95 protein-coding genes (2 of these 95 only partly in view) are annotated in these 114,080 nt (G+C 69.7%); 51 read left to right on the forward strand and 44 right to left on the reverse strand.

Annotated elements, in window-relative coordinates:
* Positions 1 to 741, reverse strand: partial view of a PhzF family phenazine biosynthesis protein gene (locus DKG75_RS08220; protein WP_109920599.1) — the 5' portion only. The gene continues 63 nt to the left of window position 1, outside the view; only the first 741 of its 804 coding nucleotides appear in the window; the start codon lies at positions 739 to 741; its stop codon lies beyond the left edge, outside the window.
* Between the two features lie 7 nt (positions 742 to 748).
* Positions 749 to 1,003 (reverse strand): DUF1127 domain-containing protein, encoded by a 255-nt coding sequence (locus DKG75_RS08225; RefSeq protein WP_109920600.1) that lies wholly within the window; start codon positions 1,001 to 1,003, stop codon positions 749 to 751.
* 71 nt (positions 1,004 to 1,074) lie between these two features.
* On the opposite strand from DKG75_RS08225, the gene DKG75_RS08230 reads away from it, so the two are divergent.
* Together DKG75_RS08230 and DKG75_RS08235 are read left to right on the forward strand one after the other, a co-directional pair.
* Positions 1,075 to 2,538, forward strand: a complete 1,464-nt coding sequence (locus tag DKG75_RS08230; RefSeq protein WP_109920601.1) for an aminotransferase-like domain-containing protein — start codon at positions 1,075 to 1,077, stop codon at positions 2,536 to 2,538.
* 107 nt (positions 2,539 to 2,645) lie between these two features.
* A complete protein-coding gene (locus DKG75_RS08235; RefSeq protein WP_109920602.1) occupies positions 2,646 to 2,870 on the forward strand; it encodes a hypothetical protein in 225 nt (74 codons plus the stop codon).
* Positions 2,871 to 2,892: 22 nt separating this feature from the next.
* Here the strand turns inward: DKG75_RS08235 and DKG75_RS08240 are convergent, their stop codons facing one another.
* The 8 genes from DKG75_RS08240 to rsmI form a co-directional block, all read right to left on the reverse strand.
* Positions 2,893 to 3,444, reverse strand: a complete 552-nt coding sequence (locus DKG75_RS08240) for a hypothetical protein (protein WP_109920603.1) — start codon at positions 3,442 to 3,444, stop codon at positions 2,893 to 2,895.
* Between the two features lie 131 nt (positions 3,445 to 3,575).
* Positions 3,576 to 4,853 (reverse strand): methyl-accepting chemotaxis protein, encoded by a 1,278-nt coding sequence (locus DKG75_RS08245; protein ID WP_109920604.1) that lies wholly within the window; start codon positions 4,851 to 4,853, stop codon positions 3,576 to 3,578.
* A complete protein-coding gene (locus tag DKG75_RS08250) occupies positions 4,828 to 5,352 on the reverse strand; it encodes a PAS domain-containing protein (RefSeq protein ID WP_109920605.1) in 525 nt (174 codons plus the stop codon). The genes DKG75_RS08245 and DKG75_RS08250 overlap by 26 nt, the downstream gene beginning before the upstream one ends.
* Positions 5,353 to 5,412: 60 nt before the next feature.
* On the reverse strand, positions 5,413 to 6,357 hold the full coding sequence (gene gshB, locus DKG75_RS08255; protein ID WP_109920606.1) for a glutathione synthase: 945 nt from the start codon (positions 6,355 to 6,357) through the stop codon (positions 5,413 to 5,415).
* A 32-nt stretch (positions 6,358 to 6,389) separates the two neighbouring features.
* Positions 6,390 to 7,235 carry a SirB1 family protein gene (locus DKG75_RS08260; protein ID WP_109920607.1) on the reverse strand — a complete coding sequence of 282 codons (846 nt, stop codon included), beginning with the start codon at positions 7,233 to 7,235 and terminating at the stop codon, positions 6,390 to 6,392.
* 8 nt (positions 7,236 to 7,243) lie between these two features.
* Entirely contained in the window at positions 7,244 to 7,828 is a 585-nt protein-coding gene (locus DKG75_RS08265) for a BON domain-containing protein (RefSeq protein ID WP_109920608.1), read from the reverse strand.
* Between the two features lie 27 nt (positions 7,829 to 7,855).
* Positions 7,856 to 8,215 carry a YraN family protein gene (locus tag DKG75_RS08270; protein ID WP_109920609.1) on the reverse strand — a complete coding sequence of 120 codons (360 nt, stop codon included), beginning with the start codon at positions 8,213 to 8,215 and terminating at the stop codon, positions 7,856 to 7,858.
* Entirely contained in the window at positions 8,212 to 9,204 is a 993-nt protein-coding gene (gene rsmI / locus DKG75_RS08275) for a 16S rRNA (cytidine(1402)-2'-O)-methyltransferase (RefSeq protein ID WP_109920610.1), read from the reverse strand. Before rsmI ends, DKG75_RS08270 begins: the two co-directional genes overlap by 4 nt.
* A 92-nt stretch (positions 9,205 to 9,296) precedes the next feature.
* Between rsmI and DKG75_RS08280 the strand changes: the two genes are divergently transcribed.
* On the forward strand, positions 9,297 to 10,364 hold the full coding sequence (locus DKG75_RS08280; RefSeq protein WP_166646410.1) for a penicillin-binding protein activator: 1,068 nt from the start codon (positions 9,297 to 9,299) through the stop codon (positions 10,362 to 10,364).
* A 7-nt stretch (positions 10,365 to 10,371) separates the two neighbouring features.
* On the opposite strand, the gene DKG75_RS08285 is transcribed toward DKG75_RS08280, so the two are convergent.
* Positions 10,372 to 11,727 (reverse strand): GGDEF domain-containing protein, encoded by a 1,356-nt coding sequence (locus tag DKG75_RS08285; RefSeq protein WP_133636848.1) that lies wholly within the window; start codon positions 11,725 to 11,727, stop codon positions 10,372 to 10,374.
* Positions 11,728 to 11,733: 6 nt separating this feature from the next.
* The gene (locus DKG75_RS08290) at positions 11,734 to 12,537 is read right to left on the reverse strand and encodes an alpha/beta fold hydrolase (protein ID WP_208111987.1); all 804 of its coding nucleotides are present in this window, start codon (positions 12,535 to 12,537) and stop codon (positions 11,734 to 11,736) included.
* 194 nt (positions 12,538 to 12,731) lie between these two features.
* Between DKG75_RS08290 and htpX the strand changes: the two genes are divergently transcribed.
* From htpX to DKG75_RS08320, 6 genes are all read left to right on the forward strand, one after another.
* Positions 12,732 to 13,613, forward strand: coding sequence for a zinc metalloprotease HtpX (gene htpX / locus DKG75_RS08295; RefSeq protein WP_109920614.1), 882 nt, complete (start codon positions 12,732 to 12,734; stop codon positions 13,611 to 13,613).
* Between the two features lie 21 nt (positions 13,614 to 13,634).
* Positions 13,635 to 14,954, forward strand: a complete 1,320-nt coding sequence (locus DKG75_RS08300) for an RsmB/NOP family class I SAM-dependent RNA methyltransferase (RefSeq protein ID WP_109920615.1) — start codon at positions 13,635 to 13,637, stop codon at positions 14,952 to 14,954.
* A gap of 40 nt (positions 14,955 to 14,994) precedes the next feature.
* Positions 14,995 to 15,660, forward strand: a complete 666-nt coding sequence (gene rpe / locus DKG75_RS08305) for a ribulose-phosphate 3-epimerase (protein WP_109920616.1) — start codon at positions 14,995 to 14,997, stop codon at positions 15,658 to 15,660.
* An 84-nt stretch (positions 15,661 to 15,744) separates the two neighbouring features.
* Positions 15,745 to 17,442, forward strand: a complete 1,698-nt coding sequence (locus DKG75_RS08310) for a heparinase II/III family protein (protein WP_133636846.1) — start codon at positions 15,745 to 15,747, stop codon at positions 17,440 to 17,442.
* 152 nt (positions 17,443 to 17,594) lie between these two features.
* Complete coding sequence (locus tag DKG75_RS08315) at positions 17,595 to 18,623, forward strand: aspartate-semialdehyde dehydrogenase (RefSeq protein WP_109920618.1); 1,029 nt, start codon at positions 17,595 to 17,597, stop codon at positions 18,621 to 18,623.
* Positions 18,624 to 18,669: 46 nt separating this feature from the next.
* Entirely contained in the window at positions 18,670 to 19,737 is a 1,068-nt protein-coding gene (locus tag DKG75_RS08320) for a methyltransferase (RefSeq protein WP_109920619.1), read from the forward strand.
* On the opposite strand, the gene DKG75_RS08325 is transcribed toward DKG75_RS08320, so the two are convergent.
* The 16 genes from DKG75_RS08325 to DKG75_RS08400 form a co-directional block, all read right to left on the reverse strand.
* Positions 19,707 to 20,573 carry an aldo/keto reductase gene (locus DKG75_RS08325; protein WP_166646409.1) on the reverse strand — a complete coding sequence of 289 codons (867 nt, stop codon included), beginning with the start codon at positions 20,571 to 20,573 and terminating at the stop codon, positions 19,707 to 19,709. The genes DKG75_RS08320 and DKG75_RS08325 overlap by 31 nt on opposite strands.
* Position 20,574: 1 nt before the next feature.
* A complete protein-coding gene (locus tag DKG75_RS08330; protein ID WP_109920621.1) occupies positions 20,575 to 21,834 on the reverse strand; it encodes a DegT/DnrJ/EryC1/StrS family aminotransferase in 1,260 nt (419 codons plus the stop codon).
* Between the two features lies 1 nt (position 21,835).
* Positions 21,836 to 22,462 (reverse strand): class I SAM-dependent methyltransferase, encoded by a 627-nt coding sequence (locus tag DKG75_RS08335; RefSeq protein ID WP_109920622.1) that lies wholly within the window; start codon positions 22,460 to 22,462, stop codon positions 21,836 to 21,838.
* Positions 22,449 to 23,645, reverse strand: a complete 1,197-nt coding sequence (locus tag DKG75_RS08340; protein WP_109920623.1) for a class I SAM-dependent methyltransferase — start codon at positions 23,643 to 23,645, stop codon at positions 22,449 to 22,451. Before DKG75_RS08340 ends, DKG75_RS08335 begins: the two co-directional genes overlap by 14 nt.
* Positions 23,642 to 24,736, reverse strand: a complete 1,095-nt coding sequence (locus DKG75_RS08345; RefSeq protein WP_133636844.1) for a glycosyltransferase family 4 protein — start codon at positions 24,734 to 24,736, stop codon at positions 23,642 to 23,644. Before DKG75_RS08345 ends, DKG75_RS08340 begins: the two co-directional genes overlap by 4 nt.
* Positions 24,733 to 26,658 (reverse strand): PIG-L family deacetylase, encoded by a 1,926-nt coding sequence (locus DKG75_RS08350; RefSeq protein WP_109920625.1) that lies wholly within the window; start codon positions 26,656 to 26,658, stop codon positions 24,733 to 24,735. Before DKG75_RS08350 ends, DKG75_RS08345 begins: the two co-directional genes overlap by 4 nt.
* Positions 26,642 to 28,069 carry a radical SAM protein gene (locus DKG75_RS08355; RefSeq protein WP_109920626.1) on the reverse strand — a complete coding sequence of 476 codons (1,428 nt, stop codon included), beginning with the start codon at positions 28,067 to 28,069 and terminating at the stop codon, positions 26,642 to 26,644. The genes DKG75_RS08350 and DKG75_RS08355 overlap by 17 nt, the downstream gene beginning before the upstream one ends.
* On the reverse strand, positions 28,063 to 28,875 hold the full coding sequence (locus DKG75_RS08360; protein ID WP_109920627.1) for a class I SAM-dependent methyltransferase: 813 nt from the start codon (positions 28,873 to 28,875) through the stop codon (positions 28,063 to 28,065). Before DKG75_RS08360 ends, DKG75_RS08355 begins: the two co-directional genes overlap by 7 nt.
* Positions 28,872 to 30,227, reverse strand: coding sequence for a glycosyltransferase family 2 protein (locus DKG75_RS08365; protein WP_109920628.1), 1,356 nt, complete (start codon positions 30,225 to 30,227; stop codon positions 28,872 to 28,874). The genes DKG75_RS08360 and DKG75_RS08365 overlap by 4 nt, the downstream gene beginning before the upstream one ends.
* The gene (locus DKG75_RS08370) at positions 30,224 to 31,324 is read right to left on the reverse strand and encodes a radical SAM protein (protein WP_109920629.1); all 1,101 of its coding nucleotides are present in this window, start codon (positions 31,322 to 31,324) and stop codon (positions 30,224 to 30,226) included. Before DKG75_RS08370 ends, DKG75_RS08365 begins: the two co-directional genes overlap by 4 nt.
* Entirely contained in the window at positions 31,311 to 33,224 is a 1,914-nt protein-coding gene (locus DKG75_RS08375) for a 3-dehydroquinate synthase family protein (RefSeq protein WP_109920630.1), read from the reverse strand. Before DKG75_RS08375 ends, DKG75_RS08370 begins: the two co-directional genes overlap by 14 nt.
* Entirely contained in the window at positions 33,205 to 34,224 is a 1,020-nt protein-coding gene (locus DKG75_RS08380) for a UDP-glucuronic acid decarboxylase family protein (protein ID WP_109920631.1), read from the reverse strand. Before DKG75_RS08380 ends, DKG75_RS08375 begins: the two co-directional genes overlap by 20 nt.
* Positions 34,225 to 34,251: 27 nt before the next feature.
* Positions 34,252 to 34,839, reverse strand: a complete 588-nt coding sequence (locus DKG75_RS08385) for a hypothetical protein (protein WP_109920632.1) — start codon at positions 34,837 to 34,839, stop codon at positions 34,252 to 34,254.
* Positions 34,836 to 36,698, reverse strand: a complete 1,863-nt coding sequence (locus tag DKG75_RS08390; RefSeq protein WP_109920633.1) for a Hint domain-containing protein — start codon at positions 36,696 to 36,698, stop codon at positions 34,836 to 34,838. The genes DKG75_RS08385 and DKG75_RS08390 overlap by 4 nt, the downstream gene beginning before the upstream one ends.
* A 45-nt stretch (positions 36,699 to 36,743) precedes the next feature.
* A complete protein-coding gene (locus tag DKG75_RS08395; protein WP_109920634.1) occupies positions 36,744 to 45,518 on the reverse strand; it encodes a Tc toxin subunit A-related protein in 8,775 nt (2,924 codons plus the stop codon).
* A gap of 323 nt (positions 45,519 to 45,841) precedes the next feature.
* The gene (locus tag DKG75_RS08400; RefSeq protein WP_166646408.1) at positions 45,842 to 47,170 is read right to left on the reverse strand and encodes a phytoene desaturase family protein; all 1,329 of its coding nucleotides are present in this window, start codon (positions 47,168 to 47,170) and stop codon (positions 45,842 to 45,844) included.
* A gap of 149 nt (positions 47,171 to 47,319) precedes the next feature.
* On the opposite strand from DKG75_RS08400, the gene DKG75_RS08405 reads away from it, so the two are divergent.
* The 7 genes from DKG75_RS08405 to DKG75_RS08435 are packed head-to-tail and all read left to right on the forward strand — an operon-like array spanning position 47,320 to position 54,813.
* Positions 47,320 to 48,150, forward strand: coding sequence for an enoyl-CoA hydratase/isomerase family protein (locus tag DKG75_RS08405; RefSeq protein ID WP_109920635.1), 831 nt, complete (start codon positions 47,320 to 47,322; stop codon positions 48,148 to 48,150).
* Positions 48,151 to 48,157: 7 nt separating this feature from the next.
* Positions 48,158 to 48,895: an SDR family NAD(P)-dependent oxidoreductase gene (locus tag DKG75_RS08410; RefSeq protein ID WP_208111986.1), complete on the forward strand. Its 738-nt coding sequence runs from the start codon at positions 48,158 to 48,160 to the stop codon at positions 48,893 to 48,895.
* Positions 48,892 to 49,812, forward strand: coding sequence for an alpha/beta hydrolase (locus DKG75_RS08415; protein ID WP_109920637.1), 921 nt, complete (start codon positions 48,892 to 48,894; stop codon positions 49,810 to 49,812). The genes DKG75_RS08410 and DKG75_RS08415 overlap by 4 nt, the downstream gene beginning before the upstream one ends.
* Positions 49,813 to 49,814: 2 nt before the next feature.
* Positions 49,815 to 51,296, forward strand: coding sequence for an OB-fold domain-containing protein (locus DKG75_RS08420; RefSeq protein WP_109920638.1), 1,482 nt, complete (start codon positions 49,815 to 49,817; stop codon positions 51,294 to 51,296).
* Between the two features lie 4 nt (positions 51,297 to 51,300).
* Complete coding sequence (locus tag DKG75_RS08425; protein WP_109920639.1) at positions 51,301 to 52,503, forward strand: acetyl-CoA acetyltransferase; 1,203 nt, start codon at positions 51,301 to 51,303, stop codon at positions 52,501 to 52,503.
* Positions 52,504 to 52,505: 2 nt separating this feature from the next.
* Positions 52,506 to 53,285 (forward strand): enoyl-CoA hydratase/isomerase family protein, encoded by a 780-nt coding sequence (locus DKG75_RS08430; RefSeq protein WP_243746485.1) that lies wholly within the window; start codon positions 52,506 to 52,508, stop codon positions 53,283 to 53,285.
* A gap of 10 nt (positions 53,286 to 53,295) precedes the next feature.
* Positions 53,296 to 54,813 carry a 3-hydroxyacyl-CoA dehydrogenase gene (locus tag DKG75_RS08435; protein ID WP_109920641.1) on the forward strand — a complete coding sequence of 506 codons (1,518 nt, stop codon included), beginning with the start codon at positions 53,296 to 53,298 and terminating at the stop codon, positions 54,811 to 54,813.
* Between the two features lie 6 nt (positions 54,814 to 54,819).
* Here the strand turns inward: DKG75_RS08435 and DKG75_RS08440 are convergent, their stop codons facing one another.
* A complete protein-coding gene (locus DKG75_RS08440) occupies positions 54,820 to 55,596 on the reverse strand; it encodes an enoyl-CoA hydratase-related protein (RefSeq protein WP_109920642.1) in 777 nt (258 codons plus the stop codon).
* A 108-nt stretch (positions 55,597 to 55,704) separates the two neighbouring features.
* Positions 55,705 to 56,301: a TetR/AcrR family transcriptional regulator gene (locus DKG75_RS08445; RefSeq protein ID WP_109920643.1), complete on the reverse strand. Its 597-nt coding sequence runs from the start codon at positions 56,299 to 56,301 to the stop codon at positions 55,705 to 55,707.
* A 215-nt stretch (positions 56,302 to 56,516) separates the two neighbouring features.
* Here DKG75_RS08445 and DKG75_RS08450 point away from each other — a divergent pair, with 215 nt between their 5' ends.
* Genes DKG75_RS08450 through DKG75_RS08460 form a run of 3 tightly spaced genes read left to right on the forward strand, consistent with a single transcriptional unit; the run spans position 56,517 to position 58,750 of the window.
* Complete coding sequence (locus DKG75_RS08450) at positions 56,517 to 57,815, forward strand: aromatic ring-hydroxylating oxygenase subunit alpha (protein ID WP_109920644.1); 1,299 nt, start codon at positions 56,517 to 56,519, stop codon at positions 57,813 to 57,815.
* Positions 57,815 to 58,306 carry an aromatic-ring-hydroxylating dioxygenase subunit beta gene (locus DKG75_RS08455; RefSeq protein WP_109920645.1) on the forward strand — a complete coding sequence of 164 codons (492 nt, stop codon included), beginning with the start codon at positions 57,815 to 57,817 and terminating at the stop codon, positions 58,304 to 58,306. The genes DKG75_RS08450 and DKG75_RS08455 overlap by 1 nt, the downstream gene beginning before the upstream one ends.
* Positions 58,307 to 58,360: 54 nt before the next feature.
* Entirely contained in the window at positions 58,361 to 58,750 is a 390-nt protein-coding gene (locus DKG75_RS08460; protein ID WP_109920646.1) for a nuclear transport factor 2 family protein, read from the forward strand.
* A gap of 3 nt (positions 58,751 to 58,753) precedes the next feature.
* Here the strand turns inward: DKG75_RS08460 and DKG75_RS08465 are convergent, their stop codons facing one another.
* Positions 58,754 to 60,340 (reverse strand): GMC family oxidoreductase, encoded by a 1,587-nt coding sequence (locus tag DKG75_RS08465; RefSeq protein WP_109920647.1) that lies wholly within the window; start codon positions 60,338 to 60,340, stop codon positions 58,754 to 58,756.
* A gap of 249 nt (positions 60,341 to 60,589) precedes the next feature.
* Between DKG75_RS08465 and DKG75_RS08470 the strand changes: the two genes are divergently transcribed.
* The 6 genes from DKG75_RS08470 to DKG75_RS08495 all read left to right on the forward strand — a co-directional run bounded on the left by DKG75_RS08470 (position 60,590) and on the right by DKG75_RS08495 (position 69,695).
* Complete coding sequence (locus DKG75_RS08470; protein ID WP_109920648.1) at positions 60,590 to 61,888, forward strand: cytochrome P450; 1,299 nt, start codon at positions 60,590 to 60,592, stop codon at positions 61,886 to 61,888.
* Positions 61,889 to 62,053: 165 nt separating this feature from the next.
* Positions 62,054 to 63,439, forward strand: coding sequence for a WS/DGAT/MGAT family O-acyltransferase (locus tag DKG75_RS08475; RefSeq protein ID WP_109920649.1), 1,386 nt, complete (start codon positions 62,054 to 62,056; stop codon positions 63,437 to 63,439).
* Between the two features lie 92 nt (positions 63,440 to 63,531).
* The gene (locus tag DKG75_RS08480; protein WP_109920650.1) at positions 63,532 to 64,680 is read left to right on the forward strand and encodes an acyl-CoA dehydrogenase family protein; all 1,149 of its coding nucleotides are present in this window, start codon (positions 63,532 to 63,534) and stop codon (positions 64,678 to 64,680) included.
* A gap of 76 nt (positions 64,681 to 64,756) precedes the next feature.
* A complete protein-coding gene (locus DKG75_RS08485) occupies positions 64,757 to 65,965 on the forward strand; it encodes an acetyl-CoA C-acetyltransferase (protein WP_109920651.1) in 1,209 nt (402 codons plus the stop codon).
* 15 nt (positions 65,966 to 65,980) lie between these two features.
* On the forward strand, positions 65,981 to 68,134 hold the full coding sequence (locus DKG75_RS08490) for a 3-hydroxyacyl-CoA dehydrogenase NAD-binding domain-containing protein (protein ID WP_109920652.1): 2,154 nt from the start codon (positions 65,981 to 65,983) through the stop codon (positions 68,132 to 68,134).
* A gap of 46 nt (positions 68,135 to 68,180) precedes the next feature.
* Positions 68,181 to 69,695 carry an AMP-binding protein gene (locus DKG75_RS08495; protein WP_166646406.1) on the forward strand — a complete coding sequence of 505 codons (1,515 nt, stop codon included), beginning with the start codon at positions 68,181 to 68,183 and terminating at the stop codon, positions 69,693 to 69,695.
* On the opposite strand, the gene DKG75_RS08500 is transcribed toward DKG75_RS08495, so the two are convergent.
* On the reverse strand, positions 69,692 to 70,504 hold the full coding sequence (locus tag DKG75_RS08500; protein WP_166646405.1) for a PaaI family thioesterase: 813 nt from the start codon (positions 70,502 to 70,504) through the stop codon (positions 69,692 to 69,694). The genes DKG75_RS08495 and DKG75_RS08500 overlap by 4 nt on opposite strands.
* Before the next feature lie 123 nt (positions 70,505 to 70,627).
* On the opposite strand from DKG75_RS08500, the gene DKG75_RS08505 reads away from it, so the two are divergent.
* Positions 70,628 to 71,398, forward strand: a complete 771-nt coding sequence (locus DKG75_RS08505) for an enoyl-CoA hydratase/isomerase family protein (RefSeq protein WP_109920655.1) — start codon at positions 70,628 to 70,630, stop codon at positions 71,396 to 71,398.
* Positions 71,391 to 71,804 carry a PaaI family thioesterase gene (locus DKG75_RS08510; RefSeq protein ID WP_109920656.1) on the forward strand — a complete coding sequence of 138 codons (414 nt, stop codon included), beginning with the start codon at positions 71,391 to 71,393 and terminating at the stop codon, positions 71,802 to 71,804. The genes DKG75_RS08505 and DKG75_RS08510 overlap by 8 nt, the downstream gene beginning before the upstream one ends.
* 15 nt (positions 71,805 to 71,819) lie before the next feature.
* On the opposite strand, the gene DKG75_RS08515 is transcribed toward DKG75_RS08510, so the two are convergent.
* Positions 71,820 to 72,971, reverse strand: a complete 1,152-nt coding sequence (locus DKG75_RS08515; protein ID WP_109920657.1) for an acyl-CoA dehydrogenase family protein — start codon at positions 72,969 to 72,971, stop codon at positions 71,820 to 71,822.
* A gap of 125 nt (positions 72,972 to 73,096) precedes the next feature.
* Between DKG75_RS08515 and DKG75_RS08520 the strand changes: the two genes are divergently transcribed.
* Positions 73,097 to 73,870 (forward strand): NAD(P)H-dependent oxidoreductase, encoded by a 774-nt coding sequence (locus tag DKG75_RS08520; protein WP_109920658.1) that lies wholly within the window; start codon positions 73,097 to 73,099, stop codon positions 73,868 to 73,870.
* Positions 73,871 to 73,876: 6 nt separating this feature from the next.
* Here the strand turns inward: DKG75_RS08520 and DKG75_RS08525 are convergent, their stop codons facing one another.
* Positions 73,877 to 74,671, reverse strand: a complete 795-nt coding sequence (locus DKG75_RS08525) for an enoyl-CoA hydratase/isomerase family protein (protein WP_109920659.1) — start codon at positions 74,669 to 74,671, stop codon at positions 73,877 to 73,879.
* 140 nt (positions 74,672 to 74,811) lie between these two features.
* On the opposite strand from DKG75_RS08525, the gene DKG75_RS08530 reads away from it, so the two are divergent.
* Complete coding sequence (locus tag DKG75_RS08530; protein WP_109920660.1) at positions 74,812 to 75,390, forward strand: cytochrome c oxidase subunit 3; 579 nt, start codon at positions 74,812 to 74,814, stop codon at positions 75,388 to 75,390.
* A gap of 11 nt (positions 75,391 to 75,401) precedes the next feature.
* Positions 75,402 to 75,647: a cytochrome C oxidase subunit IV family protein gene (locus tag DKG75_RS08535; protein ID WP_166646404.1), complete on the forward strand. Its 246-nt coding sequence runs from the start codon at positions 75,402 to 75,404 to the stop codon at positions 75,645 to 75,647.
* 19 nt (positions 75,648 to 75,666) lie between these two features.
* Here the strand turns inward: DKG75_RS08535 and DKG75_RS08540 are convergent, their stop codons facing one another.
* Together DKG75_RS08540 and DKG75_RS08545 are read right to left on the reverse strand one after the other, a co-directional pair.
* Positions 75,667 to 76,413 (reverse strand): DUF4386 family protein, encoded by a 747-nt coding sequence (locus DKG75_RS08540; RefSeq protein WP_109920661.1) that lies wholly within the window; start codon positions 76,411 to 76,413, stop codon positions 75,667 to 75,669.
* Positions 76,414 to 76,507: 94 nt separating this feature from the next.
* Positions 76,508 to 79,126 carry a winged helix-turn-helix domain-containing protein gene (locus DKG75_RS08545; protein ID WP_109920662.1) on the reverse strand — a complete coding sequence of 873 codons (2,619 nt, stop codon included), beginning with the start codon at positions 79,124 to 79,126 and terminating at the stop codon, positions 76,508 to 76,510.
* A gap of 166 nt (positions 79,127 to 79,292) precedes the next feature.
* Between DKG75_RS08545 and DKG75_RS08550 the strand changes: the two genes are divergently transcribed.
* The 6 genes from DKG75_RS08550 (at position 79,293) to DKG75_RS08575 (ending at position 89,334) form a co-directional block, all read left to right on the forward strand.
* Positions 79,293 to 80,345 carry a helix-turn-helix domain-containing protein gene (locus DKG75_RS08550; RefSeq protein WP_109920663.1) on the forward strand — a complete coding sequence of 351 codons (1,053 nt, stop codon included), beginning with the start codon at positions 79,293 to 79,295 and terminating at the stop codon, positions 80,343 to 80,345.
* A gap of 198 nt (positions 80,346 to 80,543) precedes the next feature.
* A complete protein-coding gene (locus DKG75_RS08555) occupies positions 80,544 to 82,286 on the forward strand; it encodes a DUF1302 domain-containing protein (RefSeq protein ID WP_166646403.1) in 1,743 nt (580 codons plus the stop codon).
* Between the two features lie 20 nt (positions 82,287 to 82,306).
* Positions 82,307 to 83,665, forward strand: coding sequence for a DUF1329 domain-containing protein (locus tag DKG75_RS08560; RefSeq protein ID WP_208111985.1), 1,359 nt, complete (start codon positions 82,307 to 82,309; stop codon positions 83,663 to 83,665).
* A gap of 375 nt (positions 83,666 to 84,040) precedes the next feature.
* Positions 84,041 to 85,420, forward strand: a complete 1,380-nt coding sequence (locus tag DKG75_RS08565; protein WP_109920665.1) for a DUF1329 domain-containing protein — start codon at positions 84,041 to 84,043, stop codon at positions 85,418 to 85,420.
* A gap of 79 nt (positions 85,421 to 85,499) precedes the next feature.
* Positions 85,500 to 87,695, forward strand: a complete 2,196-nt coding sequence (locus tag DKG75_RS08570; protein WP_166646402.1) for a DUF1302 domain-containing protein — start codon at positions 85,500 to 85,502, stop codon at positions 87,693 to 87,695.
* Positions 87,696 to 87,795: 100 nt separating this feature from the next.
* A complete protein-coding gene (locus DKG75_RS08575) occupies positions 87,796 to 89,334 on the forward strand; it encodes an acyl-CoA synthetase (protein WP_109920667.1) in 1,539 nt (512 codons plus the stop codon).
* Between the two features lie 39 nt (positions 89,335 to 89,373).
* Here DKG75_RS08575 and DKG75_RS08580 read toward each other — a convergent pair whose 3' ends face one another.
* On the reverse strand, positions 89,374 to 90,771 hold the full coding sequence (locus tag DKG75_RS08580; RefSeq protein WP_109920668.1) for an aminotransferase-like domain-containing protein: 1,398 nt from the start codon (positions 90,769 to 90,771) through the stop codon (positions 89,374 to 89,376).
* Between the two features lie 483 nt (positions 90,772 to 91,254).
* Between DKG75_RS08580 and DKG75_RS08585 the strand changes: the two genes are divergently transcribed.
* The 7 genes from DKG75_RS08585 to DKG75_RS08615 are packed head-to-tail and all read left to right on the forward strand — an operon-like array spanning position 91,255 to position 96,884.
* A complete protein-coding gene (locus DKG75_RS08585; RefSeq protein ID WP_109920669.1) occupies positions 91,255 to 91,737 on the forward strand; it encodes an MSMEG_0572/Sll0783 family nitrogen starvation response protein in 483 nt (160 codons plus the stop codon).
* Between the two features lie 2 nt (positions 91,738 to 91,739).
* Positions 91,740 to 92,786, forward strand: coding sequence for a Nit6803 family nitrilase (locus tag DKG75_RS08590; protein WP_109920670.1), 1,047 nt, complete (start codon positions 91,740 to 91,742; stop codon positions 92,784 to 92,786).
* Positions 92,722 to 93,819 (forward strand): MSMEG_0568 family radical SAM protein, encoded by a 1,098-nt coding sequence (locus DKG75_RS08595; RefSeq protein ID WP_208111984.1) that lies wholly within the window; start codon positions 92,722 to 92,724, stop codon positions 93,817 to 93,819. The genes DKG75_RS08590 and DKG75_RS08595 overlap by 65 nt, the downstream gene beginning before the upstream one ends.
* A 3-nt stretch (positions 93,820 to 93,822) precedes the next feature.
* Positions 93,823 to 94,365, forward strand: a complete 543-nt coding sequence (locus DKG75_RS08600; RefSeq protein ID WP_109920672.1) for an MSMEG_0567/Sll0786 family nitrogen starvation N-acetyltransferase — start codon at positions 93,823 to 93,825, stop codon at positions 94,363 to 94,365.
* Positions 94,365 to 95,357 carry a sll0787 family AIR synthase-like protein gene (locus tag DKG75_RS08605; RefSeq protein ID WP_109920673.1) on the forward strand — a complete coding sequence of 331 codons (993 nt, stop codon included), beginning with the start codon at positions 94,365 to 94,367 and terminating at the stop codon, positions 95,355 to 95,357. Before DKG75_RS08600 ends, DKG75_RS08605 begins: the two co-directional genes overlap by 1 nt.
* On the forward strand, positions 95,345 to 95,632 hold the full coding sequence (locus DKG75_RS08610) for an MSMEG_0570 family nitrogen starvation response protein (RefSeq protein ID WP_109920674.1): 288 nt from the start codon (positions 95,345 to 95,347) through the stop codon (positions 95,630 to 95,632). The genes DKG75_RS08605 and DKG75_RS08610 overlap by 13 nt, the downstream gene beginning before the upstream one ends.
* 10 nt (positions 95,633 to 95,642) lie before the next feature.
* The gene (locus DKG75_RS08615; protein WP_109920675.1) at positions 95,643 to 96,884 is read left to right on the forward strand and encodes an MSMEG_0569 family flavin-dependent oxidoreductase; all 1,242 of its coding nucleotides are present in this window, start codon (positions 95,643 to 95,645) and stop codon (positions 96,882 to 96,884) included.
* Here the strand turns inward: DKG75_RS08615 and DKG75_RS08620 are convergent.
* Genes DKG75_RS08620 through DKG75_RS08645 form a run of 6 tightly spaced genes read right to left on the reverse strand, consistent with a single transcriptional unit; the run spans position 96,868 to position 107,624 of the window.
* Positions 96,868 to 98,076: an MFS transporter gene (locus DKG75_RS08620; RefSeq protein WP_109920676.1), complete on the reverse strand. Its 1,209-nt coding sequence runs from the start codon at positions 98,074 to 98,076 to the stop codon at positions 96,868 to 96,870. The genes DKG75_RS08615 and DKG75_RS08620 overlap by 17 nt on opposite strands.
* 4 nt (positions 98,077 to 98,080) lie before the next feature.
* Positions 98,081 to 101,176 (reverse strand): efflux RND transporter permease subunit, encoded by a 3,096-nt coding sequence (locus DKG75_RS08625; protein ID WP_109920677.1) that lies wholly within the window; start codon positions 101,174 to 101,176, stop codon positions 98,081 to 98,083.
* The gene (locus DKG75_RS08630; protein ID WP_109920678.1) at positions 101,173 to 104,277 is read right to left on the reverse strand and encodes a multidrug efflux RND transporter permease subunit; all 3,105 of its coding nucleotides are present in this window, start codon (positions 104,275 to 104,277) and stop codon (positions 101,173 to 101,175) included. Before DKG75_RS08630 ends, DKG75_RS08625 begins: the two co-directional genes overlap by 4 nt.
* A gap of 12 nt (positions 104,278 to 104,289) precedes the next feature.
* Entirely contained in the window at positions 104,290 to 105,510 is a 1,221-nt protein-coding gene (locus DKG75_RS08635) for an efflux RND transporter periplasmic adaptor subunit (protein WP_166646401.1), read from the reverse strand.
* Positions 105,503 to 106,810, reverse strand: coding sequence for a glycosyltransferase (locus tag DKG75_RS08640; protein WP_166646400.1), 1,308 nt, complete (start codon positions 106,808 to 106,810; stop codon positions 105,503 to 105,505). The genes DKG75_RS08635 and DKG75_RS08640 overlap by 8 nt, the downstream gene beginning before the upstream one ends.
* A 49-nt stretch (positions 106,811 to 106,859) precedes the next feature.
* Entirely contained in the window at positions 106,860 to 107,624 is a 765-nt protein-coding gene (locus DKG75_RS08645; RefSeq protein WP_166646399.1) for a 4'-phosphopantetheinyl transferase family protein, read from the reverse strand.
* Positions 107,625 to 107,783: 159 nt separating this feature from the next.
* Between DKG75_RS08645 and DKG75_RS08650 the strand changes: the two genes are divergently transcribed.
* Both DKG75_RS08650 and DKG75_RS08655 read left to right on the forward strand, forming a co-directional pair.
* Complete coding sequence (locus DKG75_RS08650; protein ID WP_425086474.1) at positions 107,784 to 108,107, forward strand: antitoxin; 324 nt, start codon at positions 107,784 to 107,786, stop codon at positions 108,105 to 108,107.
* Complete coding sequence (locus DKG75_RS08655; protein WP_109920683.1) at positions 108,104 to 108,508, forward strand: type II toxin-antitoxin system VapC family toxin; 405 nt, start codon at positions 108,104 to 108,106, stop codon at positions 108,506 to 108,508. Before DKG75_RS08650 ends, DKG75_RS08655 begins: the two co-directional genes overlap by 4 nt.
* 54 nt (positions 108,509 to 108,562) lie before the next feature.
* Here the strand turns inward: DKG75_RS08655 and DKG75_RS08660 are convergent, their stop codons facing one another.
* Entirely contained in the window at positions 108,563 to 109,483 is a 921-nt protein-coding gene (locus tag DKG75_RS08660) for a LysR family transcriptional regulator (RefSeq protein ID WP_109920684.1), read from the reverse strand.
* A gap of 120 nt (positions 109,484 to 109,603) precedes the next feature.
* Between DKG75_RS08660 and DKG75_RS08665 the strand changes: the two genes are divergently transcribed.
* The 6 genes in view from DKG75_RS08665 to DKG75_RS08690 are tightly spaced (at most 58 nt apart) and all read left to right on the forward strand, a layout consistent with a single transcriptional unit that may run on beyond the window.
* Positions 109,604 to 110,446, forward strand: coding sequence for an SDR family NAD(P)-dependent oxidoreductase (locus tag DKG75_RS08665; protein ID WP_109920685.1), 843 nt, complete (start codon positions 109,604 to 109,606; stop codon positions 110,444 to 110,446).
* Between the two features lie 12 nt (positions 110,447 to 110,458).
* Positions 110,459 to 111,664, forward strand: a complete 1,206-nt coding sequence (locus tag DKG75_RS08670; protein WP_109920686.1) for an acyl-CoA dehydrogenase family protein — start codon at positions 110,459 to 110,461, stop codon at positions 111,662 to 111,664.
* 14 nt (positions 111,665 to 111,678) lie between these two features.
* A complete protein-coding gene (locus tag DKG75_RS08675) occupies positions 111,679 to 112,464 on the forward strand; it encodes an SDR family oxidoreductase (RefSeq protein ID WP_109920687.1) in 786 nt (261 codons plus the stop codon).
* Between the two features lie 26 nt (positions 112,465 to 112,490).
* Positions 112,491 to 112,781, forward strand: coding sequence for a transposase (locus DKG75_RS08680; RefSeq protein WP_109920688.1), 291 nt, complete (start codon positions 112,491 to 112,493; stop codon positions 112,779 to 112,781).
* A gap of 58 nt (positions 112,782 to 112,839) precedes the next feature.
* Positions 112,840 to 113,607, forward strand: coding sequence for an alpha/beta fold hydrolase (locus DKG75_RS08685; RefSeq protein WP_109920689.1), 768 nt, complete (start codon positions 112,840 to 112,842; stop codon positions 113,605 to 113,607).
* A 3-nt stretch (positions 113,608 to 113,610) separates the two neighbouring features.
* Positions 113,611 to 114,080: the 5' end (the start) of a WS/DGAT/MGAT family O-acyltransferase gene (locus tag DKG75_RS08690; RefSeq protein ID WP_109920690.1), read on the forward strand. The gene runs 955 nt beyond the window's last position; only the first 470 of its 1,425 coding nucleotides appear in the window; it begins with the start codon at positions 113,611 to 113,613; its stop codon lies off the right edge, out of view.

Consider the following 114,080-nt stretch of genomic DNA (forward strand, 5'->3'; position numbering starts at 1 on the left):
CCGGTCCTCGACCGTCAGGAAGCCGCCGCGGGCCGAGATCTGCCGTGCCTCCAGCCGTTTCCGGCCCAGCCGCTCCGCCCAATAGGGCGTCAGGCTGCAATGGGCGGAACCGGTCACCGGGTCCTCGTCGATCCCGGCGGCGGGGGCGAAGAAGCGCGACACGAAATCGGCGCCGCTGCCCGCATCGCCCGGCGCGGTGGCGATCACGCCGAAATCGGCCGCCTTGGCCAGGGCCTTGAAGTCCGGCGCCAGCGCCGCGACCTCGGCCGCGGTGTCGAACACCAGCAGCAGGAATTGTCCTGAACGATAGGCTTCCGCCGGCTGGGCGCCCAGGGCCGCGACCACGGCGGGAGCGGTGGCGACGGCGGTCCGGCCCAGGGCGGGGAAATCCAGGGTCAGGACATCGCCCGCCCTTGTCACCGCCAGCAGGCCGGCGTGCGAATCGAATGTCACCGCCGGCAGATGCGGTTGCAGGATTGTCATGATGACAAAGGCGCTGGCCAGGGTGGCATGGCCGCACAGGGGTACTTCGAGCGCCGGGGTGAACCAGCGCAGGCCGAAATGGCCCTCGCCGCCGGCGGGGGTGAAGAAGGCGGTTTCGGCCAGATTGTTGGCGGCGGCGATGGCCTGCAAGGCCGCGTCCGCCGGGAAAGCGGCCAGGGGCACCACGGCGGCCGGGTTGCCCCTGAAGGGCAGCCCGGCGCCGAACGCCTCGACCTCATAGATATCAAGGGTTTGCACGATGATCTCACGGCTTCCAGAAGGGCTTGGCGGCTTCCTGCTCGATGTCGGCCCGGGACAGGCCGATATCGCGCAGCATGTGATCGTCGAGGCCGCGGAGATGGTTGCGCTCCATCGCCCGGCGCTGCCAGTCGAGCAGCACCCCGAACGCGCGGGCAGCGAGCATCCACACGGTCGCACGGGCAGCGGTCTGGCCCGAAGTCTGGGCGAGGGGGGACAGCGTCGGCAGGGTGGGGGATTTTGTCTCGATGCAATCGGTCATGGGTGCCTCCTTTCATAGGCATTGTCTCTATATCTTGACAAAACAATCGTGACAAGATATATATTGTCCCTATGACAATAACGCCCGCCACTGTTGCCCGCCTGTCACCCCCGACCCGCCGGGGGGATGACATCTGGACCCCGAACCTGGACGGTCACGACGGGCCGCTCTATCTGGCGATCGCGGATTCGCTGGCGCAGGCGATCGCCAACGGCACAGTGCCGGCGGGCACCCGCCTGCCCACCCACCGCGATCTGGCGATCCGGCTGGGCGTCACCATCGGCACCGTCACCCGCGCCTATGCCGAGGCGGGGCGCCGCGGCCTGACCGACGGTACGGTCGGGCGCGGCACTTTCGTGCGCGGGCCCGACATCACCCGGCCGGGCAGCGGCGGCCTGGTCGGCATCGACCACGACCGCCCGGTGACGGCGGGCGGCACCATCAACCTGTCGGTCAACCGCCCGGCCATGGGGCCCCAGGTCGAAGCCTTGCAGGGCATGCTGGCTGATCTCTCGGCGCGGCCGGACGTGCTCGCCCATGTCATGGGCTATCAGTTCCCGGCCGGCGCCCCGGCCCATCGGGCGGCCGGCGCCGCCTGGATGCGCCAGGCGGGGATCGAGACCACGCCGGACCGGGTGCTCGTCACCGCCGGCTGCCAGAATGCCCAGACCATCGCCCTGATGACCGTGGCGCGGCCGGGCGACGTGCTGCTGACCGAGGCCCTGGCCTATCCGGGGCTGACCTCGCTGGCGCGGCGCCTGGGCCTGACCCTGGAAGCCGTCGCCCTGGACGACGAGGGCATGCGCCCCGACGCGCTGGAGGCGGCCTGCCGGGGCGGCGGGCGGCGCTTCGTCTATCTGACGCCGACGATCCAGAACCCGACCACGGCGGTGATGGGCGAGCAGCGCCGCCGCGACATCGCCGCCGTCGCCAACCGCTGCGACGCCCTGCTGATCGAGGACGACGTTCACGGCTTCCTGGCGCCCGGCCATACCCCGATCGCCATGCTGGCGCCGGAGCGGACCCTGTTCGTCACTTCGGTGTCCAAGGCGCTGATGCCGGGCCTCCGGGTCGGCTATATGGCGCTGCCGCAGCGGATCGTCGATGCCGCGACCGAAACCATGCGCGCCACCACCCTGATGGCGCCGCCCCTGATGGCGGAAGTGGTCGGCCGCTGGGTCGCCGACGGCACCGCCGAGCGCCTGACCCGCTGGCAATTGACCGAGATCGCCCGGCGCAACGAGGTGGCGGAGCGCTGCTTCGGCCTGCCCGGCCCGGCCGAGGGTCGGGTGCGTTCCTTCCACGTCTGGCTGAAGATCGGCAACGGCCGCCGGGCCGACGATGTGGTCGATGCTGCCAGGGCCCAGGGCGTCCATGTCGCCGGCGCCTCCGCCTTCCAGGTCGGCCGGGGCCCGGCGCCCGAGGCGATCCGCATCAGCCTGTCCGCCGCCGCCGACATCGCCGAACTGACCGAGGGCCTGAACCGGATCGCCGAGGCCCTGCGCTTCTGCCCCGACGAGCCGGCGCTGATCTGATCGGGCGCCATTTGATCGAGATCAGAGCGACAAGCCTCTTTTCAGGCCAGGCTTTCAGGTGAAGACTGTCGGTAACGACAAGACTTCCCGAAAAAAGGAGGCCCGCCATGAACTACGGCGTTGTGACCGTCGTCGCCTATTGGCTGCTTTGGCTTGTCATCACCACCGAGGACCTGCTCGGCCTGGCCGGGGCCCATGCCTTCGGCGTCGGCGGCACGGTGGTCTATCTCGGGCTCGGCCTGGTCGTGTTCCTGACCGGGGCGATCGTCTACGGCATCGTCGCGCAGGAAATCGACGCCCGCCGGCCGGGCCGGGGCCCGGCCACGCACTGACTGGGTTTAGCGGGAGTTGGGGTTAGCGGGAAATGTCCAGCTTGCCGGCTTCGCCCGGCTTGCCGAGGACGCCCGGATAGTCCGATTTCAGGGTGTTGACGATGCTCGCCCAGCGCAGCACCGGCATGTTGGCCTTGCCCGGCCAGAAATATTCCTCGCGCGCGACAAGGCCCAGGCGCCGCGCGCAATGGAACACGCCGAACGGGGTGTCGATGCCCTTGGGGTCGAAGATCACACCCTCGGGCAGGGCGTAGTTCACCGCGCGCGAGACCTGGGTGCTGCACACGCCCGAGCCGATGTAGTCGTCGTCCCTGGCGCTCGACTTCTGGACATATTCGACGACATAGCCCGGGATGACCGAAGCCTTCAGGTATTGCATCAGGATCGGGCGGTGCTCGTTCGCCTTCATGTAGCCGGTGATTTCCAGCGCCTTCCAGCCGCTGGACGCCTGCAGCCAGCCGCCGCCGACATTTTCGAACGAATAGGCGATATTGCCGACCGCGATGGCCGAATGGCCGGGGCCCGCGCCGTCGAAATTGCTGACGAAGGTCATGATCTTCACATCGAGTGCCATGTTCACCGCTCCCCCGTGTCCGGTGCCGCTTCGGTCGCGGCCGTGCCCGTCCAGGCCAATGATGGCGGGACCCTAGCACGGCGGCCGGCGGGCCGCCGTAACGGCGATCACAGGGCCGGCGGCCGGGGCCGTCAGGCGGTTCGGATCTCGTGCAGGAATTTGCCCACTTCGCCGCGCAGGGTTTCCGCCAGGCGGGCGAGGTCGGCGGCGGCCACGGTCATGGTGCCCGCCGCTTCCGCCGTATCGGTCGCCCCGGTCGAGACGTCGGCGATATGGACGGTGACATCCCGGCTGCCGGCCGCGACCTGTTCCACATTCTTGCTGATTTCCTGGGTCGCGGTGGTCTGTTCCTCGACCGCGCTCGAAATCGAGGTGGCGGCATCGCGCAGGTCGTCGGTCGCGACATTGATGCGGCCGATGCCGGAGACGGCCTGTTCCGACCAGGATTTCATCTCCTGGGCCTGGGTGCCGATGCGCACCGTCGCCTCGGCGGTCTGGCGGGCCAGGGTCTTGACCTCGGCCGCGACCACGGCGAAGCCCCGGCCGGCCTCGCCCGCGCGGGCGGCCTCGATGGTCGCGTTCAGGGCCAGAAGATTGGTCTGATTGGCGATCTGCTGGATCATCTTGACGACATCGTCGATCGACTGCGCCGCCGTCGAGAGGTGGCGGATGGTCTCGCCGGCGCTGCCGGCCTCAAGGGCGACGGTGGCGGCCAATTCGCCGGTCAGATGGACCTGGCGGCTGATCTCGGCGATGGAGGCGGCCAGTTCGGTGGTCGCGGCGGCGACGGTCTCGCTGCTGGCGGCGGCCTGTTCCGAGGCGGCGGCGACGGCGCCCGCCCGGTCCTGGGTGCCGGCGGCGATGGCCGATACGCCTTCCGCCGAGACGGACATCTCGGTCGCGGCCGCGGCGACGGCGGCGACCACTTCGGCGACGCTCGCCTCGAAACCGTCGGCCAGGCGGTGGCGGGTGGCCCGTGCCTCGTCGCGCAGCGCCTGCATGCGCATGCGCGCCTCGTTGATGGTCCGCGCGCCCAGCTTGAAGGCGCCGGTCATGCCGGTTTCGAGGAAGGGCCGGTGGAAGGCGCCCTTGCTGGCGTGTTCCAGGCTGGCCATGCTTTCGCGGATGAAGGCGTCGGTCAGGTCGAGGACGCGGTTCAGGTGGCGCAGGAACGGCACCGCCGGGCCCAGATGCTCGATGCCGACGGCGCGGGCCTCGAAATCGCCGACCGCGACCCGGCGGCAGGTCTCGGTCGCCTTGTCCAGCGCCTCGCGCAGGAGGGCGTTCTCGGCGGCGAGGCGGCGGTTCTCGGCGCTGAGCGCCGGGTCGGGGGCGGTGCTCGCGGGGGCGCCGGCGGGGGTGGGGGCGCGGCCGCGCAGGCGCTCAAAGAGAGAAGACGAATTCGTCATAACCGATGCCCGCGTGTTCGAGGTGGCGGTTCAGGGCGGCGATGCCGGCGGCGAGCCCGTCCTTGGGGCTGGCGGCGCGACGCTCCGTGTTCAGCAGGTCTTGATAGAGACGGCCGACGGCATCGACCGCCGGGCGTTCCGGCGTGCGCCGGTTGGAATGATAGCCGACGATGCGGCCCCCGGCGTCGCGGCTGGGCGTGACATGGGCCAGCACCCAGTAGAAATCGCCGGCCTTGGTCATGTTCTTCACATAGGCGAAGATTTCGCGCCCGGCCTGGACCTCGTTCCACAGCAGCCAGAACACGCAACGCGGCATCTCCGGGTGGCGGATCAGGTTGTGGGGCTGGCCCAGCACCTCCGCCTCGGTATAGCCGGCGATATCGAGAAAGACGTCGTTGGCATAGGTGATAATGCCCTTGAGGTCCGTCTTGCTGACGATGACCTCGTCGGATGCGAAGAAAACCTCGCGGTCCGTGGGCTGGACGGTCGGTCGGGACATCGGTGCTGCATACCCCTATAAATTTTAGGGATATGGAGCGCCGGGGAAGTGAAGAAAGCGTTACCGGGCGCGCCGATTCTCGATCGCTGCCCAGATCAGGGCTGCGACATTTGTGCCGTCGAAGGTTTCGATCTGCTGGATGCCGGTCGGGCTGGTGACGTTGATCTCGGTCAGATAGTCGCCGATCACGTCGATGCCGACGAAGATCTGGCCCTTTTCCGCCAGCACCGGGCCGATGGTGTCGCAGATCTCGATCTCGCGCGGGGTCAGGCTGCTGCGCACGGCGGTGCCGCCGACGTGGAGGTTCGAGCGCGCCTCGCCCGCGGCGGGCACGCGGTTGATGGCGCCCACCGGCTTGCCGTCGACCAGGATGATGCGCTTGTCGCCTTTGCGGACCTCGGGCAGGTAGCGCTGGACGATGATCGGCTCGCGGTAGAGCTGGGTGAAGGTCTCGAGCAGGCTGCCCAGGTTCTCGTCGCCCGGCTTCAGGTGGAAGACGCCGGCGCCGCCGTTGCCGAACAGCGGCTTCACGATGATGTCCTTGTGGGTCTCGCGGAAGGCCTCGACCTCGGCTTTCCGCGAGGTGATCAGGGTCGGCGGCATCAGTTGCGGGAAACGGGTGACGAAGAGTTTTTCCGGCGCGTTCCGCACCTCGACCGGATCGTTCACCACCAGGGTCTTGGGGTGGATATGTTCGAGGATATGGGTCGCGGTGATATAGGCCATGTCGAAGGGCGGATCCTGGCGCATCAGGACGACATCGACGCTTGCAAGGTCGATCTCGCGTCCCGGCCCGGCGGTGAAATGGTTGCCGGTCTCGCGCCGCAGTTCGAGGTCGCGGGCGAAGGCGACGACCTTGCCGTCCTTCAGCGACAGGTCGCGCGGCAGGTAGTAGCAGAGCTTGTGGCCCCGCGCCTGGGCTTCCAGCCCCAGGCGGAAGGTCGAGTCGACGGCGATGTCGAAGGACTCCACCGGGTCCATCTGGATGGCGACGGAAAGGGCCATGATCGTGCCTTGTCTTTGAATGTGCGGGTCTGTCAGTTCAGGCTGCGGCGCCATTGCTCCAGCAGGCGCTGGGCCTCGATCGTCTCGAAACCGTCGAGGGAATGCTCGATGCAGTTCTCGAGCGCCTTTGCCGCGGCGCCCAGCCGGCCGAGGCCGTGCTGCGCCTTGCCGTAGTCGAGCCAGAGGGCGGCATCGTCAGGCGCCAGGCGCAGCATGGAGCGCGTCAGCTGCCCCACCCGCTCGACGTTGCCGTCGGTCTGGGCGCGGCTTTTCAGGTTGTTCTGGAGGCGGAGCAGGATCGCCCGGTTGCCCACCGTATCGGTCAGGGCCGGGGTCAGCTCCTGGTCGGGGCCCATCAATTGCTTCGCCAGCCGGCGCAATTCCATGATGTCGAGAACGCGGCCGCCGTTGAAGGGATCGAGGATCAGGCGCTCGCCCCGGACGTCGAGGCGCATCAGGAAATGCCCGGGAAAGGCGAGGCCGTCGAGGGCGAAGCCGGCGCCCCGGGCGGCATGGGCATAGAGGACGCCGAGCGCGACCGGCAGGCCCTTGCGCCGGTCGATGACCCGGATCAGGTTGGCGTTCTGCGGGTCGTCATAGGTCAGGCGGTCGCCGTCATAGCCGAAACGGTCGCCGAACACCCGTTGCAGGGCGCCCGCGACCTCGATCGCGGTGGTCGCCCCGGAATCGCGCACCGCCGCCACCAGGTCGTCCAGGTGCCCGCGGTATTTCCCGAGCGAGATCCCCGGCCGGTCGAGGGCGGCGAGCAACAGGGCCGTGCCGGCCAGGTCGATCGCACGGTCGTCCAGGCGGCCGGCGGCGTCGAGCGCGGTCTCGATCTCGTCGGGCAGGGGGGGCACGGGTTCGAGGCGCGGCATGTTCGATCCTATTCGGGCGAAACCTGGATGGCGCTGACCACCTTCTGCACGCCGGAGATCGAGCGGGCGATCTCCACCGCCTTGTCGCGCTGGGCTTCACGGCGCACGACGCCCGAAAGATAGACGATGCCATTCACGGTTTCGACCCCGATCGAAAAGCCGTTCAGCGAGAAATCGGTGACGAGGTTGGATTTCACCTTGGCGGAGATCCAGCTGTCGCTGGCATAGCCGCCGACGCCGCCGTCGTCCGCCAGCTGGATCTGGTTGTCGACCGCCTTCACGCCCTCGCAGGTCTGGGCGATGCCCGTCGCCTCCTGGCAGTCGGCCTCGGAAGCGACGGTGCCGACCAGCAGCACCCGGCCGCGCACCACTTCGGTGCTGACATTGGTAAAAAGGCTGGTCGAACGCTTCAGCAGCGCGTCGTTGATGCAGATGCGGATGCCGGCGTCGTCGGCCACCTGGCCGGGGGCGCGGTTCTGCGCGGCGACATAGCCGGCGGTGCCGACCGCGCCGACCGCCGCCGCCACGCAGCCCCCCAGCGCGGGGGCGGCGAGGCCGAGGGCGGTCAAGGCGGCGATAGTCTTGCTGGTCATGGTTTCGCGTCGTCCTTCAGGGCGGGTTCAGCCGATTCGCCATGCATCCCTTATATGCAGGGGCGGCCGCCAGGGCACCACCAGGATTGCATCGAAGCGGGCGTCGAGCGACGCCAGCGCCGGCCGGCCCGCGACATAGAGCTGGGCCGCCCGGGCGATGCGCAGCCGCTGGCGCCCGGCGATCGCTTCGCCGGCCTCGGCCATGGCGGTGCGATGCTTCACCTCGATGAAGGCGAGGGTGTGGCGGCGTCGGGCGACGATGTCGATCTCGCCGGCCGGCGAGCGCCAGTTGCGCTCCAGGATGCGATAGCCCTTGAGGCGGAGGAGCAGGGCCGCCGCCGCCTCTGCCAGCCGGCCGCGGGCCCGGGCTTGCCGCCTTGCACTCAAGGCTGGTCCTTCAGGGCCATGGCCCGGGCATAGACCTGGCGCCGGGGCAGGCCGAAGGCGGCGGCGACCTTGGCCGCGGCGGCGGACGGCCCGGCATGGGCAAGTTCGGCCAGCAGCGCCCGGTCGACCTCCGACTCGAGGGGGGCGGCGGCCGCGTCCGGCGGGCCGATCACCACCACCACCTCGCCCTTCGGCGGCCCCGCCGTCTCGTAATGGCGGGCCAGGGCGTCCAGGGGATCGCGGCGCACCTCCTCGAACAATTTGGTCAGTTCGCGGGCGACGGCGGCCGGGCGCGGGCCCAGCATCGCCGCCGCATCCGCCAGCATGTCCGGCAGGCGCTGCGCCGATTCGAGGAAGACCAGGGTCGCCCCGACGACGGCCAGGTCTTCGAGGGCGGCGCGGCGCGCGGCGGTCTTCGGCGGCAGGAAGCCGGCGAAGAGGAAACGGTCGGTCGGCAGGGCCGCCAGGGTCAGCGCGGCCAGGACCGAGGACGGGCCGGGCAGGGTGGTGACCGCGATGCCGGCGGCGACCGCCTGGGCCACCAGCTTGTAGCCGGGATCGGAAATCATCGGCGTGCCGGCGTCCGAGACCAGGGCGATCACCGCGCCCTGGGCCAGCCGGTGCAGGATCTCCGGCCGTACTTTCGCCGCGTTGTGGTCGTGATATGGCATCAGCGGCTTGTGCAGGCCATGGATCTGCATCAGGCGGCTGGTGACGCGGGTATCTTCGCACAGCACGAGATCGGCGCCCCGCAGGGTGTCGAGGGCGCGCAGGGTGATGTCGCGCGCGTTGCCGATCGGCGTGGCGACGAGGTGCAGGCCGGGGCGCGGTTTACTTGGGCGCCCGCCGCCGCTACCTTGGCCGTCCAAAGGTTCGAGACCAGGAGTGTTGTCCGGTGCATCCTCAGGCGCAGGCGGCGGCCCGCTGTTTTCCCCATCCGTCGCATCGGGGCTTTCTGCCGCCGCGAATTCGGCCTCGTTTCCGTTCATCCCTCATTGCCCTCGTCGCCCTCGTCATGGCCGGCTGCACGACGACCGGGACCGACACTAGCCGCAATAGCCCCCCGCCGTCAGCCGTTCCCGTGCCGGCACCCCAGCCGGCCGCGCCGCAGCTGGCCAGGATCGGCCTCGTCCTGCCCCAGAGCGGGCAGGCGGCGGAAACCGGCAAGGCCTTGCAGGATGCGGCCGAACTCGCCCTCTTCGACCTCGGCGCCCAGGATGTCGAGCTGCTGCCGGCGGATGCCGGCGGCTCGGCGGCGACCGCGGCGGGCGCCACCCAGAACGTGCTGGGCGCCGGCGCCGGCATCGTCGTCGGTCCCCTGGGGGCGACCTCGGTCAAGACCGCGGCCAATGACGCGCGGCGCCGGGGCGTGCCCATGCTCGGCTTCTCCACCGACCGCGCGGCGGCGGGCAACGGCGTCTACCTGATGGGCTTCATGCCCGAGGAACAGGTCAGCGCCATCGTCGGCCATGCCGCCGGCGCCGGCCTCAAGCGCTTCGCCGCCCTGATTCCCCAGGGCGCCTATGGCGAAGTGGTGGGGGCGGCCTTCGATGTCGCGGTCAGCGCCCAGGGCGGCCATGTCGTCGCCATCGAACGCTACCGCTCCGGCAGCCTGCAACCGAACGAAGCCCTGCGCGCCCTGTTCGCGCCCGGGCCCGACGGCCGCCTGCCGATCGACGCCCTGTTCGTGCCGGAGGGCGGCGCCGCGCTGCGCCAGGTCACGGCGACGCTGGCCGGGCTCGGCTTCGATCCGCGCCAGATCCGCCTGCTCGGCACCGACCAATGGTCGGGCACCGATCTCGGCACCGATCCCCTGACCCTGGGCGGCTGGTACGCCGGTCCGCCGCCGGACCGGTTCGAGCGTTTCGCCAGCCATTTCTCGGCGACCTATGGCCGCCGGCCGCCGCGCATCGCCGCCCAGGCCTATGACGCCATGGTCCTGGCCGTGCTGCTGTCGCGCCGGCCGGGCGGTTTCGCCGATGCCGGCCAGGCGCTGACCGCGCCCGATGGTTTCGCCGGGGTCGACGGCCTGTTCCGCTTCCGCGCCGACGGCACGCCGCAGCACGGCCTCGCCATCCTGGAAGTCACGGCCTATGGCCCGCAGGCGGTGCGCCCCGCGCCCGAGAGTTTCGGCGGCCAGGGCTTCTGAGCCGAGCTCAGCCGGCGGCCGCGACCCGGTCGCGGCCCGCGCGCTTGGCGGCATAAAGCGCCTCGTCCGCCCGGGCCAGGACGGCGGCAAGTTCCGTCTCCCCCGGCCGGGCGCCGGCAAGGCCGATGCTGACGGTGACCGCGATGGCCGCATCGCCGACCTCGACCGGGGCGGCGGCGATCGCCGCGCGCAGCCGTTCGGCGATCAGCCGGGCATCGGCGGGCGCGGTCCCGGGCAGCAGGGCGGCGAATTCCTCCCCGCCCAGGCGGGCGGCGATATCCCGGGCGCGCAGGGCGGCGCGCATCCGGTCGGCGGTGGCGCGCAGCACCCGGTCGCCGGCGGCATGGCCGTAACGGTCGTTCACCGCCTTGAAATGATCGAGGTCCAGCATCAGCAGCGACAGGTCGTGGCCTTCGCGTGCCGCCTGTTGCAGCAGGGGCGCGGCCAGGGCGTGGAAGCGGTGCCGGTTGACGAGGCCGGTCAGGGCATCGAAATGGGCGGCCCGTTCGAGGTCGGCCGCCTGGTGCTGGCGCTGGGTGACATCCTCGAACAGCCAGACCCGGCCGAGGCGGCCGTCGCCGGAAACCGGATGGGTGTCCACTTCCAGCCAGCGCTCCCCCCATTGCCAGAGGGTGACCAGGGCATAGTTCGGGTCGGCCTGATGGGGCGCATAGAGCGCCTCCAGCGCCTCGGCATTGGTACAGGCCCTGCGCAGCGCGGTCATGCGGGCCGCGATCTGGGCGATCTCGACCCGGCCCGCCGGCAGGTCCAGAAGCTCGGCCGCGCGGCGGTTGACCAGATTATTGTTGCCGCCGCCGTCGATCAGGACGATGCCGGCCGGCACGCTGTCGAAGACGTCGCGGAACAGGCCGAGGTTGAGGCGCCGGTGCAGCGCCTCGCGCCGGCTGGCCAGCATCTGGCCGAAAACCTGGCGCAGCAGCCCCGGGGCGTGGCCGATCTCGTCGCGGAACGGGCAGATGCAGGTCCGGGCGCCATTGGCGGCCCAGAGCAGCAGGACACCGCTGCGCGGGGCGCCGGGCACCGGCGTCGGCACGAACAGGACGCGTTCCGCCGGGCGGCCGAGCGCCAGCAGCACCGCGCTCGGCAGGTGCAGGCCCTCGGCCGGGCGCGGGCTGTCGGTCCAGTCCAGCCGGTCGAAACCGTGCTCGGGCAGGCCGAAGACATCGGGCAGGGGCGGCGGATCGGCCGCCAGCGGGGTGGCGAAACCCGTGTCGTCCGCCTCGAAGGCGAGGACGAGATCGGCCCCGCTGGCCGTCCGCACGAAGGTGGTGAGGGCGCCGAGGCCGGCACTTTCGCCCGCCTGGGGCAGGCGCGGCAAGCGGTCGCTGCCTGAGAAGGGCACGGTGCTTCAGTCTCCGGTCCCGGCAAGGTGCCGCGCCAGGACGGCGACGACATTGGCGGGCGCGGTCATATGGGGCAGGTGGCCCCTGGCCTCGATGACGTCGAGGGTGGCGTCCGGGATGTTCCGCTGCAGCCATTCCGCGGCGCCCAGGGGGACGGCCAGGTCTTCCCGCGTCTGGATCAGGTGGGCGGGACGTTCCAGGCGCGGCACCAGGGCGCGCATGTCGGACTGGAAGATGGTGCGCGAGGTGGCGAGCGCGATATCGGGCCGCATGGCGAAAAGGCTGCGGGAAAAATCGGCGATCGCCTCGCCGTCGGGCACGCCGACCACGGCGGGGGCGAAACCGGCGCACCAGGCCTGGTAATTCGCCGCCATCCCGGCGTAGAGGCCGTCGAGATCGGATTGGTCGAAGCCGCCGGCATAGGCGCCGTCGTTCAGGTAGCGGGCCGAGGCGCCGATCAGCACCAGCCGGCTGAACAGGGCCGGGCGGGCCACCGCCGCGGCCAGGCCGATCACGCCGCTGACCGAATGGCCGACGAAGATGCAGCGCTCGACCGCCTGTTCGTCGAGAAGGTCCAGCAGGTCGTCGACATAGCCGTAGAGCGAGGCATGGCGCCGCGGGTCGTAGGTCGCCGCCCCCCCGGGCCCGGCCCCGGCCAGATTGTAGGACAGGGTGCGGAAATGCGCGTCCGCCCAGGGCCGGATGCCGTGCCACGCGTCCTGGTCGGTGCCGAAGCCGTGGGACAGTACGAGAAGCCGGCGCCCCGCGCCCGTGATGCGCCCCTCATGTGCCGCGAACCTGCCGCCCACCCGCTGCTCCCGTCCTGGTCCGTCCCGGCGGGACGGCGTGGCGTCGTTACTCCGCCCATATATTAGCCATGAATGGCGGGGGCACAATGAGGGCCGGCGACCGGGGCATGCTTGATCCCCGCCCGCCGCCCACCCACATGGTGAGGCAGGGCCAGCGCCGGGCCGGCCCCTGGTCCTCATCGGGGAGCCGTCTCTTGGGTTACGTCCGTACCGCCTTGCTGCTGGCCGCGCTGACGGGCCTGTTCCTGGCCGTCGGCTGGCTCGTCGGCGGACAGAACGGGCTCGTCATCGCCTTTCTGGTCGCCCTGGCGATGAATGCCTTCGCCTATTGGAATTCGGATCGCATGGTCCTGTCGATGTATGGCGCGCGGGAAGTCGATGCGGCCGCGGCGCCGCGCCTTCATGCCATCGTCGCCCGCCTTGCCGACAATGCGGGCCTGCCGATGCCCAAGGTCTATGTGATCGAGAATGCGCAGCCGAACGCCTTCGCCACCGGCCGCGACCCCGGCCATGCGGCAGTCGCCGCCACCACCGGCCTTCTGAACCTCCTCAGCGAGGAAGAAGTGGCGGGCGTGATGGCCCATGAATTGGCCCATGTGAAGAACCGCGACACGCTGGTCATGACCGTCACCGCGACCATTGCGGGCGCCATCGGCATGCTGGCCAATTTCGCCCTGTTCTTCGGCGCCTCCTCGTCCTCGAACGACGGCGAGCGCAGCCATCCGCTGGGCCCGGTCGCCGGCCTGCTGGTCGCCCTGCTGGCGCCGCTGGCCGCCGCCATGGTGCAATTCGCCATCTCGCGCAGCCGGGAATACGAGGCCGACCGCATCGGCGCCGAGATCTGCGGCCGGCCGCTCTGGCTCGCCTCGGCGCTGGCCCGCCTGCACCGGGGCGCGGAGCGGGTGGAGAACCGGGCGGCGGAGGCCAATCCGGCCACGGCCCATCTTTTCATCGTCAATCCCCTTCACGGCCGGGCCATGGATGGGCTATTCACCACCCATCCCCGGATGGAGAACCGGATCGAGCGCCTGCGCCGCATGGCGATCGCGATGGGCCAGGCCGGACCCTGGAGCTGAACAGAGAAAGCCGAGCGCACGATGACCGATCCCGCCCCGGCGGGCCTGAGCCCTGCCGGCGTGGCCGCCCGCTTCGCCGCCCTCGGGCTGATCGAGGCGGTGATCGCCCGCGACCTGCCGCTTGACGAGGCCGTCGACCAGTCGGCGGCGCTGCCCCGGCTGGAGCCGCGCGACCGCGCCTTCGCCCATGCCCTGGCGGCGGCGGCGATCCGCTCGTGGGGCTTTCTGCATGCGGTGGTCGACCGCTGCCTGGACCGGCCGGGCGGCCATCTGCCCGACCGGCTGCGCGCCATTCTGGCCCTGGGCGCGGCCCAGCTCCTGATCCTCAAGGTGCCGCCCCATGCCGCGGTCGGCGCCACGGTGCAATTGGTCGACGGCGGCCTCGCCCGCCTCAAGGGGTTGGCCAATGCGGTGCTGCGCCGGCTGGACCGGGAAGGCGGGACGATCACCGCCGGCCTCGACCGTGCTCTCCTGTCGACGCCGGACTGGCTGTTCCAGGGCTGGGTCGCCGCCTATGGCGCCGAGACGGCGGCCGCCATCGCCGCCGCCCACCAGTTGGAGCCGCCCCTCGATCTGACCCTGAAGCCGGGGCTGGACCGGGCCGACTGGGCGGCGCGGCTGGGGGCCGAGGTCCTGCCCACCGGCTCGCTGCGCCTTGCCGGCAGCGGGCGGGTGACGGACCTGCCCGGCTATGCCGAGGGGGCGTGGTGGGTGCAGGATGCCGCCGCCGCCCTGCCGGCCCGCCTGTTCGGCGATGTCGCCGGCGCCCGGGTGATCGATCTCTGCGCCGCCCCGGGCGGCAAGACGGCGCAACTGGCCGCGGCCGGGGCCGTGGTCACGGCGGTCGACCAGGCCCGCGGGCGGGTGGAGCGCCTGAACGAAAACCTGGCCCGCCTCGGCCTTGCCGCCGAGACGGTGGTCGCCGATGTCGCCGCCTGGCGGCCGGCGGACAAGGTGCCCTTCGTCCTGCTCGATGCGCCGTGCAGCGCGACCGGCACCCTGCGCCGCAACCCGGATATCGCCCTGCACCGGGGCGTCGAGGATACCCGCGCCCTGGCCCGCATCCAGGGCAAGCTGCTGCGCGCCGCGATCGACATGCTGGCGCCCGGCGGCACCCTGGTCTTCTGCACCTGTTCGATCGAACCGCGCGAGGGCCCGGGGGTGATCGAGACCGCGCTCGGCGCCGGCGCGCCCTTGCGCCGCGCCCCCATCCGGCCCGACGAAGTGCCGGGGCTGGCGGCGGCGATCAACCCGGCCGGCGACCTCCGCACCCTGCCCAGCCTGTGGCCGGAGCGCGGCGGACTCGACGGATTTTTCGCCAGCCGGCTGGTTCGCGTCTGAACCGGTTGGCATTCGCCGCCATAGCTGTTACGAGCAGGTCATGCAGCAAGCCACCCGCATCGCCCCGTCGATTCTCTCCGCCGACTTTGCCCGCCTGGGCGAGGAAGTCCGCGCGATGGATCTCGCCGGTGCCGACTATATCCATGTCGACGTGATGGACGGCCATTTCGTGCCCAACATCACCATCGGGCCGGCCGTGGTCGCCGCGCTGCGCCCGCACACGAAGAAGCCCTTCGACGTGCATCTGATGATCTCGCCGGTCGATCTCTTCATCGAAGGCTTTGCCAAGGCCGGGGCCGATATCATCTCGGTCCACCCGGAAGCCGGGCCCCACCTGCACCGCACCTTGCAGACGATCAAGGCCCAGGGCGTGAAGGCGGGCGTGGTGCTGAACCCGGCGACCCCGGTCGCCGCGGTCGAGACCGTGATCGACATGGTCGACCTGATCCTGGTCATGTCGGTCAACCCCGGTTTCGGCGGCCAGAGCTTCATCGCCAGCCAGCTCGACAAGATCCGGGCCCTGCGTAAGCTGATCGACGCCACCGGCCGGGCCATCGACCTCGAGGTCGACGGCGGCATCAATCTCGAAACCGCGCCCCAGGCGATCGCCGCCGGGGCCGACGTCCTCGTCGCCGGCACCGCCAGCTTCACCGGCGGGCCTGCCGCCTATGCGGGCAATATCAGCCGTCTGCGCGGCGGCGCCTGAGGCCAGGCGATGACGACCGGGGCAGCGGGCATCGAAGCGCCGGACCCCAGGACCGGGACCACGGGGCCCACCACGCATGCAACCTTGCCGGGTTTGCCCCCGGCCTGGACCAAGCGCAGCCTGGCCCGCGCCAAGGCCGCGGCCGCCGGCCGCCGGCTGCTGCTCGGCCTGGCCAATTCCCGCCTGTCGGTGGCCAGCCTGGGGCGGGCGCCCGCTGTCTTCGCGCTCAATGTCCAATATGATCCGGTCGCCGGTTCGGCGGACGAGGCCAATGCCCTGTTCCAGGGCCGCTACCGCTTTGCCGGGGAATTGCTGCTCTCGCCCCATCAGACGCCCTGGACGCTGGGCGGCGCCACGCCCGAATGGCTGGAAGCGCTGCATGATTTCCACTGGCTGCGCCATTTCACCGCCGCCGACGGCGATGCCGCCCGCCGCCAGGCCCGCGCCCTGCTGGACGGCTGGCTGAAGCGCTATGGCCGCTTCGATGCCCGGTGGTGGCGGGCCGATCTTGCCGGGCGGCGCATCGCCGCCTGGGTCGGCCATCTCGCGCTGTTGCTGGACGGTGCCGATATCGCGCTCCGCGAGGCGATGCTCGAAGCGCTGATGCGGCAGCTGCGCTATATCGCCCGGGTGTTTCCGGCCCTGCCGGCGGGCCCGGCGCGGGTCGACGCGGTGGTCGGCCTTGCCCTCGGCCTGCTCGCGCTCGGGCATTGGGGCCGGCCGCTGGCCAGGGCCCTGCGCCGCCTGGACGATACGCTGGGCGAGCTGATCCTGGCCGACGGCGGCATCGCCAGCCGCAACCCGAACGATCACCTCGCCGTCCTCGAGATGCTGGTGCGCATCCGCGGCGCGCTGGCCGCGGCCGGCCAGGTGCCGAGCCTGGCCCTGACCCGGGCGATCGACCGCCTGACCCCGGCGGTGCGCTTCTTCCGCCTGGGCGACGGCAAGCTCGCCACCTTCCACGGCGCGCGGCCGGGCCGGACCGCCCATATCGACGATATTCTCGCCCTGGCGGCGCCGCGCGGCAAGGCGCCGGCGCGCCTGCCCCATATCGGCTTCGAGCGGCTGGAGGGGCGGAAATTCACCGTCCTGTTCGATGTCGGTGCGCCGCCGCCGCCGGGCCAGTCCGGTGCCGCCCATATCGCGCCGCTCGCCTTCGAGATGAGCGCGGGGCGCGACCGGCTGATCGTTTCCTGCGGCGCCGCGCCGGGCCGCGACGGCGACTGGCAGCGGGTGGGCCGGGCGACCGCCGCCCATTCGACCATGACCCTGGACGACCAGAATGCCTGGGTCCCGGTCGAGGACCGGGATATCGGCTTCCGCCCCGCGCTGCCGGCGATGGCGACCACCGCCACCCGCAACGAGGCGGAGGGCCAGATCTGGGTCGAGGCCAGCCATTCCGGCTATGGCCCCCGTCTCGGCCTCATTCACCGCCGCTCGATCTGGCTCGACGTCGAAGGCGGCGAGATCCGGGGCGAGGACCGGGTGGAGCCGCGCGGCCGGGCCCCCGGCCGCAGCCTGCCCTTCGCGCTGCGTTTCCACCTTGCCCCCGATGTCCGCGCCACCATGACCGGCGACGGGTCGAGCGTGCTGCTGCGCACGCCGTCCGGCGAGGGCTGGCAGTTCCGCGCCCTGGGCGGCCATGTCGCCCTCGATGAATCGGTCAGCATCGCCGATTACGGCCCGCCGCGCCGGGCCGAGCAGATCGCCGTCACCGGCTCGCTCGATGCCGGGCGGGCGACCTTGCGCTGGGGCTTGAAGCGGGTCGAGAAACAGGCCTGAGGCCGGAATTCGCCGGCCGCAGGGCGTGCCTGCGCGTTCGGCGCTTGCGGTGCGGCGCTTTTGCCCTATTGTGCGCGGTCGCATCGGGGTATCCCCGTGCGCCCGGCCATTCCGTGAATGGCGGATCACCTTTTGATTGAGGATCTGGGACGATGGGTTGGAAAGTCGCCGTCGTTGGCGCGACCGGTCAAGTCGGTCGCGAAATGCTGAACATCCTTGCCGAGCGTCAGTTTCCCGCTGACACCGTGGCGGCGCTGGCGTCGCCCAAATCGATCGGCACCGAAGTCAGTTACGGCGAGACTACCCTGAAAATCCAGTCGCTGGAGGATTACGACTTCCGCGGCACCGATATCGCGCTGTTTTCGGCCGGCGGTTCGGTCTCGGCCAAGTGGGCGCCCAAGGTGGCGGCGGCCGGCTGCGTCGTCGTCGACAATTCCTCGCATTTCCGCATGGAGCCGGATGTCCCGCTCATCGTGCCGGAAGTGAATGCCCATGCGCTCGGCAATTTCCGCAAGCGCAACATCATCGCCAACCCGAACTGCTCGACCGCGCAGCTCGTCGTGGCACTGAAGCCGCTGCATGATTTCGCGAAGATCCGCCGCGTCGTCGTCTCGACCTATCAATCGGTCTCGGGCGCCGGCAACAAGGGCATGGACGAGCTTTTCAACCAGACCCGCGGCCTCTTCGTGAACGACACGGTCGAGCCGAAGAAATTCCCGAAGCAGATCGCCTTCAACGTCATCCCCCACATCGACGTCTTCATGGATGACGGCTTCACCAAGGAAGAGTGGAAGATGGCGGCGGAGACCCGGAAGATCCTCGATCCCGATATCGCGCTGACCGCCACCTGCGTGCGTGTGCCGGTCTTCGTCGGCCATTCGGAAGCGGTGAACATCGAGTTCGAGAACCCGATCACCGTCGACCAGGCCCGCGAGATCCTGCGCGAGGCGCCGGGCCTGATGGTCGTCGACCGGCGCGAGGACGGCGGCTATATCACCCCGCTCGAATGCGTGGGCGATTACGCCACCTTCGTCTCGCGCATCCGCCGCGACCCGACCGTTGCCGACGGCAAGGGCCTGGCGCTCTGGTGCGTCTCGGACAACCTGCGCAAGGGGGCGGCGCTGAACGCCGTGCAGATCGCCGAAATCCTGGTCGCGCGCCACCTGAAGCAGGCCGCTTGAGGATTGCCGGAGGGGGCCCGCTTGCCCTGCGGCGGCGGGCCTTGCGATGAGCGTTGAACTGCACACCGTCGCGCCCTCGGCCGTCGGCGCCTGGGAGCGGGGGCTCGACCGCTGGCCGGTCGTCTTCGCCGTGCCCAAGGGGCTCGAAGGTGCCTGCGCCGGGATCGCCCGGCGCGAGGGGCAATTGCGCCTGAAGCCGCTCGGCCCCGGCTTCCTCCAGTCCGATAAAACGGCGGCCGAGCGTCTGGCCGCGGCGCTGCGCGCGGCGCCGCTCTGGTCCTTCGGCAGTTTCGTGCTGGCGGGAAAGCTCGGCGAGGCCGGCGACGCCGCCCGGGCCGAACAGGCGCTGAATGGGGCGGTCGAGGCGTTCGACCTCGCCGACCAGCCCTATTGGCTGAATTGCCCGAAGGATGAATCCGAGGCGGCCCGGCGCCTGGGCGCCAGGCTCCTGGCGTCCAAGACCCTGCGCCTGCGCAATGTCCCGTCGGATTACCGCCTCACCCTGCGGCTGGCGACGGTCGAGGGCGAGGTCCTGCTCCTGCTCGGGCCGTCGATCTCGGTCAAGGAGCGCTTTCCCTACCGGCGCGACGATGTCGGCGCCTCGATCAACCCGGTGCTGGCGGCGGCCATGGTGCGGCTGGCACCGCCGGCCGAGGGCGGCCTCGCCCTCGATCCGACCTGCGGCAGCGGCACATTGCTGGCCGAACGCTTGGCTTTCTCGGGCGAGGCGGAGGCGCTCGGCATCGATATCAGCGCCCGGGCCGGGCAGGCCTTCGCCGCCAATCTTCAGGACCGGCCGGGGCCGTTCCGCTTCCAGCTCGGCAATGGCGCCGATCCGGAACTCTGGGCGCCGTGCCGGACCGTGCTCTCCAACCTGCCGTTCGGCATCAGGGTGCGCCAGCCGCGCGAGGAACTGGACGCGCTCTATACCGGGGTGGCGAAGAATGCCGCCCGCTTCCTGGTGCCGGGCGGCCGCGCCATCGTCACCAGTTCGTCCAAGCGCCTGCTGGACGAGGCTTTCGCCCGCGCCCGCGACCGCCTGCCGGTCCTCGCCCGCTACCGCGCGGAAATGGGCGGCCTGGTCTACCAGATCGTGGTCGCCGCCCGTTCCTGATCCCCGCCCGGGTCCGCCGGCCCGATGAGATCGAGATGTTCCGGCCGCGACGGGCCGAGGATTGCGCCCGTCACCCCGGGCGTTGCCAGCACCCAGTCGAGGGCGGCCCGGGCCAGGCCACCGCCATGCCTTGCCTTCAGCGCGTCGAGGGCCGGCAGCAGCGGCCCGGTGTCGCCGACCGGCAGCCAGCCGCCCCGGGCCGCGCGTGAGCCCGCGGGGCGGGGGTCGGCCACGCCATAGCGCCCCGCCAACAGCCCGCCGGCCAGCGGCGACCAGGCCCAGACCGCCAGCCCGCGCCCGGCGCAGCGTGCCGTCAGGCCCGGCGTCAGGTCGGAGTGCAGCAGGCTGTGCTGGTTCTGGAGCAGGACGGGGGCGGTGCCGGCGATGTCCGGCACCGCGTCCAGCGCCGCGAGGTCGTGGTTGCACAGGCCGATGGCCCCGATCAGGCCCTGGCGGCGCAGGTCGGCCAGGGTCGCGAAGGCCGGCCCGGCCAGGGCCGGCGGCAGGGGATCATGCCATTGCAGGAGATCGAGGCGGTCCCGGCGCAGCCGGTGCAGGCTGCGCTCGACCAGGGCGAGGATCTGGCCGGGCAGGGGCCGGCAAAGGTCCAGGTCGGCCTCCGGGCTGATCTTGGTGGCGATCCCGACCGCCGTCCCCCGGCCGGCCAGGGCGGCGCCCAGGATCGCTTCGGCGGCGCCATAGCTCGCGGCGGTGTCGAAGCGGCGAAGCCCGAGGGCGAGCGCCCGCCCGACGATGTCATGCGCCCGGGCCTCGCCGATCCAGGCGCCGAAGCCGGCCGTGCCGACCATCAGGCGCGCCCGCGGGATCGGCTGCATCTCACGCCCCCGCCAGCGCGTCGAGCCGGCCGAGCACCTTGGCGAAGGCTTCGGCGATGGCCGCCATCGCATCCTCCCCCGCCAGCAGGAGCGCGTGATGGAGCAGGACGGTGCGGCCAGCCTCCGCCTCGGCCACCGGCAGCGCCGGCGCGGGCAGGCCGGCGGGCAGGGCGCGCAGGGTTCCGGGCGCGAACAGGGGATGGCGGGATAGGGGCGTGTAGGGGCCATGGACCCAGGTCCCCAATTCGGCCCCCAGGGCATCGCAGACGCGCGCGGCCGTGACCTGCCCGGTAACCGCGGGGGCGAGGCGGATGGCATAGTGGTAATAGGCCCGCCGGTCGTTGCCGGCATGGGGCCGCAGGGTTTCGAGCAGGGGCAAGGCGCCGAGCGCGCGGTCGAGGCCGGCGGCGCGGGTGGTCCGCGTTTCGGTCTGCGCCTCCAGCCGGTCGAGGCCGTCGCAGAGGAGGGCGGCCTGGAACTCCGAAAGACACAGGTTCATGCCTTGCAGCCCGCCGACTTCATCGAGGTCGGGCCGGCCCGGGCGGGGCGGGGTGCGGCTTACGCGCCGGCCGTCGCTGCCCAGGCGCTCCAGCCGGTCGGCAAGGACCGGGTCGTCGGTCAGGACGGCGCCGCCCTCGCCGGCGGTCAGCACCTTGCCCTGCTGCATGCTGAAGGCGGCGATGCGGCCGAAGCTGCCGGCCCGGCGGCCGGCCCAGGTGGCGCCATGGGCCTGGGCGCAATCCTCGACCACGGCAAGGCCGTGGCGGGCGGCCAGCGCGCCGATCGCCTCGACATCGGCCATGCAGCTGTAGAGATGGACCATCAGGATGCAGCGGCTGCGCGGCGTGATCGCGGCTTCCACCGCCGCCGGATCAAGGCACAGCGTATCCGGGGAAATATCGACCAGGACCGGCGTCGCCCCGACCCGGAGAACGGCGGAGGCGCAGGCGACCCAGGTCAGCCCGGGCACGATCACCTCGTCCCCCGGCCCGAGGTCGAGGGCCAGGAAGGCGGCCAGAAGGGCGGAGGAGCCGTGATCGACCGTGTGGCAGAAGCGGACGCCGATATAATCGGCAAAGCGCCGGCAGAAGCGCCGGTTCCAGCTTTCCCGGCCGGTCCAAGGGCCGCTGACCGCCCAGCGCCCGCTATCGAGCACGTCGAGCAGGTGCCGGCCGGTGGCGGGGCCGGTCAGCGGCCAGGACGGCCAGCCGCGGCTCCAGACCGGGGGGCCGCCGAGAAGGGCGAGGGCGGGGGCCGCCATCTCATGCCCCCGCAGGCACGGCCAGGGCCAGCGCGGTGCCGCCCTGGGCGAGGCGGGAAAAGCCCGCGGCCAGCAGGTCGGCGGCGCAGCGCGTCGGCCCCTCCCAGTCGCCGACGTCGTGCAGCACGACCACGGCCCCGGGGCCGAGGTGCGGGCGCCAGGCGGCGAGATCGGCGGAGACGCCGGCATAGGCATGATCGGCATCGACGAAGAGCAGGGAGACGCGCCCCTCGAACCGGGCCGCGGCGGCCAGGCTCGGCATCGCCCAGGTCTCCACCCGGTCGTCGAGGCCCGCCGCCGCGACATGGCGGCGGAACAGGCCGAGGGTGCTGACCGTGCCGTCGGGCGCCAGGGTCGAAGGCTCGAAGAAGGCGCCGCCGGGCTGGTGTTCGGCGGAACCGGCGAAAGTGTCGACGCACAGCAGGCGCTGCCCGGCCGGCAGGGCCGAGGCCAGGGCCAGCGCGGACCGCCCCTGGTAACTGCCGAGTTCGACGCAGCGGCCGGCCCGGTGCTGGCGCCCGGCCAGCTCGTGCAGGAGCAGGGCTTCCGCCGGCTCCAGCCAGCCCGGCACCCGCCGCAGCCGGTCGAGCCAGGGCGCGGCGATCTCTGTCGCATTACGGCCGGTCATCGGTCTCGCCTTTCGTGTGCTGATGGGCATCGGGATCGGGCACCAGGATGCCGCGGCGGAACAGGTCGCCCGCATCGGCTGCCGCCGGGTCCGGGGCCAGGTCCGGCGGCAGGGGGGTATGGCCGAATTCGAGTTGGTTGCGCGCCGAGCCGCGCCAGTCCAGCCGGTACCGGCCGTCGCCCGACATGCGGTAGATCGGATTGAGCCGCAGGCCGTCCCGCCCGGCCGCGAGACGCCAGGGGCGGGTTGCGGACACCTCGCCCTTGAGCAGGCGGACGGCATAGGGGCCGGGGGGCAGGTCGGCGGCCGCCCGCGGCCGGGGGGTGAAGGCGGCACCGTGGCGGACGACGCCTGCCGCCAGTTCGGCTTCGGCATAGAAGGCGCAATGCCGCCAGCCGGCCTGCCGTGCCAGGAGGGCGAAATCGACCGGGGCGATGGGGGCGCCCGGCACGGTTTCGCCCCGCAGGTCGCGCGGGTCGTGAATGTGCAGGATCAGGGCGGCACCGTCCGGCGTCACGATTCGGCGCATCTCGGCCAGCAGGGACAGCTTGGCGTCGATGTAATGGAAGGCGTCGTTCATGGTGGCGAGATCGAAGCTCTCGTCCGGCAGGGGCAGGGGATCGTCGAGTTCGGCGCAGATCGCCTGTTCCCCGGGCGCCATATAGGCGCGGGCGACCAGCAGGTGGATCAGGTTACCGTCGAGCAGGGTCAGCGCCGGCCTGGGGCGCACGGCCCGCAGCAGGTTGGACAGATGGCCGACCCCGCTGGCCAGGCAGGCGATGCGCCTGCCGGCCATGTCGTCGAGAAAGGCGAGCGTGGCGAGATAGGACGGGCAGGCCCAGCGGACGAGGAAATAATGGTCCGCGGCGCCGCAATAGGCCGCCCAGTCGGCCAGGAAGCCGCCGCGGGCGCCGGGGGTCACGACCCGGCGGAGGGCATCCAGGCGACAGCCCTGGCGTGCCGACCACGCCGCCAGCCAGCCGAGCACGGCGTCCCGCCCGCCCCGGCGGATGGCATCGATCTGGGCGTCCAGTTCCGCTGCCGAGCGGGCGCGGGTCTGCAGGCTGGGCACGCCGTCCATCTGGGGGTAGGGATACCCGACCGGCGCATGGACCAGCGTGCCTGGCTGCGGCGCGAACAGCGCGCCGGTCTCGACGCAGCGCAGGCGGTGCGGCCCGCTCATCCGGCGAGGTCCCGGTAGAAGCGTTCCAGCCGCGCCATCACCCGTGAGACATGAAAGGTCTCGCGGAAGATCTCGACCCCGGCCCGGCTGCACGCCAGGGCCCGGGCGGGATCGGTGGCGATGGCGCGGATCGCGAGGCTCATGGCGGTCGGATCGGCGCGCGGCACGACGATGCCGGCAGCGTCGTCGCCGACGATCTCGCGGACACCGCCGACATCGGTCGCGATGACCGGGCAGCCGCGGGCGATCGCATTCAGCAGCGCCAGGGGCAGGCCCTCGAACAGCGATGACAGCACCATGACCGGGTGAGCGGCATGGATCCGTTCCATCGCCGCCGCACCCCGGAACGGGCCGGCGATGGTGACGCGCCGGCCGAGGCCCAGGGTCTGGATCAGGGCCGCGGTCTGCTCACGCTCGCCGCATTCGCCGTAAAGCGACAGCCGGCAGAAGCCGGGGGTGGTCGGCAGCGCCAGCGCCGCCAGCAGGAAGGCGACGCCCTTCTCGACCCGCAGCCGCGTGACCGAGCCGATCCGGCCGAGCTGCGCCAGCCGTGCCGGGTCCAGCGGGCGGATGGCGGCTTCGGGCACGCGCAGCGGATGGGGAATGACCTCGATGCGGCCGGGATAGCGGAAATGCCGGCGCAGGTTGCGGGCGACCGCATGGCAGGGGGCGACGATGGCATCGAGCACGGCCATGCGGGGAAAGGTCGCCGGCTCGTACCAGGTGCAGCGCGGGCTGGCTTCGCTGGTTTCGGTCGCGACCACGGGGCAGGCGGGGCGGTTGTCGGCGGCAAGGCAGCTCAGCATGAAGCGGCCCATGGGAATGGCATGGACGATATCGACACGCCAGGCCGCCAGCCGGCGCCAGGCTTCGGCCGCGGCCAGGGCTTCGTCCGCCCGGTCGAGCACGGCGACATCGGCCCCCGCCCGGGCCAGCACCGCCAGCCAATGTCGGTGCGGCGGCTCGTCCCGCGGAAACACGACCACGGCCACCGCATGGCCGGCAGCGCGCAGGCAGCAGGCGGCCTCGCAGATCGAAGCCTCGGTCCCGGCCATGGTGCCCAGGAAATCGGTCAGGAAGGCGATCCTCATGGCGCCGCTGCCGGATCGGGGGCGAGGCCGCGGGCGATCAGGCTGGCGAGCGGCCCTTCGCCCCACAGCCGTTCGGCCGGCGCGGGCCAGCGCCGGGCGTGGCGCTCCAGGGCCTCGAGGACCGTGGCGTCGACCTGGCTGGCATAGCAGGCGGCATCGTCGAGCTTGGCCGCGAGGCCGGCGCCGAGCGGGACATGCACCACGGCCGGCGCCGGCGTCAGGCCGGCGATCGCCTCGCGGATCTCTGGCGCCGCGAGGTCGGCGGCATAGGGCAGGTCTTCGTAGAAGGCGAAGCATGCGCCGGTCTCCCGCAGCCCGGCCAGGGCCGCGTCGCGGACGAGAAGATGGTCGGCGTGATCGCCGAGGGCGGCCGGCACCAGCACAAGGTCCGGCGGCGTGGCCAGGACGGCGCCGAGCCGGGCGTCGAGCGCATCGCGGGCCGCCCGGTCGCAGGCGCCATAGCGCTCGGGCTGGCGGCCGAAGATCGCCGCCCAGTCCGGCGCCCGGCGCAGCGATGCCTCGGGCAGGTCCAGGGCGTCGAGGCTGGCGCCGACCCGGCGGCAATAGGCCTCGTCCTCCTGCCGGCGGCAGTGCGAGACCGGTTCCGCCGCCGTGAAGCCCCCGGCCCTGGTGAAATTGGAACGGCCGAATACGGTGAGCACGGTCTTCGGCCCGCGCCAGGCCCGGACCAGCCCGCCGACCGAAAAGGCCGCATCATCCGGATGGGGCGCGAGCACCAGGAGCGAGGGGGGCCGGTTGCCCGGCCGGGCGAAGGGGGCCACCAGCCGCGCCGTGTCGCGCTCGCCCCGGCGCAGCCAGCGCCGGGCATGGGCCCGGGCCGCCGCGCGGTTGCCGGCGCCGGCGAAGACGGCTTCGATATGGGTGCAGAAGGCGGCGACGCTGCGCGCCCTTTCCGCCGCCGAGATCTCGGGAAAGACCGGGTCGCCGCGGGTGGCGGGCGGCGGGATCAGGAAGGCGTCGCTTCCCGCCGCCTCCGGCACGCCGCCGCCGGCATGGGCGATCACGGGAATGCCGTTCAACTGGGCCTCGACGATGATCCGCCCGAACCCTTCGGGACAGAGGGAGGGCACGATCAGGACCGCGGCGCGGCGCCAGACCTCGGCCACCGCCGGGCTGAAGGGGCGGACCTCGACATTGGGCAGGTCGCAGGTGAAGACCGGGGGATAGGGCCAGGTGCGGATCACCTGGAACCGCCGGTGCGGCAGGCGGCGGGCGATGTCGAGAAAGATCTCGACGCCCTTCATCGGGTGGGGGTTGATGAAGGTGACGAATTCCCCCGCCCGCCCGCGGGCGAGAATGGCTTGCCGGTCGAAGACATTGGCGAAGACCCGGCACGGCCCCAGTCCCGCCGCCGACACCGCCTCGGCGATGAAGCGGCTGGGGGCGACCAGGGTGAAGGCGCGGAGCGCCGCCGCCAGCCGGGCGAGCATGGCCGGCGGGGTCCGCCCCGGCGCCGGAAAATGGCTGTCCGGCACGAAGCAGAGGCGGGCGGCGCGGGTTCCGGCCAGGACTTCGAACAGGGCGAGTTCCGCCTCCTCCAGGCGGGCGGGGGGCGTGTGGACGATGGCGAGGTCGGGCGCTGCCGCGGCGACGGCGCCGGCGATCGTCCGCCGGTACAGGGCCGGGTCGGTCGCCGGATCGGCGGGCAGCAGATATTCGCCGATCGCGATGCCCTGGTCGAAATGCCAGCGCGGGGCGGGGGCTTCCGTACCCTCGGCCGCCCAGGGGGAGGCGGCGGCCTGCCCGACGGTGACCACCGCGGCATCGAGGCCCCGGGCCTGGAAACGGCGCAGCATTTCCCGATACTGGATGGTGGCGCCGTTGCTGAACCCCTCGAAGGAAAAGGAATCGACGTCGAAATAGACCGCGCGGGCGCGGCGCCCCTCAGGCCCCGGCGACATAGGCGCAGCCGTCGCAGGCATTGAGGACGACCCCGTGCTGCAGGGCGAAGCGGAACTCGGCGAAACCCGGGTCGTGCCAGATCTCGTCGAGGGACAGGCGGCCGAGGTCGCCGGCACTCGGGTGCTGGGGCGATTTCAGCAGGCGGCAAGGCATCACCTGGCCGCGCCAGTCGACCGTCAGCGCGCCCATGAAGATATCGCAGCGGCGCCCGGCCTGGATCGCCAGCAGGTCGTCGATCACCTGCCGCGTCCGGGAAGAGGTGGTGGGCCGGTCCCGGTGCTGCCGAAGCTCGGCCCCGGTCAGCAGTTCGGCGGCGAGATCGGCATCGTAGAAGCGGCGATAGGCGGCAAGCCCGTTCAACACCTGGAATTCGACCCGGGCGAAGCCCGCCGACCCGGCATAATCGAGAAACGCGTCGATCTCGCCGAGGGTGGAGCGCAGCAGGGTGACCCACAGCAGCAGGTCCGGCCCGCGCCCGCGGCGGCGGCGCTCCTCGACCAGCAGGGCCATCGCCCGCTGCACCTCGGCCAGGTCGCCGCCGGGGCGCAGCCGGGCGAAACGCGCCGCGTCCAGGCTTTCCATCGAGGTGGCGACCGTATCGATGCCGAGGTCGACGATCATCCCCGCCCGTTCCCGCGTCATCCGCGAGCCGTTGGTGGTCAGGTGGACCCAGGCGCCCCGGGCCTTGACGGCGCGGATCATGTCGGGGACATGCCGGTTCAGCAGCGGTTCCCCCTCGCCGGTGAATTCCACCGCCGCCAGCGCCGGCAAATGTTCGAGGACGGCCAGGAAGGCGTCCGGTTTCATCACCCCTTGCGCGACATGGCGGCCATAGCAGAAGCCGCAGCGGAAATTGCAGGCGGTGGTGGTTTCGATCATCAGGGTGAGCGGCACGGGCAGCGCATCGTCATGGAAGACGACCGCATCCGGCAGCGCGCCCGGCACCAGGGCGCCGCCGCCGCCGGCCCAGAGCCTGCGCTCGCTGCCCGCCAGCAGGTCCTGGCCCGCTGCGCGCAGCCGCGCCGCGAGGGCGGGCGAGAGCGGCAGGGCGTCGATTTTGCCGCCGATCCCGGCCGGCACCGGGACGGGACCGGGCGTGGCGGCGAGCGGGGTCTCGCGCCAGCGCTGTTCCAGGGCGCGGGCCTCGGCGGCGGCGATGGTGAAGCGCTGCCCGGCCGGATCGAACGACATGGCGACATCGCCCGCCAGCCGGCCCTCCGCGCCATAGCCGGCGCCGGCCAGCAGGCGGATGGCGCGCCCCTGCCGTGCCCGCGGGCTGAGGTCCCCCGGCAAGGTGCCGCGGCGCCCGTCGAGCCGTTGCAGGACATCCGGCAGGGGGCGGAGCGGCCGGCCTAAGAGGGAACCGTCGGCGTGCCGGGTCCAGGCGGTCTCGACCCAGTCGCTCAGCATGGCGCGTCCTCCCCCGGGCCGGCGGGGGCGCGGGCGGTGATCAGATAGGCCCGGTCGCCCGCGCCCCGGGCGACGGGGCGGCAGGTGGGTGCGGGAAAGCCGGCCAGCCGCAGCGCCAGGATGATTTCCTCCGGGTGGCGCGGCCGCAGGTGCAGGACCCGGGTCCAGGCGCGGCCGATGGTGCCGTCGGCCTCGATCCGCTCGTAGCGGAAATGGGCGGTCAGCCGGCAGGTTTCTTCGCAATATTCGGTGCGCTCGTAGACGTCGAGCCGGCCGCCGTCGGCCAGGGCCGTGCGCCCGCGGTGGCGCGGGGCCTGGGCCCAGGGGTCGCGCGCCCGGGCCAGATAGGCGGCCTCGACCGCAGTGACGTCGGCGATCACGCGCCCGCCCGGCAGCAGGTGATGCGCGGCCCGGGCGAAAGCCGCGATCAGGGCGTCGTTGTCAAGCAGATGGCCGATGACGTCGTTGGTGAAGAAGATCTGGCGGAATTTCCGGCCGAGGGCGAAATCCGTCATGGCGGCTTCGACGAGTTCGAGCCTTGCCCGCGTCGCCCCGTCCTCGGCCGCGATCCGCGTTGCCGCGCGGGCCAGCATGGCGGGGGCAAGGTCGATGCCGCAGCAGGCGATGCCGGCCCGGGCCAGGGGCAGGAGAACGTCCCCGGTTCCGCAGCCGAGTTCGAGCACCGGGCCGCCCTCCTCGAGCGCGAGGGGGAGATAGAGGTCGGCGACCCGCGGGCCCGGGCCCAGCTTCAGCTCGTAAAGGTCGGGATCGTAGAAATCGGCGGGGGAGGGATGGGGTCCGGTCATGGCGCATTCCCCTTATCCGCCGTGCTTTCCGAAACGCGCACCAGGGTGCAGGTGCTGATGCCGTCGCGATGGTGCAATGTCGCGAGTTCCTCCGCGCGCCAGTCGTGATAGTGGCGGCTGAGGCGGATCGTCCGTTCCCAATAGGGGCGGTCGAAAGCGGCGGCGGTACTGTCCGGCAGCGGCGCGCCCGCACCGGGCGGCGGATCGATGCGCAGGTAGATCAGTGTGTCCGCCACCCGCCGGGCTTCCTGGAACAGCCGGCAGATCAGGGCTTCGGGCAAGGCGCCGCGCAGGTCCGGGATGACGGCGGTGTCGAAAGCGCCGTCGTCGTAGGGCAGGGCGAGGCCGAAGAACGGCTCGCTCCCCCCTGTATCCCCCGCCGTCCCATGGTCGAGGGGCAAGGCCGGGCCGAGCCACGCCCGGAAATCCGCAGCCCCGGCGAAAAAGCCGAGCGCGCGGCCGAAATCCCGCCCGTGCGGCGGCAGGCCGGACCAGAAGCCGGCCAGGGCCGCCGCCGGGCGCAGGGGCCCGAGGCGGGCAAGGGCGGCCTCGGCATGGCCGGCATCGAAGGCGCAGAGCATTTCCATGGCGAGGCTGCGGTGCTTGGCCAGCATGTGGCGCTCGTGGGCGCGGTCGGTCGCTTCCTCGGCCTTGCGGTCGCGCCGGTGCGGCAGGTGCAGGACCGGCGCCGTGGCCACCATGCCGAAGCGCCCGCCGGCCTGATGCAGGCGGTACCCGAGTTCGATATCCTCCGAGCCCTTGGCGGCCAGGGCTTCGTCGAAGCCGCCAAGCGCGAGCAGGCGGCGGCGCGCCACGAGAACCGCCGTGGTCCAGAAGAACACCCAGGGTGCCTTCAGTCCCTCCGGCGCGCGGCGGGCATCGGCGACATGCTGCCAGGGCCCCGCCGCCAGCGCGCCGACCCGGGGCGGCGGCGGCGCCAGCAGCGGCCAGAGGTCGTCGGTGGTCGACGAGCCATAGGTCGGGACCAGCCCGACCTTGTCCTCGACCCCCGCCCAGGCCAGGCAATCGGCGCAGAGTTCGGGATGGACCACGACATCGGCATCGAGCAGCAGCAGCCAGTCGCCGCGGGCGACGGCGATGCCCGAGTTCCGGGTCAGGGCGGCGCCGGCGGGGCCGGGCGCGCGGGGCACCCGGCGCGCGTTGCCGTAACCCGCCACGATCCGGTCGATCAGGGCACCGCTGCCGTCGTCCGAATGGTCGTCGATGACGAGGATCTCATAGCGCTCGGTCGCCAGGCTCTGGCGGGCGGCGGCGTCGATCACCCGGGCGATGACCGCGGCCTTGTTGCGGACCGGGATGACGATGGAGAGGGCGGGGTGCCGGTCGGTCATGGCCAGGTGACTTTCGACAGCAGCAGGCGCTTATCGCACAGGGCCGGTTCCAGCAGGTCCTCGCTGTCGAGGTGGCGGTTGCGGTAGCACCAGGCGCATTCGTCGAACTGCGGCGCGGTCGGCGCGCGCGCGCCCAGGTGTTCCCGGCGCAGCGCACACCAGGCGGGGCCGTTCCAGATCGCCTCGAAACCGGCGGCGTTCAGGTCGCCCATGAGATAGGGATCGCCCGCCGGCCCGATCAGGTGGTCGCAGAAGCCGATGCGGCCGTCGGCGGCGATATAGCAATGGGTCCAGGGGTGAAGGCAGGCGCTGTCCCCGGGCACCGGCGCCGGCCAGTCGACCAGCGATGCGGTCAGGCTGGCCCTGATCCCCCAATGCGCCGCCCGCTGTTCCGCCGCCGCCACGGCGGCGCGCAGGCGGGCGACATCGTCCGGCAGGGCCAGCGCCGTGCCGGCGGCGCCGGTGACCGGGGCGAAGCGGATATCGCCGACGCCGCAGCGCCCGGCCAGATCGACGATGGCGCCGAGTTCATCGAGGTTGGGCGCCTGGCAGGTGACGTAAAGGCAGAGCCGGTCGCCGAAGCCGTGCCGGGCCAGGGCGCCGGAGAGATGGAGCAGGTTCCGCTCGATCAGGTCGAGGCGGGCGCCGCGGCGCAGGTGCCGCAGGGTGGCCGCGGTCGCGCCGTCGAGCGAGACGCCGACATAGGCCCCGGCGGCGGCCAGCGCGTCCAGCACCGCCGGCCGCTCGAAGGAGAGGTTGGTGACGATGCGGACGGCGGCGCCGCTCGCCGCCGTCCGGGCGAGGCGGGCCTCGAAATCGGGCAGGATCAGGCTTTCCCCCCAGCCGCGCAGGTCGACGACCTCGGCATAGGGAAACAGTTCGGCGGCCAGGCGCTCGAACAATTCGGGCGCCATCGAGCCGGCGCTGCGGTTGAGAGACGGCGGGCGGCACATGTCGCAGGACAGGTTGCATTTCCGGGTCAGCTCGACGATCAGGAAGCGCGGGCGCGCGGCGAGCGTGACGGCCCCGGCGGCATATTCCCGCCGCGCGCGGCTCCTGTTGTCGTGGCGCCGGCGATCGCCGTCAGGTCCAGGCATTGGAAAATCCTCCCAGCCGGTAGCGCAGCGTCGCCCGCCCGGTGCAGACGGTGGCGATGCCGTTCGCCCGCAGGTGGCGGAGGAGCTTGTCGTCCTCCCCGACCATGGCGGCGCGTTCGTCCGCCGTGTAATCCTCGGCGAAACGGAAGCACTCGAAGAGCGAGCGGCGCAGCAGCCATTCGCCCATGTCGACCATGCCGAAATCCTCGCCGTCGCAGGGGGCGGAAACGCGGTCGCGGACGACGGCGTCCCGCTCGGAAAAGATCCCGGTCCGGCGGCAGGCGTCGAGCAGGCCCGCCGCCATCGGATCGTCCGGGTGGCGCCAGGGGAAACGGCGCGGGACGACGGGGCGGCCGCGGCCGTCGATCAGCCGGCGCCAGCTGTGCGCCGCGGCGGCGCCGCTCCGCCGCAGGCTCCGGGCCAGCGAGGCGAGATGCCCGGGTTCCCACAGGTTGTCGTCGTCGATGAAGGCGATCAGGGGCGCCGTGCCGAGGCCGGTCGCCCGGTTCCGCAGCCGGCTGACCCGGACCAGCGGATGCGTGCCGGCGGCATCGAGCCGCCGGTGGCGAAGGCGGACATGGGCCGGCAGCGTCAGCGCCTCGCACCAGGGGCGGGCATTGTCGCCGCCGTCCTCGATCAGCCAGAGATCGATCGGGCCGCGATAGGACTGGCCGAGCACGCTTGCGATCGCGGCCGGGCCGAAGCCGCGCCGCCCGTCCGTGATCATGAAGACGTCGACCGCCTCGTCCGCGCGGGCGCGGATGCCGGCGGCCGCGGGCGGCGGGCGCAGGCAGCGCTCGATCAGGGACAGGTCGACCGGCAGCAGGGGCAGGGCGGGATCGCCGGCAACCTTGCCGATCCCCTCCAGCAGCACCATGGCCGCCGCACCGTCGCCCGGCCGGATGTAACCGCGCTTGTTGTCGCGCGCGACCAGGGCCATGACGTCCGCCGACGCCAGGGCGGGCGGCAGTTCCAGGGGCGCCCCCATCCGCGCCAGCAGGTCGCGGTGCAGGTCGGCGTCGGCGGCGGGCAGGCCGCAGCGGCTGGCGGCGACCCGGGCCGCCGCCAGCATGCCGAGGCCGACCGCCTCGCCGTGGCTGATCGCGCCGACCGCCGCATGCCGCGCCGCCGCCAGTTCGACGGCATGGCCGACCGTATGGCCGTATTCGAGCACGATCGCGGCCTTCTTCTCGCAGCGGTCGGCGGCCATGACCTCGCATTTGGCGTCGAGGCAGGTTTCCAGCAGCCAGTGCCGGTCCGCCGGCGACAGGTCGAGGGCGGGGGTCAGCATCTCCTTCAGCCGGGGCAGCATCGCGGGCCGGACCGCCAGGGCGTTCTTCACCGCTTCCGCCATGCCCGAGCGCCATTCCCGCAACGGCAGGCTGTCGAGGAAGCCGGTGTCGATCAGGATGCGCTCCGGCACGTAATAGGTGCCGATCAGGTTCTTGCCGGCGGCGCTGTTGACCGCCTGCTTCAGCGACAGCACGGAATCATGCATGGCGAGCAGGCTCGTCGGCACCTGCACGAGGCGCAGGCCGCGGAACAGCAGGGCGGCGGCGAGACCGGCGAGATTGCCGACGACGCCGCCGCCGAAGCCGACCACGACCGACCGCCGCGTCGCCCCCCAGGCCAGCGCCTGTTCGAGGCAGGCCGAGAGATGGCCGAGCGATTTCAGCCCTTCGCCGTCCGGCCCCGAGAGCACCAGCACCGGGCAAAGCTCGCGCAGCAGCGGCAGCAGGGCCCCGCCGCAGGCATCGAGCACGCGGTCGTCGGTCAGCACCAGCAGGCGGTCGGGGTCGAGGGCGGCGACCGCCGCCGCGATCCGCGCCGGCCGGCGGTGCAGGATCTCGGTGGCGATGGCGATCCCGTCGAAGGCGAGGTCAAAGCTCCGCGTCGACATGGACGATTCCCGCCGGGAAGGCGCCGGGCCCGGGGACGGGCGTGGCGGCAACGGTGCCGGTTTCGCTGAGCAGGTCTTCGAAATAGGCGATGGTGCGGGTCAGGCCCTCGTCGAGCGCGATGCGCGGTCTCCAGCCCAGTTCGGTCCGGGCGCGGGTGATGTCGGGGCGGCGGCGGCAGGGATCGTCGCCGGGCAGGGGGTGGAATTCGAGGCGCGAGCGCGACCCGGTGAGGGCGAGGATCCTTTCCGCGAGATCGATCATGCTGATTTCCTCGGGATTGCCGAGGTTGATCGGGCCGAGCGTGGCGGGGCCGGCCGCCATGAAGGCCAGGAGGGCGTCGACCGTATCGTCGACATGGCAGAAGCTGCGGGTCTGGCGGCCGTCGCCGAAGATCGTGAGCGGCGCCCCGGTCAGGGCCTGGAGGATGAAGTTCGAGACCACCCGGCCGTCGTCCGGATGCATGCGCGGGCCGTAGGTATTGAAGATGCGGGCGATCCCGGCGGTTACGCCGTGGCGGTGTCGGTAGTCGGCGCAGAGCGTCTCGGCGCAGCGCTTGCCCTCGTCGTAGCAGGCGCGCGGGCCGATGGTGCTGACATTGCCGCGATAGTTCTCGTCCTGCGGATGGACGGCGGGATCGCCGTAGACTTCCGAGGTCGAGGCCTGGAGCAGGCGGCTGCCGGTCCGCCGCGCCAGGTCGAGCATGTTCTTGGTGCCGATGACCGAGGTGAGGACGGTCGAGACCGGATCGCGCTGGTATTGGCGGGGGGAGGCCGGGCAGGCCAGGTTGAAGATCTGCCCGACCTCCAGATCGAGGGGCTGGGTGACGTCGTGGTGCAGCACCGCGAAGCGGGCCTTCGGCTTCAGGTGGCGGATGTTCCGGCTGCTGCCGCTCGAGAAATCGTCGAGACAGATGACGCGGCGGCCCATCGACAGCAATCGCTCGCACAGATGGCTGCCGATGAGGCCCGCCCCGCCTGTAACCAATACAATATCCGCCATGCCGTTCCCCTTTTTCGCCGGCTGTCGTTACGTCGGGATGCTCTTCGGGTCTGACGCGGCGCCGGCTGCCGCCCGCCGGGGCTCGCCCCAGCGGTTCAGCCGGGGATCGTCCGGATGCGCTTGCGGGCAGGCCTCGGTCGGCAGCCGCGTTTTCGACCAGACGACGCAGCCGCAGGAGCCGCAGATCTTGCGGGAGTCGCGCGCTGCCGCGAGGCGGTAGAGCGTGCTGTCCGGCGGATCGGCCAGATGCGGGCAGGCGAGGCAGGCGTCGCGCCGCCGCGCCAGCGTCTCGCCGTCGACGGTGGCGAAGCCGACCTTGCCCCAGCGCAGGAAGGCGAGGGCGGCCGCGCGGACCAGTTCGCCGTTCGAGCGCCCGGCCGCCTTCGGCGGGTGCTTCAGGAGGAAGTCCAGCGCCCGGGGGTTGCGCCGCGTGGCGAGAAGGCGCTGGGCATAGGCCTCGTCCCGCACCGCCGCCTCGAGCACGTCGACGGGGACGGGGGCGGCGAGGTTCAGCATGTCGGCCAGTTCCCGGCAGCGCCGGCCGACCGTGTCCTCGTCCGGGGGGGCCGCCGCCTGAGGGCCGCCCGTCACGTCGCCCTGGTGCTGGCCGATCATTGCTCCTCCTCCGCCTCGACGACGAAATAGGCCGTGCGTGCCAGGGCGTTCAGGGTCGAGCCGTCGGCGGCGAGGATGTTCTGGACCGAAAGCTCGTATTCGCCCGCCGCCGGATCGGGCAGGGTTACGGTCAGGACGACGAGGGTGCGGTCGTCCGCATCCCGGAGTGCGGTGGTGATCACCGTTTCCGGCGTGATCGTGTAATTGCCCAGGATTTCGGCCGAGGGGCCGACCGCCTCGCTGAACGACACCTTGACGCTGGGCACATCCTCGATGATCTCGAAGGTGGCACGCTTCAGTTCCAGGCGGCCCTTCTGCGGCACCCCGGCGCAGGCGGGCAGCGGGCGGCCGATGATCGCGGCCTCCATCGCCTGAAGCCGGCAGTTCACCGCGGGCAGGCGGCACGGATTGTCGGGATCGCCGCCGCGCAGGTCTTCGGGGATATGGCCGAAGAAGGTGCGGACCTGGGCGTAGCCGCCGTTCGCGGTCTCGCCCCAGTTGGGATCGAAGGCGGTCCGCAGGACATAGCCGATGCCGAAACTGTCGGCCTGGGCGACGCAGGGGTATTGCCCCTCCGCCCCCTTGCCGGCGTAGAAGACGGCGATGCCATGGGCGAGGATCGCGGCCAGGCCCTGCCAGTACATCTCATGGGTGCGAAGAATCCGGCCCGAGACGTAAAGGGTCTTCTGCCCGAACAGTTCGAAGGCATAGAGGTTCGGCACTTCGTCCGACCATTCGAGATAGATGTTGATGTCCGGGAAGAAGGGCTGGAGCGCCTTCTGCAGCCAGCGGAAATCGGCGAGATTGTAATCCATCGACAGAGGGTAGTGCGGCGCCTGGGCGATGGCCTCGGCCTGGGCCGGCGTCACATAGAGGCTGGCGTTGGCCGGGATGTTCAGGGCGGCCCGTGCTTCGTAACCGCGGAAATTGCGATTGCGGACCGGGCGGGGCTCATAGCCCGGCTGCCGGGCGGAGAACAGGTCGGCATCGCCGGAGCGGGCGGTGGCATAGGCTTCGGAGCCGATCATGGGCAGGGCCGAATGGCCGGCGACCAGGGTCTTGCCCTCCGACTCCGGCTCGGCGCCATGGGTGACCTGAAGCCAGAAATCGCCGACGATGATGCCGTTGGCACTGAAGAGGTTGCCGCTGACGGGGACATTCGTGTCCTCGGGCACCGGGCCGAGGCCGAGGTGCTGGATCCCGCCGCTGTATTCCCCGAGGTGGACGCTGTTGACGGCCACCGGCCGGCCGTCGTCGTCGACCATCAGGTCGCCCGGGACCAGCCGCTTGGCGTCCTTCAGGCGGCCGTCGGGCATCAGCATGAGCTGGTCCGGGGTCGCGATCAGCTCGCCGTCCTCGCCGTATTGGATCATGACCATGGTCTGCGGCTGCGACGAGGGCGAGGTGCCGTCGCTATAGCCGACCAGCCGCGGCTTCCAGGTCACCTTGACCGTGCCGTCCGGGTTGGGTTCGATCCAGGCCGCCAGGATCTCGTCCTCTTCCTCGATGTCCTGGATGAAGCGGACCTCGGTTTCGGACACGCGGATCTTGGTATCCCAGGCGAAACACGAACAGCAGCAATAGCACGCCGACCATTTCCAGTTGCGGTCGCGGTCGCGCAAGTCCTGGCAGGCATCCTCGCTGATGTTGCGCTGCTCGCCCGTCGCCTGGTTGTAGCAGGAATAGGATTTGATCGGGACCGTGGAGCCCTTCGGCTCGCAATTGGGGATCTTGTTGCCCTGCCAGTCCAGGCATTTGCACCAGGCGGTATCCTCGCTGGTGTCGGCGAGGCGGGTGCAATGGGTTTCGCCGCACATGTGCTGATCGGGGGCGACATAGGCTTCGCAGGCATAGGCCATGATTTTCCTCCCTGGGATTGCGGTCGACGCGGACGGCCGCTTGTTCTAGGCGTTCGAGAACATCGATGCGGTGTAATTGATGACGATGCGGATGTTGTGCAGGATCTCGGCATTGAGGCAGCCGTCCGCGCCGAGCAGGACGCTCGATTCCGGATAGGCCGCGAGCTTGCGCAGGTCGAAGACGATGCTCCAGTCGCCGGTGAAATTCGCGGCGGGCAGGTCGGCGAAATCGACGCTGCCGATCCGGCCGTGCAACGTTACCGATGCCGCCGCCCCGGCCGCGACGACCAGGCTCAGGTAGTCGGCATCGGGCGAGAGGACGACATTCGCCGGCACGTCGAGCTGCAGGTCGACCGCGGCCAGCTTCAGGCCGGACTGGTTCCGCGGGAAATCGCCGGCCGCGATGGGGAAGGCGATCTCCTGGGTTTCAGCCCCTTCCTCCGGCTCGAGGAAGGTTTCCCAGGCGTCGGGGAAGGCGTCGGCCAGGGCGAGGCCGGCGCCGCAGCGGAAATTCTCCCGGGCGATCAGCGCCTCCACCTTCTGGCGGAAGGCGTCGCCGCCCTGAAGCGCCGTATAGGCGATGGTCAGGACCACGTCGGTGATCGCGCCGATGGCGAAGCCGTTCGTCTTCTGCGGCACGGTGCAGCGCCAGACCGAGACCGCGCCGGTACCCTCGAAGGGCAGGTAGCGCTCGTCGGCGAAATTCACATAGTCGTCGAGCGTGCCCCAGGGGTTTTCCGTGTTCGACAGGGCGATCTGCTGGCGCGACTGCCAGTTCTGGCGCACCGTCAGCGGCGCGTCGTCGCCGGCCGCGCCGAGCAGATAGGCGACCGCATCCTCGCTCGGGGCGAGCACGAGGTCGTTGCGGATCTGGGTCAGTTCCACATTGGCGTTGGCGACCTGCTCGCCGCCGCTGCCGAGCAAGGCGAGGCCGACCGCGCGGATCTGGCGGTTGTACTGGCCCGGGAAGTCGAGGTCGTAGAGCGCCTCGCCGAGCGTGATCGTGCATTCGCCCGTGGTCTGAAGCCGGTAGAGCTCGGTCGGCGACAGCCGGGCCAGGGACACGGTCTTGCGGATTTCGAGCCTTCTGGTGTTGTTCTGCAGATAGGCGCGTTCCATCTGGTTGACGGCGCTCTCCAGGCCCTGGCCGGCCAGCAGGCCGTGATGCAGGCTGTCCCAATAGTCGAAGTTCACGAAGCTGTCGCTGCGGTTCAGCTCGTAACCATAGGCGCTCTGCGCTGCCAGGGCCGCATCCAGGGCGAGCTTGTAGGCCTGGAAATAGAGCGTCGAGAGGCGGCCCGACATCCAGGAATAAAGCTCGGTCGAGTCGAATTTCGACTTCAGGAAATCCTGGATTTCCTTGGTCTGGCTGACCGTGGTCCGGTGGATGTCCAACTCCCGCCCGGCGATATCGAGGGAGATCTGCGCTGCGCCGATCTCCTTTTCGATGCCGGCCAGTTCGGCGGCCGCCTTGTCGGACTGATATTGCCATTCCGCGCTGCGGCGGGCGAAGCCGGCGGCGGTCTCGCTGATCCCGGCGGACAGTTCGGAAATCTTGCCGAGCACGCCGAAGAAGGCGGCCAGCTTGCTGAGATTGGCGCCGACCTGGGTCCCGCCCCAGGTCATGGCGAAGGGCGAGCCGACGTCGGGTTGCAGGTGGGCGAGGGCGCTTGCCGTCTCGAGCACCGACGAGGTGCTGTTCAGGACCGTCGCGGTGACGGCCAGGGCGATCTGCGCCTGTTCGCCCGGCAGCAGGCCGGCGGACAGCAGGCCGTCATAGTAATCGGCATCGACCTGCAACGCCGCCTGGCTGGCCTGGAGCCGTTCGAGGGTCAGGCGGGCGGTTTCGACCCCCTGTTCCTTGACCCGCGTGGTCTGGTTGAGAAGCGTCAGCTCGTGGGTGTTCTGCAACCGCGCCAGGGCTTCGGCATCGCGGGAGGCGAGGGCATTGTGCAGGGCGTCGCCCAGGGTCTCGACGGTGGCGATCAAGGTCCGCGCATGGTTCACCAGGGTGGTGAACCGATAGGGCGGGATCGACGGCTGCGACTGGGCGACGACGGTGGCGCTGGATTGCCCGGCGGTGGCGGCGCGGACCAGGGCCAGGGGATCGATCGGCGGCGCGAACAGGGGCAGTTTCAGCGGCTTGCCGTCGAGGTCCAGGCAATGGCGGAGCTTGTACAGCCGGTCGTCGATCACATCCCAATAGGAGAGAAGTTTCTCGTTCTCGGGCACGCAGAAATAGGGCTCGATATCGGTGAAGGGCTTGCCGTCGAGGTCCGGCGCCACCAGGCCGCTCGCCGGCAGCGTATTCTCGAGATAGATCAGGAATTGCGGGATGCCACCCGGCAGGTCCTCGTATTTGTCGAGGATCTGCTGGAAGGTCGCGGGCGGCGGCGTCGGGCAGGGGCCGAGGTCGACCGGCTTCTCGCCCAGCAGGTTGTAGGCATAGTCGTACAGCATCATCGCAGCCGTCAGCCCCTCCCAGGTATATTGGGCGAACATGGCGTCGCCCCAGGCGATCAGCGTGTCGAGATAGCCCATGAGCGTCGCCTTCTCGAAGGCGCCGATGCGCAGGCGGGCGATCGCATAGGGATCGAAGGGGTCGTTGTTGTAGAGATAGATCTGTGCCTCGTCCGACAGGATCTGCTGCAGGCTGTCGAGGGTGTGGTTGCGGAAGGGCTGGAACTGCCAGTATTTCGCCGCGGGCCGGCTCAACTGATAGTTCAGGAGGACGTTCCGCACCTCGCGGACCATCAGCGCCTTCTGCTCGTCGTCCGGGATCTCGGGCCAGAGGAAGCCGAGGTAGCTGTCGGCGCCGAAATCCGGGGAAACCCGGCCGTCGGCCTCGATGACGCCGTTCTCGCGCAATTGCGCATAGGCGGTGGTCGAATCCTGTTCCGAAATGTCGGGGGTTACGAAGGATTCGGCCGAGAGCGGCGCCTCCCGGCTGGTCGGGTCGAAGATATATTGGTACCAGGACAGCGACTCGTCGAAGCGCCGCTCGGCCAGCAGGCTGGACGCGACGAGTTGCGGCGTGAAGAAGAACAATTCCCAGTAATAGAGGCCGTAGGGGCCGTTGAAATCGACCTGGGCGCCGTCGAACTGGGTCGGCCCGATGACCCGGCGCGTCGGCGCGTAGCGCGAGAAGGGCAGCAGCGGCACCACCGGGATCTGCTGCGAGGCGAGGGCCAGCAGGCGGTCGATCCCGCCCGAGAACAGCCGGGCCGAAAGCCGCGAGGTGGCGCCGGTGGTCAGGCGGGTGAAGCGGAATTTCAGGTCGTGGATGTCGCGCTGCCAGGTGGCGGCGTAATAGTCGAGCAGGATGGCGCGGACTTCCTCGGTCAGTTCCGCCCGCGTGCCCGGGTCCTGGTCGGGGAACAGGAAGGAGAGATCGGTGGTCGCCGAAAAGCGCGGGCTGATGATGCCGCCGTCGTCGATGATGCCTTCGTCCTGCAACTGGCTGAAGGTCTCGGCCGAGGCGGCGGCATCGATCCCCGGGCCGATGAAGGACGTGGGCGTCAGCACCAGGTCCTCGCGCTCGAAGTAGTAGCGGAAGGCGGTGATCGATGGCAGGTTCAGCAGTTTCGCCCTGACCTCGGCGGTTTGCAGGGACCGCCGGGGTTCCGGCGTGCCGGGGAACAGGAAGCTCATGTCGGTCAGCGCGCTGAAGTCGGGCGACAGCGTGCCGTCCGCCGAGACCAGGCCGGCACTCTTCAACTGTTCGAAGGCGCTTTTCGAGGTGGCGAGGTCGATGTTCGCCGTGACGAAGGAATAATCGAAGACCTGCGGTTCGGTCGAAATGTCCGAAATCCGGGTCCAGGTGCTGATCAGGGGCAGGCGCAGGGTTTCGGGCGCGACCATGAAGGCTTCGTCGCCGTTGTTGAAGATGAACTCGCACGGCTGGTTCTTCACCATGATGGTACGCGCGATGTCGCGCGCGGTGCCGGCAAGGAGGACCGGATCGCCCATGTGCAGGAACAGGACCCGCCGCACCTGGCCGATCAGCAGCGATTTCTGGTCCTGCGGCGCGCCGGAGAACAGGAAGCCGAGGTTGGTGGCGGAGGTGAAGCTCTCGCTGACGAAGCCGTCGTCGCCGACCACGCCGTTCGCCTTCAGGCCGTTCAGCACGGTGGCGGATTGGCCGGCATCGATCGCCGGCAGCACGAAGGCGGCATCGGTCGCCCGTTTGCCTTCGGCCCGGAGCGTGAACAGGATGTCCTGCACGACCGGGATCAGGATCGCCTTCTGGGCGGCGGGGGCGCCGCCGAACAGGAAGGACAGGTTGGTGTTGAGCGAGAAGCCCGGCGGCACCGTGCCGTCGGCCTCGATGACGCCGTTGAACACGAGGTCGTTGAAGACGGTGCGCGATTGCGCGGCGTCGATCCCGGGGGAGACGAAATCGCCGCTGCCCACCGTCTGCGGCTGGCGGGCATAGCTGATGTTCGAGGTGTAGTCGCCATAGTAATTGGTCCGCAGCACGTCGAGGGTCTTGTCGACGTTGAGGGTCGCCAGGGCGACGTCCAGCTTGGGCGAGATCGCCGGCGGAATGCCGGCCGCGGCATTGGTGGCCAGCAGCAGGAACTCGGTGCTGCGCATGACGAAATCGCTGTTCAGGTCCGAGTTCAGCACCTTCGCCTCGGTCATCGAGATCGAGCCGCGTGTCCTGCCCGCGACCGCCTGGTTCACCTCTACGGTCCTGTCGTAGATATTGAGTTCGAAGGCGTAACGCGCGCCGTTCTCGCTGGCCAGCGAAGGCGGCGGCGGGTCGATCTGGGGCAGCGGCACGCCGGCGACATTGTTGTCGATGAAGGGACCGTAGAGGACGACGATCTTCTCCGAGGCCGAAGTGCCCTTGGGCTTGCCCGTCAGATTGTCGCCGGTGATACGCAGGGCGTTCACCTTGTGCCAATAGAGATTGTTCATGGCGAAGAGCTGGTAGCCCGACGAATCGTCGAAGGGCGTGGTCGAGGGATCGACGTAGACCACCTGCTCTGGCCCCAGGCTCTGGGGTGCCGCCCATGATTTGGCGACGCTGTAGAAGGAATAGCGGATCGCCGCCTGATAGACCGCCTTGTTCTCGGACCTCGTGCCCTTGTCGCCGTCGGTGGTGATTTCCGAACTGAAGGTCGGGGTCAGTTCGACCCAGAAGATGAACAGCCGGCTGAAGGCGAAGACGGGGGTGATGAAGCGCGAGGGGATGGCCAGGTCGATCTTCTGCCATTCGCCCCAGGCGGCATCCTTTTCCTTCGTATTGTAATAGTAGGTATAGGGTTCCTCGCGCGTTCGGGCGAAGAGGAACGAGGTCTCGACCGCCGCCCGCTCGCCATCCTCGACCACGCCCTGGAAGGCGTCGACATAGGTCAGGGTGGTCAGTTGGTCGAAGGCTTCGAGATATTGCAGAAAGGCCTGTTCGACCATGTCGTCGTTGAGGTCGCTTTGCTGCAGCGTATCCTGAAGCGACCGGAACAGTCCCGTCCGCGACTGGCGGATCGAGGGCACCAGATAGTTCTCGGGGTAGACGAAGATCTTGCGGTTGGCTTCCCATACCCGGTAGTTCAGCATCCATTCCCACCAGACATTCGGGATCGGCAGCGTGTCGACGCCGTCCTCGAGCCCCAGGCGGGTACGCTGGAGATAGAGCTGAAGGGCGTTCAGCCCTTCGGCGATGTAGGAGATTTCGGCGCAACTGCCCATCTCGACGTCGATCAGCAGGAACTCGTAGAGTTGCCGCGGCGAGGTGAAGGTGGGAAAGGACTGGCGCAGCTGCCACAGCACCAGCCCTTCGAGGGCGTCGCGCGTCGCTTCCTGCACCTGGCCGGTAACGCTTTTGTTCACCTCATCGAAACGGTCGCCGAGCTTGGCCCCGGCGACCGAGACCAGGGCGCGGGCGGTATCGACATAGGTCGGCCAATTGGCCGCGGTGGCGGCGAGGTCCCCGAGCGCCAACAGGTCCTGGGCGAAGAAGGCGTCGGTCCCGGTCTTGTCGAGAAGGGCGAAAACCGCGTTCAGCCGCGCCACCCCGGCGACCGTGTCGTAGAGGGTGGCGGCTTGCCCGATATTGCCCGCGATCTGGCAGATCTGGGCCTGGGGCCAGCCGGACAGGGCGGACAGCGCGGCGGCTTTCCCGCCGTCGGCGCAGGTGCTGTCGGGGGGTAGGGCGAAATAGTCGAGCAGATCGGCCTGGGTGGTGTCGAAACCGTCTTCCAGGGCCTTGAAGTCCTGGACCGCGACGATGCCGCCAAGGCTTGGGGCGAGCAGGTCGCCGAGCCCGAAGACGGCCGGCATGGAGGCCACCGCCGCAACGAAGGCGCCGTCGAGGTCGAGGCGGCGGGCGGTGGCGGCGCCGCGGGCGAGTGCTGCATAGGCATCGACCAGGGTCTGGAAGGCCGGATCGGCCGGGACCGGGGTCAGGAAGGCGGCGATCGTCGCCGCGACGGCGATGCCGGCGGCGGCGAAATAGGCCGCCAGCCCGTCCAGGACCTCGGGGGTGGTGCCGAGCTGGGAGGCGAATTGCGCCGCCAGCAGCGTATATTGGGCCGCATAGGCCTGGTCCAGGACCTCGCGGACGGCGGCGATCTCGGCGTCCGTGAAGCCGTCGGCCTTCAGGAAGGCGAGGTCGGCGGTCTCGACGAGCCGGAGCACGATCGCGACGTCGCCGGTGCCGATTTTCTCGAACACCGTGGCATAGGCTTCGGCGACCGAGGCGAGCAGCGGCGGGTCGGTGCGGCCGAGCAGCAGGGCGTAGATTTCCCGCGAGCGTTCCTCGGTGATCTGGTCGGCGGTGAAGGCGGCCGGGGTCAGCAGGCCGGGCTGGGCCAGCATCCACAGCGCCCGCATCTGGGCATGGGTCAGCGCCGGCGGGGTCAGGCCCTTCGCCGGCGTGCCCTGAAGCATATAGGCGACCTCGGCCACGGTCAGGCGCTGCTTCGCCAGCCACTCGCAGGTGGCGCGCAGGCGCAGCAGCGCCGGCGGCTTGAACGCCGCCGCCGCCGCATCGATGCCGAGCAGCGCCAGCAGCGTCTGCCAATCGGCATAGGACAGTTTCAGCGTGCGCAGCAGGAGAACCGTGCGGTAGAGCCGCGACAGGTTCGGCACGTCGAGGGCGACGGTGGCGCCCTGTCCGAACAGGGCGGTGCCGAGCGCGGTCAGCTGGTCGTCGCTGAGGCCGAGGGCGGCCATCAGCCGGCTGCGGCCGAAGCCGCCGGCGGGGCGCTCCTCGTCGTCGATGGTCCAGGTCTCGACCGGGTCGCGGTAGAGCGGATTGGGCGGATAGACGGGGTGATAGGGCGGCTGGCCCTTGAGGACGGCGGGGGCGTTGTAGACCTGGTCGAACAGGTCTTCCGGGTAGCGGCCGTCGCCCGTGCCGGTGGTCGGCATGTCGGACCAGAAGGCGGCGGCGGCCTTTGCCGTCAGCTTGTAGGCGCCAAGCACCTGCCGGGCTTCCGCGAGATCGACCAGGGCCGGGCCGTCGATCTCGGTCCGGCCGAGCGCGGCGAGCAGGCGGTTCAGGTCGACGAAATCGATGCCGCTCCAGCGGGCGAGGCGGACGAAGCGGTTGATGCGGTCCCGCGTCCCATCGGTGAGGTTGGAGACCGTCCGCGTGCCGTCCGTCCCGACCACGAGCGAGACCGCCTGGCCCGCGGGCAGAGGCCGGTTGATGAAGAAATCATGGGCGAGGCCGGCGTCGAGTTCGGCCGGGCCGAGATCGCCGGCGAGGAGCCGGACCAGCGCCTCCCGCGTCAGGCCGGTCTGGAGCACGAAGATCCCCTCGGCCGACAGCGCCGCCAGGTCTTCCTTGACGAGGCCGTAGAGCTGCTTCTGCCGGGCCGGGTCCGTGACCGGCGTGGTCACCATCGACCAGCGCTCGGGGGAGAGGTCGAGCGCTGCGGCGGCGCTCTCGGGCCGGAGCGTGAAGTCCAGCGGGCAGGGCGGCCGGAACAGGGTGTCGAACGCCTGGAGCGACGTGCCGAGCGCGCCCAGATAGCCGCGCACCTGTTCGAGCGGAAGATTATAGGGCAGGTTGAACGGGTAGATCGCATTGGCAAGGTCGAGGAAGACGTCGTCGCTGTTCAGTTCCTGCGCCGCCCGGTCGGCCAGCACTTCGTTGACGATCTGGATGTAGGGCACCGGATCGTTGGTATTGGCACAGGTCAGTTCCAGGTCGAACAGGCCCTTGCGCCGGCTCTTGAGCAGGAGGGGGGCGGGGATCGTGGCCGCGTTCGGATCGGTGACGTAACTTTGGATGATCCGCATCAGGTCGACGAAATAGGCCGCCGGGCCGAAGATCGACCGGCAATGCGCGCAGCTGCAATAGTCGAGCGGGCCGAACAATTCGATGTAATTGGGCAGGCTCTCGAAATAGCCGGCGACCGCATCCGGCAGGGGCAGCGAGCGGATGGCGCGGGCGTGTTTCGATGCGACGACGCCATGGATATTGGCCCAGAGATGGGTAACCTGGCCGCGCACGGTGCGGGCCTTGGCATGGGCCCGGCGCGCCTTTTCGGGCGAGCCGAACAGGTCGCCGTGCTCGGCCACGAAGCGGCTCTCGGGCAGGGCGGCGATATGCTGCGCCGAGTTGAAACCGCGGGCGACGAGGCCGCCGGCGACGCGGGTTTCCGGGTGAAGGCGAAGCAGGCGCTGATGGGTCATCAGCGTTTCCCGTGCGGCCCCCCGGTCCTCCGTGGCCGACCAGTCCAGGGCGGCGACCGCCTCGTCGTCGAGGAAGTCGAAGGTCAGCAGGTCGACATGGGCATTGGCTTGGAAAAAGCCCTTGAATGCCCGCGTCTTCAGGTGGTGGTGGCGAGACGATGGGGAGGTCATAAGAATCGTCCTGATTGTTTTGAATGGTTTGGACGTCTTGAAAGTATATTTATGGTTATTGATAATCCCATTGATTGCAATCGTTATACGCGCATTTAATCGCGAAAAAGTTGTTGCACCACGGCAGGCGCGCGAAGGCGCCCCGGGGTGCCGTCCGGGTGAGCGCAAAGAAGGGATCGGGAGCAGGGGCCGGCGGCCGGCCGCGGATGAGCGCGCGCGGGGTGGGGCGGCCGGCGCTTTGCCCGCGGCCTGGCGGCGGGCGTGCCGGCGCCTTCCGGGCCGGGCTTCTGCCCCGCGGGATCGGCCCGCGGGGCGCTGTCGTGTTACTGCGCGGCCTGGGGCGCGCGGCGGCCGTCGAGCCAGGCGGCGGCGAGCGCGGCGGCGCGCTGGCCGGTGACGGCGCAGGCCTGGGTGCCGCCGTCGCCGTATTCCTTCACCGCATCGCCGACGTGCCAGAAATTGGCCAGCGGGGTTTCCTGCGGCATGTCGTAGCCGGCGCAGGAGCGCTGGGCCGGCCAGTCCCCGCGCATGACCCGGATCGACAGGATCCGGGCATCGGCGAAGCCGGGGAAATTCTCCCGCAGTTCCTGCAAGGCCGCCTCGGTTTCCGTCTGTTCGTCGAAATCGCCGAGCGCCGGGATCGGCACCGCATAGGCGACATGGAGATGCCAGCCGGGCGGCGCCATCTCGGGGCACATGGCGGACAGTTCCGCGATGTTGCACAGGCGCCGGGTGGCGCTGAAGGTGATCAGGCCCGGGACCTCGACCAGCCGTTCGCGGGTCGCGAAATTGATCACGATATTGGCCGCCGGGCGCGGCAGGCGGCGGGCGTCGCCGGCGTAACCGGCGCCGAACGCCTCGGCCCCGGCAAGATCGAGGGCGGCGCGCGGGCCCATGTTGCCGATGACCGCGCGGGTCGGGATCGTCAGCACCTCGCCGCCGCGCTCGACCTCGACCCCGGTGACGGCGCCGCCTTCGATGCGCAGGCCCTTGGCCCGGGTTTCCAGCCAGATCTCGCCGCCGTGGCGGCGGATGCCGGCACCGAGGTCGTCCCATAGGCCCTGGGTGCCGCGCGGGCAGAAGCCGAAGCGCTTGAAGGCGCCCTTCTGCGCGAAATAGACGAGGAAGGCGCGGGCCGGCAGTTCATCCGCATTGGCGGCGAAGATCGCGGCGCAGAGGTTGCGGAACAGGCCGTGCACCGTCTCGTTCCTGGTGTATTTCGCCAGCCATTCCTTGGTGCTCAGCTTGGCCTCGGGCAGGTCGCCGGCGCGGGCGTCGGCGAATTTCGCCCCGATCCGCGCCGCCTGCTTGGTCAGGCCGCCCAGCAGCATGCCCCAGCCGCCCTTGCTGATGTTCACGATTTTGCCGTCGATGCTGAAGACCGTGGCCGGCTGCGGCTCGCGCACGTCGAGCGGCACGCCGAGCAGGGCGAAAGTCTCCTCGAAGGTGCTGCCCTTCTCGATCGCGATGGCGCCGATATTCACGGTGAAGCCGTCGATCACCTCGCTGCCGGCGCGGCCGCCCAGGCGGTTCAGGCTGTCGATCAGCAGGACCTTGCGCCGGTCCGCGACCAGGCGGGCGGCGGCGCTCATGCCGCCGGCGCCGGCGCCGATCACGACCGCGTCAAAGGGGGGGCTTTCGATGGTGCTCATGCGCTCCTCGCTGGCAAGGGGATGGGGCGGGCAACGCCCCGACCCCTTCTTCATCCGGCTTCGGCCCGGCGGCGGGGCCGTACTTTGGACGGGGGCCGGGTCGCCGCGCCGGCATTCTTCTGGCCCCGGCAAGACGGAAGGGGAATGTCATGGCAAGCGCAATCGAGGCCGCGCCGGTGCCGATCGTGGCGGAAGGACCGGTCCTTGCCGGTCTCTACGACGACGGTGTCGCCCACCTGCGGCTGAACCGGCCGGCGGCGGCCAACGGCCTGAACCTCGAGATGCTGATGGCGCTGGAGGCGGCCCTGCTGCGCCTGCACGGCGACCGGCGGGTGCGCGCCGTGCTGTTGACCGGCGAGGGCCGGAATTTCTGCGCCGGCGGCGATGTCCACGTCTTCCTCGACCAGGGCGAGGCCCTGCCCGACCTGATCCGGGTCGCGACCGCCCGCCTGCAGACCGTGGCCGGCCTGCTGATCCGGCTGGAGGCGCCGGTCGTCGCCGCCGTGCAGGGCTATGCCGCGGGCGGCGGCGGCTTGGGGCTGGTCTGTTCGTCCGATCTCGTCGTCGCCGGCGAGGGCGCCAGCTTCATGGCCGGCGCGACCCGCGTCGCCATGGTGCCCGACGCCGGGGTGACGTCGAGCTTAACCCAGATCGTCGGCTTCCGCCGGGCGATGGAGATCGTCCTGCTGAACGAGCCGCTGACCGCGGCGGCGGCGCGGGATCTCGGGCTGATCAACCGGGTGGTGCCCGACGACCGCCTGCTCGATGAGGCGCTGGACCTTGCCCGCCGGCTGGCGCGCGGCGCCCCCGCCGCCCAGGCCGCGGCCAAGCGCCTGATGTGGAGCGGGATCGGCCAGGGCATCGAAGCGGTGATGCCGGTCGAAAACGCCACCCAGGCCCAATTGTCGGGCCTTGCGGATGCCCGGGAAGGCTTGCGCGCGGTGATCGAGAAACGCGCGCCCCGCTTCACGGGGCGGTGAGATGGTTGTGACCCAATCCCTTCAGGGGCGGCGGGCCCTGGTCACCGGCGGCGGCCAGGGCATCGGCGCGGCGGTCTGCCGCCAGCTTGCGGCACTCGGCGCCGCTGTCGTCGTTGCCGATATCGACGGCGCGGCGGCGGCGGCGGTGGCCGGGGCGACCGGCGGCAGCGCCGTCACCCTGGATGTTACCGATGCCGCGCGGGTGGCGGCGGCGGTCGCCGAAACCGGCCCCTTCGACATCCTGGTGAACAATGCCGGCAAGGACCAGCACGCCTTCTTCACCCAGACCACGGCAGCGGACTGGCAGCAATTGATGGCGGTCAACCTGTTCGCGGTCTTTGCCGCCACCCATGCGGTGCTGCCGGCGATGCAGGCGCGCGGCTTCGGCCGCATCGTCAACATCGCTTCCGAGGCGGGGCGCCTCGGCTCCCGCGGGGGGGCAGTCTATGCCGCCGCCAAGGGCGGGGTGATCGCCTTCACCAAATCGATCGCGCGGGAAAACGGCACCCGGGGCATTACCGCCAATGCCGTGCTGCCCGGGCCGGTGGACACGCCCCTGCTGCAAGCGGCGGTCGCCGCGGGCGGGGACAAACTGCTGCGGGCGATGACGGCGGCGACCCTGGTCGGGCGCCTGGGCACGCCGGCGGAAGTCGCCGCCCTGGTCGGCTTCCTGGCCGGCGAGGCGGCCGGCTTCATCACCGGCGAGACCATCGGCGTCTCGGGCGGCATGGGGTGCGGGGGATGACGGCAGCGAGCGATGGAACCCGGCCCGTCGATGCGGTGACCGCCCGGGTCAAGGCCGTCTACGGCGGCTGGCGGCGTTCGACCCCGGTCGCCCGCATGCGCGCGGATTGGGACGGCCTGTTCGGCCATACCCCGGCGGGGGTGGCGGTCGAGCCGGTCGCCGTCGGTCCCCTGGCGGCGGAATGGATGCGTGCCCCCGGCACGCGGCGCGACCGGGCCGTCCTCTACCTGCACGGCGGGGGATTTCAGGTCGGCTCGCCCCTGTCGCATCGGGAATTGATGGCGGCAATCTCGGCCGCCGCCGGCTGCGCCGTGCTCGGCCTCGCCTACCGGCTGGCGCCGGAGCACCGCTTTCCCGCCGCCCTCGAGGATGCGGTCGCGGCCTATGGCTGGCTGCGCGCGGCCGGCTTCGCGCCCGGGCGGCTGGCGTTCGCCGGGGATTCGGCGGGCGGCGGCCTTGCGCTTTCGACCTTGCTCGCCCTCCGGGGCAAGGGGCAGGCGCTGCCGGCGGCGGCGGCGCTGCTCTCGGTCTGGACCGACCTGACGGCATCGGGCGAGAGCTATCGGACCCGCAGCGCCGCCGATCCCATCCACCAGCGCCCGATGATCCAGGCCATGGCGGCGCAATATCTGGGCGAGGACGGCGATCCGATGGATCCTCTGGCCTCGCCCCTGTTCGCCGATCCGCGCGGCCTGCCGCCCCTGCTGTTGCAGGTCGGCGACCGCGAGACGGTGCTGAGCGATTCCGTCGCCTTCGCCGAACGGGCGCAGGCGGCGGGGGTGGCGGCCGAATTGCAGGTCTATCCCGACATGATCCATGTCTTCCAGCAATTCCCCCGCGACCTGCCCGAGGCGCGGGCGGCGATCGCGGCGATCGGCGATTTCCTGGCGGCCCATTTCGACAAGGACGAGGACTGAAGATGGTTGGGATCATTGCCTATGGGGGTTACATCCCGCGCCTGCGCCTGGAACGCCGCGCGGTGGCCGAGGCCAATGCCTGGTATGCCCCCAATCTGGCCGCCCGGGCCAAGGGCAGCCGGGCCCTGGCCAATTGGGATGAGGATAGTCTCACCATGGCGGTCGCCGCCGCCCGCGACTGCCTCGGCCCGGGCGAGGACCGGCGCCATGTCGGGGCGGTGTTCCTCGCCTCCTGCACGCTGCCCTTCGCCGAACGGCTGAATGCCGGCATCGTCTGCGAAGCCCTGACGCTGGCGCCCGAAACCGCGGCGACGGATATCGGCGGCACCCAGCGCGCCGGGCTGTCGGCCCTGGCCCAGGGCCTCGCCCGGGTGCGGGCGGAGGGCGGGCACGCCCTCGTCCTCGGCGCCGACGAGCGCCGGGCCACCGCCGCCAGCCCCCAGGAACTCGATTTCGGCGACGGGGCCGGGGCGCTGCTGCTCGGCGACGGCGACGTGCTGGCGGAATGCCTGGGGGCGGCGACGGTGACGGCCGATTTCGTCGACCATTTCCGCGAGGCCGGGCGCGAGACCGACTATGCCTGGGAAGAACGCTGGATCCGCGACGAGGGCATCGGCCAACTGGTGCCGCGGGCGGTGACGGCGGCCTTGGCCCGCGCCGGGGTCGCGGCCGCTGCCGTCGACCATTTCATCTTCCCGACCGTGTTCCGCAAGGCGGACGAACAGGTCGCGGCGCGCTGCGGCGTGCCGGCGGCGGCGGTGACCGACGCCCTGCTGGACCGGATCGGCGATACCGGCACCGGCCATGTCCTGCTGCTGCTCGCCCATGTCCTCGAACGGGCGAAGCCGGGTGCGGTGATCGTCGCCGCCCAGTTCGGCAGCGGCGCGGAAGCCGTGGTCTTCCGCGTGACCGAGGCGATCACGTCGTTCCGGCCGGTCCGGGGCGTCGCGGGCTGGCTGGCCCGGGGCGTCGCCGAGCGGAACTATACCAAATTCCTGTCCTTCAAGGGGCAATTGGCGCTGGAACGCGGGATGCGCGGGGAACAGGACCGGAAGACGGCGCTGACCACCGCCTATCGCCACCGCGCGGCCATCCTCGGCCTGGTCGGCGGGCGCTGCCGCGAGACCGGCCGGGTGCATTTCCCGCCCTCGCGCCTGACCCAGGGCCAGGGCGGCGCCCGCCTCGACACTCAGGAGCCGTACAAGCTGGCGGAGCGCCAGGGCACGGTGCTCAGTTGGTCGGCGGAATATCTGTCGTTCCACCGCTCGCCGCCGCACACCTACGGCCAGGTCGATTTCGACGGCGGCGGCCGCATATTGATGGAATTCACCGATGTCGCCAAGGGCGACATCGAGGCCGGCACCCGGGTCGAGATGGCGTTCCGGATCAAGGATATCGACGATCTGCGCGGTTACACCCGCTATTTCTGGAAGGCGGTGCCGGTGCAACCGCTCCAGCCCCTCGAACGACACGCTGCGGAGTAAGGCCATGGCCACAGGCATCAAGGATCGCGTCGCCATTCTCGGCATGGGCTGCAGCCGCTTCGGCGAGCGCTGGAACGCCAGCCCCGAGGACCTGATGGTCGAAGCCTATGGCGAGGCCCTGGCCGATGCCGGCGTCGCCCCGGAACAGATCGACGCCGCCTGGTTCTCGACCCATATGGACGACGTCGGCACCGGCCGGGGCGGCACGCCGCTGGCGATCGCCCTGCGCCTGCCGGATATCGGCGTCACCCGGGTGGAGAATTTCTGCGCCGGCGGTTCGGAGGCGATCCGCGCCGCGGTCTATGCCGTCGCCGCCGGGGCCTGCGACATCGCCCTTGCGGTCGGGGTCGAGAAGCTGAAGGACACGGGCTATGGCGGCCTGCCGGTCGCGACCGTCGGCACCTATATCCCGCAATGGTATCCGAACGCGGTGGCGCCGGCGAATTTCGCCCAGCTCGCCGCCGCCTACCGCAGCCGGCACCGCGTCGACGCCGCTCTGCTCAAGCGTGCGATCGCCCATGTCTCGGTCAAGAGCCACGCCAACGGCGCCCGCAACCCGAAGGCGCACCTGCGCAATGTGATCACCGAGGACCAGGTGCTGAAGGCGCCGATCATCGCCGAGCCGCTGGGCCTGTTCGATTGCTGCGGCGTCTCCGACGGCGCGGCGGCGGTGATCGTCACCCGGCCGGACCTCGCCCGGGCGCTGGGCAAGACCGATCTCGTCACCTTCAAGGCGTTGCAGGTCGTCGCCTCCAACGGCTGGGAGATGCAGGGCAGCGAATGGGACGGCAGCTATGTCCATACCGCCCGGGTCGCCGCCCGCCGCGCCTATGCCGAGGCCGGGATCGCCGACCCCCGCCGCGACATCAGCATGACCGAGGTGCACGATTGCTTCTCGATCACCGAACTGGTGACCATGGAAGACCTCGGCCTGTCGGAGCCGGGGCAGGCGGTGCGCGACGTTCTCGACGGGGTCTTCGATGCCGACGGCGCGGTGCCCTGCCAGATCGACGGCGGCCTGAAATGCTTCGGCCATCCGATCGGCGCCAGCGGCATCCGCATGCTCTATGAAATGTATCTCCAATTGCTGGGCCGGGCCGGGGCGCGGCAATTGCCCGGGCCCCGCATCGGCCTGACCCACAACCTGGGCGGCCAGCCGTCGCAGAATGTCTGCTCGGTCTCCATCGTCGGGCTGGAGGGGGCTTGACCGTGGCCGCGGCGGTGATCACCCTCGACCGGCCGGCGCCCCGGGTCGCGCGCCTGCTGATCAACCGGCCGGACAAGCGCAACGCCATCGATCACGCCGTGCGCCAGGCGATGACCGATGCGCTGCGGGAGCTTGCCGCCGATCCCGGGGTGCGCGCCCTGGTGCTCGGCGGCACCGGCGGCGTGTTCTCGGCCGGGGGCGACCTGCCCAGCATGGCCGGGCTGGACGAGGCGGCGGCGCGGGAACGCATGGCCCATATCCACAACCTCTGCCGCCTGATCGCCGAGGCGCCCTGCGCCGTGGTCAGCGCCATCGAGGGGGTCGGTGCCGGCGGCGCGATTGGCCTTGCCCTGCTCGGCGACGAGATCATCGTCGGGACGGGAACCCGCATCCTGTTCCCCTTCCTGAAACTGGGCCTGACGCCCGACTGGGGGCAGATGCTGACCCTGCCCCGGCGGGTCGGCCTGCCGGCGGCGCGGCGCCTGCTGACCGGCGGCGGGCCGCTCGACGGGGCCGAGGCCCACCGCCTGGGCCTGGCCGACGAGGTGACGGCGGACGATGCCGTGATGGCGCGGGCGATCGAGCGGGCGGCCGCCCTCGCCCAGCTGCCGCGCGACGCGCTTCGGCGCATGAACCGGCGGCTGGAAGCCCCGAGCGCCACCCTGGCCGCCGAACTGGTGCGCGAGGCCGACGATCAGGCCCGCTGCCTGACCGGGGCCGAATTCGCGGAAGGTTACGGTGCCTTCATGAACCGGCGGGCCGCCGATTTCACCGACCTCTGAGAGTGCGACCATGACAGTGCAGATTTTCCCGGCCATCGGTGTCGTCGGCGCCGGCACCATGGGGCGCGGCATCCTTCAGCTGTTCGCCCAGGCCGGTTTCCCCGTGCTCGCCTTCGATGCCGCCCCGGGCGCGGCGGCGGCGGCGGTGCAGGCGGTGACCGCGACCTTCGACCTGCTGCACGGCAAGGGCCGCCTGACCCGGGCGGCACGGGACCGGGCGGTGGCCGGCCTGGCGGCGGCGGACGACCTGGCGGCGCTGTCGCCCTGCGCCGTCGTCGTCGAGGCGGTGGTCGAAGACCTCGCGGTGAAACGCGACCTGTTCCGCGCGCTTGAAGGTGTGGTCGCGGACGATACGATCCTGGCGACCAATACCTCGTCCCTGACGGTGGCGGAGATCGCCGCCGCCTGCACCCGGCCCGAGCGGGTCGCCGGCCTGCATTTCTTCAATCCGGTCCCCCTGATGAAGGTGGTCGAGGTGATCGCGGCGGTGCGCACCGGGGCGGCGGCGGTCGAAAGGCTGCGCGCCCTGGTGGCGGCGACCGGCCATCGGGCGGTGGTCGCGGCGGACCAGCCCGGCTTTCTGGTCAATCACGCCGGCCGCGGCCTCTATACCGAAGGCTTGCGCATCGTCGAGGAGGGCGTGGCGACGCCGGCCGCGGTCGACCGGATCCTGCGCGAGGCCGCGGGCTTTCGCATGGGGCCCTTCGAATTGATGGACCTGACCGGTCTCGACGTCTCGGGCAAGGTCATGACCTCGATCTACGACCAGTTCCAGCAGGACCCGCGCTATCGCCCGTCGTCCCTGGTGCCGCCGCGGGTCGCCGCCGGTCTCTATGGCCGGAAGAGCGGCGAGGGCTGGTATCGCTACGACGGCGGCACGGCCCGGGTGCCGGAACCGGCGCCCCTGCCGCCCCTGCCCGGGCCGGTCGCGGTCTGGATCGATCCCGCGGCGGCGGACCACGGCGCCCTGGCCGCCCTGGTCGAGGCGGCCGGCGCAAGGATCGCCGAACGGGCGGCGGCGGCCGACCTTCAACTGATCCAGCCCTGGGGCGGGGAGGCGACGGCGGCCGCCCTTGCCCTCGGCCTCGATGCCGCGCGCTGTGTCGCCGTCGATCCGCTGCCCGGGCTCGACCGCCACCGGACCTTGATGCTGACCGCGGTCACCGGGGCCGGGGCGCGGGATGCGGCCCAGGCCCTGCTGGGGGCCGACGGCACCGGGGTGACGGTGATCAACGACAGCCCGGGCTTCGTCAGCCAGCGGGTGCTGGCGGCGATCGTCAATATCGCCTGCGCCATCGCCGGGCGCGGCATCGCCGCCGTCGCCGATATCGAGGATGCGGTGAAACTCGGCCTCGGCTATCCGGCCGGGCCGCTGGCCTGGGGCGACCGCATCGGCGCCGGGCGTATCCTGGACATTCTGCGCGGGATGCAGGCGGCGACCGGCGATCCCCGCTATCGCCCCAGCCCCTGGCTGGTCCGGCGCGCCGCCCTCGGCCTGTCGCTGCTGACCCCGGAGGCGGCGCGCTGACGGGGGTCAGGCCGGATCAGTCCCGTTGAAGCGGGGCCGGCGCTTTTCGAGGAAGGCGGCCATGCCCTCGCGCTGGTCGGGGGTGTCGAAGCTCAGCCAGAAACTCTTGCGTTCGAGGGCGAGGGCGGCATCGAGCGGCAGGTCGGCGGCCTGGAGCACAAGCTCCTTGACCAGGGCACAGGCGCCGGCCGGCAGGGCGGCGATGCGCGCCGCCAGCCGCAGGGCGGTGGCCAGGACCTCCTCGTCGGCGGCGAGATGGCTGGCGAGGCCCCAGTCGAAGGCCTCGCGGCCCGAGATCATCTCGCCCGAGAGCAGCAGGCGCATCGTCCGGGTGCGGCCGATCAGGCGGACCAGGCGCTGGGTCCCGCCCGCCCCCGGGATGATGCCGACCTTCAGTTCCGGCTGGCCGAATTTCGCCCCCTCGCCGGCCACGATCAGGTCCGCATGCATGGCCAGTTCGCAGCCGCCGCCCAGGGCGAAACCGTTGACCGCGGCGATCACCGGCTTCGGGAACTCGGCGATGCTGCGCCACAGCCGGTGCAGGCCCAGCGCCTCGACCTCGCGCGGGCTGCGGGTGGCGAGCATGGCGATGTCGGCGCCGGCGGCGAAGGCTTCGTCATTGCCGGTGACGACGACCGCGCGGGCGGCGGGATCATCGGCCAGCGCGTCGAATGCGGCGGCCAGGGCGCGGCGCAGCTCGAGATCGAGGGCGTTCCGCGCCGCCGGCCGGTTCAATTGCAGAAGGACGACGCCGTCCTCCGGCCGCGTGCTGATCAGGATCATGGCGCTCTTGCCTCCTCGTCTGCCCCGGTGGGCGTTCAGGAAGCAGGCGCAGCCACGCGAAGTCAAGATAAACCGACGCGTCGGACTGTAATTATAAGCGTTGTGAGCCTACCCCGGCGCGGCGGCCAGGAAGCCGGCGAGGAAGAGGCCGGAAATCCGGTCGCGCAGGTCGTCGGGCGGGATCCGGCCGGCCGGGTCGTACCAATAGTCGGTCCAGTTCAGCATGCCGAGCAGGAGCAGGGCATAGGGCTTGTAGAGATCGTCGCCGAGGCCGGGCTTCAGGGGGCGCAGCAGGGCGGCGACGCGGGCGACCACTTGGGCCTCGAGGTCATGGATCCGGGCCTGCAACGGCGCCGGCAGGAATTTCGCATCGTTCATGGCGCTGACGTGGCGCTGGCGCGATTCCGCCGACTTCCGGACATAGAGTTCGACGAAGCGGGTGAAGCGCCCTTCGGCCGGCCCCGCCGCGTCGAGCACGTCGTCGGCATCGGCGATCAGGCGTTCCAGATGCTCGCTGAGCAGGGCGAAGAGCAGGTCGTCCTTGGTCGCGAAATAGTGATAGAGCATCGATTTGGTTGCGCCGCAGACCTTGGCGATCTCCAGCATCTTCGCGTTCGGATAGCCGACGGCGGCAAACAGCGCGGCCGCATTGTCGAGAATGGCCCGCTGTTTCGCGTCGTAATCGTCGGCCCGGATGCGCGGCATCGATCCCCCTCGGCTGTTTTTCGCTAAGAGACCATTTGGAAACCCGGCCGGGTTTCCAAATGGTCTCCAAAGCCTGTCGCATGAACGACGCCGCCTTGTAAAGCGGCCCCGCCGTCGCCGACCGATCGCTTATTGACATAGACCGACGCGTCGGTCTATTAATTGCGGGCGCTGACAGAACCAAGGGTGCGCCAGGCACCCAGCCGGAGGACCGCATGAACAGCCATGTTGCCGCCCGCCCACCGGCCGTGCCGGCCGGGCCGATCGAAAGGCCGATCGACTGGGACGCCCTGATCGAGGCCGACCGCGTCCACGGCTCGCTCTATACCGATCCGGCGATCTATGCTTTGGAACTGGAGCGGATCTGGCGCCGGACCTGGGTCTATGTCGGCCATGAGAGCGAAGTGCCCAAGCCCTTCGATTATGTCATGAAGTCGGTCGGGCCCGAGCCCGTGCTGATGATCCGGGGCCGCGACGGCAAGGTCGGCCTGCTGCACAACCGCTGCCCGCACCGGGGCAACCATGTCTGCGTTTCGGAACGGGGCACGGCGCGCAGTTTCACCTGTCCCTATCACGGCTGGACCTTCAACGCCGACGGCAGCATGCGCGGCATGCCCTTCCCCTCGGGTTACGAGGGGGTGGACCGGGAGGGGCTCGGCCTCGGCCGGGTGGCGCGGGTCGAGGCTTATCGCGGCTTCGTCTTCGCCTCCATGGCGGCCGAGGGGCCGAGCCTGGACGAGCACCTGGGGGCCGCCAAGGGCATCATCGATGAGGTGTGCCGCAATTCGCCGACCGGCGAGGTGGAACTGACCTGCGGCTTCCTGAAGCACAAGGTGAAGGCGAACTGGAAATTCGTGGTCGAGAACGAGACCGACGGCTACCACCCCGGTTTCGTCCATTCCTCGATCTTCCAGGTCTCGGGCAGCCGCATCACCGAACTCTATGGCGACAAGTCCCTGTCGCTGGCGCGCTATCTCGGCAACGGCCATACCGAGATCGATCTCCGGCCCGAATTCCGCAAGCGCGCCGAACCCTTGAGCTGGTTCGGCACCACCCCGGCCCGCCTGCCCGACTATGTCGCCCGTATGAACGAGGCTTACGGCGAGGACAAGGCGCGCGAGATCATGATCGACGGCGTGCCCCACGTCATGATCTACCCCAATCTCTTCATCGCCGAGATCCAGCTGTTCTCGATCCAGCCGCTGGCGGTCGACCAGACCGTGCAGCATGTGACCGCGCTCCAGTTCAAGGGCGCGCCCGACATCAACCGCCGCCTGCGCCAGCAGACCATGGGCTCGGTCGGGCCGGCCGGCTTCCTGCTTGCCGACGATGCGGTGATGTACGAGGGGACGCAGATCGGCGTCGGCCTGTCCAATCCCGAATGGCTCTACATCGGGCGGGGCCGCCACCGCGAGCGCCAGGACGAACAGGGTTACCTCGTCGGCTGCGCCACCGACGAGACCACGACCCGCGGCATCTGGCGCCACTATCGTTCGCTGATGGAGGCCGCGTGATGCCGGTCGGGACCCAGGATTTCGCCTTGCTGCAGGATGTCGGCCAGTTCATCTACCGCGAGGCCCGCTTGCAGGACGAGCATCGTTACGCCGACTGGGAGGCGCTTTGGGCCGACGACGGCATCTATTGGGTGCCGGCCAACGGTGACGGCGGCAATCCCGAGATGGAAATGTCGATCCTTTACGACAACCGCTCGCGCATCGGCCTGCGCGTGCGCCAGCTCATGACCGGGCGGCGCTACAGCCAGACGCCGAAGTCGCGCCTGCGCCGGCTCATCTCCAATATCGAGATCCTGGAGACGGCGGGGGATACGGTCACCGCCGGCTGCAACGCCTTCATCTATGAATCGAACATCAAGGGCGAGACCCTGTGGGCCGCCCGCAACGACTATGTCCTGCGGCGGGAGGCGGACGGTTTCCGCATGGTCCTGAAGAAGGTCGTCCTGGTGAACAATGCGGAGCCCCTCTACAACCTCGCCTTCCTGGTCTGACCGGGGACGCGGGGCCGCCCGCCGTGTTAGGATGGCGGAAAAGCGGAGGATAACATGCAGCCCGAACCCCTCACCCGTTGGCTCGCCCTGTTCGAGGGCGGCGACATGGCCGCCCTCGACACCATCCTGGCGGAGGACGCGGTGTTCCAGTCGCCGGTCGTCCACACCCCCCAGGCGGGCAAGGCGATCACCACGAAATATCTGGCGACCGCGCATAAGGTGCTGGCGAATGGGAGTTTCACCTATCGGAACAGCTGGTGGAACGACGATTCGGCGGTGCTCGAATTCGAGACCGTGATCGACGGCATCACCATCAACGGCATCGACATGTTCCGCTGGAACGCCGAAGGCCGGATCACCGATTTCAAGGTGATGATCCGGCCCCTCAAGGCGATCAACCTGGTGCACGGCCTGATGCGCGACGCCCTGATGGCGGCGGCCTGAGCCTCAGGCGGCGGCGGCGATCATCGCCGCCGCCTTTTCCGCGATCATGATCACCGGCGCATTGGTATTGCCGGAAATCAGGGTCGGCATGATCGAGGCATCGACGACGCGCAGCCCGCCGATACCGCGGACCTTCAGGTCGGGATCGACCACGGCATCGGGATCGCTGCCCATGCGGGCGGTGCCGACCGGGTGATAGGCGCTTTCCGCCCGGGCCCGGATGTAATCGGCCAGCGCCGCCCGGCCGCTGACCTCGGCGCCGGGGCGGATTTCCCGCCCGCGATAGCCGTCGAAGGCCCGGGCGGCGAAAATATCCCGGGCGATGCGGATGCTTTCGATCATGCAGTCCAGGTCTTCCGCCGCCTCCAGGTAATTCGGCTGGAGCAGGGGCGCGGCCAGGGGATCGGCCGAGCGCAGGGCCAGATACCCGCGCGAGGCCGGCCGGGTCGGGTAGAAGTCGATCTGCGAGCCCTTGGCCCCCAGGTGCTGGCGGCCGTGGTCGACGGCAAGGCTGGACAGGTGGAAGCACTGGAGGTCCGGCGCCTCCAGGCCGGGGCGCGAGGCGGCATAGCCGCCCGCCTCGAAGCCGTGGCTCGCCCCCGGTCCCTTGCGGCGAAGGATATAGCGCGCCAGCGTCATGACCTGGCCCCAGGGGCCGAGCAATTCGTCATAGGAAAGGCCGGCCGGGCAATCGCAATAGACGCCGATGCCGAGGTGATCCTGCAGGTTCCGGCCGACCCCCGGCAGGTCGTGCGCGACGGCGATGCCGTGGCGGCGCAAGTCGTCGGCCGGGCCGATGCCGGAGAGCAGCAGCAGCTGGGGCGAATTGATCGCCCCGCCGGCCAGCAGGACTTCCCGTGACGCGCGGATGGTCTCGCGCCGGCGCCCGCGCGCCACCTCGACGCCGGTGGCGCGGCCGCCCTCGATCAGCACCCTGGTCGCCTGGGCGCGGGTGATGACGGTCAGGTTGGGGCGCGCCTGCGCCGGGGCCAGGAAGGCGCGGGCGGTCGACCAGCGGCGGTTGTCCTTGCAGGTGCGCTGATAGGGGCCGAGGCCGAGCAGGTGGTCGCCGTCGTTGAAATCCGGGCTGCGCGGCAGGCCGGCCTCTTCGCCCGCGGCGAAGAAGATCTCGGTCAGCGGGTTGGGCTCGGCGTAATCCTGGACGTTCAAGGGGCCGCCCAGGCCGTGGGCGTCGCTGGCGCCGCGCTCGTTGTGTTCGGAGCGTTTGAAATAGGGCAGCACCTCGTCCCACGACCAGCCGCGGCAGCCGGCCTGGGCCCAGCTGTCGTAATCGGCGCGGTGGCCGCGGATATAGACCATGCCGTTGATCGAGGAGGAGCCGCCAAGCACCTTGCCGCGCGGCCAGAACAGGCGCCGGCCGCCGAGATGGGCCTGGGGCTCGGTCTCGTAATGCCAGTTGACCGAGCGGCCGCCGACCAGCTTGAACGTGCCGGACGGCATGTGGATCAGGGGATTCCAGTCCCGCCCGCCGGCTTCGAGCAGGGCCACCTTGACCGTGGGGTCGGCCGACAGGCGGTTGGCGAGAACGCAGCCGGCGGAACCCGCGCCGACGATCACATAATCGAACATGAACTGACCGGCCTCCCGGACCGGTGGTCCGCCGCGGGCGGCCACGCTTGTGCTTATGGTTGGTATGTCCGGCCAGTCTACGCCGGCACGGATCGCGACCATACCCATCCTTGGACGGGGGCCCGGCGGCGCGGGGCCCGGATGATCGGTCCAGGATGCGGCCCGAACCAAAGGCGGGGCCGCTTTTCGCGCGGGCCGCTAGCGTCCGCCCGACGGCACAGATCTCCAACGGCACTAAGGGGGAGGAACATGAACCAGGCAGTTGCACAGCAGGCGGCGGACCCGCGGATCCCGGCGGATGTCGCCAGGGCCCTGGTCGATCACGCGGCCTATGCCGACCACCGGCTGCACGACACCTATCGCTGGCTGCGCGCCCATCAGCCGCTTGGCCTTGCCGAGATCGACGGCTTCGATCCCTTCTGGGTGGTCACCCGCCACGCCGACATTCAGGACATCGGCAAGCGCGCCGCCGTCTTCCCCTACGGCAGCCGCTCCTCGACCATGGTCGACCGGTTCTGCGACGCCCAGATCCGCGAAATGACCGGGGGCAGCCCGCAATTCCTGCGCACCCTGGTGCATATGGACGAGCCGGATCACCTGAAGTACCGGCTGCTGACCCAATCGTGGTTCATGCCCCCGAACCTGCGCAAGCTGGAGGAGCGGATCCGCATCATCGCCCGGGCCGCGGTCGACAAGCTGGCGGCGCGCGGTGGGCGCTGCGACTTCGTCGCCGATTTCGCGCTCTCCTATCCGCTGCATGTGGTGATGGAGATCCTGGGCGTGCCGGAACACGACGAGCCCCGCATGCTGCGCCTGACGCAGGAAATCTTCGCGCCCCAGGACCCGGACACCGCCCGCGCGCAATTGAGCGACCCGGCCGCCTATGTCCAGTCGCTGACCGCGGTCGCCGCCGATTTCAACGCCTATTTCGGCGCCCTGTCCGCCGACCGCCGGGCCAACCCGCGCGACGACCTGGCGAGCGTGATCGCCAATGCCCAGGTCGACGGCCAGCCGATCTCCGATTTCGAGGCGATGAGCTATTACATCATCGTCGCCTCCGCCGGCCATGACACCACCTCGTCCTCGACCGCGGGCGGCGTCTGGGCGCTGTGCGAGAACCCCGACCAATGGGCCAGGCTGAAGGCGGATCCCGCCCTGATCCCGAGCTTCGTCGACGAGGCGATCCGCTGGACCACGCCGGTGAAGCATTTCATGCGCTCGGCCGCCGAGGATACGGACCTGGGCGGGCGGCAGATCGCGGCGGGCGACTGGCTCATGCTCTGCTACGCCTCGGGCAACCGCGACGAGACCGTGTTCGAAGATCCGGACCAGTTCAAGGTCGACCGCAAGCCGAACCGCCATGTCGCCTTCGGTTACGGTCCCCACCTCTGCCTCGGCCAGCACCTGGCCAAGATGGAGATGCGCATCCTGTTCGAGGAATTGCTGCCGCGGGTGAAAGCCGTCGCCTTCGACGGCGAACCCACCATGTCCCAGTCCTGGTTCGTCAACGGGCCGAAGACCTTGCCGCTGCACATCGATTTCGCCTGACACGGCCGATCCCGCGCACCCCGAGCCCTCCACCGGACCGGTGCGCCAACTCACCCCGGGGCGCCATGACGCGCCCCGGGGCTTCTTTGTGCCCGCCCGCCTGCGAGATCACACCGCGTTCCAGGGCGTGATCGCCACACCCCCATCCGGGAGACGATCCGACCGATGCCGAAGAAAATCTCGATGCCGCCCTTCGATGCGGCCTGGTTCTTTGCCGAAACGCCCGAGGCGCATGCCCATTTCGGCCCCCTGGCCATTCTTTCGCCGCCCGCCGGCGCGCCGCCGAGCTTCGTCGGCGATTTCGTCGCGCAATGGCGCGCAAGCCGGGATTTCGCGCCGCCCTTCAACTACCGGCTCCGGCGCTGGCCGCTGCCCCATTGGGAGGAGCTGGAGGCATCCGCGATCGACCTCGACTACCATCTGCGCCATTCGGCGCTGCCGGCGCCCGGCGGCGAGCGGGAATTGGGCATCCTGGTCTCGCGCCTGCATTCGCACCGCCTGGACCAGCACCGGCCGCTGTGGGAATGCCATGTCATCGAAGGCCTCGAAGGCGGCCGCTTCGCCATCTACATGAAGCTGCACCACGGCCAGCTGGACGGGGTGGGCGCCGCGCGCCTGATGGCCCGCACCTTCTCCCCCGCGGCCGAGGCGCGGGACATGCAGCCGCCCTGGGCGGTCGGCATGCTGCATGCCCGTGACCGGGTACGGCCGCGCGCCAAGGGCGGCGGCCTCGCCCGCTGGTTGAACGCCATGCCGGCGATGGCGGGCGGCATGGTCGATTTCGCCGTCGGCGCCTATCTGAAGGGGGACGATGCCTCGACCGCGCCCTATCAGGCGCCGGCGACCCTGTTCAACGGCCGGATCGGCGCCCAGCGCCGCTTCGCCACCCAGCATTATCCCCTGTCGCGCTTCAAGGCGGTGGCGCGGGCGACCGGCGCCAGCGTGAACGACATCTTCCTCACCCTCTGCGGCGGGGCGATCCGGCGCTATCTGGCGGAGGTGGGGCTGCTGCCGGCGCGTTCCCTGGTCGCCCAGGTGCCGGTGAACGTCAGGGCGGCGGGCGACGCCAGCGTCGGCAACGCCATCGGTTTCATCTACGCCCGGCTCCATACCGAGATCGCCGAGCCCCTGGCCCGGCTCGACGCCGTCCGGCGCTCGGCCGAGGCGGGCAAGGCCCGGCACGAGGCGGTGCCCGCCGCCGCTCTCGGCACCTATACGCTGCTGGTGCAGGCGCCGGGCATGGCCCAGATCATCCTCGGCCTCGGCGGGCGGACACCGCCGGCGGCCAATCTCGTCATCTCCAACGTGCCCGGGCCGCGGGAACGCCTCTATTTCAACGGCGCGCGGGTCGACCAGCTTTACGGCCCCTCGGTGCTGTTCCACGGCCAGGCCCTGAACATCACCCTGTCGAGCTATGCCGACGAGGTGAACATCGGCTTCACCGGCTGCCGCGACACCCTGCCCAGCATGCAGCGCCTCGCAGTCTTCACCGGCGAGATGCTGGACGAACTCGAAGCCGCGGTCGCCGCCGGGGGTGCGCCCCCGCCTTAGGTTGGGGGCAGGGCGGCGCCGGTGCTCTACGAGCGGATGGAGCAGGCGCCCCCGCCGGCGCCGATGCCGACGACCGGCAAGGAGACCTTGAGATGCCCGTTCCGCCCCGCCCCTGGATGAATGCCGAACTCGAAGCCCTGCGCGACACCGTGGTGCGCTTCATCGGCGCCGAGATCACGCCGAAGATCAAGGCATGGTCCGACCAGGGGCATATCGACCGCGACCTCTGGCGCCGCGCGGGCGACCTCGGCCTTCTCTGCACCGATGTCGCGGAGGAACACGGCGGCATCGGCGGCGACATCACCCATGAGGCGCTGATCTCGATGGAACTGGTGCGCGGCGGCGGCAATTGCTTTCGCGCCTGCCGCTCGATCCATGTGATCGCCGCCCATTACGTCGAAGCCTATGGCACGGCGGAGCAGAAGGCGCGCTGGCTGCCCGGGCTCTGTTCCGGCGAACTGATCGCCGGCATGGGCATGACCGAGCCGGGCGGTGGCTCCGATCTGCAGAATACCAGGACCAAGGCAGTCCGCTGCCAGGGCGGCTATCTGGTCAACGGCTCGAAGACTTTCATCACCAACGGTTCGACCGCCGATCTTCTCGTCCTCGCGGTGAAGACCGACCCGAAGGAACGGGCCAAGGGCATGTCCCTGATCCTGTTCGACACCAAGACCGCGGGTTTCCGCGTCGGCCAGCGGCTGGACAAGGTCGGGCTGCATTATTCCGACACCTGCGAATTGTTCTTCGACGATTGCGAAGTGCCGGAAGACGCGCTGCTCGGCGGCGTCGAGGGGCGGGGCTTCTACCAGATGATGGAGCAACTGCCCTACGAGCGGGCGATGATCGCCGTCGCCGGCGCCGCCAATGTCCAATACGCCTATGATCTCACCCTCGACTACACCAGGGAACGGGAAGCCTTCGGCAAGCGCATCATCGAGTTCCAGAACACCCGCTTCGAACTGGCCGAGATCAAGACCGATGCGCTGGTCAGCCGCCTGCTCGCCGATCACGTCATCGAGCGCATGAGGGACGGCACCGCCGACGCCGAGGTTCTGTGCATGGCCAAGTTCTGGCTGACCGACAAGCAAAGCGAGGTGGTCGACCGCTGCCTCCAGCTCTTCGGCGGCTATGGCTACATGATGGATTACCCGATCGGCCGCCTCTATGCCGACGGCCGCATCGAGCGGATCTACGGCGGCACCAACGAGATCATGAAGGAACTGATCGGCCGCTCGCTCTGAGCGCCCGGCCGAAAGTCGGGGGCAGGGGCCGGGGGCGGCGCGGACATTGGGGCGACGGATCATCAGGAAGAGTGCCATGACAGCCACGGCCTATATCTACGACGCCCTTCGCACGCCGCGGGGCAAGGGCAAGCAGGACGGCGCCCTGCATTCGGTGAAGCCGGTGCGCCTGCTGGCCGATCTGCTGGAAGCGCTGCGCCTGCGCCACGATCTCGATACCGCGCTGGTCGAGGACGTGGTCATGGGCTGCGCCTCGGCAACCGGCGAACAGGGCGCCGCCATCGGCAAGGCGGCGGCGCTGATGGCGGGCTGGGACGACGGCGTGCCCGGTTTCCAGCTCGACCGGTTCTGCGCCTCGGGCCTGGAGGCGGTGAACATCGCCTTCGCCAAGGTCGCGAGCGGGATGGAGGATCTCGTCGTCGCGGGCGGGGTCGAATCCATGTCGCGGGTGCCCATGGGGGCGGCGGGCGGCGCCTATGCCCTGGACCCTGAGCTGATGGGCGCCACCTCCTATGTCTCGCAAGGGGTGGCGGCGGACCTGATCGCCACCCTCGGCGGCTACGACCGCGAGGCGGTCGACGCCTATGCGCTCCGCTCGCAGCAGCGCGCCGCGGCGGCCCGGCAGGCGGGCCATTTCGAGCGCAGCGTGGTCCCCGTGCGCGACCGCTTCGGCGAGACCATCCTGGCGCGCGACGAATTCATCAAGCCGAACACCACCCTCGACGGGCTGGCCGCCCTGAAGCCCTCCTTCGCCAGGATGGGCGACATGGGCATGGATGCGGTGGCGATCGCCCGCTATCCGCAGATCGACCGCATCGACCATGTCCATACCGCCGGCAATTCCTCGGGCGTGGTCGACGGCGCCAGCGCGGTCCTGATCGGTTCCGCGGCGGCGGGCAAGGCGATCGGCAAGGCGCCGCGCGGCCGCATCGTCGCCACTGCCGTGGTCTCGACCGAACGCACCATCATGCTGACCGGCCCCGCGCCGGCGACCCGGAAGGCGCTGGCCAAGGCCGGGCTGACGGTCGACGACATCGACCTGTTCGAGGTGAACGAAGCCTTCGCCTCGGTCGTGCTGCGCTTCATGGACGACCTCAAGGTGCCGGAAGACAAGGTCAACGTGAACGGCGGCGCCATCGCCCTCGGCCATCCGATCGCGGCGACCGGCGGCATGCTGATCGGCACGGTGCTGGACGAATTGGAACGCCGCGGGCTGAAGCGCGGCCTGTGCACCCTCTGCGTCGGCGGCGGCATGGGCATTGCCGCCATCGTCGAGCGCGTCTGACGGAAAGGATCGATCATGCGCGACGCTACCTACGACCTCGGCACCGACGGCATCGCCACGGTGAGCTTCGACATGGCCGGCCGGCCGGTCAATGTCATGAACGACGATTTCTCGGCCGCGCTGGACGAGATCCTGGCCCGGCTCGAGGCCGACAGGGCGGCACTGAAGGGCGTTATCGTCACCTCGGCGAAGGCGACCTTCGTCGCCGGCGGCGACATCGAGAAACTGCTGGCGTTGCGCCACCAGGGCTATCATGCCGCCCGGCAGTTCTTCGACGGCCTGAAGGCGCGCCTGCGCCGGCTCGAAACCCTGGGCGTGCCCGTGGTCGCGGCGCTGAACGGCTCGGCACTGGGCGGCGGCCTCGAACTGGCGCTCGCCTGCCATCGCCGCATCGCCGTCGACGACCGCAAGATCCAGTTCGCCTTTCCCGAGGTCACCCTCGGCATCCTGCCCGGCGCCGGCGGCGTGGTCCGCAGCGTCCGCATGCTCGGCCTGCTGAAGGCGCTGCCGCTGCTGACCGAGGGCCGCCGCCTGGACCCGCGCGAAGCCTTGGCGCAGGGCCTGGTCGACGAACTGGCGGCCGATCCCGCCGATCTTCTCGCCCGCGCCCGGGCCTGGCTCGCGACCGGCCCGGAGGCGGCGCAGCCCTGGGAGCGAAAGGGTTACGCCATTCCCGGCGGCTCGATGTTCTCGGGCGAGAATGCGCCCATGCTGTCGGTCTTCCCGGCGATGATCTTCAAGAAGACCCGGGGCCTGCTGCCGGCGGCCGAGCGCATCCTGGCGGTGGCCGCGGAATCGACCCAGATCGGCTTCGACGCCGCCATGGCGGTGGAGACGCGGGGCTTCCTCGACCTGCTGCTGAACCCGGTGACCGAGAACCTGATCACCAGCATGTTCTTCCAGATGAACGAGATCAACGGCGGCGCCAGCCGGCCCAAGGGCCCGGGCAAGGCCAAGGTCGCGCGCATCGGCGTGCTCGGCGCGGGCATGATGGGGCGCGGCATCGCCTTTGCCGCCGCCACCGCCGGCATCGAAGTGGTGCTGCGCGACGTCACCGAGGCGGCGGCGGAAGCGGGCAAGGCCTATAGCGCCGATATCCTGGCCCGGCGCGTCGCCAAGGGCAGCCTGACCGGGGCGGCGCGGGACGAGACGCTGGCCCGCATCAGGCCGACCGCGGCGATCGCCGACATGGCCGGCTGCGACCTCGTGATCGAGGCGGTGTTCGAGGATGTCGCCCTCAAGCAATCGGTGCTGCGCGAGGCGGAAGCCGTGCTCGGCCCCGAGGCGGTGGTGGCGACCAATACTTCGACCCTGCCCATCACCCTGCTGGCGGCGGGGGTGGCGCGGCCGGCGAATTTCATCGGCCTGCATTTCTTCTCGCCGGTCGACAAGATGAACATCGTCGAGATCATCTGCGGCACGGCGACCGGCGACGAATGCCTGGCCCGCGCCTTCGACTTCGTGCAGCAGATCCGGAAGACGCCGATCGTGGTCCGTGACAGCCGCGGTTTCTATACCTCGCGCGTGTTCAGCGTCTTCGCCGACGAGGGCGACATCCTGCTGAAGGAAGGCGTCGCCCCCATCCTGATCGAGAATCTGGCGAAACAGGCCGGCATGCCGGTCGGTCCCCTGTCGGTCCAGGACGAGGTGATGATGTCCATGCTGCTGCGGGCGCAGCGCACCAACCAGGACCTCGACGCCCAGCTCGGCGACGATTACGCGAAGAGTTTCGGCGTCTGCGGCGAACTATGCGCCCTGATGTGCGACCAGGGCCGTCCCGGCCGGCTGGAGGGGGCGGGCTTCTACGACTATTTCCCCGACGGCAGCAAGCGGATCTGGCCGGGCCTGCGCGAGCTTTTCGGCGGCGACAACCCGATGCCGCATCGCGACGTGCAGGACCGCCTGATGTTCCGCATGGTGATCGAAGCCCTGAAATGCCTGGACGAAGGCGTGGTCACCAGCCTGCGCGACGGCAATATCGGCTCGATCCTCGCCTTCGGCTTCCCGGTCCATACCGGCGGCGTGTTCCAATATGCGATTTCGCGCGGCATCGGGGCCTTCCTCGAACGGGCGCGGGAACTGGCCGCGCTCTACGGCGAGCGCTTCCTGCCGCCGGCAGGGATCGAGGCCCGGTTGCAGCCGGACGATGCGTCGCGCCGGGTGGCGTGACGCTGCCGGTTCCGGCGACGACGACAGATCGGGAGGAAAACACGCCATGACCGCCTTGACGCGATTGTCCGACGTCTATCGCCTGCGCGATCCGGCCTGGGCCGAGCGGCCGGCGGTGCGCCTCGGCGCCGGCGTGTTGAGTTTCGCCGCCCTCGACCGCCTGACCAACCGGATCGCGCAAGCCCTGATCCGTGACGGTATCGCGCCCGGCACGCGGGTGGCCATTCTCGACAAGAACGGCCTGCTCTACCCGGCCCTGGTCGGCGGCATCCTGAAGGCGGGCGCCGTGGTTCTGCCGGTGAATTTCCGCCTTGCGGCGGACGAGGTCGCCTTCACCCTCGACGACGGCGCGGCCGCCCTCGTCTTCGTCGGGCCAGAACATGGGGGGCCAGACCATGGTGCCCTGGCCGCCGGCCTGTCTTGCCGCGCCGTCGAGGTGGCGGGGCTGGATGCCTGGCTCGGCACCGTGCCGGACACGGACCCGGACCTGCCGGGCGCGGGTGACGGCGACGTCGTCCAGCTTTATACCAGCGGCACCACCGGCCGGCCCAAGGGCGTCTGCCACCTCGATCGCGCCTTCTGCGCCCTGATCGGGACCTTCGCCCGGCATGTCGCCCTGCCCGCGGCGGGGGAGGAGATGATGGTGCTCGTCCCCCTGTTCCACATGGCGGGCTTCGACCTGATGACCTTCGCCCTGGCACAGGGGATCGGCGTCGTCCTGCAACGGGATTTCGATGCGGCGGCGGCCTTGCAGGCGGTGGCCGGCGGCATCGGCGCCCTGGTCGCGGTACCGGCCATCATCCAGATGCTGGTCGAGGCGCAAGCGCGGGCGGGCGCCGATCTCAGCCCCCTGCGGCGCATCTTCTACGGTGCTTCCGCCATCCCGGAACCCTTGCTGGCGCGGGCGCTGGCGGTCATGGGCGGGGTCGAGTTCATCCAGTGCTACGGCATGAGCGAGACCAATATCATCACCGTCCTGCAACCGGCGGACCATGGCGAGCGCGGCCTGCTGGCCGCCTGCGGGCGGGTGCTGCCCGGCTGCGCCGTCCGCATCGCCGATGCCGCGGGCAACGAAGTGGCCCCGGGCGAGATCGGCGAGATCACGGTGCGGGCGCCCTGGCTCATGCATCGCTACTGGCGCCGGCCGGAAGCGACGGCGGAAACCTTCCGCGACGGCTGGCTGCTGACCGGCGATGCCGGCTCGGTCGACGGGCGGGGCTATCTCTTCATCCGTGACCGGCTGAAGGACCTGATCATCACCGGCGCCGAAAACGTCTACCCGGCGGAAGTGGAGCGCGTCCTGGTCGAGCATCCGGCGGTGGCCGAGGTCGCGGTCTTCGGCGTTCCCGACACGCGTTGGGGCGAGGCGGTGCGCGCCGCCGTCGTGCTGCGCCCGGCAGGGGCGGCGACGGAGGCGGAAATCCTGGACTTCATGGCCGGGCGGATCGCCCGCTACAAATTGCCGAAATCGGTCGCCTTCGTCGCCGCCCTGCCACGCAATGCCGCCGGCAAGGTGCTGAAGTTCCGCCTGCGCCAGGACTGGCTGGAGGCCAATTCCTAATCCGCGAGGGAAGCCCGGCCGAGGGCGAGGGCCGGGCCGCCCGCCCGCTCCAGGGCGGCAAGGGCAAGGCTGGCGGCGCGCCGGCCGTCCCGTTCCGTCCGCACCGCGGCCAGCAGGGGGCCGGCCGGGGCCGGGCGCAGGTAGTGGATCGACAGGCTGCGCAGGCGGCGGCCCCGGCCGGCGCGGGTCGCGGCTTCGAGCAGCAGCGCGCCGATGGCGCCGCCGTGCAGCGCCGGCAGGGGCGTCGCCCCGATCAGGTGCCGGCACGGCTGCAGGCGGTAGCCGTCCGCATCGTCCTCGATCCGGCACAGCGCGGGAAACAGCATGTCCGCCGGCGGCAGGGCGGCGGGCCCGCCCGGCTGCGCGAGGTCGTCCTCGGCCGCCGAGGTGCCGGGGAAATTGCCGATCATGAAGACCGCGGTCGACAGGGCGACCAGCCGCCCGTCCGCCTGCCGCGCCTCGGCCCGGACATGGGCGACGTCGCCGTCGAGGGCCAGGCATTCGGCGCCCGCGGTGATCTCGCCCGGGACATCCGGGGGCGCCATGAAATCGAGACGGAGGTCGAGGGTCGCGGTCGGGCGATAGCGGTCCAGGGCGGCGAAGACCGCGCAGCTCGACAGATGGTCCAGCAGGGCGACGACGGCGCCGGCATGGGGCGGCCCGTCCGCCGTGCCGCGCGTCGCCGCTACGGGCGGCATGGCCATGCTCGCCCGGCCCGGCCCCAGCGCCAGGAAGCGCAGGCCGAGCGCCGCGACCATCGGCACATGGCGAAGATGCTCCTCGGCCCGGCCGAAGGGAAAGCCACGCATATCGTTACCTCCGCTGTTCCTGTCCGGCCTAACACCCGGGCTTTCCATCCTGCCCCATCCATGGTCGGGGGCGCGAGAGGGGGCGGGCCGGATTCTGGGGGCCGGCATTGATGGAGCCCGCGAATGACCATTCTCTACGACCAGCCGGCGGCCGGCGTCGCCGTCATCACCCTGAACCGGCCGGACGCCCTGAATTCGCTGGACGGCAGCCTGCGCCGCGACCTGCAGGCGGCGCTGATGCGGGCCGGCCACGACAAGGCGGTGCGCGCGGTCGTCCTCACCGGGGCGGGGCGGGCCTTCTGCTCCGGCACCGACCTTCGCGAGGTGCACGAGGAGAAGACGATCGAGGATCTGGTCAATGTCGAATACGGCGGCCTGCTCGAGAGTATCGCGACCATGAACAAGCCGGTGATCGCCGCCGTCAACGGCCTCGCCACCGGGATCGGCGTCGCTTTCGCCCTGGTCTCCGACCTCGTGGTGATGGGCGAGGATGCCTATTTCTGTTCCGTCTTCTCCAATATCGGCCTGCTGCCGGACGGCGGGCTGTCGGTGCTCCTGGTGCGCCAGCTCGGCTATCACCGGGCCTATCAGCTGGCGATCGAGGCGGAGCGCATCCCGGCGGCGCGCTGCCTCGAGCTTGGCCTCGCCAACCGGATCGCGGCGCCCGACGCGGTGGCGGCCGAGGCGATCGCCTGGGCCGGGCGCCTGGCCGAACGGGCGCCGCTCGCCCTCGGCCTGACCAAGCAGAGCTTCCGGGCCGCGGCCCTGAACACCCTTCGCGAAGGGATCGCGCTCGAAGCCAAGCTCCAGGACCGGGCGGCGGCCAGCGCCGATTTCAAGGAGGGTGTGCGCGCCCTGTTCGAGAAGCGCCGCCCGGTGTTCACCGGTGCCTGAGCCGGCGCCGGCGCCGCCCGGCTTCGCGGCCTATGACCTGCCGGATTTCATGGCGCTGGTCGGCCCGCTCTACCGCCGGGTGGCGGACGGGCGGTTCCAGGTCGGCTTTCGCATCGCCCAGCGCCACTGCAACCCGGGCGGTATCTGCCACGGCGGCATGATCATGACCGTGATGGATGTCGCCCTCGGCGAACAGGTGCTGCTCGCGGCCGGCCGGGGCGCCGCCTTCACGCCCACGGTCACCCTGTCGACGGAATTCCTCGCCCCCGGCCGGCTCGGCGACTGGATCGAGAGCGAGGCGGTGCTGACCCATGTCGACGGCGGCATCGGCTTCGCCCAGGCGCGGCTGTGCGGGCCCCAGGGCCCGGTCGCCCAGGGGCGGGCGGTCTTTCGCGTCCGGGACTGAAAGACCGCGGCGCCGTCACAGCAGCTTGGCGATCTCGTCGAGCATGACGTGCGAGGCGCCGCCGCCCAGCGAATGGGGGCGGGTGTCGCGCCAGATCCGCTCGATCTCGGCCTCGCGCATGTAGCCGAGGCCGCCGTGCAGCTGCACGCAGCGATCGACGGCCGCTTTCAGCCGCTCGGGCGCCAGCGCCTTCACCATGGTCGATTCGAGGCGGGCGTCCTCGCCCCGGCTCTTGCGGGCCGCGGCGTGATAGACCAGCAGTTTCGCCGCCGCCAGGTCGGCGCTGATCGCCGCCATTTCATGGCGCACGGCCTGCAGGTCCCACAGGGTGCGGCGATAGGCCGGGCGCTCCTTCAGCCAGCGCAGCGTGATCTCGACCGCCCGTTCGGCCAGGCCGATGCATTGGCTGCCGATCGACAGGCGCTCGTGCTCGATCCCCTGCATCATCAGGTAGAAGCCGCGATGCTCCGGCCCCAGCAGGTTTTCCGCCGGCAGGCTGCAGTCGTCGAAGAACAGGTCGCTCATGTCGGAGCACAGCCAGCCGGTCTTGCGGAAGCCGGCGCCGATGGAGAAGCCGGGGGTTCCCTTCTCGACCAGGAACAGGGAAAAGCCGGCGGCGCCCTTCGCCTCCGGATCGGTGCGGGCCACGGTGACGAAGAGATCGGCGCTGAGCGCATTGGTGATGAAGGTCTTCTGGCCGTTCAGGATGTAATGGTCGCCATCGCGCCGGGCCACCGTCTTCATGGCGACGAGATCGGAACCGCCGCCCGGTTCGGTGACGCCGAGGCCCATCAGCCGGCGGCCGGCGATGACGTCGGGAAGATAGCGGGCCTTCTGTTCCGCCGTGCCGTTGCGGCGCAGGACCGGGGCGGCGATATCGGCATGGTCGGTGACCGCGGCGCCGAAGCCGCCGAAGCCGGACCGCCCCAGTTCCTCGCCGAAGACGACCGAGCCGAGGGTGTCGAAGCCGGCGCCGCCCAGTTCGGCCGGCATCGACAGGCCGAGAAAGCCAAGCTCGCCCATGCGCCGGAACACGTCCGGCGGGATGCGGCCCGCCTCTTCCCAGGCCGGGGCGGCGGGGCGCACCTCGGTCTCGATGAAGCGGCGCAATTGCTGGCGCAGCATGCGGTGTTCCTCGGAAAGATAGGCGGCATCGAGATCGATCATGGCGTTTCCCCGCGATTTGCTTCGGCCATTTCGGCAGCCGGGCGCCGGCTCACCCCCTTCTTTCGGTGGGGAAGGGCGGGGCTGATCGCACCGATCCTTGCCGGCGGTCACCTGGGGGAGTCGCGATGAACGTCCTGATCGTCTATGCGCATATGGAACCGCAATCGTTCAACGCCGCCCTGCTGGCCCGGGCGCGGGCGGTCTGCGCCGCCAGGGGCTGGCCGGTGGAGGTTTCCGACCTCTATGCGATGAATTTCGATCCGGTCGCCCGCCCGACGGATTTCACCGCCCGCCACGACCCGGATTTCATGCGCTACGACAAGGAACAGCGCGCGGCCCTGCCGGCCATGGGCTTTGCCCCCGACATCGCCGCCGAGATCGAGAAGCTGCGCCGCTGCGACCTGCTGATCCTGCAATTTCCGCTGTGGTGGTTTTCGGTGCCGGCGATCATGAAAGGCTGGATCGACCGGGTCTTCGCCCTCGATTTCGCCTATGGCGGCGGGCGCTGGTACGACAAGGGCGGCCTTGCCGGCAAGCGCGCCCTGATCGCGACCACGACCGCCGCCTTCGGCCAGATGCTGGCGCCGGACGGCATCAACGGCGATCTCGAGGTCAATCTCTGGCCGTTGCAGAACGGCGTCCTCGCCTTCTGCGGCTTCGACGTCATGCGGCCCTTCCTCGCCCATGCCGTGCCCTATGTCGACGATGCCGCCCGGCGCGACATGCTGGAGGCCTTCGCCGCCCGGCTGGACGGGATCGATGGCGAGACCCCCATGGCCTTCCACCGGCGCGACGATTTCGACCGCCAGTGGCGCCTGAAGCCCGAGGTGGAGCCCCGCACCGTCGGCCATTATTTCGCCCGGGTTCCGCCCGCGGTCCGGGCGAAACTCGGGCGCTGAGCGGGCTCAGCGGCCCTGGAAGGCCGGGCGGCGGCGGGCGAGGACGGCGGCGATGCCTTCCTGCACGTCGTCGCTGCGGCAGGCCTCGGCCAGGAGGCGCGCCTCCATTTCGAGATGGCCCTCGAAATCATTGCCATAGCTGGCCAGCAGCAAGTGCCGCAGCTTGCCATAGGCGACGGTCGGCCCCGCCGCGATCTGCCGGGCTAGCGCCAGGGCGCGGTCCTGCACCGTCTCGTCCGGCACGACCTCGGTGATCAGGCCGATCGCCTGGGCCTCGGCGGCGCCGAGGCGGCGGTTGGTCAGATAAAGTTCCTGGAACCGCCGCAGCCCGATCAGCCGGGGCAGGGTGTAGCTCATGCCGCCGTCGGTCGAAAAGCCGATGGCGCCATAGGCGGTGGTGAAATGGGCGGAGGCGCCGGCGACGACGAGATCGGCCAGCCCGACCAGGGAAACCCCGACCCCGGCCGCGGCCCCCTGCACGGCGACGATCAGGGGGCTGCGCATGCGCGCCAGTTTCGCCAGGGCGCCGTGGAAATCGAACACCATGTCCTGGACCGCGCGGGACAGGCTGCCGGCGGCGGCGAAAGTGTTGAGATCGCCGCCGACGCAGAAATTCCGCCCCTCGGCCTTGAGCAGGACGGCACGGATCGCCGGATCGCCGTCGCAGGTCAGGGCGATGTCGCGAAGCGCCCTGGCCATCTCGAAACCGAAGGGGTTGCCCCGCTCGCCCCGGTTCAGGGTGATGACGGCAAGGCCGGTGCCGTCGAGGTCGAGGCGGGCGGCGGGCGGTGTGTCGGTCATGGCGCGGGGCTTCCTTGCGGTGGCGGGCTGGTGGTGCCGGGCGGCCATTGTCGGCGGGCCGGGGCGGCGGCCCCCTGAACCAAGGATGGGGGGCGAAGCGCGCCGGCCGGCGAGACTGGGCGCCGGTCATCGGAGGCATCATGACAGCTCGGCTTGTACCAACGCGGTCCGGGACGGACGGCCGGCGCGAACCGCCGGGCGGGATCGGCATCTGGATCCTGCTCGCCGTCGATACGCTCGTCTTTCTCACCCTGTTCGGCAGTTTCGCCGCCGACAGGCTTGCGGCCCCGGTCGAATTCGCCGCGGCCCGCGGCCGCCTCGACCCGCTTCCCGGGCTGGTCAATACGCTGGTCCTGCTGACGAGTTCCTGGGCCATGGCCGCTGCCGTCCTCGAGGCGCGGGCCGGCCGCGCCGCGCGGGCCGCCCTGCTGCTGCGCGGGGCCATGGCCTGGGGGGCCCTGTTCATGGTCGTGAAGGGGTTCGAATACCGCCATTCGGCGGCGGCGGCCCTGGCCGTTCCCGGCGATTTCTTCGGCTATTATTTCGCGATCACGATATTGCACCTGTTCCATGTCGTCGCCGGGATCGTCGCGATCCATGTCTTCGCCGGCCGTCTCGCGAGATGCGGCCAGGCGCCCGGGCTCGAGGCCCTCGGCATCTACTGGCATGTCGTCGACGTGCTGTGGCTCGTCATCTTCCCCCTTCTCTATCTGATCTGAGGGCGTGTCGCATGAAGGAACTGGGCATCGTCTGGATCGTCCTCGCCGGCCTGACCGGCGGCACGGCCTGGCTGTTCGAGCACCCGGGCCTCGCCTGGTCCCTGCCGGCGATCGCCGGGGTCGCCGCGGTCAAGGCGGCGCTGGTCATGCATTACTTCATGGACTTGCGGCTTGCGCCCTGGGGCTTGCGCCTTGCCGCCGGCCTGTGGCTGGCCGCCGCCCTGGCCGTCATGCTCAGCGGGGGCGTGACCCTGTAGATCACGCCCCCGGGCGGGGTCAGTCCTCCCACTCGGCGAAACGGTCGACGCCGCGGATGACGTAGCAGGCGACCGGAATGATCCAGACGAAGAACATGATGTAGACGGCCCAGAAGGAAATCAGGCCGTTCCAGGCCAGGGGGCCGGTGGTGAAGAAGGGCACCATCGTGTCGGAGATATAGAGCGCGCCGACCGCGAAGGTGAGCCAGCACAGCCATGCCGGCACGATCGGCGCTGCCCGCCGGTCGCGCAGGAACAGGACGGCGAAGGGAATATACTGGAGCAGGGTGCAGGTGATCTGCACGTCGATGGTGATCCAGCCGAGATCGTTCAGGAGCATGATGTCCTGCGGCGTGCGCAGTTCGGGCCGGAACGCCGCCGTCAGCCACAGGAACAGGGCGACGACGATGATCACCCAGGTCAGCACCGCGCCGATCAGCTGCATGGTCGACAGTGCCGCCGACCGGCCCTCGGCCTTGCGCATCAATTGGGCGATGGCGACGGCGAACACGATGTAGAGGGGCTGGAACAGCAGGGTGATCACCATGCCGATGCGGATGCCCAGGCTGTTGGCGGTGTAGAAGTCCGCCACCGCCTGCGGCCCCCAATGGGCGGCGGGCGGCGGCATGAAGCCGGCGATCAGGGCAAAGCCGATCACCGAGCCGACGATATAGACCGGCCCCATCCAGGCGCAGAATTTCCACACCCGCGTATCCCACGACAGGCGCCGCGTCGCGCTGCCGCTCAAGGCTTCGATCGTAACCATTGAAATCCCTCCCCGGTCGGTCGCCGCCGCCTTCGGCCGGCCGGGCAAACCTTATCGCCGAAGCGGGCGGCGCGACCTCGACCAAGGATGGGGCTCAGGCCAGGATGCCGTTGGCCCGGGCCTTGGCGATGGCCGCGGTCCGGGTCTTCACCTCCCATTTGTTGAAGACATTGTGCAGGTGCCATTTGATCGTCGGCAGCGAGATCAGCATATGGGCTGCGATGTCGGCGTTCTTCAGGCCGCTGGCCGCCAGGGTCAGGACCTTGACCTCTGCGGGCGTCAGGGGTTCCGCCGGCGCGTCTTCCTCCGCGGCCGGCTCCGCCGCCGCGACGGCGATGCCGCAGGTATCAGCGATCGCCTCGGCAAGGGCGATGCAGGCGGGATCGACCCGCCCGGCAAGGCGCCGGGCATGGTCGGCCAGGGCCGGCGCCAGCAGGCGGAACAGGATCGCATTGTCGAGGAAGCACTGGTGCAGCCCCTCGGGCGCCGCGCGCTCGATCGCCGCCCACAGGCATTTGATGGCCAGGCCGCTGTCGCCTTCGGCGAGATGGGCGGCGGCGCGCAGGATCGAGGCTTCGGCATGGGCGCGGAAACGCCGGTTGGTCGCCGCCGGGCCCATGATCGTGCTGGTGATGGCGATGACCTGCCGCGTCTCGCCCTGGGCCAGGTGATGGCGGGCGAGGGCCAGGCGGATCTGTTCCGCGATCGAGGGGCAGTGGCGCACGCTCGCCTGGGCCAGCACGTCGAGATCGGCGAGGTGGCGCAGGCCGCTGCCCTCGCTGCGGCCGCCGCGGGGGCTGAGGGCGGCATCGATCCGCAGCAGCCGCAGCTGGTTGCGCGCCCGCGGGCCGAAACGCTGCTCGATGGTGTTCTCCAGGCCGTTGGCCAGGGCCAGGGCGGCGTCGATGCCCTCGCGGCGCAGCTTCGAGGCCATGGCGACGCGGATCCCGGCGATCGCGGTATCGGCGACGCCGTGGCGCAGCCCTGCGACCAGATAGCGGTCGATCAGCCGTTCCGCCGCCTCGACCGCGCCGCTGTCGAGAAGGGCGGCGGCCCGGACCAGTTCGATGGTGGGACGGATGGCGTTGCCGCGGTCGATGTCCGCCGGCACCGCGTCCAGGCGGCGCAGGGCTTCGAGCGGCAGGCCGCCGTCAAGCGCGTGCAGGGCGGCGACGATGGCGATCCAGGCGCGGAGATACTGGCTGTCGCCGCGGGCGGCCTCGGCCCGGGCGAGGTCGAGGGCCGCCGCCGCCCGGATCGGATCGAGCAGCGCCATGCCCGACATGGCCAGCGCGATGGCGATGGTGATGCGGTCGATCGGCGGCGCATCCGCGGCTTCGATCAGCCAGCGCGAGCCTTCCTGGCGCACGCGGTCGAATTCCTCGAAACCGAAGGCGACCAGGATCTGGATCAGGCGCATGCGCAGCGAATTGCCGCCGCCGAAGATCCGCTCGGGATCGGCGAGCAATTGCGCCACCCGGGGGAAATCGCCGTGGAAGACGACGCTGCGGCTGATCCAGAACAGGTTGTCCGGCGATTTCCGGATCGTCGGCGTCAGGTGTTCCAGCATGGGCATCAGCGCGTCGGACTTGCCTTCGCGGGCGAAGATATCGTCGGCGTGGCGGCACAGCAGGGCCGCCGCCTCGTCGCCCTGGCCGGCCTTCAGGCGGCAGGTGGCGGCCAGCACCCAATGGCGGCGCGCCTCGTGCCAGTCGGCCGCGGTCATCAGGACGAGCTTGACCAGGTCCGGGTCGCGTTCCCGGGCGACCGCGGTCAGATAGTCGCGGAACAGGGGGTGCAGGCGGAAGCCGGTGCTGCCGGTCGCGGTCACGAAGGGGCAGGCATCGACCGCCCGCATCAGCGCGAAGGCCGCGGGCCGGCCGGTCACCGCCTCGGCGAGATCGGCATTCAGCCCGTCCAAAGGCGCGAGAAGGAGCAGGAGTTCGGCGGTTTCCTGCGGCACCAGGGCGACCGCATCCTCGAAATAGGCGGTGAATTCGCGCAGCGTGCCCGAAAAATCGCGGGCGATCTGGGGCAGGCTTTCGCCGCGCGCCAGCCGGCGATGCACCACCGTCAGGGCGGCGGCCCAGCCATCGGCGCGCTGGATGATGGTGTCGAGCGCATTTTCCTCTTCGGGCGCGAGGGCAGCGGCGAAAAGGGCGCGGGCTTCCGACGGCGCATAGGCGAGGTCGGCGAGGCCGATCTCCTCCATCTTGCCGTCGATCAGCAAGCTGCCCATGCCGCAGCGGAAGCGATGGCGGGCGGTGGCCAGCACGCGAATGGCGCCATCGGCGCGGTGGAAACTCTCGACCACCAATTGCCGCTGGGGCTTGTGGTCGGCATGGTGGAAATCGTCGATCAGGAGATAGGCGGCCTCCTGCCCGGGTGCGGGGCGCAGGGCTTCGATCACCGCCTCGGGCGTGAGCGGGCCGTCCGCCGCCCCCACCGCCTGCCGCAGCCTTTCGGCGAAGACCGCGGGATCGGCGCAATCCGGCGTGCAGGACAGGAAGGCGACGGCGGCGTGCCGGGCGGCGAGGTCGGCCCGGGCGTCGGCCAGCGCGCGGGATTTGCCGCTGCCCGGCGGGGCGAAGATCGCGGTGACGATATTCCGCGCCAGACTGCCGGCAATGGCGCCGGCGACGCGCGGCCGGGCGAGGACGGCCCCGCGCCGCGCCGGCGGCATCGAATCGGTCTGGGTGGCTCCCATGGTCATTGTTTCCTCCCCGGCCGGTACTGGTCGCTTTGCCGTACCGTTTTCTTGTGCGCCCATCTTAAGGCAGGAGTTTCCCGGGCAGAATGTCCGGACGGGCCAATTTTCTTGATCGATTCCGCCAAATCGCGCCATCCTGCCCCGGCAGGTTGCGCAGCGGAGGAGCCGCATGCCCGGTGATGCGAAACGAAGGGGCGCGAGCCCTGCCGCCCCTGCCGGCGGCGGGCCGCGCTGGCAGGCCCTGGCCGGCGTGGAGCGGGCGGCGATGGCGTTCCAGGCCCGGCTCGGCCGGCCCTGGCCGGCGGCGGTCGGCCCCCTTGAACTGCCGGCGGAGGGGGCGCCCAGCCACCGCGACTTCGCCCGCGAATTGACCCGCTATGCCGTCCGCCTGAACGACGAGGGCCTGAAGCTGCTGGCGGAGCCGATCGCGCTCGGCTCGTTCCACCTTGCCGCCGATGCGGTGGTGGGCGAGCCGACCCTGTTCGACATCTGGCGGAAATGCGCCCGCTTCAACAATACGGTGACGCCGGCGCCGCCGCTCTCCGCCCGGATGCTGGGCGACCGCATCGCCCTGGTCTGGGCCGATGCCGGGCCGGAGCGCGCCCATCCGCTGTTTCCCTTCGTGCAACTGCTGTTCTTCCAGCGCCTCACGGTCTGGCTGACCGGGCAGCGAACCCTCGACGGCACGCTGCATGTTCCGGCCGCCGCCGCCCCCTTCGTCGACGATTGGGCCGGCATCCTGCGCGGGCGGGTGGAACGGGCGGAGGTCTTCGGCTTCTCCATTCCGGGCGAACTGGCCGCCCTGCCCAATATCCGCGATCACCGGGCGCTGGCGGAACTGGCCAGCCGGCCGACCGAATACATGCTGTTCGTCGACGACGAGCCGGGCCTGACCGAGCGGGTGCGCCGCATCCTGCGCGGCCGCCCGGGCGAGATCGTCGCGCTCGAGACGGTCAGTGACCTTTTGCATATCAGTTCGCGCAGCCTCAGCCGCCATCTCGCGGCCGAAGGGACGAATTTCTCCGACCTCCGCACCGAGATCATCTGCGAGGCGGCGGTGCGCCTGCTCGGCCGCAGCACGCTGCCGATCGCGGAAATCGCCCGCCACCTCGGCTTTGCCGAGGCGGCCAGCTTCAACCGCCTGTTCCGCCGCGGCACGGGCATGGCGCCCAGCGCCTGCCGCCGCACCCTGGCCTCGACCCGCATCGACGACCTGCCCTGACCGATACCCGTCCTTGGTATGGGACGGGGTCGGAAAGATGGGCCCAGATTGATCACAACGCTCGGGCTGCGGGCGTTGTGGTTGCGTTCGAACAAGCCGGATCAACGGCCGTCAAACGGCAAGAACGATCCGCCGGGAACTGCCCGGCGGACGACAGGGGGACTCATGTTCAGGAGTCAGGGAAAAGGCCGCATCGCCTTGGCGGCCTTGGCCGTCGGTGCCTTCGGCACCGCGGGCGGATCGCAGGCCGCGGAATTCAGGCTGGGCGATGCCGACATCACCTTCAACAATGTAATCAGCACGGGCATGTCGATCCGGGCCGAACGGCCCGATCCCGAATTCGCCGCGCCGGGCAATCTGCCCGGGGGCCAGGCCTCGTCCAATGCCTTCGACGACGGCTCGCTGAATTTCGGCAAGGGCGAGATCGTGTCGAGCACGGTGCGCCTGTTCTCCGAACTGAAGCTCGACTTCGGCGATTTCGGCGCCGTCGTCAGCGGCAAGGCGTGGTACGACCACGAGCTTTCCGAGGGCAAGCGGGACCACGGCAGTATCGCCGGCGGTTACGGGGCGGGGCGGCACCTGGATGATTCGGGCTTTGCCAACCTCGCCCGCTTCAGCGGCGTCGCCTTGCTCGACGCCTATGTCCGCGGCAGCCTCGATGTCGGCGACATGCCGCTCGAACTGCGGGCCGGGCGCCAGGTCGTCAGCTGGGGCGAAAGCACTTTCATCCCCGGCGGCATCAATGTGATCAACCCGGTCGACGTCAACGCCTTCCGCCGGCCCGGGGCGGAATTGAAGGAGGGCCTGCTGCCGGTCGGCATGGCCTATGGCAACCTGGGCCTGACCCCCGATCTCAGCCTCGAAGCCTTCTACCAGTTCGAATGGCTGCCGACCGAGATCGACGGCTGCGGCACGTTCTTCTCGACCGTCGATGCCCTGGCCAAGGGCTGCAACACTTTCACCCTGGGCACGGGCGGCGACGCGGCCACCATCGCCGGCGGCGTGACCGCGAAACGCGCCCCCGACCTGAAGCCCGAGGACACGGGGCAGTTCGGCTTCGCGTTGCGCTATTTCTGGCAGGATCTCGATGTCGAGCTGGGCGCCTATTTCCTCAACTATCACAGCCGCCTGCCCTTCATCAGCGCCTATAAGACGACGGCGGCCAATGGCGCCACCCCCTTCATCCCGGGCGATCCGCGGGGCGGCAACCCGCGCTATGTCGCCGAATATCCCGAGGATATCCAGCTCTACGGCGTCAGTTTCGCCACTGTGATCGGCGGCGTCTCGGTCTCGGGCGAGGTCAGCTACCGGCCGGAACAGCCGGTCCAATACAATGCCAGCGACATCATCGCCGCCGCGGTTTCGGGCGGGACGGCGGTGGATACGCCGATCTCGGCGGTCTGGCGGGGCATGGCGGCGGGCGAACTGCTGCACGGCTACGACAAGCTGCGCCAGACCCATGCCCAGGTCACCGCGTTCAAGACCTTGCCGCCGGCGCTCGGCGCCGCCGGCATTACCCTGATCGGCGAGGCCGGGCTCGAAGTGCTGGGCAATATGTCGGACACGATCCGCTACGGCCGCAGTTCAGTCTTCGGCATTGCCGCCTATGGCGGCGCCTGCCGCGAGACGACGGCGAAGAAATGCGCCAACGACGGCTATGTCAGCGATTTCTCCTGGGGCTATCGGGCGCGGGCGGTCTTCGACTATCCGGGCGTCTATGCCGGCATCAATGCCAAGCCCTTCGTCAGCTGGTCGCATGACGTCGACGGCTATTCCGCCGACGGCACCTTCGCCGAGGGGCGGATCGGCCTCGGCCTCGGCGTCGACCTTGACTATCAGGGTTACAGCGTCGGGGCGTCCTACACCACTTTCAGCGGCGGGGACTATACCTACGGCCACGACCGCGACTTCTTCGCGCTGAGCGCGACGGCCCGGTTCTGAGACCGGCCGGGGAGGATGACGTGAACAGATCTGCACTCCATGCGCTTTCGGCCATCGCCTGTCTCGCGCTGGCATCGCCCGCCGCCGCCCGCATGACGGAGGGCGAGGCTGCCCGCCTCGGCGCCGATCTCACCCCGACGGGGGCGGAACGGGCGGGCAATGCCGCCGGCACGATCCCCGCCTGGGACGGCGGCCTGGCGGTCCCCCTGCCGGGCATCGTGCCCGGCACCTCGCGGCCCGATCCCTATCCGGACGACAAGCCGCTGTTCCGCATTACGGCGGCCAATCTCGACCAGTATCGCGGCCAATTGTCGGACGGCCAGGCGGCCATGCTGAAACGCTATGCCGGCACCTATTACATGAATGTCTATCCGACCCGGCGCAGCGCCGCCCTGCCGCCCGCGATCTATGCGGCGATCAAGGCCCAGGCGAGCCGGACCGAACTGGCGGACGGCGGCAACGGCATCAATAACCTCGGCCAGTCGACCGTGCCCTTCCCGCAGCCGAAGACCGGCCAGGAAGCGATCTGGAACCATCTGGTGCGCTATCGCGGCGAGGCCATCGACCGCCGGGTGCTGCAGGCGGTGGTGCAGGGCAACGGTTCCTATGCCCCGGTCATCATCCGCGACATGATCTCCTTCCGGCCATCCTTCGCCGGCCGGCCCGACCTCGACAATACGCTGTTCATGGATGTCCAGCGGGTGCTGGCGCCGCAGCGCCTGGCCGGCACCGCGCTGCTCGCGATCGATGCCGTCAACCAGGTGCTGGAGGCGCGCCAGGCCTGGGTCTACAACGCCGGCATGCGCCGGGTCCTGCGCGCCCCCGAAGTCGCCTACGACAACCCGGGGACGGCGGCGGACGGCGCCCGCACCACCGACAATTACGACATGTACAACGGCGCCATCGACCGCTACGACTGGAAGCTGATCGGCAAGCGCGAAACCTATGTCCCCTATAACGCCAACCGTATCGATGCCCGCGCCCTCAAGTATGACGACATCATCCGCCCGGGCCATCTGAACCCGGAACACCTGCGTTACGAACTGCACCGGGTGTGGACGGTCGAGGCGACGCTGAAGGAAGGCCAGCGCCACATCTATGCCAAGCGCGTGTTCTATCTCGACGAGGATACCTGGTCGGCCCTCGCCATCGATCATTACGACGGGCGCGGCCAGCTCTGGCGCGTCGCCGAGGGGCACCTGCTGCAATATACCGAGGCGACGGTGCCGCTCTACGCCGTCGAAGTGCTCTACGACCTGAACGACGACCGCTATCTCGCCTTCGGCATGAACAACGAGGAACCCTACGAGTTGAACTTCGACTGGCGAGCGGAGGACGGCTTCTACACCCCGAGCAACCTGCGGCGTTTCTCGAACTGACGGCCACCCCCGACCAAGGTTCGGGGCCGGCCGGGCGGCCGCCGCCTATTGCTCGCGCGACGGCGGCCTGCGGAGCTTGCGGCCGTCGCGACCGAACCCGCCGGCTCAGGCGCTGTCGCCTGGCCCGCGGGGACGGTCGTCCTCGCGCGCTCCGCGCGTATCGGTTCTCCTCCACCCAACCGGTGCGCCAACTCGGCCCCGATGCGCCGGCTCATGCCCCGGCCGTCGGGGCCTTTTCTTTTAATGACGCCAGATTGGGGATTTCTGCGGGCCCATGCCCATCCTTAGGTGGGCCTGCCCGATCGGCCCCTTCCTACCTTGTCCGCCGTGCACGAATACAAAAACCTCGGCGTTGGCCGCGGGGAGGAAAGAGGCATGAAGCTCATCACGACACTCGCCGGCCTGCTGGCGCTCGGCTTCGCGGCGGCGCCCGCGCAGGCGAAAGTCCCGGAGGCCGAGGCCGCCCGTCTCGGCAAGGACCTGACCGCGGTCGGGGCGGTCCGCGCGGGCAATGCGGACGGTTCCATCCCGGCCTATGACGGCGGCATCCGGACGCCGCCCGCCGGCTACAAGCCCGGCATGCATTACGTCCACCCTTATGCCGGGGACCAGGTCCTGCACACGATCACCGGGGCGAATGCGGCCCAATATGCGGCCAAACTGACCGCCGGGCATCAGGCGATGCTGCGGCTCTATCCCGATTTCAAGCTGAAGGTCTATCAGAGCCGCCGCTCCTGCTCCCTGCCCGAGCGGGTGGAGGAGGCGAGCCGCCGCAACGCCGTCACGGCGACCATGACCGAGGACCAGAACGGCCTGAACAACGCCATCCTCGGCGTGCCTTTCCCGATCCCGCAGAACGGCGTCGAGGCGATCTGGAACCACCGGCTGCGCTATCGCGGCTTCAAGTTCCGGCGCTATTTCGCCTCGGCCGCGGTCAACCGCAGTGGCGACTACGCCCTGTTCAAGGCGCAGGACGAAGGCATCATGCATTATTCCGGCCCCGGCCTGGCCGAGATCGGCGACGTCACCGACATCGCGCAGCTGAAGAATATCGGCATCTCCTACCTGAACATCACCACGGCGCCGGCGCGCCTTGCCGGCTCGATCATCCTGGTGCTCGACACGATCAACGCCAAGGACCTGCCGCGCCAGGCCTGGCAGTACAACCCGGGCACGCGCCGCGTGCTGCGGGCGCCCGAGCTTGCCTATGACAATCCGCTCTACAACACGGACGGCCTCGCCACCACCGACCAGTTCGACATCTACAACGGCGCCACCGACCGCTACAGCTTCGAACTGAAGGGCGTGAAGGAGATGTACATCGGCTATAATGCCTATGATTACATGTCCGACCAGCGCGGCTACAAGGAACTGCTGACCGGCGGCACGGTCAATGCCGATCTCGGCCGCTACGAGCTGCACCGGGTCTTCGTCGTCGATTCGACGTTGAAGGAAGGTGTCCGCCACGTCTATTCCCGCCGCACCTACTATCTCGACGAGGACAGCTGGAACATCGCCGTGGTCGAGGCCTATGACACCCGCGGCGACCTGTGGCGGGTCCAGGACGGGCCGATCGCCAATTACTACGACATTCCGCTCTGCTCCTCCGCGATCGAGGCGACCTACGACATCCAGTCCGGCCGCTATGTCGTCTTCGGCCTGAAGAACGAGGAGAAGATGCTGAACTGGAGCGTGAACGACGTCGATCCGTCGAAGTTCACGCCGGATGCGATACGCCGCATGGGCAGCCGCTGATCACGCCATCGGGAAACAGGGGATGGGGGGCGAGCCGCCGGTACAGGCGGCCGCCCCCTGGAACGAAGGGGGAAATGCAATGAATGACGGGAAGCGCGGACGCCGGTCGTCCCGGCGGCTGGGCCTGATGGCCGCTTCGGCGGTCGCCCTCGCCGCGGCCACGGCCTCGGCCTATAATTTCGACCTGAGCGACGAGATCTCGGGCTCGATCATCGTCTCGCTGTCGACCGGCGCCCAGGTGCGCATGGCCGACCGCGACCCGCGGAACTACGGCTATTACTACGGCGGCGGCCTGATCTCGGCAGGCAACGACAACGGCAATTTCAATTTCGACAAATACGACGTATTCAGCCAGATCACCAACGTCCGCACCGAACTGAGCCTGAAGTGGCAGAACTACCTGTTCTATGTCCGCGGCAACGCCTTCTATGATTCGATCGCTTCCAACAACGATTTGGCCGATTTCGCGGCCGACGACCGCGTCTATACCAGCGGGCGTTACACCCCGAGCGCGAAGAAGAAGGCGGAATGGGGTGCCCAGCTCCTCGACTACTATATCCGCGGCGATTACACGCTGGCCGACCGGCCGCTGACCGTGACCGTGGGCAGCCAGATCCTGAACTGGGGTGAGGCGCTGTTCACCATCAACGGCATCTCGGTGATCAATCCGATCGACGTCGCCCGCATCCGCGTGCCCGGCGCCGAGCTGAAGGACGCGCTGATCCCGGTGCCGATGGTCTCGGCCAGCTACGGCATCACCGACCAGTTCTCGGTCGAAGCCTTCTACCAGCTCGATTTCGAGCCGTTCAAGCTCGATACCTGCGGCAGCTTCTTCTCCTTCACCGATAATTTCTGCAACGGCGCGAAATTCACCGAAACCTTCACCGACGGTCTCGACCGCAGAACCTATACCGCCGGCACCGGCCTCAACCCGACCGACTACGACAATCCCCAGCGGCAGATGCTGGCGGCCAACCTGCCGATCCACCAGGACGACGATCCGGACGTGAACGACTGGGGCGTGTCCCTGCGCTATTTCTCGCCCGAGCTGAACAATACCGAGTTCCAGCTTTACTACATGAATTACACCTCGCGGCTGCCGTCGTTCCGCTATACGTCGCCGCCGCAATTCGCCAATGGCACGGGCAACGTCAACCTGGGCGCGGCGCCGGTGCCCCTGGTGCAGGGGCTGCTGGACCAGCTCGGCGTCGACCAGCTGAATGCCCTGACCTCCGCCCTGTCGACCATCGTCGGCGGGCCGGTGAACGACCTGCTCGGCGCCCTGACCAACCCGCTCAGCGGCGCCCTGATCGATCCGCCCTTCGGCACCTCGCCGCGCTCGAAGGTGTTGGAGAATATCGAGAACGGCCGCCTCGAAATCTACTACCCGACCGGGTTGCAGATGATCGGCTTCGCCCTGAACACGACGTACGACCCCTTCCGTCTCGCGATCAATGCCGAGATTTCCTGGAAGCACAATGTGCCGATCTGGATCTCGGAGCCGGCCTTCCTCGCCACCGCCTATAATGCCAACGGCGGCGTGCCCATCGACCAGGTGACGCGCGACGCCGAGACGCCGATCTGCGTCGGCACCGTCTGCGTGCCGAATTTCGGCGTCGCGGCCACGGTCGATGCCCCCGGCGTCGCCTTCGACGACCGCTACATTCCCGGGCGCCAGTTCTATCTCGACGAAAGCCATGACGCCTGGCAGGCGGCGATCCGCTTCACCCAGATCTACGGCGGCACCGATTTCATCACCCGCCTGCTCGGCTGCAACCAGCTGATCGGCCTCGTCGAATTCGGCGCCATGTATTTCGACCTGGACGACGGCACGCAATATGCCGCCTATGGCCAGAACGGCTTCAGCGGCTTCAGCACCCGGCCCCTCAACGTCGGCCCGCTCGAAGTGGTGCCGTCCCTGCCGGCGACGGTGCTCGGCCCGGGCTTCCCCGCCACCGGGAAGACCCCGTCGAAATGGTCGGGCGGCGTGCAGGGCCTGTTCTTCTGGGATTACCCGAATGTGTTCGACGGCGTGACCCTGACGCCTTCGGTCGGCTTTTCCCACGGGCTGTTCGGCATCACGCCGGCGCCCAATCCCGGCTTCGTGAAAAGCGTGACCTCGATGAATTTCGGCCTCAAGGCCGAATACGGCGAGCATTGGGCGATGAACGTGAACTATTTCAAAAGCTGGGGCGGCGGCGGCGGCTCGGGCGGCTCGCGCAATCCCTATCTCGACCGCGACTTCATCGGTTTCAACGTCTCCTATATCTTCTGAGCGCAAACGGGTGCGAGGCCGGCCCCGCCGATGGTTGGGGGCGGCCGTCGCGGCCGGTGCCAGGATCGCCGCAGCCCTGCATCTGCTCCGGAGCCGCGACATGCATCCCTCGATCCACGCCAGGACCAATCCCGACAAGCCGGCCTGCATCATGGCCGAGACCGGCGCGGTGACCACCTTCCGCGACCTGGACGAACGGTCGAACCGCGGCGCGCAATTCTTTCGCGCCCTCGGGCTGCAGGCGGGCGATACGATCGCCGTCTTCCTCGACAATACGCCGCGCTATTTCGACATCGCCTGGGCGGCCCAGCGCGCCGGCCTGTTCTTCACCTGCATCTCGTCCAAGCTGACGGCGCCGGAGGTCGACTATATCGTCCGCGATTCCGGCGCCCGGCTGCTGATCGCGGCCGCCGCCCTCGGCCCCGTGTTGGCCGAGGTCGCGGCGCTGCTGCCCGATCGCGCGCTCTATGCGCTGGGCGCGGCGCCGGCGCCGTTCATGGATTACGACGCGGCGGTGCAGGCCTTCCCCGCGACCCCGATCGCCGACGAGACGGCGGGCTCGGACATGCTCTATTCCTCCGGCACCACCGGGCGGCCCAAGGGCATCAAGGTCCCGCTCAGCGGCCAGCCGATCGACGCGGAAACGCCGATCAGCCTGCTGGTCAGCCGGGTCTTCGGCCTCGGGGCGGAGACGGTCTATCTCTCGCCGGCACCGCTCTATCATGCGGCGCCGCTGCGCTGGTGCATGACCATCCAGAAACTCGGCGGCACCGTCGTGGTGATGGAGAAATTCGACGCCGAGACCTGCCTCGCCCTGATCGAGAAATACCGCGTCAATGCCGCGCAATTCGTGCCCACCCATTTCGTGCGCATGCTGAAGCTGCCGCAAGCGGCGCGGCAGGCCCACGACCTGTCGTCGCTGAAATTCGCCGTCCATGCCGCCGCCCCCTGTCCCGTGCCGGTGAAGCGGCAGATGCTGGACTGGTGGGGGCCGATCGTCTTCGAATATTATGCCGGCACCGAAGGCAATGGGATGTGCATGATCTCGCCCGGCGACTGGCTGGCCCACCAGGGCTCGGTCGGGCGGGCGGTGCTCGGGGCGCTCCGCATCTGCGACGAGGCGGGCGAGCCGCTGCCGCTGGGGCAGGAGGGGCTGGTCTATTTCGAGGGCGGCCCCGGCTTCGTCTATCACAACGACCCGGAAAAGACTGCCGAAAGCCGCAACGCCCGCGGCTGGACCGCGATCGGCGACGTCGGCCGCATGGACGAGGACGGTTACCTCTACCTGACCGACCGCAAGAGTTTCATGATCATCTCGGGCGGCGTGAACATCTACCCGCAGGAAATCGAGAATCTCCTGATCACCCATCCGCGGGTCGCCGATGTCGCGGTGGTCGGCGCGCCGGACGAGGAAATGGGCGAGAGGGTGGTCGCCGTGGTCCAGACCGCGGACCCCGCCGAGGCCGGGCCCGCGCTCGCCGCCGAGCTGATCGCCTTCGCCCGGGCCAACCTGTCCCATGTCAAGGCGCCGCGCCAGGTCGATTTCATGGCCGAACTGCCGCGCCATCCGACCGGCAAGCTCTACAAGCGCCTGATCCGCGACGCCTATTGGGGCAAGACGGACAGCCGGATCGTGTGATCCCTGCCGCCGGCAAGGGGGGCGGCAGGGGGGAACAGGTCAGATCACGCTCGCGGTCGCCGCGGGGGCGGGATGGCTCAGGGCGTCGGCGATGAATTCCAGCGCCTGGCGCACCGCCTGCCGGTCGGCAAGGCCGCCGAGGCAGACGCGCACCGCTTCCGGCGGGGGGCCGGCGACGGTGAAGGCATCGCTGCCGACGACGCCGATGCCCGAATGGCGCATCTGGGCGGTGAAGCCGGCCCGGCTCCACGGCGGCGGCAGGGCGACCCAGAGGTGGAAGGCCTCGGGATCGGTCTGGTAACAGCCGGCGGGCAGAATCTCGCGCACCAGGGCCTGGCGGGCCTTCGATTCGATCCGCACCGCCTGCAGCATCTGTTCCGCCGTCCCTTCCTGGATCCAATGGGTGGCCAGCGCCACCGTGAGCGGCGAGGCCATGACCGTCGCCGCGCGCAGCGCGCTGGCCAGGGGCCAGACGCTGCGGGTGTCGGGCGCGACCAGATAGGCGACGCGCAGCCCCGCCCCCAGGCTCTTGGCCAGGCCCGAGATGTAATAGGTCACGTCGGGCGCCAGGGCGGCGAAGGCCGGCGGCGGCGATACCGGGATGCAGCCGTAGGCGTCGTCCTCGATGATCTTCACGCCGTGGCGCCTTGCGATGGCGATCAGGGCATGGCGCCGGCGCAGCGACATGGTCGCGGTGGTCGGGTTCAGCAGGGTCGGATTGCAATAGAGCGCCTTCGGCGCATGGTCGCGGCAGGCCTGTTCGAAGGCGTCCGGCAGGATGCCCTCGCCGTCGAGCGCGAGGCCGACCAGGTTGAGCCCGAGCTGGGCGCCGAGCGCCCTGGCGCCCGGATAGGTGATCGCCTCCGAGACCAGCGTGTCGCCGGCGCGGGCGATCGTGCTCATGACGGCAAGCAGCGCGCTATGGGCGCCCGGGCAGATCAGCAGGCGGTCGGGCGTCACCTCGACGCGGTGGCGGGCAAGCCAGACGACCGCGGCCTCCTTGTCGGCCGGGGTGCCGCCGAAGCCCTGGTAGCGCAGCAGGCCGGCCAGATCGACGCCGACCTCGGCCAGGCCCCGGCGCATGCGCTCGATCAAGGCGGGGTCCTGCGGCTCGGGCGGCAGGTTCATGGTCATGTCGGCGATTTCGAGCGGGCGGGCAGGCCGCGGCACCGCCACCGGTACGATGGTGCGCACGAAACTGCCGGCGCCGACCCTGGATTCGATCAGGCCGCGGCGCTGCGCCTCGACATAGGCGCGGGCGACGGTGGTGAAATTCAGCCCCAGCTGTTCGGCAAGCTGGCGCTGGGGCGGCAGGCGGTCGTTGGGCGCGAGGCGGCCCGCACGCATGTCGGTCTCGATGGCGTCGGCGATGGCGATATAATGCGGGCGGGCGGACTTCCCGATATGCGGGATCCAGCCGACGAGCTTGCGAGACATTCTCCAACCTGTCCGAAGTGAATGCAGTCAATGCAGCCGAACATATACAATTGACCGCATCCGGGAAGCGACTAAACCCTCCCGCCCGGCCCCGCCGGGGCCGGCGTCGACAGGAAAGTTCCCGACTATTAAACGCCGCCCGGGGCAAGGGTGCAAGCAATGCGGAACGGCGCCTGGGGCACCGGGAAAGGGCAGGATTTCTGTGGCTTCACGGGTTCGCCGGCGGCCTCGGCGGGGGCCGGTCGGGGATATTGCCGTGCTTGCGAGTGATTAAAATTTAAACTTCGCCATGCTCGAATCTGTAGCAGTGGTCAAAAAATCGGCAAAGGCGCAGGCGACAAAAGCGGGCGATTGAATGCATTCATTGACTGCATGAAGGCGATTCTGATCACGAATTGAGCAGAATCTTGACTGGCACGGCGCTTGCAATTTCTCCCTCCGGCCACCCAGCGGTGCCCGGTCTCACTCCAGGGGAGAATGGTAATGCCTGAAGTAACAAAACCCGCCCACCAGAAAGGCGACTTCCTCGTCAACTACGAAGAGAAGGTCTTCGAGGACGTGAAGGCCCAACCGGGCGAGAAGGCCCTGGTCACCTTCCACACCGTCGCCTTCGAGGGGTCGATCGGCCTCGTCAACCTGCTCCAGGCGACCCGCCTGCTGCGCAAGGGCTTCGAGACCTCGGTCCTGCTCTATGGCCCGGGTGTGACGCTCGGCGTGCAGCGCGGCTTCCCGACGCTGGGCGACGAAGCCTTCCCCGGCCACCTGGCCATGAACAACCAGATCGTGAAGTTCATGGGCGAGGGCGGCAAGGTCTATGCCTGCCGCTTCGCGCTCCAGGCGCTGTACGGCCATGGCGAACCCTCGCTGATCCCGGGGATCACGCCGATCAACCCGCTCGATGTGCTGGATCTCATCCTGCTGCATCGCCGCGACGGCGCCTTCATCCTCAACACCTGGACGCTCTGACCATGTCGGCGGCCGGCGTGGTGAGGGCGGCGGCGGTGCAGATCGCCCCCGATATCGAGCGGCCGGAAGGCACGCTCGAGCGGGTGTGCAATGCCATCGCCGAAGCGGGGGACAGGGGCGCGCAGATCGTCGTCTTCCCCGAGACCTTCGTGCCCTACTACCCCTATTTCTCCTTCGTCCAGCCGCCGGTGCTGGCCGGGCCGGACCACCTCCGCCTCTACGAGCATGCGGTGGCGGTGCCCGGTCCGGTAATCCAGGCGGTGGCGCGCGCCGCCGCCGCCCGGCGCATCGTGGTCGTGCTCGGCGTCAACGAGCGCGACCACGGCTCGCTCTACAATGCCCAATTGATCTTCGATGCCGACGGCAGCCTCGTCCTCAAGCGCCGCAAGATCACGCCGACCTACCACGAGCGCATGATCTGGGGCCAGGGTGACGGTGCCGGTCTCCGCGTCGTCGAGACGGCGGCGGGCCGGGTCGGCGCGCTCGCCTGCTGGGAACATTACAATCCTCTGGCGCGCTACAGCCTGATGGCCCAGCACGAGGAGATCCACGCCAGCCAGTTCCCGGGCTCGCTGGTCGGGCCGGTCTTCGCCGACCAGATGGAGGTGACGATCCGCCATCACGCGCTCGAAAGCGGCTGTTTCGTCGTCAATGCCACGGGCTGGCTGACCGACGAGCAGGTGAATGCGATCTCCGGCGATCCGAAGCTCCAGAAGGGCCTGCGCGGCGGTTGCTTCACCGCCATCGTCTCGCCCGAGGGCAGGCATGTGGTGCCGCCCCTGACCGCGGGCGAGGGCATCCTGGTCGCCGATCTCGACCTCGGCCTGATCACCAAGCGGAAGCGCATGATGGATTCGGTCGGCCATTACGCCCGGCCGGAGCTTCTCAGCCTTCATCTCGACAACCGTCCGGCGCAGGCCCTGCGGGCCGCCGCCGAATTCCCGCCCCTGCCTGTCGCCAACCCCGTAGCGAGGAGTGCCAGCGATGAAGCCGATGCCGCAACAGGACCTGATCACCGAATTGCAGTCCTTCGGGGTTCGGCTGGCTGATCCGATCGCCGGCGCGCCCAGCCGAAGGGGCGGCGCCGGGCCTTCGGACCACAAGGCGATGACGGTCGAGGGCCGCACCGTGATGGTGCCGGTCCATACCGCCGGTGCCTTCGCCTCGCCCTATGTCGCCTCGCGCCCGGACGCGGCAGGTCTCTCGACCGTCCACCGCGACGGGGTGGCGGTGGGCACGGTCAGCTTCCCGTTCCAGCCGCGCTTCTATGCCCTGCAGACGCTGGACGGCATTCCCTATTCGAAGATCGCCACCCTGCACGGGCGCGACGTGCTCGCCACCACCATCCTGCAGACCTGCATCCGCTACCAGAGCCGGACCAAGACCTGCCAGTTCTGCGCGATCGGCCAGTCCCTGGCGGCGGGGCGCACCATCGCCCACAAGACGCCGGAGCAATTGGCCGAGGTCGCCCGCGCCGCCGTCCTGCTCGACGGCGTGAAGCACATGGTGATGACCACCGGCACGCCCAATGTTACCGACCGGGGCGCCGCGGTCCTGTGCGACAGCGCCTTCGCGGTCAAGGCCGCGATCGACCTGCCGATCCAGGGTCAATGCGAGCCGCCGGACGACGACCAGTGGTTCCACCGCATGAAGGCCGCGGGCGTCGATGCCCTCGGCATGCATCTCGAAGTGGTGACGCCCGAATTGCGCCGCCGGATCATGCCGGGCAAGGCCGGCGTGCCCATCGCCCGCTATCTCGATGCTTTCGCCGCCGCCGTGCCGGTGTTCGGCCGCGGCCAGGTCTCGACCTATATCCTGGCCGGCCTCGGCGACAGCCGGGAGGCGATCCTGTCGATGGCGGAAACGCTGGTCGGGCTCGGCGTCTATCCCTTCGTCGTGCCCTTCGTGCCGATCTCGGGCACGCCGCTCGAAGACCACCCGGCGCCCAGCCCCCAGTTCATGCGCGAGATCCTGGCGCCACTGGGCGCCATGCTGAAGGCGGCGGGGCTGAAGTCCGGCGACATCAAGGCCGGCTGCGGCAAATGCGGCGCCTGTTCGGCGCTGGCCAGCTTCGAGGATTGAGCCATGTTGTTCGAACCCGTCCTGCCCTATGTCGCCGGCGAGGCCCGGGTGAAATTCGCCACCGCGCCTTGGGAACGGGACGGCGCCCTTGCCCTGCGCCGCCAGGTGTTCTGCCGGGAACAGCGGCTTTTCGAGCGTGACGACAGGGATGACACCGATTCAAGGGCCATCGCCCTGGTCGCCCTGGCGCCGATCTTCGGCGTGCCCGATCAGGTGGTCGGCACGGTGCGCATCCACGAGGATGCGCCCGGGCTCTGGGGCGGTTCGCGCCTGGCGGTGGAGCCGGCGTGGCGCCGCCTGGGCGCGCTCGGCAGCGGCTTGATCCGGCTGGCGGTTTCGTCCGCGACGGCCAGGGGCTGCCGGCGCTTCCTGGCCCATGTCCAGGCGCAGAATGCGCCGCTGTTCCACCGGCTGCACTGGCAAACCCTCGATGTCGTCGACCTGCACGGGTGCGACCATCACCTGATGGAGGCGGATCTCGCCCATTACCCGCCCTTTCCGGCGGGCGAGGCCGGTTTCGCCGTGCTGATCGGGCGGGGGCGCTGATGGCGATCGGGGATCTGGCCCGCCACCTGGTCGAGGCCCGGGGCCTTGGCCACAAGCGCGACATCGGCGCGGTGATGGCGGCGCTCGGCCTCGGCGGGACAACACCCGTCGCGGTCGGCGACGATTGCGCCGCGATCCCGGACGGGGACGGTTACCTGCTGTTCGCGATCGAGGGCTTTCTCAACGAATTCGTCGCGGCCGAGCCCTGGTTTTCCGGCTATTGCGGCGTGATGGTCAATGTTTCCGACATTGCCGCCATGGGCGGGCGGCCGCTGGCCGTGGTCGATGCCCTGTGGAGCCGGGACGGCGACCATGCCGGTCCCATCCTCAAGGGGCTGGCGGCGGGCAGTGCCGCCTATGGCGTGCCCATCGTCGGCGGCCATTCCAACACGCGGAATGCCGGCGGCGAGCAATTGTCGGTCGCCGTCCTCGGCCGGGCGCGCAGGCTGCTGACCAGTTTCGATGCCGCCGCCGGGGACCGGCTGCTGATGGCGATCGACCTGCGCGGGCGCTATCGCGAGCCCTATCCCTATTGGGATTGCAGCAGCTGGGGCACGCCGCCCCGCCTGCGCGCCGAGATCGAGCTTCTGCCCGCGATCGCCGAGGCCGGCCTCGCCAGCGCCGCCAAGGATATCAGCATGGCGGGCGCGGTCGGCACCGCCTTGATGCTGCTCGAATGTTCCGGCCTTGGTGCCACCATCGACGTTACCCGCATTCCCCGGCCGGACGGCGTGGCGCTGGAACGCTGGCTCGTCTCCTTCCCCAGCTTCGGCTATGTGCTGGCGGCGCCCGCCCGCCATGCCGAGGCGGTCATCGCCCGTTTCGCGGCCCTCGGCATTGCTTGCGCCGATGTCGGTGAATGCGACGAAACGGGCCTCGTCTCCATCCGAGACGGGGCCGGCACGGCGCCGGTCTGGGATTTCCGGGCGCAGCCGCTGATCGGCTGCGGCCCCGGGGCCAGCGAGGAAAGGGTGCGTTCATGCCTGAAGTGATCTTCACCCTGCGCTGGCCCGACGGTGCCACGGAGCAATGCTATTCCCCTTCGACCGCCATCGCCGAGCATCTGAGCGCCGGCGCCACCTATCCCCTGGCCGAATTCCTCGTCCGCAGCCGGGCCGGGCTCGGCGCGGCGAGCGAGCGGGTGCGCGCCCGCTACGGCTTTCCCTGTTCAAGGGCGATGGGCCAATTGGCCCGCATCGAACAGGCCGCCAGCAGTTTCACCGCCTTGCCCGATGCGGCCGTCACCGTCGTCGCGCTGAAATCCTGAGGAACCCACCATGACCCATTATCCCGTGATCGTGATCGGCGGCGGCCAGGCCGGCCTGTCCATGAGCTATTACCTGCAACAGGCGGGGATCGGGCACCTGATCCTGGAAAAACACGCGCCGGGCCATGCCTGGCGGACCGAGCGCTGGGATAATTTCTGCCTGGTGACGCCGAACTGGCAGTGCCAGTTGCCGGGCTTTCCCTATCCGGGCGGCGATCCGTTCGGCTTCATGAAGAAGGACGAGATCCTCGGCTATATCGATGCCTATGTCGCCCTGATCGAGCCGCCGCTGCTGACCGGGGTCACGGTCACCGCGCTGCGCCGCGAGGGCGGGACCTATGTGGTCGAAAGCACGGCCGGGACCTATAGCGCCGATCAGGTGGTGGTCGCGGTCGGCGGCTATCACATTGCCAATATCCCGCGCGTGGGCGAACGCCTGCCGGAGACGGTGCTCCAGGTCCATTCGTCGCACTATCGCAATGCGGCGGCCCTGCCCGAGGGGGCGGTGCTGGTGGTCGGGTCCGGCCAGTCGGGCTGCCAGATCGCCGAGGACCTGCATCTCGAAGGCCGGCAGGTCCATCTCTGCGTCGGCAGCGCGCCGCGCTCGCCCCGGCGCTATCGCGGGCGCGATGCGGTCGAATGGCTGTGCGACATGGGCCATTACGACATGCCGGTGGACCGCCATCCCCTGGGCGAAAAGGTGCGCGGCAAGGCCAACCACTATCTGACCGGGCGCGACGGCGGACGCGAGATCGACCTGCGCCGCTTCGCGCTTCAGGGCATGAGGCTGCACGGCCGCCTGCGCGGGGTGGACAACGGCCGCCTGCTGCTGGGCGACGATCTCGCCGCCAATCTCGATGCGGCGGACGCCGCCTATATGCGCATCCGCGCCGGGATCGACGCCTATCTGGCCGAACAGGGCATCGCGGCACCGGAAGAGCCGCCCTATGTCCCGCCCTGGCAGCCGGAAGCGGTGGCGGCGGAGCTTGACCTTGCCGCGGCCGGCATCACCAGCGTGATCTGGGCGACGGGCTTTCGCTCCAACTTCACCTGGGTCGAGGTGCCGGTCTTCGACGGCAAGGGTTACCCGACCCATCGGCGCGGCGTCTCGGCGGTGCCGGGGCTTTATTTCCTGGGGCTGCCCTGGCTCTATACCTGGGGCTCGGGCCGGTTCTCGGGCGTTGCGCGCGATGCCGGCCATATCGCCGAAGTGATCGCGGGCGCTCTCGGCGCGCTCAGGCAGAGCGCCTGAGCGCAAGCGCGGCGAGGCCAAGGCCGATCAGGCCCAGCACGCCGGCCAGCAGGAAGGCGGCGCCCGGGAAATGCACCGGCGCCGCCGGCCCGATGAAATGGGCGAAGGTCCAGGTCCCGATCAGGGGGCCGAAGACGGCGGCAAGCCCGGTCACGCCGCTGATCGTGCCTTGCAGCAGGCCCTGTTCGTTTTCCCGCACCGCATTGGCGACCAGGGCCTGGGCCGCCGGCCCCGCCGCCATGGCGACGAGAAGGAGGGACAGGGCGGCATAGACCTGCCAGCCGGCCGCGGCGAAGGCGAGGGCGAAGCAGAACAGGCTCATGCCCGCGATGCCCGCCATCAGGGCGCGGCCGGGGCCGAGGCGGCGGATCAGCAGGGGCGCCATGCCCGCCTGGGCGATGATGGCGACGATGCCGAGCGCGCCCAGCGACAGCCCGACCTCGCGCGGGCCCCAGCCCAATTGCACGTCGGTGAACAGCACCCAACTGGCCTGGATGCCGGAATGGGCCAGCATGAACAGGAAGACCACCGCCATCAGCCCGCCGATCAGCGGATGCCGCCACCACGACAGCACCCCGCCCAGCGGGTTCAGCGCCCCGAGGTCGAGCGGGCGGCGCCGCTCCGCCGGCAGGCTTTCCGGCAGCACCAGAAGGCCATAGAGGGCGTTCAGCCCGGTCAGGGCGGCGGCGACATAGAAGGGCACGCGCGGCCCGAATTCGCCGAGAAAGCCGCCGAGCGCCGGTCCCGAGACGAAACCGATGCCGAACACCGTGCCCGCGATCGCGAAGGCCCGGCCCCGGTTCTCAGGGCTGGCGCTATCGGCGACATAGGCGGTGGCGGCGGCGCTGCTGGCGCCGCACACGCCGGCGAAAAAGCGCGCGGCGATGAGAAGGCCGATGGAACCCGCCAGGGCCGCGACCAGATGATCGATGGCGGCTCCCGCCATGGCCAGCAGCAGGACCGGCCGGCGGCCGAAACGGTCCGACAGGCGCCCGAGCAGGGGGGCGCAGACGAAGGTGGCGCCGGCATAGGCCGCCTGCATCACGCCGAAGGCGGCACTGCCGGCGGCCGCATCGCCGCCGGCCAGGCTGGCGACCAGATGGGGCACCACCGGCACGACGAGCCCGAAGCCGAGTGCATCGAGAAAGATGGTGAGCAGGATGAAACGCGCGGCGTGTCTGTTGTCGGCCATGATCTCACTCGGCCGGGAGGTCGGCGGGCAGCCAGCGCGAGCGGCGCCGCCCGCGCATCCGGTCGACCGCGATATAGACCACCGGGGTGGTATAGATGGTGACGAATTGCGCCGCGATCAGGCCGCCGACGATGGCGATGCCCAGCGGCTGGCGCAGTTCCGAGCCGATGCCGACCCCGATCGCCAGCGGCACGGCGCCGAAGACGGCGGCCATGGTGGTCATGGTGATCGGGCGGAAGCGCAGTTTCGCCGCGCGCACGATGGCGTCCCGGGGCGACAGGCCCAGTTCCCGCTCCGCCACCAGGGCGAAATCGACCATCATGATCGCATTCTTCATCACGATGCCGATCAGCAGGATCAGCGCGATGGCGGCGATGAAGGAGAATTCGGTGCCGGTGACCAGCAGGGCCAGCAGGGCCCCCACCCCGGACGACGGGATGGTGGAAAGAATGGTCAGGGGATGGGCATAGCTTTCGTACAGCATGCCGAGGACGAGATAGATGGCGACGATGGCACCCAGCAGCATCCACCCCTGGGCCCGGTTGGCATCGGCGGCGGCCTTGGCGTCGCCGGCGAAAAGGCCGGTGATGCCGGGCGGCGCATTGGCCTTGCCGGCGGCGGCCCGGATGGCATCCATGGCGGTGCCGAGCGCCACCCCCGGCCCCAGGTTGAAGCCGATGGTGATGGCCGGCAATTGCCCCATATGGTTGATCTGCACCGGCGACAGGCCGGTTTCCAGGCGGGTGACGGCGGCCAGCGGCACCTGCGCCCCGTCGCGCCCCGTCACATAGAGCCGGTTCAGGACGTCGAGCGTGCCCCGGTCCGAGGCCCGCACTTCCAGCACGACCTTGGCCTGGTCGAATTCCTTGTAGATCGTCGCCACCTGGCGCTGGCCGAAGGCATTGTAAAGGGCAATGTCGATCTCGGCCGTGCTGACGCCGAGGCGGGCGGCGCTTTCCCGGTCGATGGTCAGATGCGCGCTGCGGCCGTTGGCGTTCTGGTCGGTCGAGACGTCGGCGAGTTCGGGCATGCCGCGCATGATGTCGCGCATGGTCGAGACCCAGGTTTCGAGCTTGGCGAGGTCGGGGCCGGTCAGCGTGTATTGATAGGCGGCGCGCCCGGCCCGGCCGCCCACGGCGAAATCGTCGACCGGGGAGAGATAGGTGTCGATGCCGTAGACCCGGGCCAATTTCGGGCGCAGGCGCTCCACCACTTCGGCGGCGCTGAGGTCGCGCTCGCCGAAACCCTTCAGGTTCACGGTGATGCTGCCGTTGTTCATGGCGTTGAACAGGCCGACGCCGACGGCGGAACTGACGCTGGCGACGGCGGGATCGGCCAGGATCATGCGCACCACCTCGCCCTGGCGGTCGCGCATGGCTTCGAAGGAAATGTCGGGCGGGCCGTCGGTAATGCCCTTGATCACGCCGGTGTCCTGCTTGGGCAGGAAGCCCTGGGGCACCACGCCGAACAGCGACAGGCCGAGAACCATGGCGACGACGACGACCCCCAGCATGGTCCAGGGCCGGGTCAGCGCCGCATCCAGGCTGCGGCCATAGCCGTCGGTCAGGCGGGTGAAGAAACGCTCGATCGCGGCGCTGGTCCGGCCTTCCGGCTTTTCCCGGCCCCGGGGCGGCAGCAGGTGGCCGCACATCATGGGCGTGATCGTCAGCGAGATGAAGGCGGAGAGAACGATGGCCACCGCCAGCGTCACGCCGAATTCCTGGAAGAAGCGCCCCAGGATGCCGGGCATGAACAGGATCGGGACCAGCGCCGCCAAAAGCGAGGCGGTGAGCGAGACGACGGTGAAGGCGATCTGCCGTGCCCCCCGGGCGGCGGCGGCCATCGGCGTCTCGCCCTGTTCGATCAGGCGGAAGACATTCTCGATCATCACGATCGTATCGTCGACGATGAAGCCGATGGCCAGGATCAGCGCCATGATCGACAGGTTGTCGAGACTGTAGCCGAGCAGATACATGACGGCGAAAGTCCCCGCGACCGCGACCGGAATGGTGACCGAGGGGATGAAGGTCGCCCAGAACCGGCGCAGGAACAGGGCGATCACCATGATCACCAGGGCGGTCGAGAGCAGCAGGGTCAATTGCAGGTCGACGATGCCGGCGCGCAGGATCTTGGTGCGGTCGGCCACCACCTGGACCTCGATCGCCGGCGGGATCAGCGGGCGCACCTCGGCCAGTTTGGCGTGCACGGCATCGACCACGTCGATCGTATTGGCGCCCGGGCGCTTGCGCACCTCGACCAGCACCGCGCGCTTGCCGTTCAGCCACGAGCCGACCTTGGCGTTGGTCACATCGTCGGTCACCTCGGCGACGTCGCGAAGGCGGATCGCGCCATTGCCCCGCCAGGCGATGACCTGGGCGGCGAAGGCCGCGGCATCGGGCAATTGGTCGTTGGCGGCGATGGTCAGGCTTTTTTCCGGGCCGTCCAGGCTGCCTTTCGGGGCCATGGCGCTGACGGCGGACAGCGCCGACCGGACATCCTCGGTCGAGAGGCCGAGGGCGGCGAGGCGGACCGGATCGAGGGCCACGCGCACCGCCGTCTTGTCCGCACCGCTGACCGAAACCTGCGAGACGCCGGGGATCTGCGACAGTTTCTGGGTCAGGATCTGGTCCGCGATGTCATAGACGCTGGCCGCCGGCAGAATGTCGGAGGCGAGCGCCATGGTGATCACGGGAAAGATGTTGGGATTGGCCTTGATGTAGAAGGGCGGCGCCGGCAGGTCGGCGGGCAGGGTGGCGGCGGCGGCATTGATCGCCGCCTGGACGTCGCGGGCGACGCCGTCGATATCGCGGTCGATGTCGAACTGGGCGACGATGGTGGAACCGCCGACCGAATTGATCGAGGTGAGTTCGGTCAGGCCGCCGATGACGCCCAATTGCCGCTCCAGCGGCGTCGCCACCGCGGCGGCCATGGTTTCCGGGCTGGCGCCGGGCAGGCTGGCGCGTACCACCACGGTCGGCAGGTCCACGACCGGCATGGAGGCGACGGGCAGGTGGAAATAGGCGACGAAGCCGAGCAGCATCACCCCGATCATGACCAGGGTGCTTGCCACGGGGCGGCGGATGAAGGGATCGGAAATCATTCCGCCGCCGCCGGCTGCCCCGCTGCCGCGGCCTTGATGCGCCGTTGCAGGCGGTCGAAGGCGAGATAGATCACCGGCGTCGTATAAAGCGTGATGATCTGCGACAGGATCAGCCCGCCGACGATGGCGATGCCCAGGGGCTGGCGGATCTCCGCCCCCGTGCCGCCGGCGACGGCCAGGGGCACGGCGCCGAGAAGGGCGGCCATGGTCGTCATCATGATCGGGCGGAAGCGCAGCAGGCAGCCGCGATAGATCGCCTCGCGCGGGGATTTGCCGTGCTGGCGCTCCTCCTCCAGCGCGAAGTCGATCATCATGATCGCATTCTTCTTCACGATGCCGATCAGCAGGATGATGCCGATCAGCGAGATCACGTCCAACTGCTTGCCGAACATCATCAAGGCCAGCAGGGCGCCGATGCCGGCGGACGGCAGGGTGGAGAGGATGGTGATCGGGTGGATGTAACTCTCGTAGAGAATGCCGAGGACGATATAGACCGTGACCACGGCGGCCAGGATCAGCAGGGCCTCGGTCTCGCGCGAGCGGCCGAATTCGGCGGCATTGCCGACGAAACTGCCCGCGATCGCCTGGGGCATGCGGATCGCCGCCTCGGCCTCGTGGATCGCGTCCGTCGCCTCGCCCAGGGAATAGCCGGGGGCGAGGTTGAAGGAGAGCGTCACCGCTGGGAACAGGCCATGGTGCATCAGGGCCAGCGGGGTCGCCTGCTGTTCCATGCGGGTGAAGGTCGAAAGCGGCACCATCTCGCCGCTGGCCGACTTCACATAGGTGAAGCGGAAGGCCTCCGCATCCTCGCGGAAGCGCGGTGCGACCTCCAGGATCACCTGATACTGGTTGGTCTGGGTATAGATGGTGGCGATCTGGCGCTGGCCGAAGGCATTGTAGAGTGCGTCGTTGATCGCGCCGATCGAAATGCCGAGGCGGGCCGCCGCATCGCGGTCGATGGTCAGCGCCGCCTGCAAGCCGCCGGCCTGGGCATCCGAGGCGACGTCGGTCACCGCCGCCTGGCCGCGCAGTGCGTCGAGCAGGCGGGTGGACCAGCGGTTCAGCTCGGCCGCGTCGGTCCCTTGCAGGAGATATTGATACTGGGTGCGGGCGTTGTTGATGCCGACCGTTAATTCCTGGGCCGACTGCATGTAAAGGCTGATGCCGTGGACGCCGGCGGTCGCGGCCTTCAGGCGCCGCATCACCTCGTCGGCGGAAAAGCCCCGGCTGCCGTGGGGTTTCAGCGCGATGAAGAGACGCCCGGCATTCCCGGTGGTATTGATGGTGCCGGTGCCGACGAAGGCGGAGACGCCGGCGACGGCCGGGTCGCGGCGCACGATGTCGGCGATCTGCTGCTGCTTGGTCGCCATGGCGGCGAAGGAAATGTCGGGGGCGGAATCGGTCACGCCGATGATCAGGCCGGTGTCCTGCTGCGGCAGGAAACCCTTGGGCACCACGACATAAAGCCCGATGGTGCCGACCAGGGTGGCGACCGCCAGCCACAGCATCAGGGGCTGGCGGTCCAGGGTCCACCGCAGGGTGCGGTCGTAGAAGGCGAGGCTTTGGTCCAGCGCCCGCTCGCTCCACGCCGTCAGGCGGCCGGCGGTGCCGCCCTCCCGGTCCCGGCCGAGGAGATGGGCGCACATCATCGGCGTCAGGGTCAGGGAAACCACGGCGGAAATCGCGACGGCGGCGGACAGGGTGATGGCGAATTCGTGGAACAGCCGGCCGATCACCCCGTCCATCAGCAAGAGGGGAATGAACACCGCGATCAGCGAGACGGTGAGCGAGACGATGGTGAAGCCGATCTGCCGCGCGCCCTTGATCGCCGCGGGCAGGGGCTTCTCGCCATCCTCGATGTGACGGACGATGTTCTCGATCATGACGATGGCATCATCGACCACGAAGCCGGTGGCGACGGTCAGGGCCATCAGCGACAGGTTGTCCAGGCTGAAGCCGACCAGCGCCATGATCCCGAAAGTGGCGATCAGGGACACCGGCAGGGTGATCGAGGGGATGATCGTCGCCCACAGTTTCCGCAGGAACAGGAAGATCACCATGACCACGAGGGCGATCGACAAAAGCAGGGTGAACTGCACCTCGTGGATCGCGGCGCGGATCATGTCCGTGCGGTCGGTCAGCACGTCCAGCCGCACGGTCGGCGGCAGGCCGGCCTTCAGCCCGGGCAGCAGGGCGTGGATGGCATCCACCACCTCGATGATATTGGCGCCGGGCTGGCGCTGGATGTTCAGGAGCACGGCGGGCTTGCCGTCGAACCAGCCGGCCATGCGCTCGTTCTCGACGCTTTCGACCACGGTCGCGACATCGCCGAGGCGGATGGGCGCGCCGTTCCGCTCGGCGATGATCTGGCGGCGGTAACCCTCCGCATCCAGCAATTGGTCGTCGGCGCTGATCTGGAACGATTGCCGGGGCCCGTCGATGCCGCCCTTCGGGCTGTCGACGGTGGCGAGGCGGATGGCGCTGCGCACGTCTTCCAGCGACAGGCCGAGGCCGGCCAGCGCCACCGGGTTGACCTGGATGCGCACGGCCGCCTTCTGCCCGCCCTCGATGGTGACGAGGCCGACCCCCGGCACCTGGGACAGTTTCTGCGCGACCACCGTATCGGCGAAGTCATTGACCTGGCGCAGCGGCAATTCGGCAGAGGTCATGGCCAGGATGATCACCGGCGTATCGGCCGGGTTGACCTTGCTGTAGGTCGGCCGGCTGGGCATCAGGTCCAGGGGCAGCAGGCCGCTGGCGCCGTTGATCTGGGCCTGGACGTCCTGGGCGGCGGCGTCGATCGGCCGGGTCAGGTCGAATTGCAGGGTGATCTGGCTGGTCCCGAAGGACGAGACCGAGCGCATGGTGGTCAGGCCGGAAATCTGCCCGAGACTGTGTTCCAGCGGCGTCGTCACCAGGGAGGCCATGACCTCGGGCGAGGCGCCGGGCAGTTTCGCCGTCACCTGGATGGTCGGGAAATCGACCGTCGGCAGGGCGGTGACCGGCAGCAGCCGGTAGCCGAGCAGGCCGAGCAGCACGATACCGAGGGTCAGCAGCGTGGTCGCCACCGGCCGGAGGATGAAGGGCCGCGCGATGTCCATCAGCGCCGCTTCTCAGGCATCCGGCGCGGTGGAGCCGGCGATGGGCGCATCCGGCTGCGGGGCGGCGGGGGTGGTGGCGACGCCCGGCTGCAATTTGTACTGGCCGTCGATCACGATCTTCTGGCCGGCGGCAAGGCCGGTCGCGATCAGGGCGCGGCCGTCCTGCTGGCGGGTGACGACGACCGAGCGCATGCCGGCCTTGCCCTCGCCGTCGATGGTCCAGAGATAGGCGCCGTTCGGGCCCTGCTGGATCGCGGTGGCGGCAACGCTCAGCCCCTCGTAGATCGAGACGCGCAGCCGCGCATTGACGAATTGCCCCGGCCACAGGCGCTGGCCGTCGTTGGCGAAGGTCGCCTTCAGCTTCACCGTGCCGGTGGCCTGATCGATCTGGTTGTCGACGAGGTCGAGGCTGCCCTCGGCCAGCAGGGTCTTGTTGTCCTTGGCGAAGGCGGCGACCGGCAGGGCGCCGGCGGCCATGCCGTCCAGGATTTCCGGCAGCAGGTCGGCGTTCAGGGTGAAGACGACCGAAATCGGCTGCAACTGGGTGATGGTGACCAGCGGGTTGGCGTCGGCGGCATGAACGATATTGCCGATATCGACATTGCGGATGCCGGTGCGCCCGTCGATGGGCGCGCGGATCACGGTATCGTCCAGCTGTGCCCGGGCATGATCGACCGACGCCTTGCTGGCGGCGACCAGGGCTTCGTACTGGATGACCAGGGCGCGCTGGTTGTCGACCGACTTGCGGCTGGCGAATTCGCCGATCTCGGTCAGGCGGCGCAGGTTCGAGCGGGCGTCGGCCAGCTGGGCCTCGTCGCGGGCGAGATTGGCGACGGCCTGCTTGAAATTGGCTTCATAGGCCCGGGGGTCGATGCGGGCCAGCAGGTCGCCGGCCTTGACCTCCTGCCCCTCACGGAAGCCGATCTCCAGGATCTCGCCGTCGATCCGCGGGCGCACCTGCACCGTGTTCGAGGCCTGGACCGTGCCGATGCCGTCGAAGAAGACGGGCACCGGCACCCGTTCCACCGTGCCGACGACGACCGGCACCGCCTCGGCACCGAGATCGGCGAAGCCGCTGCCCCGGCCGGCGGCGCCGGCGACCAGCAGGCCGATCAGCACGCCGCCGCCGATGCCGCCCAGGATGATGCGGGTGCGCAGGTCGAGGCCCGCCCAATAACGGCGCAGGCCCTGCCAGAGGGCGGCGGCCCGGGCGCGAAGGCGAAGCTCAGGCAAGGGCATGGTCTTCCGCCGGTTGCGGGGCCGCGTTCGGCAGCAGGTTCCAGGCTTCCAGCTGGGCGATCGCCCGCTCGACGCCGTTCTCGGCGCGGATTTTCGTGCCCAGCGCCTCGGCCCGCGCCTTCATGGCGGGGTCCAGCAGGCGGGCAAGGCCGCGCTGGAAATCGCGGGCGGTGACGGTCTTGCGGTTCAGGCGCGGCGCGGCGATGCCCTTTTCCTCCAGCCGGGCCGACCAGAACGCCTGTTCGGTGATGAAGGGCATGATCAGCGACGGAATGCCGGCGCGGCAGGCGGCGGCCGTGGTGCCGGCGCCGCCGTGGTGGATGGCGGCGGCCATGCGCGGGAACAGCCAGTCGTGCGGCGCCGATTTCAGGACGAAGACATTGGGATCGGCCAGCGCCGGATCGGCGGCCAGCCCGCCCCAGCCGGTGGCGAGCACGGCGCGGCAGCCGGTTTCCTTCACCGCGGTCAGGACCTTGCGCGTCACGTCCTCTGCTTTCTGGGTCAACATGCTGCCGAATCCGATGTAAACCGGTTTGTCCCCTGCGGCGAGGAAGTTTGCAAGGTCTTCCGGCGGCGTCCAGGCATCGGCCTCGTCCAGGAACCAATAGCCGGTCACCTGGGCCATCGCCGTCCAGTCGCGCGACCGGGGCACCACCTGCTCGCTGTAGGCATAGAGCACGCGGCGCCGGTCCGGATTATCGTCGAAATAAAGTTCCGAATAGGTTACCGGCTTCAGCCCCAGGTCCTTGCGCACGACATCGTTGATCGCATCCTTGAACAATTGCCAGATGGTGAAGCGCAGGCCCTGGTAAAGCCCCATGTTCAGGAAGCCCGGCAGGCGGAACGGCATCGGCGGCAGCATGACCGGCGGAATGTCGCGGCAGGGCGTGATCGGCTGGAACTGCACCTGCACGGAGGGCACCTTCAGCGCCTCCGCCAGGGACAGGGCGAGCACGGTGCCCGAGCCCTGGCCGATGATCAGGTCCGTGTCCTTGCAGGCGGCCCGGCCTTCCTCCGCCCAGTGGGACGCCATGTCCATCAGCAGGCGGCGCATCAGCTTCGTGCCCTTGAACAGGTTGTTGCCGGCCTCGACCATCTCGGGCGAATTGCGCATCAGCTTTTCGTAATCCGCCGTCATGGGCGAAAAGCCGATGCCGGCGCCCCGGATCAGGCCCTCGAAGTTCCGGCCCGTGGTGATGGTGACTTCATGGCCGCGGGCTTGCAGGCCGTGGGACAGGGCGATGAAGGGGCGGACGTCGCCATGGGTGCCAACGGCAAGAATGGTGATGCGCATCAAATCTACCCTGTGATCGGGAACGGCGGGAGGACGGCGCGGGGCCGGTTCATGCCCGGCCGCCCGCGGCGAGGTCATGATAGCCCAATTGCATGATCCTGACCGGGCCGATCGGCCGGTCGGCGGCCAAGGCGACGGCATGGCCCACCGGCCCCGCCAGTGCGGCCAGCCAGAGCGGCGCCTCGCTTTGCCGGTGGTGCAGCAGGGCGGGCGGGCGGGCCGGGTCGGCCTCGACGTCGAAGCCGGCCAGCGGCAGCGACAGGCCCATGCCCCAGGCTTTCACGCAGGCTTCCTTCGAGACCCAGGCCTGGAAGAAGCCGGCGGCGAGCCGGTCCGGCGGCAGGCGGTCGAGAACCTCGTTCTCGGCGGCGGAAAAGAAGCTGCGGGCCAATTGCCGGCAGGGAAAGCCCGGCTCGACCGCCTCGATATCGATGCCGACCCGGCCGCCGCGGGCGATGGCGATGGTGGCATAATTGCCGCTGCGGGATGAATTGAAGTCGAAATGGCCGAGATCGGGGGCGAAGGGCCGGCCCTGGTCGTCGGCCGCCAGCACCAGCCCGGCGGGCGGGCGGCCCGCATAGGTTGACAGCACCCGCCGCAATGCCGCCCGCCCGCGCAGGAAGCGCCGGCGGTCCAGCGGCCGGCGCAGCCGCGCCGCCCGCTCCCTTTCCCACAAACTTGTAAGCAATTCAGTGTCTTCCAGGGTGCCGGCGGCCAATTCCAGGTCGATGATCCAGGCATGGACCTCGCCCGCCGCCAGCGCGGGCGCGGCGACGGGGGCGCGGGCGCCGTCTGTCTGAAAAGCAAGGCTCATCGGGTTGCACCCTGACCGTCCATGCCCCGCGATTGTGCGGCGCATCAAGGGCAGGGTAGGCAGTCCGGCAGCGGGACTCGCAGTGGAGATGCTTTCGTTTCGGATGCAATTGCAACCAATTACCCCAAATCCGAGGCTGACGCTTTAACGAGGCGCGACATGGCGCCCCGGCACGTCGCCGTGTATATGTTTATGCATATGCAAGGAGCCGCCATGTCCGCCCCTCGATCCAGCGACACGACCCCGCCCAGGGAGGCCAAACTCTTCCGCAACAACAAGAGCCAGGCCGTGCGCATCCCTGCCGATTTCGAACTGCCGGGCGACAGGGTCCTGATACACCGGGAAGGCAACCGGCTCATCATCGAGCCGGTTCCGCGGAAGAACCTGCTCGATATCCTTGCCGGCCTGGACCCCCTGCCGCCCGAAGACCAATTCCCCGACATCGACAGCATGTTGTTGCCCGCACCGGACATCGACCTTTGAGCCGGCTCTACATGCTCGACACCCATGTCGTGTCGGCGCTGGCGCGCAATCCCCGCGGCCCGGTCGCCGGTCGAATAGCCGAGGTCGGCGCCGATGCGATCTGCGTCAGCATCATCACCGCCGCCGAACTTCGCTATGGCTGCGCCCGGAAGGGATCGCCGAGATTGCTGGCGCAGATCGAAGCCATTCTTGGCGCCCTCCAGGTCATGGTGCTCGATCTGCCCGCCGACAGCGAATATGCCGGCATCCGCTCTGAACTGGAGAAGGCGAGGACCCCCATCGGTCCCAACGACTTGCTGATCGTCGCCCATGCCTCAGCACTTGGTGCGATTCTGGTGACAGCCAACACCCGCGAGTTCACGAGGGTCGGCGCGCTGCAGGTGGAAAACTGGGTGGGCTGATATTTGCCTCGCCCTGCGGCCAGGGGCGTCGTGGGGCGTTGGGGGGGAAGGTGCCTATAAGTCCCGTTCGGGCAGGGAAGCCATGGTTTCGGCGATCGCCTGCCGCAGCCAGTGGTTGGCGGGGTCGTTCTCGACATTGGCATGCCAATAGAGATAGGCGTCCAGCCCCGGGGCCGGCAGCGGGAAGGGCAGGATCTGGTTGGCGAAGGGCCGGTTGGTGATGCGGGCGTAATGTTCGGTCATGGTCAGGATCAGGTCGGTCTGGCTGACCACGCGGCAGCCGGCGAAATAATGCTGGCAGCGCAGGCGGACATGGCGGCTGTGGCCGAGGCGGGCGAGTTCGATATCTTCGAGCCCGGGCCCGGTGGTGCGGGCCGAGACCAGTACATGCTGCTGGGCGAGATAGGTGTCGAGATCGATCCGCCCCTTGATGGCCGGGTGTCCGCTCCGCGCGATGACGACGAAGCGGTCCTCCATCAACAGGCGGCGGTGAATCCGCTCGGGCAGGCCGAGCCAGATGTCGAGTGCGGCATCGACCCGGCCGGCGGCCAGTTCCGCTTCCAGCTCGCGGCGGTCGATATGGATGGCGGACAGGTCGATTCCCGGCGCTTCCGCCGTGATCCGGTGCAGCAGGGCGGGCAGGATGCGCGCCTCCAGCACGTCGCGGATGCCGAGGACGAAGCGGCGCCGGGTCGTCGCCGGGTCGAAATGGGCGGCTTCGGAGAGCGCGATCTCCAGGCCGCGCAGGCTGCCCCGGATCGGCTCGATCAGGCCGCGGGCGAAAGGCGTCGGGGTCAGGCTGCGCCCGGCGCGGACGAACAGGGGATCGCCCAGGACGTCGCGCAGCCGGGCCAGGGCATGGCTGACCGCCGGCTGGGTCAGGTTCAGCTTGGCCGCGGCCTGGGTGATGCCGCCCTCGGTGAAGATCGCGTCCAGCACCACCAGGAGATTCAGGTCCAATCTGCTGATATGCATGATATTTATGGATCCCGCTTAAAAACATTCATTAGACGCAGGGTATCCATCCGCTAGGCTGCAGGCAATCCAACGGCGACAAGACCGGCGGAAAAAAAGAAAAAAGCGGGGGAGAGTAGGGTGCAGGATCTGGCGAACAAGGTTGCCGTGATCACCGGGGCAGCCAGTGGCTTCGGTCGTGAATTGGCGATCCAATGCGCAGGTGCAGGCATGCGGCTTGCGCTGGCCGATCTGGACGAGGCGGGCATCGGGGCGACCATCGCCCTGCTGCCCGCCGGCACCGAAACGGTGACGCGGCGTTGCGACGTCTCGAAACCGAATGACGTCGAGGGCCTGGCCGAGGCGACCTATGCCCGCTTCGGCGCGGCCCATCTTCTGTTCAACAATGCGGGCGTCGCGGTCTCCGGGCCGACCTGGACCACCACGCTCGACGATTGGAAATGGGTGCTGGACGTGAACCTCATGGGGGTCGTCCACGGCATCCGCAGCTTCGTGCCGCGCATGCTGGCGCAAGGCGAGCCGGCCCATATCGTCAATACGGCGTCCGCCGCCGGCCTCGTCTCGCCGCCGGGATCGAGCGTCTATTGCGTCTCGAAGCACGGGGTGGTGACGCTGTCCGAGTGCCTGCACCACGAACTGGCGCTGGACGGCCTGCCGATCGGCGTCTCGGTGCTGTGCCCCGCCTTCGTGCAGACCGGCATCGGCCATTCCGAGCGGCACCGCCCGGCCGATCTCGCCGATGCCAATCCGCTGGGCGAAGCCTATGCCGAACAGATGCGCAAGGCGATCGCCGCCGGCCGCCTGACCGCGGCCGATATTGCACGGATTACATTGGAAGGGGTGAGGGAAGGGCGCTTCTACATCATCACCCATCCGACCATCAAACAGGCGATCGAGATCCGGATGCAGGACATCCTGGGCGACCGCCTGCCGACCAATACATTGCGCGCCAGCCGGCGCTGAAGGACCGCGATCATGGATTTCGAATATTCGGCCAAGACGAAGGACCTGATGGATCGGGTCTCCGCCTTCATGGACCAGCATGTCTATCCGAACGAACACCGTTTCGAGGCGGAAGTGGCGGACGGCGACCGCTGGCAGCCGACCAAAGTGATCGAGGAACTGAAGGCCAAGGCCAAGGAAGCGGGGCTCTGGAACCTGTTCCTGCCCGAATCCGCGCGCGGCGCCGGGCTCACCAACCTCGAATATGCGCCGCTCTGCGAGATCATGGGCCGCGTCGCCTGGGCGCCGGAAGTCTTCAACTGCTCGGCGCCCGACACCGGCAACATGGAAGTCCTGGAGCGTTACGGCACCGAGGAACATAAGAAGCAATGGCTGGCCCCGCTGCTCGCCGGCGAGATCCGCTCCTGCTTCGCCATGACCGAGCCGGATGTCGCTTCCTCGGACGCGACCAATATCGAAAGCTCGATCCGGCGTGACGGCGATCATTACGTCGTCAACGGCCGCAAGTGGTGGTCGTCGGGCGCCAACGACCCGCGCTGCAAGGTCTTCATCTTCATGGGCAAGACCGATCCGGGCAACCCGAACCGCCATGCCCAGCAATCGATGATCATCGTGCCGCGCGATGCGGCCGGTGTCACCGTGCTGCGCCACCTGCCGGTCTTCGGCTATGACGATGCGCCCCATGGCCACGGCGAGGTGCTGTTCGAGAATGTGCGCGTGCCGCTCTCGAACATGCTGCTGGGCGAGGGGCGGGGCTTCGAGATCGCCCAGGGCCGCCTGGGGCCGGGCCGCATCCACCATTGCATGCGCCTGATCGGCCTGGCCGAACGCGCGCTCGAGAAAATGTGCAAAAGGGTGAAGAGCCGCATCGCCTTCGGCAAGCCGGTGGCGCAGCAGACGGTGACCCTGGAGCGCATCGCCGAAGCCCGGATCATGATCGACCAGTGCCGTTTCCTGGTGCTGAACGCGGCCGACAAGATGGACCGCTACGGCAACAAGGTGGCGGCCAAGGAAATCGCCATGATCAAGGTGGCCGCCCCCAACATGGCCTGCAAGGTCATCGACTGGGCGATCCAGGCCCATGGCGGCGGCGGCGTCTCCAACGATTTCGGCCTCGCCTATGCCTATGCCGGCGCCCGCACGCTCCGCCTCGCCGACGGGCCGGACGAGGTTCACCGCAACCAGATCGGCAAGCTCGAACTCCAGCGCACCCAGTAACCCGGAGAGTAGCCATGAGCGTGAAGGCCCTGTTCGATCTCTCCGGCAAGGTGGCGCTGGTCACCGGCGGCTCGCGCGGCCTCGGCCTCCAGATGGCCGAGGCTTTGGGCGAGATGGGCGCCAAGGTCGCGATCGCGGCGCGGAAGCCGGCCGAACTGGCGGCGGCGGAAGCGGCGCTGGCGGCGGCGGGCATCGACGCCCTGTCGGTGCCGGCCGACCTCGGCGATCCGAGCGGGCAGTCGGCGGCGGCGCTGGTCGAGGCCGTGCTCGCCCGCTTCGGGCGGATCGACATCCTGGTCAATAATGCGGGGGCGACCTGGGGCGCCCCGGCGGAGGATTATCCCCCCGCCGCCTGGGACAAGGTGATGACCCTCAACATCGACAGCCTGTTCCGCCTGTCGCAGGAAGTGGGCAAGCGCGCCATGATCCCCCAGGGCGGCGGCAAGATCATCAACATCGCCTCGATCGCCGGGTTGGGCGGCAATCCGCCCGCGCTGTCCATGCATACGATCGCCTACAACACGTCGAAGGGCGCCGTGGTGAATTTCACCCGCGCGCTGGCGGCGGAATGGGGGCGCTACAACATCAACGTCAACGCCATCTGCCCGGGCTTCTTCCCCTCGAAGATGTCCCAGGGCCTGCTCGACCGCTTCGCCCAGCATGTGGTCGAGGCGACGCCGCTCGGCCGTCTCGGCGGCGAGGAAGACATGAAGGGCGCGGCGGTGTTTCTCGCTTCGGACGCCTCGCGTCACATCACCGGCCAGTTGCTGGCGGTCGACGGCGGCGTTTCCGCAACCTGATCCGACGGTAAAGAGGAGCGTAAGGCATGAAGCAACTCTTCTGGCTGAACGACGAAGCCTGGGAGAAGGTCGAACCCCTGCTGCCCAGCGGCGGGCGCGGCGCCCCGCGCGCCGACGACCGGCGCATCATCAGCGGCATCCTGCACATGCTGCATGCCGGCGGGCGCTGGCGCGACTGGCCGGCCAATCACTACGGCCCCTATGCCACGGTCTGCAACCGCTATGCCCGCTGGCGCAAGCAAGGCATCTGGCCGCGCATCCACGATGCGGTGGCCCCGGCCGTCGCCGGCCGCGGCGCCAAGGCGGCACACCACTGATCGACGTTCCGGGTTGCTTTGCGTTTCACGATTTCCCCCCCAGGAGACAGGCAACCCGATGCGCAGCACCGCCGCCGAACGTCCGCCCTCGCCCCTGCTGCTCGCCCTCGAACTGCGGGCGCTGCCGGAGCTTTGGGGCTATCTCGCCGCGAGGCCGATCCTCGACCGGGCCCCGGCCGGGGACGGCCACCCGGTCCTGGTCATGCCGGGGCTTGCCGCCGGCGACGGTTCCACCGTGCCGCTGCGCCGCTTCCTGCGCCGGCGCGGCTATCATGCCCATGGCTGGAAGGCGGGGCGGAACACGGGCCAGCCCGGCCTTCTCTTCGCCTTGCAGGAGCGCCTGGCCGACCTGCACGAGCGCCACGGCCGCAAGGTCAGCCTGATCGGCTGGAGCGCCGGCGGCCTCTACGCCCGGGAACTGGCGAAGCTCGCGCCCGAACGGGTGCGCCAGGTGATCACCTTAGGCAGTCCCTTCGCCGGCACGGCGGATGTCTCCAACGTGAAGCGCCTCTACCAGTTCCTCAGCGGCCGGCGGCAGGATGATCCGCAATTGCGCGCCCGCCTGCGCCAGACCCCGCCCCAGCCGGTCACCAGCATCTACACGAAATCCGACGGCATCGTGCCCTGGCAGCGCTGCATCGAGACCGCGGGCGAACGGGTGGAGAATATCGAGGTGCCGGGCAGCCATTCCGGCCTCGGCCATAATCCCGCCGTGCTGCTGGCGATCGCCGACCGCCTGGCCCAGCCCGAGGGGGCATGGACCCCCTTCGCGCGCAGCGGCTGGCGCCGCCTGGTCTATCCCGCGCCGGCGCGGGGGGAGGGCTGAGCCATGCAGCAATTGTCCGGCCTCGACACCACTTTCCTCAACCTCGAAACCAATACCTGCCCCATGCATGTGGGCGGCGTGGTCATCCTGGAACCGCCGGCGGGGCAGGCGCCGCAGGACAGCTATCGCGCCATTTTCGACCTGGTCGAAAGCCGGCTCGATCACATTCCACCCATGCGCCGGCGCCTGCTGATGACGCCCTTCGACCTCGACCATCCCTATTGGATCGAGGACCCGGATTTCGACCTCGTCCATCACCTCCGCCGCCGCGCCCTGCCGAGCCCGGGCGACCGGGCGGCGCTCGCGGCGCTCGTCTGCGAACTGGCGGCGACCCGCCTCGACCGCAACCTGCCGCTATGGGAACTTCATGTCGTCGAAGGGCTGGAGGGCGGCCGCCTTGCGGTGGTCACCAAGATGCACCATGCCGCGATCGACGGCGTCTCGGGCGCGGAGATCCTGTCGACCTTGCTCGA

Source organism: Zavarzinia compransoris (genome assembly GCF_003173055.1).
Lineage (GTDB): Bacteria > Pseudomonadota > Alphaproteobacteria > Zavarziniales > Zavarziniaceae > Zavarzinia > Zavarzinia compransoris.

What these genes read in the sequence shown, in the direction of transcription:
- DKG75_RS08225 (WP_109920600.1), bottom strand. Translation starts at nt 1,003, where the DNA reads ATGACCGATTGCATCGAGACAAAATCCCCCACCCTGCCGACGCTGTCC.
- DKG75_RS08230 (WP_109920601.1), top strand. Translation starts at nt 1,075, where the DNA reads ATGACAATAACGCCCGCCACTGTTGCCCGCCTGTCACCCCCGACCCGC.
- DKG75_RS08235 (WP_109920602.1), top strand. Translation starts at nt 2,646, where the DNA reads ATGAACTACGGCGTTGTGACCGTCGTCGCCTATTGGCTGCTTTGGCTT.
- DKG75_RS08240 (WP_109920603.1), bottom strand. Translation starts at nt 3,444, where the DNA reads ATGGCACTCGATGTGAAGATCATGACCTTCGTCAGCAATTTCGACGGC.
- DKG75_RS08245 (WP_109920604.1), bottom strand. Translation starts at nt 4,853, where the DNA reads ATGACGAATTCGTCTTCTCTCTTTGAGCGCCTGCGCGGCCGCGCCCCC.
- DKG75_RS08250 (WP_109920605.1), bottom strand. Translation starts at nt 5,352, where the DNA reads ATGTCCCGACCGACCGTCCAGCCCACGGACCGCGAGGTTTTCTTCGCA.
- gshB (WP_109920606.1), bottom strand. Translation starts at nt 6,357, where the DNA reads ATGGCCCTTTCCGTCGCCATCCAGATGGACCCGGTGGAGTCCTTCGAC.
- DKG75_RS08260 (WP_109920607.1), bottom strand. Translation starts at nt 7,235, where the DNA reads ATGCCGCGCCTCGAACCCGTGCCCCCCCTGCCCGACGAGATCGAGACC.
- DKG75_RS08265 (WP_109920608.1), bottom strand. Translation starts at nt 7,828, where the DNA reads ATGACCAGCAAGACTATCGCCGCCTTGACCGCCCTCGGCCTCGCCGCC.
- rsmI (WP_109920610.1), bottom strand. Translation starts at nt 9,204, where the DNA reads ATGAACGGAAACGAGGCCGAATTCGCGGCGGCAGAAAGCCCCGATGCG.
- DKG75_RS08300 (WP_109920615.1), top strand. Translation starts at nt 13,635, where the DNA reads ATGACCGATCCCGCCCCGGCGGGCCTGAGCCCTGCCGGCGTGGCCGCC.
- rpe (WP_109920616.1), top strand. Translation starts at nt 14,995, where the DNA reads ATGCAGCAAGCCACCCGCATCGCCCCGTCGATTCTCTCCGCCGACTTT.
- DKG75_RS08315 (WP_109920618.1), top strand. Translation starts at nt 17,595, where the DNA reads ATGGGTTGGAAAGTCGCCGTCGTTGGCGCGACCGGTCAAGTCGGTCGC.
- DKG75_RS08320 (WP_109920619.1), top strand. Translation starts at nt 18,670, where the DNA reads ATGAGCGTTGAACTGCACACCGTCGCGCCCTCGGCCGTCGGCGCCTGG.
- DKG75_RS08325 (WP_166646409.1), bottom strand. Translation starts at nt 20,573, where the DNA reads ATGCAGCCGATCCCGCGGGCGCGCCTGATGGTCGGCACGGCCGGCTTC.
- DKG75_RS08330 (WP_109920621.1), bottom strand. Translation starts at nt 21,834, where the DNA reads ATGGCGGCCCCCGCCCTCGCCCTTCTCGGCGGCCCCCCGGTCTGGAGC.
- DKG75_RS08335 (WP_109920622.1), bottom strand. Translation starts at nt 22,462, where the DNA reads ATGACCGGCCGTAATGCGACAGAGATCGCCGCGCCCTGGCTCGACCGG.
- DKG75_RS08340 (WP_109920623.1), bottom strand. Translation starts at nt 23,645, where the DNA reads ATGAGCGGGCCGCACCGCCTGCGCTGCGTCGAGACCGGCGCGCTGTTC.
- DKG75_RS08345 (WP_133636844.1), bottom strand. Translation starts at nt 24,736, where the DNA reads ATGAGGATCGCCTTCCTGACCGATTTCCTGGGCACCATGGCCGGGACC.
- DKG75_RS08350 (WP_109920625.1), bottom strand. Translation starts at nt 26,658, where the DNA reads ATGTCGCCGGGGCCTGAGGGGCGCCGCGCCCGCGCGGTCTATTTCGAC.
- DKG75_RS08355 (WP_109920626.1), bottom strand. Translation starts at nt 28,069, where the DNA reads ATGCTGAGCGACTGGGTCGAGACCGCCTGGACCCGGCACGCCGACGGT.
- DKG75_RS08360 (WP_109920627.1), bottom strand. Translation starts at nt 28,875, where the DNA reads ATGACCGGACCCCATCCCTCCCCCGCCGATTTCTACGATCCCGACCTT.
- DKG75_RS08365 (WP_109920628.1), bottom strand. Translation starts at nt 30,227, where the DNA reads ATGACCGACCGGCACCCCGCCCTCTCCATCGTCATCCCGGTCCGCAAC.
- DKG75_RS08370 (WP_109920629.1), bottom strand. Translation starts at nt 31,324, where the DNA reads ATGCCTGGACCTGACGGCGATCGCCGGCGCCACGACAACAGGAGCCGC.
- DKG75_RS08375 (WP_109920630.1), bottom strand. Translation starts at nt 33,224, where the DNA reads ATGTCGACGCGGAGCTTTGACCTCGCCTTCGACGGGATCGCCATCGCC.
- DKG75_RS08380 (WP_109920631.1), bottom strand. Translation starts at nt 34,224, where the DNA reads ATGGCGGATATTGTATTGGTTACAGGCGGGGCGGGCCTCATCGGCAGC.
- DKG75_RS08385 (WP_109920632.1), bottom strand. Translation starts at nt 34,839, where the DNA reads ATGATCGGCCAGCACCAGGGCGACGTGACGGGCGGCCCTCAGGCGGCG.
- DKG75_RS08390 (WP_109920633.1), bottom strand. Translation starts at nt 36,698, where the DNA reads ATGGCCTATGCCTGCGAAGCCTATGTCGCCCCCGATCAGCACATGTGC.
- DKG75_RS08395 (WP_109920634.1), bottom strand. Translation starts at nt 45,518, where the DNA reads ATGACCTCCCCATCGTCTCGCCACCACCACCTGAAGACGCGGGCATTC.
- DKG75_RS08400 (WP_166646408.1), bottom strand. Translation starts at nt 47,170, where the DNA reads ATGAGCACCATCGAAAGCCCCCCCTTTGACGCGGTCGTGATCGGCGCC.
- DKG75_RS08405 (WP_109920635.1), top strand. Translation starts at nt 47,320, where the DNA reads ATGGCAAGCGCAATCGAGGCCGCGCCGGTGCCGATCGTGGCGGAAGGA.
- DKG75_RS08415 (WP_109920637.1), top strand. Translation starts at nt 48,892, where the DNA reads ATGACGGCAGCGAGCGATGGAACCCGGCCCGTCGATGCGGTGACCGCC.
- DKG75_RS08420 (WP_109920638.1), top strand. Translation starts at nt 49,815, where the DNA reads ATGGTTGGGATCATTGCCTATGGGGGTTACATCCCGCGCCTGCGCCTG.
- DKG75_RS08425 (WP_109920639.1), top strand. Translation starts at nt 51,301, where the DNA reads ATGGCCACAGGCATCAAGGATCGCGTCGCCATTCTCGGCATGGGCTGC.
- DKG75_RS08435 (WP_109920641.1), top strand. Translation starts at nt 53,296, where the DNA reads ATGACAGTGCAGATTTTCCCGGCCATCGGTGTCGTCGGCGCCGGCACC.
- DKG75_RS08440 (WP_109920642.1), bottom strand. Translation starts at nt 55,596, where the DNA reads ATGATCCTGATCAGCACGCGGCCGGAGGACGGCGTCGTCCTTCTGCAA.
- DKG75_RS08445 (WP_109920643.1), bottom strand. Translation starts at nt 56,301, where the DNA reads ATGCCGCGCATCCGGGCCGACGATTACGACGCGAAACAGCGGGCCATT.
- DKG75_RS08450 (WP_109920644.1), top strand. Translation starts at nt 56,517, where the DNA reads ATGAACAGCCATGTTGCCGCCCGCCCACCGGCCGTGCCGGCCGGGCCG.
- DKG75_RS08455 (WP_109920645.1), top strand. Translation starts at nt 57,815, where the DNA reads ATGCCGGTCGGGACCCAGGATTTCGCCTTGCTGCAGGATGTCGGCCAG.
- DKG75_RS08460 (WP_109920646.1), top strand. Translation starts at nt 58,361, where the DNA reads ATGCAGCCCGAACCCCTCACCCGTTGGCTCGCCCTGTTCGAGGGCGGC.
- DKG75_RS08465 (WP_109920647.1), bottom strand. Translation starts at nt 60,340, where the DNA reads ATGTTCGATTATGTGATCGTCGGCGCGGGTTCCGCCGGCTGCGTTCTC.
- DKG75_RS08470 (WP_109920648.1), top strand. Translation starts at nt 60,590, where the DNA reads ATGAACCAGGCAGTTGCACAGCAGGCGGCGGACCCGCGGATCCCGGCG.
- DKG75_RS08475 (WP_109920649.1), top strand. Translation starts at nt 62,054, where the DNA reads ATGCCGAAGAAAATCTCGATGCCGCCCTTCGATGCGGCCTGGTTCTTT.
- DKG75_RS08480 (WP_109920650.1), top strand. Translation starts at nt 63,532, where the DNA reads ATGCCCGTTCCGCCCCGCCCCTGGATGAATGCCGAACTCGAAGCCCTG.
- DKG75_RS08485 (WP_109920651.1), top strand. Translation starts at nt 64,757, where the DNA reads ATGACAGCCACGGCCTATATCTACGACGCCCTTCGCACGCCGCGGGGC.
- DKG75_RS08490 (WP_109920652.1), top strand. Translation starts at nt 65,981, where the DNA reads ATGCGCGACGCTACCTACGACCTCGGCACCGACGGCATCGCCACGGTG.
- DKG75_RS08495 (WP_166646406.1), top strand. Translation starts at nt 68,181, where the DNA reads ATGACCGCCTTGACGCGATTGTCCGACGTCTATCGCCTGCGCGATCCG.
- DKG75_RS08500 (WP_166646405.1), bottom strand. Translation starts at nt 70,504, where the DNA reads ATGCGTGGCTTTCCCTTCGGCCGGGCCGAGGAGCATCTTCGCCATGTG.
- DKG75_RS08505 (WP_109920655.1), top strand. Translation starts at nt 70,628, where the DNA reads ATGACCATTCTCTACGACCAGCCGGCGGCCGGCGTCGCCGTCATCACC.
- DKG75_RS08515 (WP_109920657.1), bottom strand. Translation starts at nt 72,971, where the DNA reads ATGATCGATCTCGATGCCGCCTATCTTTCCGAGGAACACCGCATGCTG.
- DKG75_RS08520 (WP_109920658.1), top strand. Translation starts at nt 73,097, where the DNA reads ATGAACGTCCTGATCGTCTATGCGCATATGGAACCGCAATCGTTCAAC.
- DKG75_RS08525 (WP_109920659.1), bottom strand. Translation starts at nt 74,671, where the DNA reads ATGACCGACACACCGCCCGCCGCCCGCCTCGACCTCGACGGCACCGGC.
- DKG75_RS08530 (WP_109920660.1), top strand. Translation starts at nt 74,812, where the DNA reads ATGACAGCTCGGCTTGTACCAACGCGGTCCGGGACGGACGGCCGGCGC.
- DKG75_RS08535 (WP_166646404.1), top strand. Translation starts at nt 75,402, where the DNA reads ATGAAGGAACTGGGCATCGTCTGGATCGTCCTCGCCGGCCTGACCGGC.
- DKG75_RS08540 (WP_109920661.1), bottom strand. Translation starts at nt 76,413, where the DNA reads ATGGTTACGATCGAAGCCTTGAGCGGCAGCGCGACGCGGCGCCTGTCG.
- DKG75_RS08545 (WP_109920662.1), bottom strand. Translation starts at nt 79,126, where the DNA reads ATGACCATGGGAGCCACCCAGACCGATTCGATGCCGCCGGCGCGGCGC.
- DKG75_RS08550 (WP_109920663.1), top strand. Translation starts at nt 79,293, where the DNA reads ATGCCCGGTGATGCGAAACGAAGGGGCGCGAGCCCTGCCGCCCCTGCC.
- DKG75_RS08565 (WP_109920665.1), top strand. Translation starts at nt 84,041, where the DNA reads ATGAAGCTCATCACGACACTCGCCGGCCTGCTGGCGCTCGGCTTCGCG.
- DKG75_RS08570 (WP_166646402.1), top strand. Translation starts at nt 85,500, where the DNA reads ATGAATGACGGGAAGCGCGGACGCCGGTCGTCCCGGCGGCTGGGCCTG.
- DKG75_RS08575 (WP_109920667.1), top strand. Translation starts at nt 87,796, where the DNA reads ATGCATCCCTCGATCCACGCCAGGACCAATCCCGACAAGCCGGCCTGC.
- DKG75_RS08580 (WP_109920668.1), bottom strand. Translation starts at nt 90,771, where the DNA reads ATGTCTCGCAAGCTCGTCGGCTGGATCCCGCATATCGGGAAGTCCGCC.
- DKG75_RS08585 (WP_109920669.1), top strand. Translation starts at nt 91,255, where the DNA reads ATGCCTGAAGTAACAAAACCCGCCCACCAGAAAGGCGACTTCCTCGTC.
- DKG75_RS08590 (WP_109920670.1), top strand. Translation starts at nt 91,740, where the DNA reads ATGTCGGCGGCCGGCGTGGTGAGGGCGGCGGCGGTGCAGATCGCCCCC.
- DKG75_RS08595 (WP_208111984.1), top strand. Translation starts at nt 92,722, where the DNA reads ATGAAGCCGATGCCGCAACAGGACCTGATCACCGAATTGCAGTCCTTC.
- DKG75_RS08600 (WP_109920672.1), top strand. Translation starts at nt 93,823, where the DNA reads ATGTTGTTCGAACCCGTCCTGCCCTATGTCGCCGGCGAGGCCCGGGTG.
- DKG75_RS08605 (WP_109920673.1), top strand. Translation starts at nt 94,365, where the DNA reads ATGGCGATCGGGGATCTGGCCCGCCACCTGGTCGAGGCCCGGGGCCTT.
- DKG75_RS08610 (WP_109920674.1), top strand. Translation starts at nt 95,345, where the DNA reads ATGCCTGAAGTGATCTTCACCCTGCGCTGGCCCGACGGTGCCACGGAG.
- DKG75_RS08615 (WP_109920675.1), top strand. Translation starts at nt 95,643, where the DNA reads ATGACCCATTATCCCGTGATCGTGATCGGCGGCGGCCAGGCCGGCCTG.
- DKG75_RS08620 (WP_109920676.1), bottom strand. Translation starts at nt 98,076, where the DNA reads ATGGCCGACAACAGACACGCCGCGCGTTTCATCCTGCTCACCATCTTT.
- DKG75_RS08625 (WP_109920677.1), bottom strand. Translation starts at nt 101,176, where the DNA reads ATGATTTCCGATCCCTTCATCCGCCGCCCCGTGGCAAGCACCCTGGTC.
- DKG75_RS08630 (WP_109920678.1), bottom strand. Translation starts at nt 104,277, where the DNA reads ATGGACATCGCGCGGCCCTTCATCCTCCGGCCGGTGGCGACCACGCTG.
- DKG75_RS08640 (WP_166646400.1), bottom strand. Translation starts at nt 106,810, where the DNA reads ATGCGCATCACCATTCTTGCCGTTGGCACCCATGGCGACGTCCGCCCC.
- DKG75_RS08645 (WP_166646399.1), bottom strand. Translation starts at nt 107,624, where the DNA reads ATGAGCCTTGCTTTTCAGACAGACGGCGCCCGCGCCCCCGTCGCCGCG.
- DKG75_RS08650 (WP_425086474.1), top strand. Translation starts at nt 107,784, where the DNA reads ATGGCGCCCCGGCACGTCGCCGTGTATATGTTTATGCATATGCAAGGA.
- DKG75_RS08660 (WP_109920684.1), bottom strand. Translation starts at nt 109,483, where the DNA reads ATGCATATCAGCAGATTGGACCTGAATCTCCTGGTGGTGCTGGACGCG.
- DKG75_RS08670 (WP_109920686.1), top strand. Translation starts at nt 110,459, where the DNA reads ATGGATTTCGAATATTCGGCCAAGACGAAGGACCTGATGGATCGGGTC.
- DKG75_RS08675 (WP_109920687.1), top strand. Translation starts at nt 111,679, where the DNA reads ATGAGCGTGAAGGCCCTGTTCGATCTCTCCGGCAAGGTGGCGCTGGTC.
- DKG75_RS08680 (WP_109920688.1), top strand. Translation starts at nt 112,491, where the DNA reads ATGAAGCAACTCTTCTGGCTGAACGACGAAGCCTGGGAGAAGGTCGAA.
- DKG75_RS08685 (WP_109920689.1), top strand. Translation starts at nt 112,840, where the DNA reads ATGCGCAGCACCGCCGCCGAACGTCCGCCCTCGCCCCTGCTGCTCGCC.